The organism is Citrobacter sp. CK188, from assembly GCF_030333525.1.
GTDB lineage: Bacteria > Pseudomonadota > Gammaproteobacteria > Enterobacterales > Enterobacteriaceae > Citrobacter_B > Citrobacter_B koseri.
In genome coordinates this window covers 1-84641 of sequence record NZ_JAOWFU010000026.1, presented here as the reverse complement: position 1 = coordinate 84641, position 84641 = coordinate 1, and the positions used below count along the sequence as shown (strand labels likewise).

The 84641-nt window shown below is 54.6% G+C and carries 78 protein-coding genes, 6 tRNA genes and 1 pseudogene; 66 read left to right on the top strand and 19 right to left on the bottom strand.

The genetic code is table 11. The features are described 5' to 3' along the window. The first annotated feature begins 2 nt into the window (after positions 1-2). Positions 3-79, top strand: a tRNA-Asp gene (locus tag OGV67_RS04780). A gap of 8 nt (positions 80-87) precedes the next feature. Then, a tRNA-Trp gene (locus tag OGV67_RS04775) sits at positions 88-163 on the top strand. Between the two features lie 103 nt (positions 164-266). Here the strand turns inward: OGV67_RS04775 and hdfR are convergent. Then, positions 267-1112, bottom strand: coding sequence for an HTH-type transcriptional regulator HdfR (hdfR, locus tag OGV67_RS04770; RefSeq protein ID WP_161799994.1), 846 nt, complete (start codon positions 1110-1112; stop codon positions 267-269). A gap of 106 nt (positions 1113-1218) precedes the next feature. Between hdfR and maoP the strand changes: the two genes are divergently transcribed. After that, positions 1219-1557: a macrodomain Ori organization protein MaoP gene (gene maoP, locus OGV67_RS04765; RefSeq protein ID WP_012131115.1), complete on the top strand. Its 339-nt coding sequence runs from the start codon at positions 1219-1221 to the stop codon at positions 1555-1557. Positions 1558-1583: 26 nt separating this feature from the next. Here maoP and OGV67_RS04760 read toward each other — a convergent pair whose 3' ends face one another. Continuing rightward, complete coding sequence (locus tag OGV67_RS04760; protein WP_060816121.1) at positions 1584-3104, bottom strand: YifB family Mg chelatase-like AAA ATPase; 1521 nt, start codon at positions 3102-3104, stop codon at positions 1584-1586. A gap of 351 nt (positions 3105-3455) precedes the next feature. Between OGV67_RS04760 and ilvL the strand changes: the two genes are divergently transcribed. The 7 genes from ilvL to ilvA all read left to right on the top strand — a co-directional run bounded on the left by ilvL (position 3456) and on the right by ilvA (position 10012). Then, positions 3456-3554: an ilv operon leader peptide gene (gene ilvL, locus OGV67_RS04755; RefSeq protein WP_001311244.1), complete on the top strand. Its 99-nt coding sequence runs from the start codon at positions 3456-3458 to the stop codon at positions 3552-3554. Positions 3555-3641: 87 nt separating this feature from the next. Next, a complete protein-coding gene (gene ilvX, locus OGV67_RS22075; RefSeq protein WP_202401504.1) occupies positions 3642-3692 on the top strand; it encodes a peptide IlvX in 51 nt (16 codons plus the stop codon). Positions 3693-3694: 2 nt separating this feature from the next. Then, entirely contained in the window at positions 3695-5341 is a 1647-nt protein-coding gene (gene ilvG, locus OGV67_RS04750) for an acetolactate synthase 2 catalytic subunit (protein ID WP_012131118.1), read from the top strand. Further along, positions 5338-5601, top strand: coding sequence for an acetolactate synthase 2 small subunit (ilvM, locus tag OGV67_RS04745; protein WP_012131119.1), 264 nt, complete (start codon positions 5338-5340; stop codon positions 5599-5601). The genes ilvG and ilvM overlap by 4 nt, the downstream gene beginning before the upstream one ends. Positions 5602-5618: 17 nt before the next feature. Next, positions 5619-6548 (top strand): branched-chain-amino-acid transaminase, encoded by a 930-nt coding sequence (ilvE, locus tag OGV67_RS04740; protein WP_012131120.1) that lies wholly within the window; start codon positions 5619-5621, stop codon positions 6546-6548. Positions 6549-6614: 66 nt separating this feature from the next. Then, positions 6615-8465 (top strand): dihydroxy-acid dehydratase, encoded by a 1851-nt coding sequence (ilvD, locus tag OGV67_RS04735; protein WP_024130091.1) that lies wholly within the window; start codon positions 6615-6617, stop codon positions 8463-8465. A gap of 2 nt (positions 8466-8467) precedes the next feature. Continuing rightward, positions 8468-10012 (top strand): threonine ammonia-lyase, biosynthetic, encoded by a 1545-nt coding sequence (gene ilvA / locus OGV67_RS04730; RefSeq protein WP_024130092.1) that lies wholly within the window; start codon positions 8468-8470, stop codon positions 10010-10012. Positions 10013-10106: 94 nt separating this feature from the next. On the opposite strand, the gene ilvY is transcribed toward ilvA, so the two are convergent. Beyond that, the gene (gene ilvY, locus OGV67_RS04725) at positions 10107-10997 is read right to left on the bottom strand and encodes an HTH-type transcriptional activator IlvY (RefSeq protein ID WP_049009056.1); all 891 of its coding nucleotides are present in this window, start codon (positions 10995-10997) and stop codon (positions 10107-10109) included. 165 nt (positions 10998-11162) lie between these two features. Here ilvY and ilvC point away from each other — a divergent pair, with 165 nt between their 5' ends. Beyond that, positions 11163-12638 (top strand): ketol-acid reductoisomerase, encoded by a 1476-nt coding sequence (gene ilvC / locus OGV67_RS04720; protein ID WP_012131124.1) that lies wholly within the window; start codon positions 11163-11165, stop codon positions 12636-12638. 121 nt (positions 12639-12759) lie between these two features. Here the strand turns inward: ilvC and ppiC are convergent, their stop codons facing one another. Beyond that, the gene (ppiC, locus tag OGV67_RS04715; protein ID WP_001140251.1) at positions 12760-13041 is read right to left on the bottom strand and encodes a peptidylprolyl isomerase PpiC; all 282 of its coding nucleotides are present in this window, start codon (positions 13039-13041) and stop codon (positions 12760-12762) included. Between the two features lie 194 nt (positions 13042-13235). On the opposite strand from ppiC, the gene OGV67_RS04710 reads away from it, so the two are divergent. The 4 genes from OGV67_RS04710 (at position 13236) to rep (ending at position 17558) form a co-directional block, all read left to right on the top strand. After that, positions 13236-13937, top strand: coding sequence for a Crp/Fnr family transcriptional regulator (locus OGV67_RS04710; RefSeq protein WP_024130094.1), 702 nt, complete (start codon positions 13236-13238; stop codon positions 13935-13937). Positions 13938-13965: 28 nt separating this feature from the next. Beyond that, a complete protein-coding gene (locus OGV67_RS04705) occupies positions 13966-14709 on the top strand; it encodes a nucleoside phosphorylase (RefSeq protein ID WP_115615303.1) in 744 nt (247 codons plus the stop codon). Beyond that, positions 14709-15437, top strand: a complete 729-nt coding sequence (gene pnuC / locus OGV67_RS04700; protein ID WP_200003675.1) for a nicotinamide riboside transporter PnuC — start codon at positions 14709-14711, stop codon at positions 15435-15437. The genes OGV67_RS04705 and pnuC overlap by 1 nt, the downstream gene beginning before the upstream one ends. Before the next feature lie 99 nt (positions 15438-15536). Further along, positions 15537-17558 carry a DNA helicase Rep gene (rep, locus tag OGV67_RS04695; RefSeq protein WP_049009050.1) on the top strand — a complete coding sequence of 674 codons (2022 nt, stop codon included), beginning with the start codon at positions 15537-15539 and terminating at the stop codon, positions 17556-17558. A 47-nt stretch (positions 17559-17605) separates the two neighbouring features. Here rep and gppA read toward each other — a convergent pair whose 3' ends face one another. Together gppA and rhlB are read right to left on the bottom strand one after the other, a co-directional pair. Continuing rightward, positions 17606-19090, bottom strand: coding sequence for a guanosine-5'-triphosphate,3'-diphosphate diphosphatase (gene gppA, locus OGV67_RS04690; protein ID WP_012131131.1), 1485 nt, complete (start codon positions 19088-19090; stop codon positions 17606-17608). 8 nt (positions 19091-19098) lie between these two features. Then, on the bottom strand, positions 19099-20364 hold the full coding sequence (gene rhlB / locus OGV67_RS04685) for an ATP-dependent RNA helicase RhlB (RefSeq protein ID WP_012131132.1): 1266 nt from the start codon (positions 20362-20364) through the stop codon (positions 19099-19101). Positions 20365-20507: 143 nt separating this feature from the next. On the opposite strand from rhlB, the gene trxA reads away from it, so the two are divergent. The 20 genes from trxA (at position 20508) to OGV67_RS04585 (ending at position 37586) form a co-directional block, all read left to right on the top strand. Continuing rightward, complete coding sequence (trxA, locus tag OGV67_RS04680) at positions 20508-20837, top strand: thioredoxin TrxA (RefSeq protein WP_001280776.1); 330 nt, start codon at positions 20508-20510, stop codon at positions 20835-20837. Between the two features lie 169 nt (positions 20838-21006). Further along, positions 21007-21099: a rho operon leader peptide gene (locus OGV67_RS04675; protein ID WP_223849128.1), complete on the top strand. Its 93-nt coding sequence runs from the start codon at positions 21007-21009 to the stop codon at positions 21097-21099. Between the two features lie 78 nt (positions 21100-21177). Beyond that, positions 21178-22437: a transcription termination factor Rho gene (gene rho, locus OGV67_RS04670; RefSeq protein WP_002437993.1), complete on the top strand. Its 1260-nt coding sequence runs from the start codon at positions 21178-21180 to the stop codon at positions 22435-22437. A 238-nt stretch (positions 22438-22675) separates the two neighbouring features. Further along, entirely contained in the window at positions 22676-23779 is a 1104-nt protein-coding gene (wecA, locus tag OGV67_RS04665; protein WP_115615301.1) for a UDP-N-acetylglucosamine--undecaprenyl-phosphate N-acetylglucosaminephosphotransferase, read from the top strand. A 12-nt stretch (positions 23780-23791) separates the two neighbouring features. Continuing rightward, positions 23792-24838, top strand: a complete 1047-nt coding sequence (gene wzzE / locus OGV67_RS04660; protein WP_049009048.1) for an ECA polysaccharide chain length modulation protein — start codon at positions 23792-23794, stop codon at positions 24836-24838. A gap of 55 nt (positions 24839-24893) precedes the next feature. After that, positions 24894-26024, top strand: coding sequence for a non-hydrolyzing UDP-N-acetylglucosamine 2-epimerase (wecB, locus tag OGV67_RS04655; RefSeq protein WP_012131136.1), 1131 nt, complete (start codon positions 24894-24896; stop codon positions 26022-26024). Further along, positions 26021-27283: a UDP-N-acetyl-D-mannosamine dehydrogenase gene (gene wecC, locus OGV67_RS04650; protein WP_115615300.1), complete on the top strand. Its 1263-nt coding sequence runs from the start codon at positions 26021-26023 to the stop codon at positions 27281-27283. The genes wecB and wecC overlap by 4 nt, the downstream gene beginning before the upstream one ends. Further along, positions 27283-28350, top strand: a complete 1068-nt coding sequence (rffG, locus tag OGV67_RS04645) for a dTDP-glucose 4,6-dehydratase (protein ID WP_115615299.1) — start codon at positions 27283-27285, stop codon at positions 28348-28350. Before wecC ends, rffG begins: the two co-directional genes overlap by 1 nt. Before the next feature lie 17 nt (positions 28351-28367). Then, positions 28368-29249 carry a glucose-1-phosphate thymidylyltransferase RfbA gene (rfbA, locus tag OGV67_RS04640; RefSeq protein WP_012131139.1) on the top strand — a complete coding sequence of 294 codons (882 nt, stop codon included), beginning with the start codon at positions 28368-28370 and terminating at the stop codon, positions 29247-29249. Next, entirely contained in the window at positions 29227-29904 is a 678-nt protein-coding gene (gene rffC, locus OGV67_RS04635; RefSeq protein ID WP_115615298.1) for a dTDP-4-amino-4,6-dideoxy-D-galactose acyltransferase, read from the top strand. Before rfbA ends, rffC begins: the two co-directional genes overlap by 23 nt. 4 nt (positions 29905-29908) lie before the next feature. Beyond that, the gene (rffA, locus tag OGV67_RS04630) at positions 29909-31039 is read left to right on the top strand and encodes a dTDP-4-amino-4,6-dideoxygalactose transaminase (protein ID WP_049009039.1); all 1131 of its coding nucleotides are present in this window, start codon (positions 29909-29911) and stop codon (positions 31037-31039) included. 1 nt (position 31040) lies between these two features. Further along, positions 31041-32291: a lipid III flippase WzxE gene (wzxE, locus tag OGV67_RS04625; RefSeq protein WP_060816125.1), complete on the top strand. Its 1251-nt coding sequence runs from the start codon at positions 31041-31043 to the stop codon at positions 32289-32291. Beyond that, a complete protein-coding gene (locus OGV67_RS04620; RefSeq protein WP_115615297.1) occupies positions 32288-33367 on the top strand; it encodes a TDP-N-acetylfucosamine:lipid II N-acetylfucosaminyltransferase in 1080 nt (359 codons plus the stop codon). Before wzxE ends, OGV67_RS04620 begins: the two co-directional genes overlap by 4 nt. After that, positions 33364-34716: an ECA oligosaccharide polymerase gene (gene wzyE / locus OGV67_RS04615; protein ID WP_012131144.1), complete on the top strand. Its 1353-nt coding sequence runs from the start codon at positions 33364-33366 to the stop codon at positions 34714-34716. The genes OGV67_RS04620 and wzyE overlap by 4 nt, the downstream gene beginning before the upstream one ends. Before the next feature lie 2 nt (positions 34717-34718). Beyond that, complete coding sequence (gene wecG / locus OGV67_RS04610) at positions 34719-35459, top strand: lipopolysaccharide N-acetylmannosaminouronosyltransferase (RefSeq protein WP_012131145.1); 741 nt, start codon at positions 34719-34721, stop codon at positions 35457-35459. A 206-nt stretch (positions 35460-35665) separates the two neighbouring features. Further along, a complete protein-coding gene (thrP, locus tag OGV67_RS04605; RefSeq protein ID WP_115615296.1) occupies positions 35666-37051 on the top strand; it encodes a bifunctional threonine/serine APC transporter ThrP in 1386 nt (461 codons plus the stop codon). Between the two features lie 102 nt (positions 37052-37153). Continuing rightward, positions 37154-37230 (top strand) — tRNA-Arg (locus tag OGV67_RS04600). A 54-nt stretch (positions 37231-37284) separates the two neighbouring features. Next, positions 37285-37360: transfer RNA gene (locus OGV67_RS04595), tRNA-His, on the top strand. A gap of 19 nt (positions 37361-37379) precedes the next feature. Continuing rightward, positions 37380-37466: transfer RNA gene (locus tag OGV67_RS04590), tRNA-Leu, on the top strand. Between the two features lie 43 nt (positions 37467-37509). Then, positions 37510-37586 (top strand) — tRNA-Pro (locus tag OGV67_RS04585). 626 nt (positions 37587-38212) lie between these two features. Here OGV67_RS04585 and hemY read toward each other — a convergent pair. The 4 genes from hemY to hemC are packed head-to-tail and all read right to left on the bottom strand — an operon-like array spanning position 38213 to position 42293. Further along, positions 38213-39409 (bottom strand): protoheme IX biogenesis protein HemY, encoded by a 1197-nt coding sequence (hemY, locus tag OGV67_RS04580; protein ID WP_047460000.1) that lies wholly within the window; start codon positions 39407-39409, stop codon positions 38213-38215. Positions 39410-39411: 2 nt separating this feature from the next. Further along, a complete protein-coding gene (gene hemX / locus OGV67_RS04575; protein ID WP_012131148.1) occupies positions 39412-40593 on the bottom strand; it encodes a uroporphyrinogen-III C-methyltransferase in 1182 nt (393 codons plus the stop codon). Between the two features lie 21 nt (positions 40594-40614). Continuing rightward, positions 40615-41355 (bottom strand): uroporphyrinogen-III synthase, encoded by a 741-nt coding sequence (hemD, locus tag OGV67_RS04570; RefSeq protein WP_115615295.1) that lies wholly within the window; start codon positions 41353-41355, stop codon positions 40615-40617. Then, positions 41352-42293, bottom strand: coding sequence for a hydroxymethylbilane synthase (gene hemC / locus OGV67_RS04565; RefSeq protein WP_147294139.1), 942 nt, complete (start codon positions 42291-42293; stop codon positions 41352-41354). The genes hemD and hemC overlap by 4 nt, the downstream gene beginning before the upstream one ends. A gap of 387 nt (positions 42294-42680) precedes the next feature. On the opposite strand from hemC, the gene cyaA reads away from it, so the two are divergent. After that, a complete protein-coding gene (gene cyaA / locus OGV67_RS04560; RefSeq protein WP_115615293.1) occupies positions 42681-45227 on the top strand; it encodes a class I adenylate cyclase in 2547 nt (848 codons plus the stop codon). 79 nt (positions 45228-45306) lie between these two features. Here the strand turns inward: cyaA and cyaY are convergent, their stop codons facing one another. Next, on the bottom strand, positions 45307-45627 hold the full coding sequence (gene cyaY, locus OGV67_RS04555) for an iron donor protein CyaY (protein ID WP_047459992.1): 321 nt from the start codon (positions 45625-45627) through the stop codon (positions 45307-45309). Positions 45628-45765: 138 nt separating this feature from the next. On the opposite strand from cyaY, the gene lptM reads away from it, so the two are divergent. The 8 genes from lptM to corA all read left to right on the top strand — a co-directional run bounded on the left by lptM (position 45766) and on the right by corA (position 52708). Continuing rightward, positions 45766-45969, top strand: coding sequence for an LPS translocon maturation chaperone LptM (gene lptM / locus OGV67_RS04550; protein WP_012131153.1), 204 nt, complete (start codon positions 45766-45768; stop codon positions 45967-45969). 36 nt (positions 45970-46005) lie between these two features. Next, the gene (gene dapF, locus OGV67_RS04545; RefSeq protein WP_024130100.1) at positions 46006-46830 is read left to right on the top strand and encodes a diaminopimelate epimerase; all 825 of its coding nucleotides are present in this window, start codon (positions 46006-46008) and stop codon (positions 46828-46830) included. Further along, on the top strand, positions 46827-47534 hold the full coding sequence (locus OGV67_RS04540; protein WP_012131155.1) for a DUF484 domain-containing protein: 708 nt from the start codon (positions 46827-46829) through the stop codon (positions 47532-47534). The genes dapF and OGV67_RS04540 overlap by 4 nt, the downstream gene beginning before the upstream one ends. After that, complete coding sequence (xerC, locus tag OGV67_RS04535) at positions 47531-48433, top strand: tyrosine recombinase XerC (RefSeq protein ID WP_286465001.1); 903 nt, start codon at positions 47531-47533, stop codon at positions 48431-48433. The genes OGV67_RS04540 and xerC overlap by 4 nt, the downstream gene beginning before the upstream one ends. Beyond that, on the top strand, positions 48433-49149 hold the full coding sequence (yigB, locus tag OGV67_RS04530; protein WP_012131157.1) for a 5-amino-6-(5-phospho-D-ribitylamino)uracil phosphatase YigB: 717 nt from the start codon (positions 48433-48435) through the stop codon (positions 49147-49149). Before xerC ends, yigB begins: the two co-directional genes overlap by 1 nt. An 86-nt stretch (positions 49150-49235) precedes the next feature. Continuing rightward, on the top strand, positions 49236-51398 hold the full coding sequence (uvrD, locus tag OGV67_RS04525) for a DNA helicase II (protein WP_012131158.1): 2163 nt from the start codon (positions 49236-49238) through the stop codon (positions 51396-51398). 148 nt (positions 51399-51546) lie between these two features. Further along, positions 51547-51603 carry a YsgD/CorL family protein gene (ysgD, locus tag OGV67_RS04520; protein WP_213164972.1) on the top strand — a complete coding sequence of 19 codons (57 nt, stop codon included), beginning with the start codon at positions 51547-51549 and terminating at the stop codon, positions 51601-51603. A gap of 154 nt (positions 51604-51757) precedes the next feature. Then, on the top strand, positions 51758-52708 hold the full coding sequence (gene corA, locus OGV67_RS04515; RefSeq protein ID WP_012131160.1) for a magnesium/cobalt transporter CorA: 951 nt from the start codon (positions 51758-51760) through the stop codon (positions 52706-52708). Between the two features lie 79 nt (positions 52709-52787). Here the strand turns inward: corA and rarD are convergent, their stop codons facing one another. Both rarD and yigI read right to left on the bottom strand, forming a co-directional pair. Continuing rightward, positions 52788-53681, bottom strand: a complete 894-nt coding sequence (gene rarD / locus OGV67_RS04510; protein WP_012131161.1) for an EamA family transporter RarD — start codon at positions 53679-53681, stop codon at positions 52788-52790. A gap of 43 nt (positions 53682-53724) precedes the next feature. After that, positions 53725-54192: an acyl-CoA thioesterase YigI gene (gene yigI / locus OGV67_RS04505; protein ID WP_024130101.1), complete on the bottom strand. Its 468-nt coding sequence runs from the start codon at positions 54190-54192 to the stop codon at positions 53725-53727. Between the two features lie 165 nt (positions 54193-54357). Here yigI and pldA point away from each other — a divergent pair, with 165 nt between their 5' ends. The 3 genes from pldA to rhtC all read left to right on the top strand — a co-directional run bounded on the left by pldA (position 54358) and on the right by rhtC (position 57831). Beyond that, entirely contained in the window at positions 54358-55227 is an 870-nt protein-coding gene (pldA, locus tag OGV67_RS04500) for a phospholipase A (protein WP_047459983.1), read from the top strand. 90 nt (positions 55228-55317) lie between these two features. Then, positions 55318-57147, top strand: a complete 1830-nt coding sequence (gene recQ / locus OGV67_RS04495) for an ATP-dependent DNA helicase RecQ (RefSeq protein WP_049009841.1) — start codon at positions 55318-55320, stop codon at positions 57145-57147. 63 nt (positions 57148-57210) lie between these two features. Continuing rightward, positions 57211-57831, top strand: coding sequence for a threonine export protein RhtC (gene rhtC, locus OGV67_RS04490; protein WP_012131165.1), 621 nt, complete (start codon positions 57211-57213; stop codon positions 57829-57831). Positions 57832-57873: 42 nt separating this feature from the next. Here rhtC and rhtB read toward each other — a convergent pair whose 3' ends face one another. Beyond that, positions 57874-58494, bottom strand: a complete 621-nt coding sequence (rhtB, locus tag OGV67_RS04485) for a homoserine/homoserine lactone efflux protein (protein ID WP_047459975.1) — start codon at positions 58492-58494, stop codon at positions 57874-57876. 111 nt (positions 58495-58605) lie between these two features. On the opposite strand from rhtB, the pseudogene pldB reads away from it, so the two are divergent. From pldB to OGV67_RS04470, 3 genes and pseudogenes are all read left to right on the top strand, one after another. Next, positions 58606-59595: pseudogene (gene pldB / locus OGV67_RS04480) on the top strand (lysophospholipase L2); the annotation flags it as partial. 46 nt (positions 59596-59641) lie between these two features. Then, entirely contained in the window at positions 59642-60442 is an 801-nt protein-coding gene (yigL, locus tag OGV67_RS04475; RefSeq protein ID WP_012131170.1) for a sugar/pyridoxal phosphate phosphatase YigL, read from the top strand. An 80-nt stretch (positions 60443-60522) separates the two neighbouring features. Next, positions 60523-61422, top strand: a complete 900-nt coding sequence (locus OGV67_RS04470) for a carboxylate/amino acid/amine transporter (protein ID WP_012131171.1) — start codon at positions 60523-60525, stop codon at positions 61420-61422. Here the strand turns inward: OGV67_RS04470 and metR are convergent. Further along, complete coding sequence (metR, locus tag OGV67_RS04465) at positions 61310-62263, bottom strand: HTH-type transcriptional regulator MetR (protein ID WP_012131173.1); 954 nt, start codon at positions 62261-62263, stop codon at positions 61310-61312. The genes OGV67_RS04470 and metR overlap by 113 nt on opposite strands. Positions 62264-62511: 248 nt before the next feature. Here metR and metE point away from each other — a divergent pair, with 248 nt between their 5' ends. Then, positions 62512-64773, top strand: coding sequence for a 5-methyltetrahydropteroyltriglutamate--homocysteine S-methyltransferase (metE, locus tag OGV67_RS04460; protein ID WP_115615291.1), 2262 nt, complete (start codon positions 62512-62514; stop codon positions 64771-64773). A 96-nt stretch (positions 64774-64869) separates the two neighbouring features. Here the strand turns inward: metE and OGV67_RS04455 are convergent, their stop codons facing one another. Next, complete coding sequence (locus OGV67_RS04455) at positions 64870-65679, bottom strand: dienelactone hydrolase family protein (RefSeq protein WP_104867956.1); 810 nt, start codon at positions 65677-65679, stop codon at positions 64870-64872. A gap of 258 nt (positions 65680-65937) precedes the next feature. Between OGV67_RS04455 and udp the strand changes: the two genes are divergently transcribed. The 9 genes from udp (at position 65938) to tatD (ending at position 73870) form a co-directional block, all read left to right on the top strand. Beyond that, positions 65938-66699, top strand: coding sequence for a uridine phosphorylase (gene udp, locus OGV67_RS04450; protein ID WP_012131176.1), 762 nt, complete (start codon positions 65938-65940; stop codon positions 66697-66699). 139 nt (positions 66700-66838) lie between these two features. Continuing rightward, complete coding sequence (rmuC, locus tag OGV67_RS04445) at positions 66839-68266, top strand: DNA recombination protein RmuC (protein WP_024130102.1); 1428 nt, start codon at positions 66839-66841, stop codon at positions 68264-68266. Between the two features lie 94 nt (positions 68267-68360). After that, the gene (gene ubiE, locus OGV67_RS04440; protein WP_012131179.1) at positions 68361-69116 is read left to right on the top strand and encodes a bifunctional demethylmenaquinone methyltransferase/2-methoxy-6-polyprenyl-1,4-benzoquinol methylase UbiE; all 756 of its coding nucleotides are present in this window, start codon (positions 68361-68363) and stop codon (positions 69114-69116) included. Between the two features lie 13 nt (positions 69117-69129). Next, complete coding sequence (gene ubiJ / locus OGV67_RS04435) at positions 69130-69735, top strand: ubiquinone biosynthesis protein UbiJ (RefSeq protein WP_047459960.1); 606 nt, start codon at positions 69130-69132, stop codon at positions 69733-69735. Beyond that, on the top strand, positions 69732-71372 hold the full coding sequence (gene ubiB / locus OGV67_RS04430; RefSeq protein ID WP_012131181.1) for a ubiquinone biosynthesis regulatory protein kinase UbiB: 1641 nt from the start codon (positions 69732-69734) through the stop codon (positions 71370-71372). The genes ubiJ and ubiB overlap by 4 nt, the downstream gene beginning before the upstream one ends. Positions 71373-71445: 73 nt before the next feature. Further along, complete coding sequence (tatA, locus tag OGV67_RS04425) at positions 71446-71712, top strand: Sec-independent protein translocase subunit TatA (RefSeq protein ID WP_012131182.1); 267 nt, start codon at positions 71446-71448, stop codon at positions 71710-71712. Positions 71713-71715: 3 nt separating this feature from the next. Then, positions 71716-72264 carry a Sec-independent protein translocase protein TatB gene (gene tatB / locus OGV67_RS04420; RefSeq protein ID WP_012131183.1) on the top strand — a complete coding sequence of 183 codons (549 nt, stop codon included), beginning with the start codon at positions 71716-71718 and terminating at the stop codon, positions 72262-72264. A gap of 2 nt (positions 72265-72266) precedes the next feature. After that, positions 72267-73046 carry a Sec-independent protein translocase subunit TatC gene (gene tatC, locus OGV67_RS04415; protein ID WP_012131184.1) on the top strand — a complete coding sequence of 260 codons (780 nt, stop codon included), beginning with the start codon at positions 72267-72269 and terminating at the stop codon, positions 73044-73046. Between the two features lie 41 nt (positions 73047-73087). Next, positions 73088-73870 (top strand): 3'-5' ssDNA/RNA exonuclease TatD, encoded by a 783-nt coding sequence (gene tatD / locus OGV67_RS04410; RefSeq protein WP_058668356.1) that lies wholly within the window; start codon positions 73088-73090, stop codon positions 73868-73870. Between the two features lie 7 nt (positions 73871-73877). Here tatD and rfaH read toward each other — a convergent pair whose 3' ends face one another. Next, on the bottom strand, positions 73878-74366 hold the full coding sequence (gene rfaH / locus OGV67_RS04405; protein ID WP_104867953.1) for a transcription/translation regulatory transformer protein RfaH: 489 nt from the start codon (positions 74364-74366) through the stop codon (positions 73878-73880). A 243-nt stretch (positions 74367-74609) separates the two neighbouring features. Here rfaH and ubiD point away from each other — a divergent pair, with 243 nt between their 5' ends. Further along, entirely contained in the window at positions 74610-76094 is a 1485-nt protein-coding gene (ubiD, locus tag OGV67_RS04400) for a 4-hydroxy-3-polyprenylbenzoate decarboxylase (RefSeq protein WP_012131187.1), read from the top strand. A 41-nt stretch (positions 76095-76135) separates the two neighbouring features. Beyond that, on the top strand, positions 76136-76837 hold the full coding sequence (gene fre / locus OGV67_RS04395) for an NAD(P)H-flavin reductase (RefSeq protein WP_012131188.1): 702 nt from the start codon (positions 76136-76138) through the stop codon (positions 76835-76837). 156 nt (positions 76838-76993) lie between these two features. On the opposite strand, the gene fadA is transcribed toward fre, so the two are convergent. Together fadA and fadB are read right to left on the bottom strand one after the other, a co-directional pair. Beyond that, positions 76994-78163, bottom strand: a complete 1170-nt coding sequence (fadA, locus tag OGV67_RS04390) for an acetyl-CoA C-acyltransferase FadA (protein WP_115615290.1) — start codon at positions 78161-78163, stop codon at positions 76994-76996. Positions 78164-78172: 9 nt separating this feature from the next. Continuing rightward, complete coding sequence (gene fadB, locus OGV67_RS04385; RefSeq protein ID WP_071258148.1) at positions 78173-80362, bottom strand: fatty acid oxidation complex subunit alpha FadB; 2190 nt, start codon at positions 80360-80362, stop codon at positions 78173-78175. 187 nt (positions 80363-80549) lie between these two features. Here fadB and pepQ point away from each other — a divergent pair, with 187 nt between their 5' ends. From pepQ to hemG, 4 genes are read left to right on the top strand one after another with little or no spacing between them, the layout of a single operon-like run. Next, complete coding sequence (gene pepQ / locus OGV67_RS04380) at positions 80550-81881, top strand: Xaa-Pro dipeptidase (protein WP_049009825.1); 1332 nt, start codon at positions 80550-80552, stop codon at positions 81879-81881. Next, positions 81881-82495 carry an IMPACT family protein gene (locus tag OGV67_RS04375; protein ID WP_012131194.1) on the top strand — a complete coding sequence of 205 codons (615 nt, stop codon included), beginning with the start codon at positions 81881-81883 and terminating at the stop codon, positions 82493-82495. Before pepQ ends, OGV67_RS04375 begins: the two co-directional genes overlap by 1 nt. 37 nt (positions 82496-82532) lie before the next feature. Further along, positions 82533-83984 (top strand): Trk system potassium transporter TrkH, encoded by a 1452-nt coding sequence (gene trkH / locus OGV67_RS04370; RefSeq protein WP_012131195.1) that lies wholly within the window; start codon positions 82533-82535, stop codon positions 83982-83984. 11 nt (positions 83985-83995) lie between these two features. Then, positions 83996-84541 (top strand): menaquinone-dependent protoporphyrinogen IX dehydrogenase, encoded by a 546-nt coding sequence (gene hemG / locus OGV67_RS04365; RefSeq protein WP_047459942.1) that lies wholly within the window; start codon positions 83996-83998, stop codon positions 84539-84541. The last annotated feature ends 100 nt before the right edge of the window (positions 84542-84641 follow it).

Sequence of the window (84641 nt, the reverse complement as noted above, 5' to 3'; positions counted from 1 at the left end):
GTGGAGCGGTAGTTCAGTTGGTTAGAATACCTGCCTGTCACGCAGGGGGTCGCGGGTTCGAGTCCCGTCCGTTCCGCCACCCTAATTAGGGGCGTAGTTCAATTGGTAGAGCACCGGTCTCCAAAACCGGGTGTTGGGAGTTCGAGTCTCTCCGCCCCTGCCAGAAAATTATCCTTAGCATTTGCTAAGGATTTTTTTTGCCTGAAAAACGGCCCCCAGCATATCCATTCAACTCCTTTCCCGGCATCCTTGCCATGGCTGTCCCTTTAATCTTCCAGGACGTTTGTTTTTAACAGATCGCGGATCAACGTATGTTTATCGCTATTTTGTAGCCATATTGCATATAACGGGCGTGAAAGCGTAGCGCTGTCGGCAACGGTATGAAGCCCGCCTTTTTCTTTGGCCCAGCCAACTGGAAGCCAACTGCATCCATTAAGAGCAGACAGTTGCTGTCTCGCCAGTTCAGCTGAACTGGTGGTAAGAACGGGAACCTCATCGCTCGCAATCAAACCCACTTCATGCTGTTGAAAATCAGGCCCCCACTCAAGACGCAGATAATTTAATTCATCTTTCATCTGTGATGGGCTGCTGCAATACAACGCGAGTGTGAAATGTCCCAGCAATTGGCTGCTAAACTCATCCATTTTTGGCGCTTCGGTGGTAATGAGCAGATCAAGCTGACGTTCATGGAGTTGCTTTACTAACGACTGGCGTTGAGCGATCCTGGCTTCAAATTGCAGACTGGCTTGCGGCTCCAGAGACTGATATAAGCGTGCCAGCCAGTCATTGAGCATGCACTCCCACAGAGAAGCGCTGGCACCGATAGAAAACTCATTATGCCGCGATGTATGCGCCACTTCCTTACGTGCCGCCTGCCACGTATTCATCAGCGTTTCTGCATAGGGTAGTAGCTTTTCACCTGCTGCGGTTAAGCGGATATTGTTTCTGTGCCGGGTGAACAGGTTCACACCAAGCTGATTTTCCAGTTGTCTTATCCGAAAACTGACCGCCGATTGGGTCAGGTAGAGCGCTTCTGCCGCTCGTCCAAAGTGGCGTGTCCGGCTAACTTCCAGGAAAGTTTTTAACAATTCCGTATCCACAACGCTCTCCACAAAATTATTTGTCGTAATGATTTAAATCTTTTGTTTTACACTCTGTCAAGCGTAACTAATACTCCGCGCCATAAATAGCTCGGCCAAAGAATTAGGAGCGTGCAGGATGGCGGAAAGCTTTACGACGACTAATCGATATTTCGACAACAAATATTATCCACGCGGATTCTCTCGTCATGGTGATTTCACCATCAAAGAGGCACAACTGCTTGAACGTCATGGTTATGCCTTCAATGAGCTGGATCTGGGGAAACGTGAGCCAGTAACCGAAGAAGAGAGACTGTTTGTCGCGGTATGCCGTGGCGAACGTGAGCCGGTGACAGAAGCAGAACGCGTCTGGTCTAAATATATGACGCGTATTAAGCGTCCAAAACGTTTCCACACTCTGTCTGGCGGTAAACCGCAGATGGAAGGTGCGGAAGACTACACCGAATCTGACGATTAATAAAAAAAGGGCGAAATGCCCTTTTTTTACGTCAGTAGTTTTTGTAAATGAATCAGTAGCCTGTCTATTGCCCGATAGCCCACAGCCTCCTGCAAATGCAGGCGCGTAATATTCTCCGTTTGTTCCAGATCGGCAATGGTACGGGCAACCTTCAGTAAGCGCTGCCAGGCTCGTATAGACAATCCCAGATGTATCAGCGTCTCCTCCAGCCAGTGCGCATCATCACTGTGTAGAGAGCAGTACTTTCGTATACCCTGGCTGTCCAGATGGGCGTTTAGCTTCCCCTGTCGTTCGTACTGGCGTTTCCGTGCGGATATCACCCGTACTTTCACTGTAGCGCTGTCCTCGCCTTTCACCGCTGCCTGGCTGAGTATACCGGGCGGTGGCAGGGGAATTTCGAGCGAGAGATCGAATCGATCGAGAAAGGGGCCGGATAAACGGCTGAGGTAGCGCAACGTCTGTTCCGGGCTACAGCGATTATGGTTCCCCTGATAGTGACCGGTCGGGCTGGGATTCATCGCTGCAACCAGTTGGAAGCGCGCAGGATAGGTGATCTTTGCCCGGGTGCGCGAAAGGTGTATCTGACCAGACTCAATAGGTTCACGCAGCGCATCCAGCGTGCGTCGCTCAAACTCAGGCAGTTCATCCAGAAACAGAATACCGTTGTGCGCCAGCGATATTTCTCCTGGCGCGGGTATTGAACCTCCCCCTACCATTGCCGTTAATGACGCGCTGTGATGAGGCGAGCGGAAAGGACGCCGTTTCCACTGCCTTTGTACCGTATCGGCGTTCACCAGGCTGAGAATCGCCGCACTTTCCAGCGCTTCTTTGTCGCTTAATGATGGCAGTAGCCCATTAATGCGGCTGGCCAGCATGGTTTTTCCCGTACCTGGTGGGCCTATCAGCAGCAGGTTGTGCCCTCCTGCGGCCGTGATTTCCAGGCCTCGTTTCCCCTGTTCCTGACCGATAACATCACTGAGATCGTCATGCAGTAAACAGGCGTCAGAATCGGTAGAGACTGGTTTCTCAAGATCACGTTTCCCTTCCAGAAATGCGCATACCGTTTGCAGATGATCTGCAATCAGGCATCCCTCCCCGCTGATTAGCCCAACTTCCGCCGTATTCTCTTTTGCAACAATGATATGTCTGCCTGCCCGAATCGCCTCGGTTGCACTGGATATCGCGCCTGGAACGCCACGTAACGCACCTGTAAGGGCCAGTTCGCCTACCAGTTCATATTCATTAAGCTTATTTGTTGTAAGTTGCTCTGACGCCGCCAGAAGCGCAATTGCGATAGGTAAATCATATCTTCCGCCCTCTTTGGGTAAATCTGCCGGGGCCAGATTAATGGTGATTTTCTTCGCCGGAAATTCATACCCGCTATTGATGATTGCGCTGCGAACCCGATCCCGGGCCTCCTTTACCGTCGTTTCAGGTAGCCCAACCATTGTTAAACCCGGCAGGCCATTACTGATATGCACCTCGATGGTTATTGGCGGCGCATTAACGCCAAGTGCGGCGCGTGTGTGAACAATCGACAGTGACATAACTCCTCCCGTTGAGAGAATTATGCTGCATTAAAAACCAGAAATATCCTGCATGATTGTTAATTTTCGGCGCATATTCAGGTAATTTTATCGCGTTTTCAAAATATGCTTTGCTGTTCGGAAGCGTGCTCGCAAAAAATAACAGATGCGAAAAAAAGATGGGGGTTGCTGTTGTTTATGAGGCAAAAAGTGAAAATTTTTCATTTCCTGTTTTTTGTATAAAAAACAATGATTTTTTGCTAAACCGTTAGCTGCGTCAGAAAAATGAAAATAAAAATATCTTGTGCTATTGGCGAAAGCTATGGTAACTCTTTAGGCATTCCTTCGAACAAGATGCAAGAATAGACAAAAATGACAGCCCTTCTACGAGTGATTAGCCTGGTCGTGATTAGCGTGGTGGTGATTATTATCCCACCGTGCGGGGCTGCACTTGGACGAGGAAAGGCTTAGAAATCAAGCCTTAACGAACTAAGACCCCCGCACCGAAAGGTCCGGGGGTTTTTTTTTGACCTTAAAAACATAAACGAGGAGCAGATAATGACTAATAGCATAAAATTCTGTTTCTCCAGATTTACGGCGGGGATGTAGCTATGAATGGGGCACAGTGGGTGGTACATGCTTTGCGAGCACAGGGCGTTGAAACCGTTTTTGGTTATCCCGGTGGCGCAATTATGCCGGTTTACGATGCGTTGTATGACGGCGGCGTGGAACATCTGTTGTGTCGTCACGAGCAGGGTGCGGCGATGGCGGCAATCGGCTATGCGCGTTCAACGGGCAAAACGGGCGTCTGTATCGCCACGTCCGGCCCTGGCGCTACCAATTTGATCACCGGTCTGGCTGACGCACTGTTAGATTCCGTGCCGGTTGTGGCCATCACGGGTCAGGTTTCCGCTCCGTTCATCGGAACGGACGCTTTTCAGGAGGTTGATGTGCTGGGGCTGTCGTTGGCATGTACGAAGCACAGCTTCCTCGTGCAGTCGCTGGAAGAGCTGCCGCGCATCATGGCTGAGGCTTTCCGGGTTGCGAACTCGGGTCGTCCTGGCCCTGTTCTGGTTGATATCCCCAAAGATATCCAGTTAGCCAATGGTTCACTGGAGCCGTATTTCACCACCGTTGAAAACGAAACGGCTTTCCCGCACGCGGACGTTGAGCAGGCGCGTCGGATGATGGCGCAGGCGCAAAAACCGATGCTGTACGTGGGCGGCGGCGTAGGCATGGCGCAGGCCGTACCCGCGCTGCGCGAATTTATCGCTGCGACGCAAATGCCGGTGACCTGCACGTTAAAAGGCCTGGGCGCGGTGGATGCTGACTATCCGTATTATCTCGGTATGTTGGGGATGCATGGCACTAAAGCGGCAAACTTCGCTGTTCAGGAGTGCGATCTGCTGATTGCCGTAGGGGCACGTTTTGATGACCGGGTGACGGGCAAGCTGAATACCTTTGCGCCGAGCGCCAGCGTGATACACATGGATATCGATCCGGCGGAAATGAACAAACTGCGTCAGGCGCATGTCGCGTTGCAGGGCGATCTGAACGCATTATTGCCCGCGTTACAGCAACCGTTAAATATTGACGCCTGGCGTCAGCACAATGCTGAACTGCGTACTGAGCACGCCTGGCGTTACGATCATCCCGGTGAAGCCATCTATGCGCCGCTGCTGTTAAAACAGTTGTCGGAACGTAAACCCGCAGACAGCGTGGTGACAACGGATGTGGGCCAGCATCAGATGTGGTCTGCGCAGCATATGACGTACACTCGCCCGGAGAATTTCATCACCTCCAGCGGCTTAGGTACGATGGGTTTTGGCCTGCCTGCGGCGGTTGGCGCGCAGGTTGCGAGGCCGAATGATACCGTTATCTGTATCTCCGGTGACGGCTCTTTCATGATGAATGTACAAGAGTTGGGCACCGTAAAACGCAAGCAGTTGCCGTTGAAGATTGTCTTACTCGATAACCAGCGGTTAGGCATGGTTCGACAATGGCAACAACTGTTTTTCCAGGAACGATATAGCGAAACCACCCTTACCGATAACCCCGATTTCCTCATGTTAGCCAGCGCCTTCGGCATTCCTGGCCAACACATCACCCGTAAAGACCAGGTTGAAGCGGCGCTCGACACCATGCTGAACAGTGATGGGCCATACCTGCTTCATGTCTCAATCGACGAACTTGAGAATGTCTGGCCCCTGGTGCCGCCTGGCGCCAGTAACTCAGAAATGCTGGAGAAATTATCATGATGCAACATCAGGTCAATGTGGCAGCTCGCTTCAACCCGGAAACGTTAGAACGTGTTTTACGCGTGGTTCGCCACCGTGGTTTTCAGGTGTGCTCCATGAATATGGAAGCCGCCACCGATGCGCAAAATATAAATATCGAATTGACCGTTGCCAGCCCCCGGTCGGTCGACTTACTGTTTAGTCAGTTAAGTAAACTGGTAGATGTTGCACATGTTGCTATCTGCCAGAGCACAACCACATCACAACAAATCCGCGCCTGAGCGCAAAAGGAAGAAAAATGACGACGAAAAAAGCTGATTACATCTGGTTCAATGGTGAGATGATTCGTTGGGAAGATGCGAAGGTTCATGTGATGTCCCACGCACTGCACTACGGTACTTCCGTGTTTGAAGGGATCCGTTGCTACGACTCTCACAAAGGTCCAGTGGTGTTCCGCCATCGTGAACACATGCAGCGTTTGCATGATTCAGCCAAAATCTATCGTTTTCCCGTCTCCCAGAGCGTTGATGAGCTGATGGAAGCCTGCCGCGATGTTATCCGTAAAAACAACCTGACCAGCGCATATATTCGTCCGCTGGTGTTTGTGGGCGATGTGGGGATGGGCGTTAACCCGCCTCCGGGGTACAGCACTGACGTCATCATCGCGGCGTTCCCGTGGGGCGCATACCTGGGCGCAGAAGCGCTGGATCAGGGGATCGATGCGATGGTTTCTTCCTGGAACCGCGCAGCGCCAAATACCATTCCGACAGCGGCAAAAGCGGGCGGTAACTACCTTTCTTCACTGCTGGTAGGGAGTGAAGCGCGTCGTCATGGCTACCAGGAAGGTATCGCGTTGGATGTGAATGGTTATATTTCCGAAGGCGCAGGCGAAAACCTGTTTGAAGTGAAAGATGGCGTGTTGTTTACCCCGCCGTTTACCTCCTCCGCGCTGCCAGGTATTACCCGTGATGCGATCATCAAGCTGGCGAAAGAGCTGGATATCGAAGTGCGTGAGCAGGTGCTGTCTCGCGAATCTCTGTATCTGGCGGACGAAGTGTTTATGTCCGGTACTGCGGCAGAGATCACACCGGTTCGCAGCGTGGACGGTATCCAGGTAGGCGAAGGCCGCTGCGGTCCGGTCACTAAACGTATTCAGCAAGCATTCTTTGGCCTCTTCACCGGTGAAACCGAAGATAAATGGGGCTGGTTGGATCAGGTAAATCCATAAATTAAAAATAAATGGGACGGCACGCACCGTCCCATTTAACAGACAGACACTGGGAGTAAATTACGCATGCCTAAGTATCGTTCCGCCACAACCACACATGGTCGCAATATGGCGGGTGCCCGCGCGCTGTGGCGCGCCACCGGGATGACCGATGCCGATTTTGGCAAACCGATCATCGCTGTCGTGAACTCATTCACCCAGTTTGTGCCGGGTCACGTTCACCTGCGCGATCTCGGTAAACTGGTCGCCGAACAGATTGAAGCCGCTGGCGGCGTCGCCAAAGAGTTCAACACCATTGCCGTGGATGATGGCATCGCTATGGGTCACGGGGGCATGCTGTATTCACTGCCGTCTCGCGAACTGATCGCCGACTCGGTGGAGTACATGGTGAACGCCCACTGTGCGGATGCGATGGTCTGTATCTCCAACTGCGACAAAATCACCCCAGGGATGCTGATGGCCTCGCTGCGCCTGAACATTCCGGTAATTTTTGTCTCCGGCGGCCCGATGGAAGCCGGGAAAACCAAACTTTCCGATCAGATCATCAAGCTCGATCTGGTTGATGCGATGATTCAGGGCGCGGACCCGAAAGTTTCTGACGATCAGAGCAATCAGGTCGAACGCTCCGCCTGCCCGACCTGTGGGTCGTGTTCCGGGATGTTCACCGCTAACTCAATGAACTGCCTGACGGAAGCGCTGGGCCTGTCGCAGCCGGGCAACGGCTCGTTGCTGGCAACCCACGCCGATCGCAAGCAGCTGTTCCTCAATGCCGGTAAGCGCATTGTTGAGCTGACTAAACGTTACTACGAGCAGGATGACGCTTCCGCACTGCCGCGTAATATTGCCAGTAAAGCGGCGTTTGAAAACGCCATGACGCTGGATATCGCTATGGGCGGTTCGACCAACACCGTTTTACACCTGCTGGCGGCGGCGCAGGAAGCGGAAATCGACTTCACCATGAGTGATATCGACAAGCTTTCCCGCAAGGTTCCACAGTTGTGTAAAGTCGCGCCAAGTACGCAGAAATACCACATGGAAGACGTCCACCGCGCAGGCGGCGTGCTGGGTATTCTGGGCGAGCTGGATCGCGCCGGGCTGATGAATCGCGATGTAAAAAACGTGCTGGGTCTGACGCTGCCGCAAACGCTGGAGCAGTACGACGTTATGGTCAGCCAGAATGAAGCGGTAAAACAGATGTTCCGTGCAGGCCCGGCGGGTATCCGCACGACGCAGGCGTTCTCGCAGGATTGCCGCTGGGATTCGCTGGATACCGACCGCGCCGAAGGCTGCATTCGCTCGCTGGAACATGCCTACAGCAAAGATGGCGGTCTGGCTGTGCTCTACGGTAACTTTGCTGAAAACGGCTGTATCGTAAAAACCGCAGGCGTGGATGACAGCATCCTGAAATTTACCGGCCCGGCGAAAGTCTATGAAAGCCAGGACGATGCGGTTGAGGCGATCCTCGGCGGTAAGGTGGTTGCCGGTGATGTGGTGGTTATTCGCTACGAAGGGCCTAAGGGTGGGCCTGGTATGCAGGAAATGCTCTACCCGACCACCTTCCTGAAATCGATGGGGCTGGGTAAAGCCTGTGCGCTGATCACCGATGGCCGTTTCTCCGGCGGCACGTCTGGCCTCTCTATCGGTCACGTCTCACCGGAAGCGGCCAGCGGCGGTAATATCGCCATCATTGAAGATGGCGACATGATTGCTATTGATATTCCAAACCGTGGTATTCAACTGCAACTGAGCGATGCGGAAATCGCCGCGCGTCGCGAAGCGCAGGAAGCCCGTGGTGATAAAGCCTGGACGCCGAAAGATCGTCAGCGTCCGGTCTCCTTTGCGCTGCGTGCTTATGCCAGCCTGGCGACCAGCGCCGATAAAGGCGCGGTACGCGATAAATCGAAGCTGGGAGGTTGATGATGGCCGAGTCGCAACCCCTGTCAGCCGCCCCGGAAGGGGCGGAGTACCTGCGTGCGGTACTCCGCGCGCCGGTATATGAAGCAGCGCAGGTGACGCCGCTGCAAAAAATGGAAAAACTTTCTTCGCGCCTCGACAACGTTATTCTCGTGAAGCGTGAAGACAGGCAGCCTGTACACAGCTTCAAGCTGCGCGGAGCCTACGCGATGATGGCGGGGCTTACCGAAGAACAAAAAGCCCACGGCGTTATCACCGCATCGGCGGGTAACCATGCTCAGGGTGTGGCGTTCTCCTCCGCGCGTTTGGGTGTGAAAGCATTGATTGTGATGCCGCTGGCGACCGCCGATATCAAAGTGGACGCGGTGCGTGGGTTTGGCGGGGAAGTGCTGCTGCACGGCGCGAACTTTGATGAAGCGAAAGCAAAAGCTATCGAGCTGGCGCAACAGCAGGGCTTTACCTGGGTTCCGCCGTTCGATCATCCGATGGTGATTGCCGGGCAGGGCACGCTGGCGCTGGAACTGCTCCAGCAGGATGCGCATCTCGACCGCGTATTCGTGCCGGTTGGCGGCGGTGGACTGGCGGCAGGCGTGGCGGTGCTCATCAAACAGCTGATGCCGCAAATCAAAGTGATCGCCGTTGAAGCGGAAGATTCGGCCTGCCTGAAAGCGGCGCTGGATGCCGGTCATCCGGTGGATCTCCCGCGTGTGGGACTGTTTGCCGAAGGCGTGGCGGTTAAACGTATCGGCGATGAAACCTTCCGTCTGTGCCAGGAATATCTCGACGACATTATCACCGTCGACAGCGATGCGATTTGCGCAGCGATGAAAGATCTGTTCGAGGATGTGCGTGCGGTGGCGGAACCTTCCGGTGCGCTGGCGCTGGCGGGGATGAAAAAATACATCGCCCAACACAATATTCGCGGCGAACGCCTGGCGCATGTGCTTTCTGGCGCGAATGTGAACTTTCATGGTCTGCGCTATGTGTCTGAACGCTGCGAGCTGGGTGAACAGCGCGAAGCGCTGCTGGCGGTGACTATCCCGGAAGAGAAAGGCAGCTTCCTGAAGTTTTGTCAGCTGCTGGGCGGCCGTTCCGTTACCGAATTTAACTACCGTTTTGCCGACGCTCAAGATGCCTGCATTTTTGTCGGCGTCCGTCTGAGCCGTGGACTGGAAGAGCGCAAAGAGATTCTCGCGCTGCTGCATGAAGGCGGCTACAGCGTGGTGGATCTCTCCGACGACGAAATGGCGAAACTGCATGTGCGCTATATGGTTGGCGGACGCCCATCGAAACCGTTGCAGGAACGTCTGTACAGTTTCGAATTTCCAGAGTCGCCCGGCGCGCTGCTGAAGTTTCTACACACGCTGGGAACGCACTGGAATATTTCGCTGTTCCACTATCGCAGCCACGGTACCGACTATGGTCGTGTGCTGGCGGCGTTCGAACTGGGCGAAAACGAGCCTGATTTCGAAACCCGGCTGAATGAGCTGGGCTATGAGTGCCACAACGAAAGCGATAACCCGGCGTTCCGCTTTTTCCTGGCGGGTTAGGGTGTTCGGGAAAATGCCTGATGGCGCTGCGCTTATCAGGCCTACGTTCTTTTGAGCCGTAGGCTGGATAAGGCGCTTGCGCCGCCATCCGGCATTAGTGACCAGGCAGTAAATTCCAGAACGCATCAATAAGCGGCTCATGCAGCCGCTTTTTTTGTGCGCAAACGCCCAGCTCAAACGGCGTTTTCTCGTCGCTGCGCTCCAGGATCATCACGCGGTTACGCACGGGTTCAGGGCTATTTTCCAATACCACTTCCGGCAGCAGCGCCACGCCGCAGCCGAGCGCGACCATCGACACCATCGCTTCATGTCCACCGACCGTCGCGTATATCGACGGATTGCTGATTTTCTGACGGCGGAACCACAGCTCAATACGGCGACGCACCGGGCCTTGATCGGCCATGATAAACGGCACCGTTGACCAGTCGGGTTTATCCACTGAGACCTGATTTCGCACCGGGCAAGGCAATGCGGGAGCTATCAGCACCACCGCCAGATTCTCCAGCATTGAAAACGCGACCGCGCCGGGCAGGGTTTCCGGTTTACCGGCAATCGCCAGATCCGCCTCGCCCGTCACCACTTTTTCCATCGCATCGGCGGCATCGCCGGTGGTGAGTTTGATTTCCACAGAGGGATGCTCCGCCCGGAAACGGTCAAGAATGGGCGGCAGATGGCTATAAGCGGCAGTGACCGAGCAGAAGATATGCAGCTCGCCCGACAGCGACGGGCCTTGTTGGTCGATGGTGTGACGTAACTGCTGATACTGCAACAGCGTTTGCTGGGCGAACGTTCGCAGCTCTTCTCCCGCTTCGGTGAGCGTAACGGTACGGTTATCGCGAATGAACAGCGGCTGACCGAGATCCTCTTCGAGGCGTTGAATCTGCCGGGAGAGCGTGGAAGGGCTAACGTGCATTGCCCGCGCGCTGCGGCCAAAATGGCGACTTTCCGCCAGATGCAGGAAGGTTTTCAGATCGCGTAAATCCACTGGCTTTACTCCCGATGTCTACGTTGCAGAAATTGCAATGTGATGTTGTGAATATATCAATTTCCGCAATAAATTTCCTGTCATATAGTGAGTTCATTCTCTCTTGCACAGACACGGCAAGCGAACCGAACAATAAGCACGACACAACATCACGGAGTTACAGATATGGCTAACTACTTTAATACACTGAATCTGCGCCAGCAGTTGGCGCAACTGGGTAAATGTCGCTTTATGGGCCGCGATGAATTTGCCGATGGCGCGAGCTACCTTCAGGGTAAAAAAGTGGTCATCGTCGGCTGTGGCGCTCAGGGGCTGAACCAGGGCCTGAACATGCGTGACTCCGGTCTGGATATCGCCTACGCCCTGCGTAAAGAGGCGATTGCCGAGAAACGTGCTTCCTGGCGTAAAGCGACCGAAAACGGCTTCAAAGTGGGGACTTACGAAGAGCTGATCCCGCAGGCTGATCTGGTGGTTAACCTGACGCCGGACAAACAGCACTCCGACGTGGTGCGTTCCGTACAGCCGCTGATGAAAGACGGCGCGGCACTGGGTTACTCCCACGGTTTCAACATCGTGGAAGTGGGCGAGCAGATCCGCAAAGACATCACCGTGGTGATGGTGGCGCCGAAGTGCCCGGGTACTGAAGTCCGTGAAGAGTACAAACGTGGTTTCGGTGTACCGACGCTGATCGCCGTTCACCCGGAAAACGATCCGAAAGGCGAAGGGATGGCGATTGCCAAAGCATGGGCGGCGGCAACTGGCGGTCATCGTGCGGGCGTGCTGGAGTCCTCCTTCGTGGCGGAAGTGAAATCTGACCTGATGGGCGAGCAGACCATCCTGTGCGGTATGCTGCAAGCGGGTTCTCTGCTGTGCTTCGATAAGCTGGTGGAAGAAGGTACTGACCCGGCATATGCGGAAAAACTGATTCAGTACGGCTGGGAAACTATCACCGAAGCGCTGAAGCAGGGCGGTATTACGCTGATGATGGATCGTCTGTCCAATCCGGCAAAACTGCGTGCTTATGCGCTGTCTGAACAGCTGAAAACCATCATGGCGCCGCTGTTCCAGAAACACATGGACGACATCATCTCCGGTGAATTCTCCTCCGGCATGATGGCGGACTGGGCGAATGACGATAAGAAACTGCTGACCTGGCGCGAAGAGACCGGTAAAACCGCATTCGAAACCGCGCCGCAGTATGAAGGTAAAATCGGTGAGCAGGAGTACTTCGATAAAGGCGTACTGATGATCGCGATGGTGAAAGCGGGCGTTGAGCTGGCATTCGAAACCATGGTGGATTCCGGCATCATCGAAGAGTCTGCGTACTATGAGTCACTGCACGAACTGCCGCTGATCGCCAACACCATCGCCCGTAAGCGTCTGTATGAAATGAACGTGGTTATCTCTGATACCGCCGAGTACGGCAACTACCTGTTCTCTTACGCTTGCGTACCGTTGCTGAAAGCGTTCATGACTGAAATTCAACCGGGCGATCTGGGTAAAGCGATTGCTGAAGGCGCGGTTGACAACGCACAGTTGCGTGATGTGAACGAAGCGATTCGTGGCCACGCTATTGAGAAAGTGGGCCAGAAACTGCGTGGCTATATGACGGATATGAAACGCATTGCGGTAGCTGGTTAAACAGGTTGTCGGGTGGCGCTAACGCTTACCCGACCTACAAAAAGCCATTATTTCGTAGGCCGGGTAAGCGTTAGCGCCATCCGGCAAAAAAGCCCGGTGTTTATACTCACCGGGCTTTTTATTAGTTGCGATACAGCACCTTAATGATGTGGTATCCGAACTGGGTGTGCAGTGGGCCGGTTGGCTCCAGCACCGGGCAGGAGAAGACCACTTTGTCGAACGCCGGAACCATCTGGCCCTGACGAAACTCACCTAAGTCACCGCCTCTTTTGCCTGACGGGCAGATAGAGTGCTTTTTCGCCAGTTTGCCGAAGTCGGCGCCATTCTTGATTTGTTCCAGAAGATCCAGCGCCAGCTTCTCTTCTTTTACCAGGATATGCAGTGCTGCTGCGGTTTTCGCCATTATTTCGCTCTCATGTCTCAAAGGTTGCCCGCCACTTTATCATTCCTTAGGGCGTCGGACATATACTCTTCGCCATCGCAGGACAGATGTCCCGCCGGGTTTAATGAACCGGGAGATGAACGACACTTTTATCAGACATATTCCCTCTGCAACAGGACAGCCGTCCTGTCTTTCCATCTCAGGAGAGAGATAACATGAGCTCAATGAAAAACGCAGAATTTTCAGGCGACTGGCTGACAGGGCTAACCCAAATCGTACGCGATCCGCAGCTGTATGAGCTGCTCAAATATTGCCCGCTGGACATCATGCAGCGCTGGCGCGTTGAGGAAATACCTCGCGGAGCGCTGATTTGCCGTCAGGGTGACATTTGTCGGCAATTCTCGCTGATTGTTTCCGGTGAGGTGGATGTCTTTTACGAAGCTGAAGACGGGCGCCGTTATCGGCAGGCACATTACCGCAAAGGCGACATGCTGGGCGAGCTGGAGATTTTTGAGTCGCGGCATTACATCTGTTCGGTGATGGCGGTTGGCAGCGTTCAGTTGTTAAGCCTGCCGCAGGCGGATTTTCATCGCTGGCTGGCGCTGGATAACCATTTTAACCAGCGGATGCTGCGCTTTTTCAGCCAGCAATATTATCAGTTGTCGAAAAAGGCCAGCAGCGACAATTTGTACTCGCTGTATCAACGGGTTTGCCAGGCATTATGGCAGCGATATCAACATGATGAATCGACCACGATTTTGCTGGATAAACAAAATCTCAGTCAGGAATTTGCGGCGACGACGCGCAGTATCAACCGTATTTTGCACGATCTGAAATCGCTGAAAATTATTGATACCGACGGTGAGCGGATCGTCTTATTAGCCCCTGAAAAACTGAAACAGGAGGCGGAGATCTGAGTCCCTCAGCACAGTAAGGAGACAGAAGATGCAACCCCATATTCGATTAAGCAATAGCATGACCGGTGCGCGGTATGCGCTATTGCCCGGCGATCCTGAGCGGGTGGACAGGATCGCCCACTTTCTTGATAACCCTGAGATACTGGGGCAAAACCGGGAATTTCGGGCGGCGCGCGGCACATATAAAGGGATTGAGATTCTGGTGCTGTCGACGGGAATCGGCGGGCCATCAACGGCCATTGCCATTGAAGAGTTACGGCAGATTGGCGTAGACACGCTGATTCGCATCGGTAGCTGTGGGGCATTGCAGGATACGCTGGCGCTGGGCGATCTGATTATCGCCAACGGTGCGGTCGCCGATGACGGCACCAGCAAAACCTACGCGCCAGCCTGCTATCCGGCCTGCGCAGACCCGCAGCTTATCGCCACGTTGATCCAGCAGGCGAAGCAGATGAACATTTCTGCGATTTGCGGACTGGTGCGCAGCCACGACAGCTTTTATACCGATCGTGAAGCTGAACTGGATGCGGAATGGTCAGCGCGCGGCATTCTCGGGGCGGATATGGAAACGGCGGCGCTGATGGTGGTCGGCGCATTACGTGGGCTGCGTACGGCGTCGTTGCTGAACGTGGTCGTTGCCCACAACGGCTGTCTGGACAGCAGTATTAATGATTATGTTCAACAGGAAACGCTGTGCCTGCAGGGTGAAGAACGTCAGATTTCCCTGGCGCTACAGGCCATTTATTTCGATAGCCAGCAAGGAGAGCAATGATGGACTTTTTCAGTATTAACAACGTGATGGTCAACATTCCTCTCGGCGAAGGCGGGTATGCGCTGTCGTGGATTGAGGCTATCGGCACGGTCTTTGGTTTATTGTGCATCTGGTGCGCCAGCCGGGAAAAAATCATCAATTACCTGTTTGGTCTGATTAATGTCACCCTGTTTGCCGCGATCTTTTTCCAGATTCAGCTATATGCCAGCCTGTTGCTTCAGGTGTTCTTCTTTGCCGCCAATATCTATGGCTGGTATGCGTGGAGCCGTCAGAATGAGGCGCAAGAGGCAGCGCTGAAGGTGCGCTGGCTCTCCCGCCAGCAAACGCTGGTGCTGAGTGGTGTGTGTATTGTCGCCATCCTGCTGATGACGCGGTTTATCGACCCGGTGTTCGCCATGCTGACCCATATTATGCTCGGGATGCTGCAAACGGTAGGAGTTCAGGTGGCGATGCCAGAGCTACAGCCGGACGCGTTCCCGTTCTGGGATTCCACCATGCTGGTGCTGTCGATCGCGGCGATGGTGCTGATGACTCGCAAATATGTGGAAAACTGGCTGCTGTGGGTGCTTATCGACGTCATTAGCGTGGTGATTTACGCGGTACAGGGCGTCTATGCGATGTCGCTGGAGTATGTCCTGCTAACGGCGATTGCGATTATGGGATCGTACAGCTGGATCCTGAGCGCAAAACGCAACGGCTATACGCCGCTTGCCGCCAGCGCCACCTGATTAACGCTTTCCTGGCTGTCTGAAAGGGCAGCCTGTTACTCCCTCGGCCCTGCTTTCTGCTACAATCCTTCCCCCGTTCGAAGATTGAGCAATATTCCCATGCGTTTAAACCCCGGCCAACAACACGCTGTCGAATTCGTCACCGGCCCCTGCCTGGTGCTGGCGGGCGCGGGTTCTGGTAAGACTCGCGTTATTACCAATAAAATCGCCCATCTGATTCGTGGTTGCGGCTATCAGGCGCGCCATATTGCGGCAGTGACCTTTACCAATAAAGCGGCGCGTGAAATGAAAGAGCGTGTCGGGCAAACGCTGGGGCGTAAAGAGGCGCGCGGGCTGATGATCTCCACTTTCCATACGTTGGGGCTGGATATCATCAAACGTGAATATGCGGCGTTGGGGATGAAATCGAACTTTTCGCTGTTTGACGATACCGATCAGGTCGCATTGCTGAAAGAGCTGACTGACGGTCTGATTGAAGATGACAAAGTTATCTTGCAACAGCTGATCTCGACGATCTCTAACTGGAAAAACGATCTGATGACGCCCGCTCAGGCGGCGGCAAGCGCAAAAGGGGAGCGCGACCGTATCTTCGCTCACTGTTATGGTCTGTACGATGCACATCTGAAGGCCTGCAATGTGCTCGATTTTGACGACCTGATTCTATTGCCGACGCTGCTGCTACAGCGTAATGAAGAGGTGCGTGAGCGCTGGCAGAACAGGATTCGCTATCTGCTGGTGGATGAATACCAGGATACCAACACCAGTCAGTATGAACTGGTGAAGCTGCTGGTAGGAAGCCGCGCGCGCTTTACGGTGGTGGGTGATGATGACCAGTCGATCTACTCCTGGCGCGGCGCGCGTCCGCAAAACCTGGTGTTGTTGAGTAAGGATTTCCCGGCGCTACAGGTGATCAAGCTGGAGCAGAACTATCGTTCCTCCGGGCGCATTCTGAAAGCGGCGAATATCCTGATTGCCAATAACCCTCACGTCTTTGAAAAACGCCTCTTTTCTGAACTGGGTTATGGCGCGGAACTCAAGGTTCTGAGCGCGAACAATGAAGAGCACGAGGCCGAACGCGTCACCGGCGAGCTGATTGCTCATCACTTTGTGAATAAGACTGAATACAAGGATTACGCCATTCTGTATCGCGGGAACCACCAGTCGCGGGTGTTTGAAAAATTCCTTATGCAGAACCGTATTCCCTACAAAATTTCTGGCGGCACGTCGTTCTTCTCCCGCCCGGAGATTAAAGACCTGCTGGCCTATCTGCGCGTACTGACCAACCCGGATGATGACAGCGCTTTCCTGCGGATTGTGAATACGCCAAAACGAGAAATCGGCCCGGCTACGCTGCAAAAGCTAGGCGAATGGGCGATGACGCGCAACAAGAGTCTGTTTACCGCCAGTTTTGATGTGGGGCTGAACCAGACGCTGACCGGGCGCGGCTATGATTCACTGACCCGCTTCACCCATTGGCTGGGGGAAATTCAGCGTCTGGCGGAGCGTGAGCCGATTGCCGCCGTGCGCGATCTCATCCACGGTATTGATTACGAATCCTGGTTGTATGAGACCTCGCCGAGCCCAAAAGCGGCGGAAATGCGCATGAAGAACGTCAACCAGTTGTTTAGCTGGATGACCGAAATGCTTGAAGGTAACGAACTTGACGAACCCATGACGCTCACCCAGGTGGTGACGCGCTTTACGCTGCGCGACATGATGGAGCGTGGTGAAAGTGAAGAAGAGTTGGATCAGGTACAGCTCATGACGCTGCATGCCTCGAAAGGGCTGGAGTTCCCGTACGTGTTTATGGTGGGGATGGAAGAAGGATTTCTGCCGCACCAGAGCAGCATTGACGAAGACAATATCGATGAGGAGCGCCGTCTGGCCTATGTGGGGATCACCCGCGCGCAGAAAGAGCTGATCTTCACGCTGTGCAAAGAGCGTCGTCAGTACGGCGAACTGGTGCGCCCGGAACCAAGCCGCTTTTTGCTGGAACTGCCGCAGGACGATCTTATCTGGGAGCAGGAGCGTAAAGTGGTAACGGCCGAGGAGCGGATGCAGAAAGGGCAGGCCAGCATAGCCAATATCCGCGCCATGATGGCGAAAGCAAAAGCGAAGTAGGTATTTTCCAGGCCGGATAAGCGTAAGCGCCATCCGGCAGCCAGCATCTAATGAACGTCCAAAGGCCAGTGGACATAGCTTTGCCACTGGCTTTCCTGATCGATCAACTCTTTACCCAGCGGGTGATGCTCCAGCCACCCTTGCGGCAAGGTTAACGTCAGATTCTCATCCTGCGCCTGCAACGTAATCTGTGGCACCAGATCGTCACGGCGACGGCTGGCAAAAATGATCGCCAGACGCAACAGGCGACAAAGATGTTCAGCGACGCGCGGCGGCACCGCATTCTGCTGGTGGAGGGAAGAGAGGTCGATCGGGTTGGTCTGATTTAACAACAGGGTGGCTAACAGCTTCTTTTGCGCGGGGGTGAATCCCGGTAAATCCAGATTACGCACCAGATAAGCCGCGTGCTGCGGCGCCTGTTTAAAATCAACGCTCAGGCCGATTTCATGCAGCTGACAGGCACTGGTCAGGAGTTCGCGACTGATCGGCTCAAGATGCCACTTATCTTCCACCTGATCGAGAAAGTTTACCGCCAGATCCGCTACGCGATGCGCCTGTTCGGTATCGACCATAAATCGACGCTGAATGTTACGCAGCGTGCGGCTGCGAATATCCTGATCCACCGCCAGATGCAGCATGCCATACACCAACCCTTCGCGCAGCGCTCCGCCCGCAAGCGTCATACACTGGATGTCCAGTTCGGTGAAAATCGCGATCAGAATGGCCAGACCGCTGGGGAATACCAGCGCGCGTTCCAGCGTTAACCCTTCAATTTCCAACTCTTCCAGACGGCCGCAATGAATTGCGCGTTGCTTCAGCTGTTGAAGTTTCGCCAATGTGATGCGCTCATCCATGCCCTGCGCCATCATGATTTCCTGCAACGCCTGGACGGTACCAGACGCGCCTACGCAGACTTTCCAGCCATGCTTGCGTAGCTCATCGGCGACCGGACGCAGCACTTCACGCGCGGCTTTCTCCGCCTCATCGAAGTTTTCTTGCGCCAGATTGCGATCGGTAAAGTAGCGTTCAAGCCAGGTGACGCAGCCCATTGACAGGCTAAACAGAGAGGTGGTTTGTGCGCCGGTTCCGGTGACCAGTTCGGTGCTGGCGCCGCCAATATCGACCACCAGACGCTGATCGGCGCCGCCGGTGGTATGGGCAACACCCTGATAAATCAGCCGCGCTTCTTCTTCGCCGCTAATGACCTGGACAGGGCAACCGAGGATCTCCTGCGCTTTGGCGATAAACTCGCCCGCATTGACGGCGAGACGCAGCGTTGCCGTGGCGACGACGCAGATTTGCGGTTGAGGAATATCCTGTAGGCGTTCAGCGAAAAGGCGCAGGCATTGCCAGCCGCGCTCCATCGCTTCAGCGGAAAGCGAATTATCACTGTTCAGGCCCGCAGCCAGACGCACCTTGCGCTTAATTCGCGTGAGCGTCTGGATGCTTCCAGCCACCTCGCGTACAACCAGCATATGAAAACTATTGGAACCGAGATCAATTGCGGCATACAGCGAAGTGGAAGTGAGCATATATTACGTTAACCTGAACGACGACGATTACGCGGCGCGCCGGTGCGACGCGGTCCATTGCCTGGGCGCGAGCGCGTCAGGCGCAACGGCTTCGGCAAATTGGTCATCAGCGCTTCCGGGTTATATTTGCTGACCGGGATAGAGTGACCAATATAAGCCTCAATAGCGGGCAGGTTCAGCGCGTACTCTTCACAGGCCAGGCTGATAGAGTGACCGCTCGCTCCTGCGCGACCCGTACGTCCGATACGGTGAACGTAGTCTTCGCAGTCATCCGGCAGGTCATAGTTAAAGACGTGCGTTACGGCCGGAATGTGCAGACCACGCGCGGCAACGTCGGTTGCGACGAGGATATCGAGATCGCCACGGGTAAACTCGTCGAGAATACGCAGACGTTTTTTCTGCGCAACGTCGCCGGTCAACAGGCCGACACGATGACCGTCAGCTGCCAGATGCCCCCAGATGTCTTCGCAGCGGTGCTTGGTATTGGCGAAAACAATGGCGCGATCCGGCCACTCTTCTTCGATCAGCGTTTGCAGCAAACGCATCTTCTCTTCGTTAGAAGGGTAGAAGAGCTCTTCTTTAATACGGTGGCCTGTCTTTTGTTCCGGTTCCACTTCAACATATTCGGCGTTGTTCATCTGCTCGAACGCCAGTTCGCGAACACGGTAAGAGAGGGTTGCGGAGAACAGCATGTTCAGACGCTGATTGGCCGGCGGCATACGGCGGAACAGCCAGCGGATGTCTTTAATAAAGCCCAGATCGTACATGCGATCGGCTTCATCCAATACGACGACCTGAATGGCGCCGAGGTTAATGTGGTTTTGTTTCGCGTAGTCGATCAGACGACCCGTGGTGCCGATCAGAATATCGACGCCGCTTTCCAGCACTTTCAGCTGTTTGTCGTAGCCGTCACCGCCGTAGGCCAGGCCTAATTTCAGGCCGGTGGTCTGCGCCAGCGGTTCCGCATCGGCGTGGATCTGCACGGCCAACTCACGCGTCGGCGCCATAATTAAGGCGCGCGGCTGGTTCACCTTGCGATCGTCAATCGCGGGATGAGAGAGAAGATAATGAAACGAAGACGTCAGGAACGCCATCGTTTTTCCGGTTCCGGTTTGCGCCTGCCCTGCGACATCACGACCCGCCAGCGTTAGCGGGAGGGCCAATGCCTGAATGGGCGTACAATTATGAAACCCTTTATTTTCAAGGGCTTCTATCACCTTTGGGTGCAGGGCGAAGTCGGAAAACTTCTGTTCTGTTAAATGTGTTTTGCTCATAGTGTGGTAGAATATCAGCTTACTATTGCTTTACGAAAGCGTATCCGGTGAAATAAAGTCAACCTTTAGTTGGTTAATGCGACATCAACACGTCGTTGATGAAGGCGAAACCAACACACCAGGCTTATTCCTGTGGAGTTATTATGAGCGATAAAATTATTCACCTGACTGACGACAGTTTTGACACGGATGTACTCAAAGCGGACGGGGCTATCCTCGTTGATTTCTGGGCAGAGTGGTGCGGACCGTGCAAAATGATCGCCCCGATTCTGGATGAAATCGCTGACGAATATCAGGGCAAATTGACGGTTGCTAAACTGAACATCGACCAAAACCCAGGCACCGCGCCGAAGTATGGTATCCGTGGCATCCCGACCCTGCTGTTGTTCAAAAACGGTGAAGTCGCAGCAACCAAAGTGGGCGCACTGTCCAAAGGTCAGCTGAAAGAGTTCCTCGACGCCAACCTGGCGTAAGACGGAAGTTTCATGTTCGGGTGGCCAGCATTCTAAATTATTCGGATGACTGGACGCCCGGCTTGAGTCGTGCTAACTTAGTGTTGACTTCGTATTAAACATACCTTATTAAGTTTGAGTCTTGTTTTTTCCAACGCTTCCCGTTTTTTCTCGCGCGAGAAGTGAACAGATTCCTGGCTTGTCACTCAATCCGTCTTGTCGTTTCAGTTCTGTGTACTTTCCTGTGACCAGACAGCGAACAGACATGAGTTGGTGGCCGTAAACAGGCATGGATGATCCTGCCATACCATTCACAACATTAAGTTCGAGATTTACCCCAAGTTTAAGAACTCACACCATTATGAATCTTACCGAATTAAAGAATACGCCGGTTTCTGAGCTGATCACTCTCGGCGAAAATATGGGGCTGGAAAACCTGGCTCGTATGCGCAAGCAGGACATTATTTTTGCCATCCTGAAGCAGCACGCAAAGAGTGGCGAAGATATCTTTGGTGACGGTGTGCTGGAGATATTGCAGGATGGATTTGGTTTCCTCCGCTCTGCAGACAGCTCCTACCTCGCCGGTCCTGATGACATCTACGTTTCTCCCAGCCAAATCCGCCGTTTCAACCTCCGCACTGGTGACACCATTTCTGGTAAGATTCGCCCGCCAAAAGAAGGCGAACGTTACTTTGCGCTGTTGAAAGTTAACGAAGTTAACTACGACAAACCTGAAAACGCCCGTAATAAAATCCTCTTTGAGAACTTAACGCCGCTGCACGCGAACTCACGTCTGCGTATGGAACGTGGTAACGGTTCTACTGAAGATTTAACGGCTCGCGTACTGGATTTGGCTTCCCCGATTGGCCGTGGTCAGCGTGGTCTGATCGTCGCACCGCCGAAAGCGGGTAAAACTATGCTGTTGCAGAACATCGCGCAGAGCATTGCTTACAACCACCCTGACTGCGTACTGATGGTGCTGCTGATCGACGAACGTCCAGAAGAAGTGACCGAAATGCAGCGTCTGGTAAAAGGTGAAGTGGTTGCTTCCACCTTCGACGAACCGGCATCCCGTCACGTTCAGGTTGCTGAAATGGTAATCGAGAAGGCGAAGCGTCTGGTTGAACACAAAAAAGACGTCATCATTCTGCTCGACTCCATCACTCGTCTGGCTCGCGCCTACAACACCGTGGTGCCGGCTTCTGGTAAAGTCCTGACCGGTGGTGTGGACGCCAACGCCCTGCACCGTCCGAAGCGTTTCTTCGGCGCGGCGCGTAACGTGGAAGAGGGCGGCAGCCTGACCATTATCGCAACGGCGCTGATCGACACCGGTTCTAAGATGGATGAAGTGATCTACGAAGAGTTTAAAGGCACCGGTAACATGGAGCTGCACCTCTCCCGTAAGATCGCTGAAAAACGCGTCTTCCCGGCTATCGACTACAACCGTTCCGGTACGCGTAAAGAAGAGCTGCTCACCACTCAGGAAGAGCTACAGAAAATGTGGATCCTGCGCAAAATCATCCATCCGATGGGTGAAATCGACGCGATGGAATTCCTCATTAACAAGCTGGCAATGACCAAGACCAACGACGACTTCTTCGACATGATGAAGCGTTCGTAAGTCCGGCTGATACCGAAAACGCCACGTTTTTACGTGGCGTTTTTCTTTTATGTCTGTCATCTTAGCGGCACATTGACAAAAGTCGCTACATCATACCGCTACGCTATGTTTCATTATGATTTTGTATCGTGTGGTTGATAAATATACAAAACTGCCTGATTCAGAACAGGGTTTCCCTTCTGAATAAGCGCCGTCATGGTTATACTTCTGCTATTAATTTTCTCTGAGAGCATGCATTGTGAATTTACTGACAGTGAGTACTGATCTCATCAGTATTTTTTTATTCACGACACTGTTTCTGTTTTTTGCACGCAAGGTCGCAAAAAAGATCGGTTTAGTGGATAAACCCAACTTCCGTAAACGCCACCAGGGACTGATACCGTTGGTTGGGGGGATTTCGGTTTTCGCAGGTATTTGCTTTACCTTCGGAATTGTTGATTATTATATTCCGCATGCTTCTCTCTATCTGGCCTGCGCTGGTGTACTGGTCTTCATTGGCGCGCTGGACGATCGCTTTGATATCAGTGTAAAAATCCGCGCGACGATTCAGGCCGCGATCGGCGTCATCATGATGGTGGTCGGTAAACTCTACTTAAGCAGCCTTGGATACATCTTTGGTCCCTGGGAGATGGTACTCGGCCCCTTTGGCTATTTCCTCACGCTCTTTGCCGTCTGGGCGGCGATCAACGCTTTCAATATGGTTGATGGTATTGATGGCTTACTTGGCGGGCTGTCCAGCGTCTCATTTGCCGCAATGGGACTGATTCTGTGGTTTGATGGGCAGACGAGTCTGGCGGTATGGTGTTTCGCCATGATCGCCGCGATTCTACCCTATATCATGTTAAACCTTGGTGTTCTGGGGCGTCGTTATAAAGTCTTTATGGGCGATGCGGGCAGTACGCTGATTGGCTTCACGGTCATCTGGATCCTGCTGGAAACCACGCAGGGTAAAACGCATCCTATCAGCCCGGTTACTGCGCTGTGGATTATTGCGATTCCATTAATGGACATGGTGGCGATTATGTATCGTCGCTTGCGTAAAGGCATGAGCCCCTTCTCTCCCGATCGCCAGCATATTCATCATTTGATCATGCGCGCAGGGTTTACTTCCCGACAGGCATTTGTCCTGATCACGCTTGCCGCAGCTATTCTGGCTTCCATTGGCGTTGCCGCAGAATATTCCCATTTTGTTCCAGAATGGGTCATGTTGGTGCTCTTTTTGCTAGCATTCTTCCTTTACGGTTACTGCATTAAGCGTGCCTGGAAGGTGGCGAGATTTATTAAGCGCGTGAAGCGCAGACTACGCAGAAACCGTGATAACAATCCAACGATAACCAAGTAAATTGAGGATGCGATGACACAACCATTACCGGGGGCACACGCCGTGAGCGCTGAAAATGAACTGGATATTCGTGGGTTGTTTCGTACCTTGTGGGCTGGGAAGCTATGGATTGTGGGAACAGGGCTGGCCTTTGCGCTTATTGCGTTAGCGTATACGTTTTTTGCCCGTCAGGAGTGGAGCGCAACGGCGATTTCCGACCGCCCCACCGTCAATATGCTGGGCGGCTATTACTCCCAACAGCAGTTTTTGCGCAACCTTGATATCAAAGCCAGCCTCGCGCCGGCCGATCAGCCTTCGGTAATGGATGAAGCGTATAAAGAGTTCGTCATGCAACTGGCGTCCTGGGATACGCGTCGCGATTTCTGGCTACAGACCGATTATTACAAGCAGCGTATGGTCGGCAACAGCAAAGCCGATGCTGCGATGCTGGATGAAATGATCAATAACATTCAGTTCACGCCAGGCGATTTCACTCGCAACACCAATGATAGCGTGAAGCTGATTGCGGAAACGGCGCCCGATGCCAACAACCTGCTTCGCCAGTATGTGGCGTTTGCCAGCCAGCGTGCGGCGAGCCATCTGAATGATGAGTTAAAAGGCGCATGGGCCGCGCGGACTATCCAGATGAAAGCGCAGGTTAAACGCCAGGAAGAGGTGGCGAAAAGCATTTTCTCTCGTCGTGTTCATAGCATTGAACAGGCGCTCAAAATTGCCGAGCAGCATAATATTTCTCGTACGGCGACCGATGTTCCTGCCGATGAATTACCCGACTCTGAGCTGTTTTTGCTTGGCCGCCCTATGCTACAAGCGCGTCTTGAAAACCTTCAGGCTGTCGGTCCGGCATTCGATCTGGACTATGATCAAAACCGGGCCATGTTGAACACGCTGAACGTGGGGCCGACGCTGGACCCGCGTTTCCAGACCTATCGTTATTTGCGCACGCCGGAAGAACCGGTAAAACGCGATAGCCCGCGCCGTGCTTTCCTGATGGTTATGTGGGGCATTGTTGGGGCGCTGATCGGGGCTGGCGTCGCATTAACCCGCCGCCGCGCGATTTAGCAACATCTCAGCAGTGAGGGGTTAGGCCCTCACTGCCTATTCGAAGAGAATCGATGTGAAAGTACTGACTGTATTTGGCACGCGACCGGAGGCCATCAAGATGGCGCCTCTGGTTCATGCGCTGGCAAAGGACCCTCATTTTGAGGCAAAAGTCTGCGTTACTGCGCAGCATCGGGAGATGCTCGATCAGGTTTTGAATCTCTTTTCTATTGTGCCTGACTACGATCTCAATATTATGCAGCCGGGTCAGGGGCTGACAGAGATTACCTGTCGAATCCTGGAAGGATTAAAACCGATTCTTGCCGATTTTAAACCTGATGTCGTATTGGTGCATGGCGATACGACAACCACTCTTGCCACCAGTCTGGCGGCTTTCTACCAGCGTATCCCTGTCGGTCATGTAGAGGCCGGGCTGCGAACCGGCGATCTCTACTCCCCCTGGCCTGAAGAGGCAAACCGCACCTTGACCGGTCGCCTGGCGATGTACCATTTTGCGCCGACGGAAAATTCACGGCAGAATTTACTGCGGGAACAGATCCCTGATAACCACATCTTTGTCACCGGCAATACCGTGATTGATGCGCTGATCTGGGTGCGCGATCGCGTACTGGCCAGCGATACGCTACGCGCCGAACTGGCAAAGCGGTATCCTTTCCTGTGTGACGATAAAAAAATGATCCTGGTGACCGGACATCGCCGTGAGAGCTTTGGCCGGGGGTTTGAGCAAATCTGTCATGCGCTGGCGGAGATAGCCGCTACCAATCAGGATGTACAAATTGTGTATCCGGTTCACCTGAATCCCAACGTCAGCGAACCGGTTAACCGCATCCTGGGTCATGTTGAAAATGTGATACTGATTGAGCCGCAGGATTACCTGCCGTTTGTCTGGCTGATGAACCACGCCTGGCTGATCCTTACCGACTCCGGCGGGATTCAGGAAGAGGCGCCGTCATTAGGCAAACCGGTGTTGGTTATGCGCGAAATGACGGAACGGCCAGAAGCCGTTACCGCTGGCACGGTGCGTCTGGTGGGAACCGATTCACACCGTATTGTGGAAGAAGTCACACGTTTGCTGCACGACGAAAATGAATATCAAACCATGAGCCGCGCCCATAATCCTTATGGCGACGGGCAGGCGTGCGGCCGCATTTTACACGCGTTAAAAAATAATCGGGTATCGCTATGAGTTTTACGACCATTTCTGTTATTGGGCTGGGATACATCGGGTTGCCGACGGCTGCGGCCTTTGCTTCTCGCCAAAAGCACGTTATTGGCGTGGATATCAATCAGCAGGCGGTGGACACCATCAACCGTGGAGCCATCCATATTGTTGAGCCGGATCTGGATAGCGTCGTGAAAACTGCGGTTGAAGGCGGATTCCTCCGGGCCACGACAACGCCGGTAGCAGCCGACGCGTACTTGATCGCCGTGCCGACGCCGTTCAAGGGCGATCACGACCCCGATATGGTTTATGTCGAAGCGGCCGCGAAATCTATTGCTCCCGTACTGAAAAAAGGCGCGCTGGTTATCCTCGAATCCACCTCGCCAGTGGGCGCGACAGAACAAATGGCCGCATGGCTGGCGGAAATGCGCCCGGATCTGACTTTCCCGCAGCAGGCGGGGGAACAGGCTGATGTGAACATTGCCTACTGCCCGGAGCGCGTATTGCCGGGTCAGGTCATGGTGGAACTCATCAAAAATGACCGCGTGATTGGCGGCATGACGCCGGTATGCTCCGCGCGTGCCAGCGAGTTGTACAAGATTTTCCTTGAAGGCGAGTGTGTGGTGACTAATTCCCGCACCGCCGAAATGTGTAAGCTCACGGAAAACAGCTTCCGTGACGTCAATATCGCCTTTGCGAACGAGCTGTCGCTGATTTGCGCCGATCAGGGGATTAACGTCTGGGAACTGATTCGTCTGGCGAATCGTCATCCGCGCGTGAATATTCTCCAGCCTGGGCCGGGCGTGGGCGGCCACTGCATCGCCGTCGATCCGTGGTTTATTGTGGCGCAAAACCCGCAGCAGGCGCGACTGATCCGTACCGCACGTGAAGTGAACGACGGTAAACCACACTGGGTGGTGGCGCAGGTGAAAGCCGCAGTGGCAGATTGCCTGACGGCAACGAATAAGCGCGCCAGCGACATCAAAATCGCCTGCTTTGGTCTGGCGTTTAAACCGAATATTGACGATCTGCGTGAAAGCCCGGCGATGGGCATTGCGCAGGAGATTGCGCAATGGCATGCCGGTGAAACGCTGGTGGTAGAGCCTAATATTCATCAGTTGCCGAAAAAACTGGAAGGTCGCTGCACGTTAGCCACGCTGGAAAATGCGCTGGCGGAAGCGGATGTGCTGGTTATGCTGGTTGACCATCATCCGTTTAAAGCGGTTAACGGCGACGCCGTGCAGCAACGCTACATTGTGGATACGAAAGGAGTCTGGCGCTGATGAAACGGATTCTGGTCACTGGCGGCGCGGGATTTATCGGCTCTGCCGTTGTGCGCCACATCATTGATGAAACCCCCGACGCCGTGGTGGTGGTGGATAAGCTCACCTACGCCGGAAACCTGATGTCGCTGGCGCCAGTTGCACAGCATGAGCGCTTTGCCTTTGAGAAAGTGGATATCTGCGATCGGGCATCGCTGGACCGCGTTTTTCAGCAGTACCAGCCGGATTACGTGATGCATCTGGCGGCGGAAAGCCACGTTGACCGGTCTATCGATGGCCCGGCTGCGTTTATTGAAACCAATATCGTGGGAACCTACACGCTGCTGGAAGCGGCCCGGACTTACTGGGCGACGCTCAATGATGAGAAAAAATCGGCGTTTCGTTTCCACCATATCTCCACTGACGAGGTGTATGGCGATCTGCATTCCACGGATGATTTCTTTACTGAGACCACGCCGTATGCGCCGAGCAGTCCTTATTCCGCCTCGAAAGCCAGCAGCGATCACCTGGTGCGCGCGTGGTTGCGCACCTATGGTCTGCCGACGCTGGTCACTAACTGTTCCAATAATTACGGCCCTTACCACTTCCCGGAAAAGCTGATCCCATTGATGATCCTGAACGCGCTGGCGGGTAAACCGCTGCCGGTGTATGGCAATGGACAACAGATCCGCGACTGGCTGTACGTTGAAGATCACGCCAGGGCGCTGTATCGCGTGCTGACGGCGGGCAAAGTGGGAGAGACATATAACATTGGCGGCCATAATGAGCGTAAGAATCTGGAGGTTGTGGAAACGATTTGCGATCTGCTGGAAGAGCTTGCGCCACAAAAACCGCAGGGCGTGGCGCATTATCGCTCCCTGATCGCTTTTGTGGATGACCGTCCAGGCCATGATTTACGCTATGCCATCGACGCAGCGAAAATTGCGCGTGAACTCGGCTGGACGCCGCAGGAAACCTTTGAAAGCGGAATGCGGAAAACCGTGCAGTGGTATCTGGCGAATGAGGCCTGGTGGAAGCCCGTGCAGGATGGCAGCTATCAGGGTGAACGTTTAGGTCTGAAGGGCTAAACCCGGAGGAGGAACGCATGAAAGGTATCATTCTGGCGGGCGGCTCTGGCACCCGCCTGCATCCGATTACGCGCGGCGTGTCGAAGCAGCTTCTGCCGATTTATGACAAGCCGATGATCTACTATCCGCTGTCGGTACTGATGCTGGCGGGTATCCGGGAAATCCTGATTATCACCACACCGGAAGATAAGCACTATTTTCAGCGTCTGCTGGGCGATGGTTCGGAGTTTGGCATTGAGTTGCAGTATGCCGAACAACCCAGCCCGGATGGGCTGGCGCAGGCCTTTATCATTGGCGAAACATTCCTTAACGGCGAGCCGTCCTGTCTTGTACTGGGCGACAATATCTTCTTTGGTCAGGGTTTCAGCCCGAAATTGCGTCATGTGGCGGCGCGAACCGAAGGGGCGACCGTTTTTGGTTATCAGGTTATGGACCCGGAACGTTTTGGCGTCGTGGAGTTCGACGACAATTTTCGCGCAGTCTCGCTGGAAGAAAAACCGAAACAGCCGAAATCAAACTGGGCGGTGACCGGTCTCTATTTTTACGACAGCAAGGTAGTAGAGTACGCGAAGCGCGTGAAGCCTTCCGAGCGCGGTGAGCTGGAGATTACGTCCATTAATCAGATGTACCTTAATGACGGCAAGCTGACGGTTGAGTTGCTCGGTCGCGGCTTTGCGTGGCTGGATACCGGCACCCATGACAGCCTGATTGAAGCGAGCACGTTTGTGCAGACGGTTGAAAAACGCCAGGGCTTCAAAATTGCCTGTCTGGAAGAGATCGCCTGGCGCAACGGCTGGCTGGATGACGAGGGCGTAAAACGCGCCGCCAGTTCTTTAGCGAAAACCGGCTACGGCCAATATTTACTGGAGTTACTCCGTGCCCGTCCGCGCCAGTATTGAACCATTAACGTGGGAAAATACGTTCTTTGGCGTCAATAGCGCCATTGTTCGCGTGAACGCTGCCGCGCCGGTGTTAACGCCAGAGGCATTGCAACCCTGGTCGCGCGTGCAGGCGAAAATTTCTGCTGCGTGCACGGATGAATTAGATGCGCTGCAACAGTTGGGGTTTTCGCTGGTAGAAGGCGAAGTCGACCTCAGCCTGCCGGTCGCTGGCGTTGAACGTATTTCTGGCGTGGAAATTGCACAAATTGCCGATATTCCCGCGTTACGTCAACAGGCGTCCGCCGCGTTTGCGCAAAGCCGTTTCCGCGCACCGTGGTATGCGGCGGACGCCAGCGCCCGTTTTTATGCTCAGTGGATTGAAAATGCCGTGCGTGGCACCTTCGATCACCAGTGTCTGGTTATCCGGGCGGCGAATAACGATATTCGCGGGTTTGTCTCGCTGCGCGAACTGAACGACACCGATGCGCGCATCGGCCTGCTGGCCGGGCGTGGCGCAGGAGCAGAATTAATGCAGGCGGCGCTCGCGTGGGCGCAGTCTCGCGGGAAGACGACATTGCGGGTGGCGACCCAGATGGGCAACACCGCCGCGCTTAAACGTTATATACAGAGCGGTGGCAACGTAGAAAGCACCGCGTACTGGTTATACAGGTGACAAAATGATTCCATTTAACGCGCCGCCGGTGGTGGGAACCGAACTCGATTACATGCAGTCAGCGCTGGGAAGCGGCAAACTTTGCGGAGATGGCGGCTTTACGCGCCGTTGCCAGCAGTGGCTGGAGCAACGTTTTGGCAGCGCTAAAGTGTTGCTGACGCCATCCTGTACGGCGTCACTTGAAATGGCGGCATTGCTGCTGGACATCCAGCCGGGCGATGAAGTCATTATGCCAAGCTACACCTTCGTTTCTACCGCCAACGCCTTTGTGCTGCGCGGGGCGAAAATCATTTTCGTCGATATTCGCCCGGATACCATGAACATTGATGAAACGCTGATTGAAGCGGCGATTACCGACAAGACGCGCGTCATTGTCCCGGTGCATTACGCGGGCGTCGCCTGCGAAATGGACACCATTATGGCGATTGCGAAGCGTCATAATCTGTTTGTGGTGGAAGATGCCGCGCAGGGCGTGATGTCGACCTGGAAAGGCCGTGCGCTGGGGACGATTGGTCATATCGGTTGCTTCAGTTTTCACGAAACCAAAAACTACACGGCAGGTGGTGAAGGCGGCGCGACGCTGATTAACGACCGTTCCCTGATTGAACGTGCGGAAATCATCCGTGAAAAAGGCACCAATCGCAGCCAGTTCTTCCGGGGACAGGTGGATAAATACACCTGGCGGGATATCGGCTCCAGCTATCTGATGTCCGATCTCCAGGCGGCGTATCTGTGGGCGCAGCTGGAAGCGGCCGATCGCATCAATCAACAGCGTCTGGCGCTGTGGCAGACCTACTATGACGCACTGGCGCCGCTGGCGCGCGCAGGACGTATTGACCTGCCCTCTATCCCGGACGACTGTAGGCACAACGCGCATATGTTTTATATCAAGTTGCGGGATATTACCGATCGCAGCGCGCTGATCAACTTCCTGAAAGAAGCGGAAATCATGGCGGTGTTCCATTACATCCCGCTACATGATTGTCCGGCAGGCGACAAGTTTGGCGAGTTCCGTGGCGAAGATCGGTACACCACCAAAGAGAGCGAGCGCCTGCTGCGCTTGCCGCTGTTTTATAATCTGTCTCCCGTTAATCAGCGAACGGTGATTTCGACCTTGCTGAACTATTTCTCCTGATATGTCGCTTGCGAAAGCGTCCCTGTGGACGGCCGCCAGTACGCTGGTGAAAATTGGCGCAGGCTTACTGGTCGTAAAACTGCTGGCGGTGTCGTTTGGCCCTGCGGGCGTCGGCCAGGCGGGTAACTTCCGCCAGATGGTGACCGTGCTCGGCGTGCTGGCCGGGGCCGGGATATTTAACGGGGTGACGAAGTATGTCGCTCAGCATCATGATAACCCTGCCCGGTTGCGTAACGTGGTGGGCACTTCATCCGCAATGGTGCTGGGGTTCTCCACGCTACTGGCGCTGGTCTTCGTGCTGGCGGCGGCCCCCATTAGCCAGGGGCTGTTTGGGCATAGCCACTACCAGGGGCTGGTGCGTTTAGTGGCGCTGGTGCAGATGGGGATCGCCTGGGCGAACCTGCTGCTGGCGCTGATGAAAGGGTTTCGTGACGCTGCCGGGAATGCGCTGTCGCTGATTGTGGGGAGCCTGGTGGGAGTTGTTGCCTACTATGGCTGCTACCGTCTGGGCGGCTATGAAGGTGCGCTGCTGGGTCTGGCGCTGGTGCCTGCGCTGGTGGTGATCCCGGCGGCGATTATGTTGATTAAACGCGGCGCGATCCCGCTTAGCTACCTGAAACCGTCGTGGGATAAAGGGCTTGCCGGACAGCTCAGCAAATTTACGCTGATGGCGCTGATTACGTCCGTCACGCTACCGGTGGCTTATGTGATGATGCGAAACCTGCTGGCGGCGCATTACAGCTGGGATGATGTTGGTATCTGGCAGGGCGTAAGCAGTATTTCCGATGCCTATCTACAATTTATTACCGCCTCGTTTAGCGTGTACTTATTGCCAACGCTGTCGCGTCTGACCGAAAAGCAGGCGATTACGCGCGAAGTGGTGAAATCGCTGAAATTTGTTCTGCCTGCGGTGGCGGCGGCGAGTTTTACGGTCTGGTTGCTGCGCGATTTCGCCATCTGGCTGCTCTTTTCCGCCAAATTCACCGCCATGCGCGATCTGTTCGCCTGGCAACTGGTGGGCGATGTGCTGAAAGTGGGCGCGTACGTTTTTGGCTATCTGGTGATCGCAAAAGCGTCGCTGCGGTTTTATATTCTGGCTGAGATTAGCCAGTTCATTTTGTTGACGGCATTCGCTCATTGGCTGATCCCCGCGCATGGCGCGCTGGGGGCGGCACAGGCGTATATGGCCACTTATGTGGTCTATTTCTCTCTCTGTTGTGGCGTGTTTTTACTCTGGCGTAGGCGGGCATGACTGTACTGATTCACGTACTGGGATCGGATATCCCTCACCATAATCAAACCGTGCTGCGGTTTTTCAATGATGCGCTGGCCGCGACAAGCGAGCATGCGCGCGTGTTTATGGTTGCAGGTCAGGATGCGGGGCTCAGGGAAAGCTGCCCGGCTCTGTCGCTGAGTTTCTACGCCGGGAAAAAAACGCTGGCTGAGGCGGTCATCGCCAAAGCGAAAGCCAATCGCCAGCAACGTTTCTTCTTCCACGGTCAGTTCAATACCAGCCTGTGGCTGGCGCTGCTAAGTGGCGGAATCAAACCTGAGCAGTTTTACTGGCACATCTGGGGCGCGGATCTGTATGAAGTTTCCCGTGGGCTGAAATTCCGTCTGTTTTACCCCGTTCGCCGCATGGCGCAAAATCGAGTGGGCTGTGTGTTCGCTACTCGTGGCGATTTGAGCTATTTCGCCCGTCAGCACCCGCGTGTGCGTGGTGAACTGCTCTATTTCCCGACGCGAATGGACTCTTCGCTTAATAACATGGCAAACGATCGTCCGCGTGAAGGGAAAATGACGGTTCTGGTGGGTAACTCCGGCGATCGCAGTAACGAACATATTGCGGCGTTACGCGCGGTGTATCAGCAGTTCGGCGACACGGTAAATGTGATCGTGCCGATGGGCTATCCGGCCAATAACGACGCGTACATTGATGAAGTCCGTCAGGCGGGACTGGTGCTGTTCAGTGCGGAAAATTTACACATCCTCAGCGAAAAACTGGAATTCGATGCCTATCTGGCGCTGCTTCGCCAGTGCGACCTCGGGTATTTCATCTTTGCCCGTCAGCAGGGAATCGGCACGTTGTGCCTGCTTATCCAGGCGGGTGTCCCGTGCGTGCTTAACCGTGAGAACCCGTTCTGGCAGGATATGGCGGAGCAGCATCTGCCCGTGTTGTTCACGACGGACGTGCTTAATGAAGGCGTGGTTCGTGAGGCGCAGCGGCAGCTGGCGTCCGTGGATAAAAGCGGGATCACCTTCTTTAGCCCAAATTACCTTGAACCGTGGCATAACGCGTTACGCATTGCCGCAGGAGAAGCCGCATGAGCCTGATGCAATTTAGCGGGTTACTGGTCGTCTGGCTGCTCTCTACGCTGTTTATCGCCACGTTGACCTGGTTTGAGTTTCGCCGCGTGCGCTTTAACTTCAATGTATTCTTTTCATTGCTGTTTTTGCTGACCTTTTTCTTCGGCTTCCCGTTGACCAGCGTGCTGGTGTTCCGCTTTGACGTCGGCGTGGCGCCGCCGGAAATCCTGTTGCAGGCGTTATTGTCCGCCGCGTGTTTTTATGCCGTTTATTACGTAACCTATAAAACCCGCTTACGTAAACGTGTGACGGATGTGCCGCGCAAGCCGCTATTTACCATGAACCGGGTGGAGACTCACCTTACCTGGGTCATGCTGATGGGGATTGCACTGGTGAGCGTTGGCATCTTCTTTATGCACAATGGGTTCCTGCTGTTCCGGCTGCACTCTTACAGCCAGATCTTCTCCAGCGAAGTCTCCGGCGTGGCATTGAAACGCTTCTTCTACTTCTTTATTCCGGCGATGCTGGTGATCTACTTCCTGCGCCAGGACAGTAAAGCGTGGCTGTTTTTCCTGGTGAGTACCGTTGCGTTTGGCCTGCTGACCTACATGATTGTTGGCGGCACGCGCGCTAACATCATTATCGCGTTTGCCATCTTCCTGTTTATCGGCATTATTCGTGGCTGGATCTCGCTGTGGATGCTGGTGGCGGCGGGTGTGCTGGGAATTGTCGGGATGTTCTGGCTGGCGCTGAAGCGCTATGGGCTGAACGTGAGCGGCGATGAGGCGTTTTACACTTTCCTGTATCTGACCCGCGATACCTTCTCGCCGTGGGAGAACCTGGCGCTGCTGTTGCAAAACTACGACAACATCGATTTCCAGGGACTGGCGCCGATCGTCCGTGATTTTTATGTCTTTATTCCTTCGTGGCTGTGGCCTGGACGTCCGGGCATTGTGCTGAATTCAGCCAACTACTTTACCTGGGAAGTGCTGAACAACCACTCTGGCCTCGCCATTTCCCCCACGCTGATTGGTTCGCTGGTGGTGATGGGCGGCGCGCTGTTTATCCCTCTGGGGGCGGTCGCGGTTGGGCTGATTATCAAATGGTTTGACTGGCTGTATGAGCTTGGCAACCGCGAGACGAATCGCTATAAGGCGGCGATTTTGCACAGTTTCTGCTTTGGCGCCATCTTCAATATGATTGTTCTGGCGCGAGAAGGGCTGGATTCTTTTGTCTCGCGAGTGGTCTTTTTCCTCGTGATTTTTGGTGCCTGCCTGCTGGTGGCAAAACTCTTGTTCTGGCTTTTCGATTGTGCCGGGTTGGTCCATCAACGGGCGAAACCGCAGCCGCAGACTCAGGTTGAAGGATAATAATGACGGATAACACGACAGCGCCGCTCTATTCACTTCGTGGATTGCAGCTGATTGGCTGGCGCGATATGCAACATGCGCTGAATTACCTGTTTGCCGATGGGCAAATGAAGCAGGGTACGCTGGTGGCGATCAATGCTGAGAAAATGCTGACCGCAGAAGATGACCCGGAAGTCAGGGCGTTGATTGATGCCGCCGAGTTTAAATATGCGGATGGCATTAGCGTCGTGCGCTCAGTGCGTAAGAAATTCCCCCAGGCGCAGGTTTCACGGGTGGCCGGGGCCGATCTCTGGGAAGAACTGATGGCGCGCGCCGGTAAAGAAGGGACGCCTGTTTTTCTGGTCGGCGGTAAGCCGGAGGTGCTGGCGCAGACGGAAGCAAAACTGCGGGCGCAGTGGAACGTCAATATTGTCGGTAGCCAGGACGGTTATTTTAAACCTGAGCAGCGCCAGGCGCTGTTTGAGCGCATCCATGCCAGCGGGGCGAAGATTGTGACCGTGGCGATGGGATCGCCGAAACAAGAAATCCTGATGCGCGACTGTCGGGTGATTCATCCTCAGGCCTTATATATGGGGGTGGGCGGCACCTACGATGTCTTTACCGGTCATGTGAAACGCGCGCCCAAAATGTGGCAGACGCTGGGGCTGGAGTGGCTGTATCGCCTGCTGTCTCAGCCGAGCCGTATCACCCGCCAGCTGCGTCTGTTGCGCTATCTCCGCTGGCATTACACCGGCAATCTCTGAACGCTGCTTTTCTTACGGGCAGCGCATTCTGCTTAATGCGTTGCCCGCCTCCCACATTTTTGTTCCTTTTTTACACAAAACATGCATTTTTTTAATGCTTCATTTGCCATTTTGCCAAATTTAAGAAACCATTCGCATCGCTTGATGTACCCATAACAATAACCGGCAACAACGCCGGAACGAGTGCAAACACGACAAGAGGATTTATGGCAGAGAAAAAACCGGAGCTACAGCGTGGGCTGGAAGCTCGTCATATCGAATTGATTGCCCTTGGGGGCACGATTGGCGTTGGGCTGTTTATGGGCGCCGCCAGTACGCTGAAATGGGCGGGGCCCTCCGTGCTGCTGGCGTATATCGTTGCCGGGCTGTTCGTCTTTTTCATCATGCGCTCAATGGGCGAAATGCTGTTCCTGGAGCCGGTTACTGGCTCATTCGCCGTTTATGCGCACCGTTACATGAGCCCCTTCTTTGGCTATCTCACCGCGTGGTCATACTGGTTTATGTGGATGGCGGTGGGGATATCGGAAATAACCGCTATCGGGGTATACGTGCAGTTCTGGTTCCCGGACATGGTGCAATGGATACCCGCCCTGATCGCCGTTGGGCTGGTGGCGCTGGCTAATCTGGCCGCCGTCCGTCTGTACGGCGAAATCGAGTTCTGGTTTGCGATGATCAAAGTCACCACCATCATTGTGATGATTGTGGTCGGACTGGGGGTGATTTTCTTTGGCTTTGGCAATGGCGGCCAGGCGATCGGTTTTGGCAACCTGACGGAACACGGCGGCTTCTTTGCCGGTGGCTGGAAAGGGTTCCTGACGGCGTTGTGTATTGTGGTCGCCTCCTATCAGGGCGTGGAGCTGATCGGCATTACCGCGGGTGAAGCGAAGAATCCGCAGGTTACGCTGCGCAGCGCGGTAGGCAAAGTTCTGTGGCGTATCCTGATTTTCTATGTAGGGGCGATTTTCGTTATCGTGACGATCTTCCCGTGGAACGAAATCGGCAGTAACGGCAGCCCGTTTGTACTCACTTTTGCCAAAATCGGGATTACCGCTGCGGCGGGCATTATTAACTTCGTGGTGCTGACCGCCGCGCTTTCCGGCTGTAACAGCGGCATGTATAGCTGCGGACGTATGCTGTATGCTCTGGCGAAAAACCGCCAGCTTCCGGCGGCGATGGCGAAAGTCTCCCGTCATGGCGTACCGGTCGCCGGGGTGGCGCTGTCGATCGCGATTCTGCTGATTGGCTCATGCCTGAACTACATTATTCCGAACCCGCAGCGGGTGTTTGTGTATGTCTACAGCGCCAGCGTATTGCCGGGTATGGTGCCGTGGTTCGTGATCCTGATTAGCCAGGTGCGTTTCCGTCGTGCTCATAAAGACGCGATGATCAGCCATCCTTTCCGTTCTATTATGTTCCCGTGGGCGAATTATTTGACGATGGCGTTCCTGGTTTGCGTTTTAATTGGTATGTACTTGAATGAAGATACTCGTATGTCGCTGTTTGTCGGCATCATCTTCCTGCTTGCCGTCACGCTCGTCTACAAGGTTTTCGGCCTGAATCGCGCCGGAACTGCCCACAAGGTGGGGGAATAAGCAGCAAAACGCGCAAAGCGTAACCAAACGCGCATTTTATTTAAAAAGGCACTAGACAGAGGGGTGGGAAGTCCGTATTATCCACCCCCGCAACGGCGCTAAGCGCCCGTAGCTCAGCTGGATAGAGCGCTGCCCTCCGGAGGCAGAGGTCTCAGGTTCGAATCCTGTCGGGCGCACCATTTACCCGGTGCTGGAGCTGCGGTGGTTTTAATACCGCGTAAAAGATTTCAGTGGTGGCTATAGCTCAGTTGGTAGAGCCCTGGATTGTGATTCCAGTTGTCGTGGGTTCGAATCCCATTAGCCACCCCATTATTAAAAGTTGTGAAATGCGAAGGTGGCGGAATTGGTAGACGCGCTAGCTTCAGGTGTTAGTGTCCTTACGGACGTGGGGGTTCAAGTCCCCCCCCTCGCACCACGACTTAAAGAGTTGAACTAAAAATTCAAAAAAAGCAGTACATCGGCGAGTAGCGCAGCTTGGTAGCGCAACTGGTTTGGGACCAGTGGGTCGGAGGTTCGAATCCTCTCTCGCCGACCAATTTTGAACCCCGCTTCGGCGGGGTTTTTTGTTTTCACCTCTTCTTCCTCTTCTTTCCCGATCCCCCTGTATCGCTGTCGCAATGTTGAGACATTCCAGGCTTCTGTTGTCGCTATCTGGTGACATCTAACATCATGATTTATCAACAATTATTGGTATTGCGTGTTATTTGTCTCCGTTCAGAGACAAAGAGGGGATTTTTATGGCGAAGAAGGCTGGCAGAAACCGCCGCAGAGCCGCGAATGGCCTGATACGTTAAAAAGTCTGAATCCTTATTTTTGGCGGTGCAATCCTGGCATGCAATGTGCAATAATATCCCTGTAGATGCTCATTCCATCTCTTATGTTCGCCTTGGTGCCTCATAAACTCAGGAATGATGCAGAGCCGTTTACGGTGCTTATCGTCCACAGACAGATGTCGCTTACGCCTCATCAAACACCATGGACATAACGTTGAGTGAAGCACCCATTTATGTTGTCATACAGACCTGTTTTGACGCCTGCTCATTTGAGCAGGCGTTTTTTTATGGGGAAGCGGGAGAGAACTGCCGGATGGAGGCTTCGCTTTATCCGGCCTACGGTGACCTGGCAGGCCCGGTAAGCGTAGCGCCACCGGGCAATGGGAAATTACTGCGGAGGATTGTTCTGCAAGGTCAGCATAAGACCGTCGCGGCGCATGGTGGCCGCTTCTTCCGGCTGATGCAACCGGTCCAGCGCATCGGCGAGCCAGGCGTAGTCGTAGGCGTCAGGGCGTTGCTTGAGCGCGGCGCGGAAAGCGAACGTAGCCTCCTGCCATTCGCCATGCTTCATCAACGACTGACCCAGCGTGCTCCACAGTAGCGGGCGATCGCCAACGGTTTTAATCTGCTGGCGCAGCACTTTTTCCAGCTGCTCCGGGTTGTTGGTTTTCAGGCGCGGGATCGGCAGAACCAGGCGGTCGTCATACTGGCGCTTCAGGCCGTCGATGATGATCTGCTGCGCCATATCGTGATCGTCACACTCAATCAGATGTTCTGCCATTGCCACTTGCAGCGGAACCTGGTGGCGAGTTTTACGGCTCTGGTTCTTCCACCATTCGCGTAATCCTTCGCTGCCCTGATCGGCTCGCGCCTGATCCATCAGCCCAATCCAGGCCTGCTGTTCCAGCATGGCGCGATGTTCTTCATCGCCGACGTTGGCCTTCGCCATTGACGGGATGATGTCCAGCAGCGAACTCCATGCTCCGGTGCGGATGTAAGCCTGTTCCGCCAGGCGCAGCACTTCTGGATGACGCGGGGTAACTTCCAGCAGTTTATCCACGCCGTGACGCGCCGCATGATTCTCGTTGCGCGCCAGTTGCAGACGTACGCGGGCGATCTCCACTGGAATCGTGTCATTGCCCGCCAGTTCAGCGGCACGTTCCAGATGCTGATTAGCGCGCGCTTCGTCACCACGCTGCTGCGCGGCTTCGGCGGCCAGCAGATAGTTCACCACCGGCTGTTCAGCGTGATCGGCATTCTTCGCCATCAGCTTCTCAACCTGCTGGTAATCGCCTTCCGCCAGCTTAAGCAGCGCCTGTTCGGTCTGCTTACGTGCGCGGCGGCGTTTACGCCCGACAAACCAGCCGCGAGTGTGCGCGCCGGTGCGGAAAACGCGTCGCAGCAGCCACTCAATGGCGAACAGAATGACCATCATAACGATCAGGATGATCACCAGCCCCGTTACGCTGGTCTCAATGTTGTAATTATCGGTCTGGATCAGAACATAGCCCTGATGACCGGCGATCATTGGGCCTATGACGATACCGGCGATCAACAACACAAAGAGCAATAATACTTTCAGCATCATTATTCTCCTTGCGGCGCGGCTGCCGGTGCTTCTGCCTGCGGAGCAGGGGCCTGAGCCGCTTCGGTCGTGGCTGCCGCCGGTTGCGCCAGCAGGTTACGCACGCGAGTCTGCATCAGTTTTTCAAGAATCGGCTGGCTCTGTAACGTCTCCGGCACGTCCATCGTGATGCTCTGTTGACTCAGTTTATCCACGTCATCAAGAAACGCTTTGGTCGTTGCGTCGTCGGTGTCGTAGTACGCGCGTACCCAGGTGGAGACATTATCCAGCGCCTGACGGTAAGTCTCTTCCTGATGACGCGGCACGGCTTGCGCCGCCACTAACAGGCGGGAGCGGATGTTTTCACGTAAGTAAACGTCCTGGTTCGGCGCCAGCAGCGGGACGGCGGTGTCATCACGACGGCGAATAGTAATAAAGCTGTCCATAAAGTTCTGCCAGCTTTTTTGCAGGTTAACGCGCCATTCGCTGATCGAGCTGGACAGCTCGCTGCTGTCGGAGTCCATTGGCGAATCGTCGGTGTCGTTATCGGCCAGACGCAGGTTATCAATCTGGTTAGAGAGCTGGTTCACTTTGAGGATAATGCCGTCGTAGTCCACCTGCGCCACCGCCGACAGGCTGGCAATATCATCGGTAATGGCGCGGCGCGCGGCGATCAGACTGGGGTCGTTCATGTCCGCCAGGCTGGCATCCGCGCTTTTGAGCAGCGCCGCAGCGGTGGTGACATCCTGATCGCTCCACAATTTACGTCCGGCGAGTTTGACCAGAAAATCAGATTGCGCCAGCAGCCAGGTTTTGGCGTCGCTGCCGGAGATCGTCGCGACTTTCTGTTGCACTTCATCCAGCTGTTTCGCCAGCGCGGCCTGTTGGCGATTTGCATCATCCAGTTGCGTCGCCTGCTGTTTGATAATGCCTTCCAGCTCCGCTTTTTGGCTTTCCTGGGCTTTTTGCAGCGCCGTAAGTTGGTTAACCAGCGCATCGCTGGTGGCCGTTTGTTTAACGGCCTGCTGCTTTCCCCAGCCATACAGACCGACGCCCGCGGCCAGGGCAATGGCGATTGCCACCGCACTCAATACCAGCGCGGCGCCGTTCTTACTCTTCTTTTCTGCATTGACTGGCTGCGGCGTGGTTTCCACGGCCTCCCTGGTCTCTTCAACCACGGCGGAGGATTTTTCTTGTTCCGTCATTATGGCATCCCATTATGAGAGTTATTGTAATGCGCGCAGTAGCGCATCGTTGTCGGCGTTATCAGCGACCTTAATATCTTGCCAGCCCAGTTCCCAGGCGAGGTGCGCCAGACGCTCACTGACGACCAGCAGCCGACAGCGTAGTAACCAGTGCTCACGATACCACTGCGGGATCAGCGACCAGAGCTGTTGCAGCATTTCACCGCTGGTGACAACAATCGTCGTCACGCCGCGAGAGTGCCAGCGCATCGCCTCTTCCGCGCCATCGTAATGTTTTGCACTGCGTTGATAACATTCACAAAAGGTGACTTCAGTGCCGCGTTCTGTGAGGGTTTTGCCTAACAGTTCACGCCCGCCGTTGCCCCGTAAAATAAGCGCTCGTTTTCCCGCAATATTTTGTAATTCAGGTAATTGTAGCAAGACTTCGCTGATTTCCCGATCCAGAGGATAGCGAATATCGCATCCGCTAACGGTATGCAACGCCAGCGCCGTTGTGCGCCCGATGGCGAAGTAGCGTGGTTGCACAGGCCAGTCCAGCCCCTGCTGTTGCAGTTGGGCGTGGGCAAAGGCGACGGCGTGTTGCGAGAGGGCGAACACCAGATCGTTGTCCGTGAGCGCCGCCAGGCGATCGGCAAGCGTTACCAGTTCCCGGCCCGGCGTAAACTCAATAAGCGGAAAACTCCAGGCCACCTGCCCCAGTGTGCGCAGACGGCTCACTAACTCTTCCCCGGAGGGAGACGGGCGGGTGACCAGAATACTCATGCGGGCGCTTCTCCGTTATAAACCTCGGTCAGAATCGCGCGGGCACCGTTTTCCAACAGCTCTTCCGCCAGGGAAATGCCCATTTGCGCGGCGTTCTGCGGCAATCCACGACGTTCTCCGCGAATCATCAGCGAACCATCAGGCGCGCCAACCAGCGCACGCAGCCAGACTTCACCATCAATGATTTCAGCATAGCTGCCAATCGGCACCTGACAGCCCCCTTCCAGGCGGGTGTTCATGGCGCGTTCGGCTTTTACACGTAGCGCGGTTTCTTCATGATTCAGCGGCGCTAACAGTGCCTGAGTACGTGCGTCATCCAGTCGGCATTCAATGCCCACTGCGCCTTGCCCTACGGCAGGGAGAGAGATTTCGGGAGGCAGCGCGGTGCGAATACGCGACGTCAGACCTAACCGTTTTAACCCGGCAACCGCCAGGATAATTGCATCATAATCGCCGTTATCGAGCTTGCTCAGGCGTGTGCCGACGTTGCCGCGCAGCGAGCGGATGACGAGATCCGGGCGACGCTCGGCCAACTGGCACTGGCGACGCAAACTTGATGTGCCGACGATGCTGCCTGCGGGCAGTTCATCCAGATTGTTGTATTGGTTCGAGACGAAAGCATCGCGTGGATCTTCGCGTTCGCAAATCGTGACCAGGCCAAGCCCTTGCGGGAATTCTACCGGCACATCTTTCATCGAATGCACGGCGATATCGGCGCGCTTTTCCAGCAGCGCGACTTCCAGCTCTTTTACAAACAAGCCCTTACCGCCCACTTTTGCCAGAGGGGTGTCCAGAATCACGTCGCCGCGCGTCACCATCGGCACCAGTTCCACGACCAGTCCCGGATGCTGTGCTATCAACGCGTCTTTGACATAATGTGCCTGCCAGAGCGCAAGGGGGCTTTGGCGTGTGGCAATTCTTAAAACATTGTCTAACATGCTTGTTACCGTCATTATCGTCCGTGGACCATCCTAACATCCTTACAAGTGGGATGTCAGTGTTACGGTCAAAGGTGAGTAAGAGGATCAGGCGCGGCGTCGCGACTGGCAGTGAATAATGACGAGAAACCGCCTGACCGTATTAAGGAATTTACACGCAGCTAACGGTGCTACACTTGTATGTAGTGCATCTTTCTTTACGGTCAATGAGCAAGGTGTTAAATTGATCACGTTTTAGACCATTTTTTCGTCTTTACCCCTTAATGGGGAGAAGGATGAAAAAGGTAACGGTTATTTTTGACATACGGTTTATCCCGAATGGTTTGGTTGTCCGCACTCGCGATGGCAATCAGACGCATGACGGGTAGCAACATCAGGCGATACGTCTTGTACCTCTATATTGAGACTTTGAAACAGAGACTGGATGCCATCAATCAATTGCGTGTGGATCGCGCGCTTGCTGCCATGGGCCCTGCCTTCCAGCAGGTATACAGTCTGCTGCCGACATTATTGCACTACCATAATCCGCTGATGCCGGGTTACCTCGACGGTAACGTTCCCAAGGGCATATGCTTTTACACGCCTGATGAAACCCAACGCCACTACCTGAATGAACTTGAACTGTACCGGGGTATGTCCCCGCAGGACCCGCTGAAAGGCGAGCTGCCGATCACCGGCGTGTACTCAATGGGCAGTACATCTTCAGTAGGGCAAAGCTGTTCTTCTGACCTGGATATCTGGGTCTGCCACCAGTCCTGGCTTGATAGCGAAGAGCGCCAGTTGCTGCAACGTAAATGCAGCCTGCTGGAAAGCTGGGCCGCTTCGCTGGGCGTGGAAGTCAGCTTCTTCCTGATCGACGAAAACCGTTTCCGCCATAATGAAAGCGGCAGTCTGGGTGGTGAAGACTGCGGCTCGACGCAGCACATCCTGCTGCTCGACGAATTTTATCGCACCGCTGTGCGTCTGGCCGGTAAGCGTATTCTGTGGAATATGGTGCCGTGCGACGAAGAAGAGCATTACGACGACTACGTCATGACGCTTTACGCGCAGGGTGTCCTCACGCCAAACGAATGGCTGGACCTGGGCGGATTAAGCTCGCTCTCCGCCGAAGAGTACTTTGGCGCCAGCCTCTGGCAGTTGTACAAGAGTATCGATTCCCCGTACAAAGCGGTGCTGAAAACGCTGCTGCTGGAAGCTTACTCCTGGGAATATCCCAACCCGCGCCTGTTGGCGAAAGACATTAAACAGCGCCTGCATGATGGCGAGATCGTTTCGTTTGGTCTCGACCCGTATTGCATGATGCTGGAACGCGTGACCGAATACCTCACGGCTATCGAAGATCCGACGCGTCTTGATTTAGTCCGTCGATGTTTCTACTTAAAAGTGTGTGAGAAACTGAGCCGCGAACGCGCCTGCGTTGGCTGGCGTCGTGAAGTGTTAAGTCAGTTAGTGAACGAGTGGGGATGGGACGACGCCCGTCTGACAATGCTCGACAACCGGGCGAACTGGAAGATCGATCAGGTACGCGAAGCGCATAACGAACTGCTCGACGCCATGATGCAGAGCTATCGTAATCTGATCCGTTTTGCCCGCCGTAACAATCTCAGCGTTAGCGCCAGCCCGCAGGATATTGGCGTGCTGACGCGTAAACTGTATGCCGCATTTGAAGCCCTGCCGGGCAAAGTGACGCTGGTGAACCCGCAGATTTCACCGGATCTCTCCGAACCGAACCTGACCTTTATCCATGTGCCGCCGGGCCGGGCCAACCGTTCTGGCTGGTATCTCTACAACCGTGCGCCGAACATGGATTCGATCATCAGTCATCAGCCGCTGGAATATAACCGCTACCTGAACAAACTGGTGGCGTGGGCCTGGTTTAACGGTTTGCTGACGTCGCGTACCCACCTGTTTATTAAGGGCAACGGCATTGTGGATCTGCCTAAGTTGCAGGAGATGGTGGCCGATGTGTCGCACCATTTCCCGCTGCGTTTGCCTGCGCCAACGCCGAAAGCGCTCTACAGTCCGTGTGAAATTCGCCACCTGGCGATTATCGTTAACCTTGAATATGACCCGACGGCGGCGTTCCGCAATCAGGTGGTGCATTTTGATTTCCGTAAGCTGGATGTCTTCAGCTTTGGCGAAGAGCAAAACTGCCTGGTCGGCAGTGTCGACCTGTTGTATCGCAACTCGTGGAACGAAGTGCGTACCCTGCACTTCAACGGCGAACAGGCGATGATTGAAGCGCTGAAAACGATTCTCGGCAAAATGCACCAGGATGCCGCGCCGCCGGACAGCGTGGAAGTGTTCTGCTATAGCCAGCATCTGCGCGGCCTGATCCGCACCCGCGTACAGCAACTGGTCTCCGAGTGCATTGAACTGCGCCTCTCCAGCACCCGCCAGGAAACCGGACGTTTTAAAGCGCTGCGCGTTTCGGGTCAAACCTGGGGGCTGTTCTTCGAGCGCCTGAATGTTTCGGTGCAGAAACTGGAAAACGCCATTGAGTTTTACGGCGCGATTTCGCACAACAAACTTCACGGACTTTCCGTTCAGGTTGAGACCAACCATGTGAAATTACCGTCGGTGGTGGATGGGTTCGCCAGCGAAGGGATCATCCAGTTCTTCTTTGAAGAAACCGGCGATGAGAAAGGCTTTAATATTTATATTCTGGACGAGAGTAACCGGGCGGAAGTGTATCACCACTGCGAAGGCAGCAAAGAAGAGCTGGTACGCGACGTGAGCCGCTTCTATTCGTCGTCGCACGATCGCTTCACCTACGGCTCCAGCTTCATCAACTTCAACCTGCCGCAGTTCTACCAGATTGTGAATACCGACGGTCGCGAGCAGGTCATTCCGTTCCGTACCCAGCCCATCAGCGCCGTGCCACCGGCAAACCAGGACAACGACGCGCCGCTGTTGCAGCAGTATTTCTCGTGAACATGATGCCGGATGGCGGTGTTACAAATGACGCGAGATACGTAGGCCGGATAAGCACAGCGCCATCCGGCAATAAAACTTAGCGGAAGCTCACCGCTTCTCCAGCCTGTTGTGTCGCGGCCTGCTCCAGCAGATCCCAGAAGGTTTCGCCGCTGCGATCGCAAATCCATTCGTCGCCTTTCAGGTCAAAATGGTAGCCGCCCTGTTTGGTCGCCAGCCATACCTGGTGCAGCGGCTCCTGACGGTTGATGATGATTTTGCTGCCGTTCTCAAAGGTAATGGTTAGCACGCCGCCGTTGATTTCGCAGTCGATATCGCTGTCGCCGTCCCAGTCGTCCAGACGTTCTTCAATGGTCATCCACAGGGTGTCTGCGAGGCGATGAAATTCACTGTCGTTCATTGTTGTTTCCCGTTTTTTACGTGATGGCGGCAGTATAACCTGGAAGAATTCATGATGCAGTTTTCAGCCAACTCTTGCTTTTACGTCTTCTCCTGCGATGATAGAAAACAGAAAGCATGAACTTACAGGCAATCCATAATGAAAAATGTGTTTCAGGCACTCGCTGTACTTCTCACTCTGTTCAGCCTGACCGGCTGCGGTCTGAAAGGCCCGCTCTATTTTCCACCTGCTGACAAAAACGCGCCGCCGCCGACGCATGAGGTTGATTCGCAAATCCAATCGACGACGCCCGATCAAAACGATCGCGCTACGGGAGACGGCCCTTCTCAGGTGAACTATTGACGGTACGTTTCTGTCCCCGCGTAAATGGAGTGAATGATGCAATTCTCTAAAATGCATGGCCTTGGCAACGATTTTATGGTCGTCGACGCGGTAACGCAGAATGTCTTTTTCTCGCCGGAGTTGATCCGCCGCCTGTCAGACAGGCATCTGGGCGTGGGGTTCGACCAGCTTCTGGTTGTCGAGCCTCCTTACGATCCTGAACTGGATTTTCATTACCGCATCTTCAACGCCGATGGCAGCGAAGTGTCGCAGTGCGGTAACGGCGCCCGCTGCTTTGCGCGGTTTGTGCGTCTGAAAGGGCTGACCAATAAGCGCGATATCCGCGTCAGCACGGCCAATGGCCGGATGGTGCTGAGCGTCACTGATGATGAGCTGGTGCGGGTGAACATGGGTGAGCCAAACTTTGAACCCGCGCAGGTTCCTTTTCGCGCCAACAAAGCGGAAAAGACCTATATTATGCGAGCGGCCGAGCAGACAATATTGTGCGGCGTGGTTTCAATGGGGAACCCGCACTGCGTGATTCAGGTCGATAATATCGACACGGCGGCAGTCGAAACGCTGGGACCGGTTCTGGAAAGCCATGAACGTTTTCCAGAACGAGCGAATATTGGGTTTATGCAGGTTGTGAAGCGCGAGCATATCCGATTACGCGTTTATGAACGTGGGGCAGGAGAAACTCAGGCCTGCGGCAGCGGCGCATGCGCCGCCGTTGCGGTGGGCATTCAGCAGGGTTTGCTGGCAGAAGAAGTACGCGTGGAATTACCTGGCGGTCGCCTTGATATCGCCTGGAAAGGCCCGGGTCATCCGTTGTATATGACTGGCCCGGCGGCACATGTCTACGACGGATTTATTCATCTATGAAGCAACCAGGGGAAGAACTACAGGAAACACAGATGGAACTGGACGACCGGGCGGTCGTCGATTATCTACTGCGTAACCCTGAGTTTTTTATCCGTAATGCGCGCGCCGTTGAGGCGATGCGCGTTCCTCATCCCGTGCGGGGGACGGTGTCGCTTGTTGAGTGGCACATGGCCCGCGCCCGGAATCATATCCATGTTCTTGAAGAGAATATGACGCTGCTAATGGAACAGGCGAATGCCAACGAAAGCCTGTTCTACCGTCTGCTGCATTTGCAGGGACGGCTGGTTTCCGCCAGTAGCCTGGATGAAATGCTGATGCGTTTTCATCGCTGGGCGCGGGAGCTGGGGCTGGCGGGCGCGACTATCCGGCTGTTTCCCGATCGCTGGCGACTCGGTGCGCCGTCGAATCATACCCATCTGGCGTTAAGCCGTCAGGCCTTTGAACCGCTGCGTATCCAGCGTCTGGGGCAGGCGCAACACTATCTTGGCCCATTGAATGGCCCGGAACTGCTGGTGGTGCTGCCTGAAGCCAAAGCGATTGGTTCGGTGGCGATGTCGATGCTGGGGCGCGATGGCGATCTGGGGGTCATACTCTTCAGTAGCCGCGATGTGCATCATTACCAGCAGGGGCAGGGGACACAGTTACTGCAAGAAATCGCCTTGATGTTGCCGGAACTGCTGGAGCGCTGGATTGAACGTGTATGACCGAATTATCGCTTTCTCAGGACGTTGCGCGCTTCTTGCGTTACCTGGGCGTAGAACGGCTACTTAGCCCCATTACGCTACTGAACTATCAGCGTCAGCTTGATGCCATTATCGTTTTAGCCGGAGAAACCGGTCTGCAAAGCTGGCAACAATGTGACGCTGCGATGGTGCGCGCTTTCGCGGTACGCAGCCGCCGTAAAGGGTTAGGGCCCGCCAGCCTGGCGTTGCGCCTCTCTGCTTTACGCAGTTTCTTTGACTGGCTGGTGAGCCAGGGTGAACTCAACGCTAATCCGGCGAAAGGCGTCTCTGCGCCGAAAGCGCCTCGCCACCTGCCGAAAAATATCGACGTGGATGATATTAACCGACTGCTGGATATCGACCTTAACGATCCGCTTGCCGTGCGCGATCGGGCGATGCTGGAGGTGATGTACGGCGCGGGGTTGCGTTTGTCTGAACTGGTAGGGTTAGACATCAAACACCTCGATCTCGATACGGGTGAAGTGTGGGTGATGGGGAAGGGCAGCAAAGAACGGCGTCTGCCCATTGGCCGCAATGCGGTGGCGTGGATTGAGCATTGGCTGGATCTGCGCGGCCTGTTCAGCAGCGATGACGATGCGCTGTTTCTCTCGAAGCTCGGGAAACGGATCTCCGCGCGCAATGTACAAAAACGGTTTGCGGAGTGGGGCATTAAGCAAGGGCTGAACAGCCATGTCCATCCGCATAAACTGCGTCACTCGTTCGCGACCCATATGCTGGAGTCGAGCGGCGACCTGCGCGGCGTGCAGGAGCTGTTAGGCCATGCCAATTTGTCTACCACGCAAATCTATACTCATCTTGATTTTCAACACCTGGCCTCGGTGTACGATGCGGCGCATCCACGCGCCAAACGGGGGAAATAATGCGTTTTTACCGGCCTTTGGGACACATCTCAGCACTCACGTTCGATCTGGATGACACCCTTTATGATAACCGTCCGGTTATCCTGCGCACCGAGCAGGAAGCGCTCACCTTTGTGCAAAACTACCATCCTGCGCTGCGTACATTGCAGAATGCCGATCTGTATCGCCTGCGTCAGGCGGTACGCGAAGCAGAGCCGGAAATTTATCATGATGTGACGCGATGGCGTCATCGCGCCGTGGAGCGCGCCATGCTGGAAGCGGGCCTGTCGGCGGAAGAGGCAATGGCGGGGGCGAACGCCGCGATGATCAATTTCGCAAAGTGGCGCAGCCGTATCGATGTTCCACAAGTGACGCATGACACGCTGAAGCGGCTTGCAAAAAAATGGCCGCTGGTGGCCATTACTAACGGCAATGCGCAGCCGGAACTGTTTGGGCTGGGCGATTACTTCGAATTTGTGCTGCGCGCGGGCCCGGACGGGCGCTCTAAACCGTTCAGCGACATGTACTCTCTGGCGGCGGAGAAGCTCAACATGCCGATCGGCGAGATCCTCCACGTCGGCGACGATCTGACGACCGATGTCGCCGGGGCGATCCGCTGTGGAATGCAGGCCTGCTGGATCAAACCGGAAAATGCCGACCTGATGCAGACCACTGACAGCCGTTTACTGCCGCATATCGAAATTTCACGGTTGGCATCTTTGACCTCGCTGATATAATCACCAGCAGTATTGTATATATACCCAGCTTTTTGGCGGATGGCGCTGCGCTTATCCGCCCAACACACTTTTACGCGGCGGTGCCAATGGACGTTTCTTACCTGCTCGAAAGCCTTAATGATAAACAGCGCGAAGCGGTGGCTGCGCCACGTAGCAACATGCTGGTGCTGGCGGGAGCGGGGAGCGGCAAAACCCGCGTGCTGGTTCACCGTATCGCCTGGCTGCTGAGCGTAGAGAATAATTCGCCCTATTCCATTATGGCCGTTACCTTCACCAATAAGGCGGCGGCGGAAATGCGCCACCGTATCGGTCAGTTAATGGGAACCACGCAGGGCGGGATGTGGGTCGGCACCTTCCACGGTCTGGCGCACCGTCTGCTGCGCGCGCACCATATGGACGCCAACCTGCCGCAGGATTTCCAGATCCTCGACAGCGAAGATCAGCTGCGCCTGCTCAAGCGCCTTATTAAAGCGATGAACCTTGACGAGAAGCAGTGGCCGCCGCGTCAGGCGATGTGGTACATCAACAGCCAGAAAGACGAGGGGCTGCGTCCGCACCATATTCAGAGCTACGGCAACCCGGTGGAGCAGACCTGGCAGAAGGTTTACCAGGCCTATCAGGAAGCGTGCGATCGCGCAGGGCTGGTGGACTTTGCCGAACTGCTGCTGCGCGCGCATGAACTGTGGCTCAACAAGCCGCATATCCTTCAGCACTACCGCGAACGTTTTACCAATATCCTGGTGGACGAATTCCAGGATACCAACAACATCCAGTATGCGTGGATCCGTCTGCTGGCAGGCGATACCGGCAAAGTGATGATCGTCGGCGATGATGACCAGTCTATTTACGGCTGGCGCGGGGCGCAGGTGGAGAACATCCAGCGTTTCCTCAAGGATTTCCCGGGCGCGGAAACCATTCGTCTGGAGCAGAATTACCGCTCGACCAGCAACATCCTCAGTGCGGCGAATACCCTGATTGAAAACAACAATGGCCGTCTGGGGAAAAAGCTGTGGACCGATGGCATTGATGGCGAACCGATTTCACTGTATTGCGCGTTTAATGAGCTGGATGAGGCGCGTTTTGTCGTTAACCGCATCAAAACCTGGCAGGACAACGGCGGGGCGCTGGAACAGTGTGCCATTCTCTATCGCAGCAACGCCCAGTCGCGCGTGCTGGAAGAGGCGCTGTTGCAGGCCAGTATGCCGTACCGTATTTATGGCGGTATGCGCTTCTTCGAACGTCAGGAAATTAAAGATGCGCTCTCCTATCTGCGCCTGATCGCCAATCGTAATGATGATGCGGCGTTTGAGCGCGTGGTGAACACCCCGACGCGCGGTATTGGCGATCGCACGCTGGACGTTGTGCGCCAGACCTCGCGCGACCGTCAGTTAACCTTGTGGCAGGCGTGCCGCGAGCTGTTGCAGGAGAAAGCGCTGGCTGGCCGCGCCGCAAGCGCCCTGCAACGCTTTATCGAGCTAATTGACGCGCTGGCGCAGGAAACGGCAGATATGCCGCTGCATGTTCAGACCGATCGGGTGATTAAAGACTCGGGTCTGCGCATGATGTACGAGCAGGAAAAAGGCGAGAAAGGCCAGACGCGTATTGAGAACTTAGAAGAACTGGTGACGGCGACGCGCCAGTTCAGCTACAACGAAGAAGATGAAGACCTGATGCCGTTGCAGGCGTTTCTCTCTCACGCCGCGCTGGAAGCGGGCGAAGGGCAGGCGGATACGTGGCAGGATGCGGTTCAACTGATGACCTTGCACTCGGCGAAAGGGCTGGAGTTTCCGCAGGTGTTCATCGTCGGCATGGAAGAGGGGATGTTCCCCAGCCAGATGTCGCTGGATGAAGGCGGGCGCCTTGAAGAAGAGCGTCGCCTGGCCTACGTCGGCGTAACCCGCGCGATGCAGAAGCTGACGTTGACCTATGCGGAAACTCGCCGTCTGTATGGCAAAGAGGTCTACCACCGCCCGTCGCGCTTTATCGGCGAATTGCCGGAAGACTGTGTGGAAGAAGTGCGGCTGCGTGCCACGGTCAGTCGTCCGGTGAGTCACCAGCGGATGGGAACCCCGATGGCGGAAAACGACACCGGGTACAAGCTGGGACAGCGCGTGCGTCACCCGAAATTCGGTGAAGGCACGATCGTCAATCTGGAAGGCAGCGGTGAACATACCCGGTTGCAAATCGCGTTTCAGGGGCAGGGCATTAAATGGTTTGTTGCTTCTTATGTTCAATTCGAAAATGCGTAACTTTCAGAAAAATATCATTATTTTGTAATAATCTGCTAGCCTTATACGCTGAAGGGCAATAATTGTTCTTCAGCGTTTCGTTGCGTGTTGACGTCAAATTTTTGCTGGCGTAACATGCGCGCACGATTACGCTAAGAGGACATTCGCCTTGGACACACCCAGTAGATGCTGGCTCATTATCCTGTCATTCAGGATCAACTCCTAAGGCTATCCCTTTTTGCTGATAGCCTTAGCGGTTGTCAGCGACCTTCTCTTTTTCCCGTCGCGCTGAGTCAGGCTGTTTAATGGTCTGAAACCCAATTTGTTTCTGTGTGCCCACCCGAACTGTCCGATATTTTTAAGCATTGGGAGTCCCGGTCATGCTGAGCGCATTTCAACTGGAAAATAATCGACTGACCCGGCTGGAAGTCGAAGAGTCACAAACCCTGATTGATGCCGTATGGGTCGATTTGGTCGAACCGGACGACGACGAGCGACTGCGCGTACAATCTGAACTGGGCCAAAGCCTGGCGACACGTCCTGAACTGGAAGACATCGAAGCATCCGCGCGTTTCTTTGAAGACGAAGACGGGCTGCACATCCACTCCTTTTTCTTTTTCGAAGATGCGGAAGACCACGCCGGTAACTCCACGGTGGCATTCACCATTCGCGATGGCCGCCTGTTTACGCTGCGTGAACGCGAACTGCCCGCTTTCCGTTTGTACCGTATGCGCGCCCGTAACCAGGCGATGGTGGACGGCAATGCCTATGAATTACTGCTCGACCTGTTTGAAACCAAAATCGAACAGCTGGCGGATGAAATTGAAAACATCTACAGCGATCTGGAAGAACTGAGCCGAGTGATCATGGAAGGGCATCAGGGCGATGAATATGACGAAGCGCTCTCCACGCTGGCGGAACTGGAAGATATCGGCTGGAAAGTTCGCTTATGTCTGATGGATACCCAGCGCGCGCTCAACTTCCTGGTGCGCAAGGCGCGTCTTCCGGGGGGGCAACTGGAGCAGGCGCGTGAGATCCTGCGCGATATCGAGTCCCTGCTGCCGCACAACGAATCCCTGTTCCAGAAGGTGAACTTCCTGATGCAGGCGGCGATGGGCTTCATCAACATCGAGCAGAACCGCATTATCAAGATCTTCTCGGTGGTATCTGTAGTGTTCCTGCCGCCGACGCTGGTGGCGTCCAGCTATGGGATGAACTTTGAGTTTATGCCGGAGCTGAAGTGGAGCTTTGGTTACCCTGGCGCGATTATCTTTATGATCCTTGCGGGTCTGGCGCCGTATTTGTACTTCAAGCGTAAGAACTGGCTGTAATATTGCGCCCGGTGGCGCGTCGCTTACCGGGCCTACCGATCCCGTAGGCCGGATAAGCGTAGCGCCATCCGGCACGCTTTTATCCTCGAACTTTGCGTCTTTGTGTATAAATCGCATCCATCACAAAAATCGCCAGCGCCACCCAAATAAAGGCGAACGTCACCATCTTATCGGCGCCCGGTATTTCTCCATAGAACGTCACGGCCAGCAGGAACATCAGGGTTGGGCCAATGTACTGGAAAAAACCCAGCGTGGAGAGGCGCAGGCGCGTCGCCGCCCCGGTAAAGCACAGCAGCGGTACCGTGGTGACGATACCTGCCGCAATCAGCAACAGATTCAGCGACAGCGGATTCTGCCCCATATGGCTGGTTGGGCTATCCGCGATGCCAAACAGATAAATCGCGGCGACCGGCAATAGCCACAGCGTTTCGATCAGCATCCCCGTTTGTGCTTCAACCGCAATCTTCTTACGTACCAGGCCGTAAAACGCAAAGCTAAACGCCAGCCCCAGTGCGATGATCGGCAGAGAGCCGAAGGTCCAGAGCTGCACCAGTACGCCGCAGGCCGCCAGAATCACCGCCAGCCACTGCATACGACGGAAGCGCTCGCCGAGGAACAGCATTCCCAGCAGAATGTTAACCAGCGGGTTAATAAAATACCCGAGGCTGGCTTCCAGCATATGGTGGTTATTGACCGCCCAAATAAAGAGCAGCCAGTTTCCACCGATCAGCACGGCTGATAGCGCCAGCATGAAAATTTTCTTCGGCGTTTGCAGCAGCGTTTTAACGCCGGACCACTGGCGGCTGATGCTCATCAGCGCGATCATAAAGAAAAATGACCAGATCACGCGGTGCGTCAGGATCTCGTCTGCGGGCACGTAGTAAATCAGTTTGAAGTACGCGGGTGCGATGCCCCAAATAAAATAGGCGGCAAGAGCGAGTAACACGCCCTGCCGCGTTTGCTTAGCATCCATCGGGAAAACTCATATCAGAAATGTAACAACAGTTTACCTGTTTTTATCCCACCATATAAGTTGCGGTCGCACTGGCAATGTAAAGCTGTTCTTCGTTGTGCAGTTCCACACGCGCCACAGCAACTTTATTGCCCGCGCGCAACAGGCTGCTGGTGGCGGTAAAGCGGTTGCCTCTGCCCGGGCGCAGGTAGTCAACGCGCAGATCGATAGTTCCCATACGCGACATGCGCTGGCGTAGCTCGTCTTCGCTGATGGTCTCATGGCGGGTCAGCGTGCTGCCCACGCACACCAGTCCGGCGGCGACGTCCAGCGCGGAGGCGATCACTCCGCCGTGTAAAATACTTTGCGCCCAGTTGCCTACCATCATCGGCTGATTGTTAAAGGCCAGTTGGGCAAACTCCTTTTCATAGCGTTCCAGCTCCAGTCCTAATGCCCGGTTAAAAGGCATATGGTAAACAAACATCTCGCCCACCAGTTTCAGGGCCTGCTCAGCGGTAAGTACGGAAGACATACGATCCAGACACTCCATTGGTTAATGAAATGTTGATATTATGCTTCTTATTTGTTGTTTTCTACTTTAAGAGAGGATAACTAAACAGGGATTAAGTAAGTATGTAGAATGGCTGGCAGATAATTATACCATTCAACACTTATTGCGTTCAGGAGAACACGACCGATGCGGGCGATTTTGGGTTGGTTATTACCAGCAGCAATGATGCCATTGGCTGTATATGCGCAGGAAGCGACAGTGAAAGAAATTCATGACGCGCCTGCGGTACAGGGCAGTATTATCGCAAACATGTTGCAGGTGCATGATAATCCCTTCACGCTTTATCCTTATGATACGAACTACCTGATCTACACCAATACCAGCGATCTGAACAAAGAAGCGATCAGCTCTTATAACTGGTCTGAAAACGCGCGCAAAGACGAAGTGAAGTTTCAGCTGAGCCTGGCCTTCCCGTTCTGGCGTGGGATTGTTGGGCCAAACTCGGTGCTGGGGGCGTCGTACACGCAGAAATCCTGGTGGCAGTTGTCCAACAGCGAAGAGTCCTCGCCGTTTCGTGAGACTAACTACGAACCGCAGTTGTTCCTCGGCTTTGCCACGGATTACCACTTTGCAGGCTGGACGCTGCGTGATGTGGAGATGGGGTATAACCATAACTCCAACGGGCGTTCCGATCCGACTTCGCGGAGCTGGAACCGCCTGTATACGCGTCTGATGGCGCAAAACGGTAACTGGCTGATGGAAGTGAAACCGTGGTACGTCGTTGGCGGCACCGGCGATAACCCCGATATCACTAAATATATGGGCTACTATCAGCTTAAAATCGGCTATCACCTGGGAGATGCGGTGCTGAGCGCGAAGGGCCAGTACAACTGGAATACCGGTTACGGCGGGGCGGAAGTGGGGTTAAGTTACCCGATGACGAAACATGTGCGTCTCTATACCCAGGTATACAGCGGCTATGGCGAATCGTTAATCGACTATAACTTTAATCAGACGCGTGTCGGCGTGGGTGTTATGCTGAATGACATATTCTGATCTGCGCAATGATTGTGTTTAAAACATTGCAGTTTCTTTCGCAGGCGCTGAAAATAGCGCCTGTTTTTATTTCAGGCAAACGGGGTTAATGTGGCGCAGGCGGAAGTGTTGAATCTGGAATTGGGGGCTAAACAGGTTTTACAGGAAACCTTTGGCTACCAACAGTTTCGCCCAGGCCAGGAAGAGATCATTGAGACGGTCGTCTCGGGTCGTGATTGCCTGGTCGTCATGCCGACCGGCGGCGGCAAATCCCTGTGTTACCAGATTCCAGCCTTACTGCTTAACGGACTCACCGTTGTCGTTTCGCCGCTTATCTCCCTGATGAAAGATCAGGTCGACCAGCTGCTGGCAAACGGCGTGGCGGCGGCGTGCCTGAACTCGACGCAGAGCCGTGAACAGCAGCATGAGGTGATGGCCGGTTGCCGAACCGGGCTGGTTCGCCTGCTGTATATTGCGCCGGAGCGCCTGATGCTGGATAACTTCCTTGAGCATCTGGCACACTGGAATCCGGTCTTACTGGCCGTTGATGAAGCGCACTGTATCTCGCAGTGGGGGCATGACTTCCGCCCGGAATACGCCGCGCTCGGTCAGCTCCGCCAGCGTTTTCCTTCCCTGCCGTTTATGGCGTTGACCGCCACCGCAGATGACACCACCCGACTGGATATTGTTCGCCTGCTGGGGCTGAACGATCCGTTAATCCAGATCAGCAGCTTTGACCGTCCGAACATTCGCTACATGCTGATGGAGAAATTTAAGCCGCTCGATCAACTGATGCGCTATGTGCAGGAACAGCGCGGCAAGTCCGGTATCATCTACTGTAACAGCCGGGCGAAGGTAGAGGACACCGCCGCACGTCTGCAAAGTCGCGGCATCAGCGCGGCGGCGTATCATGCCGGTCTGGAAAATAACGTGCGCGCCGATGTGCAGGAGAAGTTCCAGCGCGACGATCTGCAAATCGTCGTGGCGACCGTCGCATTTGGTATGGGCATTAACAAACCTAACGTGCGTTTTGTGGTGCATTTCGATATTCCCCGCAACATTGAATCCTACTATCAGGAAACCGGCCGCGCCGGGCGTGACGGCCTGCCCGCAGAGGCGATGCTGTTCTACGATCCGGCTGATATGGCGTGGCTGCGCCGCTGTCTGGAGGAGAAACCCGCCGGGCAGCTACAGGATATTGAACGGCATAAGCTGAACGCGATGGGGGCGTTTGCCGAAGCGCAGACCTGTCGTCGTCTGGTGCTGCTGAACTACTTTGGCGAAGGTCGGCAGGAACCCTGCGGCAACTGCGATATTTGCCTCGACCCGCCAAAACAGTACGACGGCCTGATGGATGCGCGTAAAGCCCTGTCGACGATTTATCGCGTTAATCAGCGTTTTGGTATGGGCTATGTGGTGGAAGTATTGCGCGGCGCGAACAATCAGCGTATCCGCGATTTAGCTCATGACAAATTGCCGGTGTACGGCATTGGTCGCGATCAGAGCCATGAGCACTGGGTCAGCGTGATTCGTCAGCTTATTCATCTGGGTATGGTTACGCAGAATATTGCCCAACATTCGGCGTTGCAGTTAACCGAAGCGGCGCGTCCGGTGCTGCGTGGCGAAGTGCCGTTGCAGCTTGCCGTGCCGCGTATCGTCGCGTTGAAGCCGCGAGTGATGCAGAAATCCTTCGGCGGCAATTACGATCGCAAACTGTTCGCCAAACTGCGCAAATTGCGTAAGGCCATTGCCGATGAAGAGAATATCCCGCCGTATGTCGTCTTTAACGATGCGACGCTGATTGAAATGGCCGAACAGATGCCGGTTTCGCCGAGCGAAATGCTGAGCGTTAACGGCGTCGGCATGCGCAAGCTGGAGCGTTTCGGTAAAGAGTTTATGGCGCTGATCCGCGCGCATGTCGATGGTGACGACGAAGAGTAGTCAGCCAGGTAAAAAAGTGCCAGGATGGTGACTCGGTAAACTATTCCCCCGCGAGTCATTTTTATGTTGATGCTATTTCTCACCGTAGCGATGGTGCATATCGTTGCGTTAATGAGTCCTGGACCGGACTTTTTCTTTGTCTCTCAAACCGCCGTGAGCCGCTCGCGCAAGGAAGCGATGATGGGCGTGCTGGGCATTACCTGCGGCGTCATGGTTTGGGCGGGCGTTGCGTTGCTCGGCCTGCATCTGATTATCGAGAAAATGGCCTGGCTGCATACCATCATTATGGTGGGTGGTGGTTTGTACCTGTGCTGGATGGGCTATCAGATGCTGCGTGGCGCGCTGAAAAAACAGGACGTCGCCGCGCCTGCGCCGCAGATTGAACTGGCGCAAAGCGGTCGTAGCTTTGTGAAAGGTTTGCTGACGAACCTGGCGAACCCGAAAGCGATCATCTATTTCGGATCGGTCTTTTCACTGTTCGTTGGCGATAACGTCGGCGTAGCCGCGCGCTGGGGCATTTTCGCGTTGATTATCGTGGAAACGCTGGCCTGGTTTACCGTAGTCGCCAGCCTGTTCGCGCTACCGAAAATGCGTCGCGGTTATCAGCGTCTGGCGAAGTGGATCGACGGTTTTGCCGGTGCGTTGTTTGCCGGTTTCGGCATTCACCTGATTATTTCGCGTTAATTATCGTAGGCCGGATAAGCGTTAGCGCCATCCGGCAATTTCTCAGGCATGCCTTGCTGACGCCAGCAGCGCACCCACCAGCATAAACAGCGAACCAAATACCTTATTCAACGCCTTCATTTGCTTCGGCCCTTTAATCCAGCCTGCGATACGTGTCGCCAGCGTCGCGTAACCGATCATCACAATGATATCAACGACAATGGTTGTGATGCCGAGCACAACGTACTGCATCAGCTGCGGCTCCTGCGGCTTGATAAACTGCGGAAATAGCGCGGCGAGAAAAACAATGCTCTTTGGGTTGGTCAGGTTTACAAATACCGCGCGCCTGAACAGACGGCTTCGGGACTGCGCGTGCGCCAGCGTGTTGAGATCGATGGCGCCTGCGGCACGCCATTGCTGGATACCCAGCCAGATCAGATAAGCGGCGCCCGCCCATTTCAGGACTTCGAATGCGACGACGGAACGTGAAAACAGCGTCCCCAGGCCCACGCCAACCAGCACGATGTGTATGCCAAGCCCGGTCTGCAAACCCGCAATAGACGCCGTTGCGCCGCGATAACCGTGGCTGATTGCCGTGGTCATGGTATTGATGGCGCCGGAGCCGGGAGAAAGGCTCAAAATAATGGATGTCAGCAGATAAGCGAACCACCATTCGAAGGTCATGAGGAACTCCCTGATTGTCTGTTTTTATGCCACAATACCCTACTGTCGCTGTATTGTGTCAGGCATCATAAAGAAAACGATTTTTACCTGGTAAACGAGGCTGGATACCCGATGTTTCAGCAGCAAAAGGACTGGGAAACGAGAGAAAACGCGTTCGCTGCTTTTTCTATGGGGCCACTGACAGATTTCTGGCGTCAGCGGGAAGAAGCAGAATTCACGGGCGTGGACGACGTTCCCGTACACTTTGTCCGCTTTCACGCAAAGAAAAACGATCGTGTCATCGTCATCTGTCCAGGTCGCATTGAAAGCTACGTAAAGTATGCCGAACTGGCGTATGACCTGTTCCATCTTGGTTTTGATGTCCTCATCATCGACCACCGTGGGCAAGGGCGCTCCGGGCGTTTGCTGTCGGATACGCACCGTGGTCATGTGGTCAATTTTAACGATTATGTCGATGACTTAACCGCATTCTGGCAGCAGGAAGTGCAATCGGGGCCGTGGCGGAAACGCTATATTCTGGCGCACTCTATGGGGGGCGCTATCGCCACGCTGTTCCTGCAACGCAACGCCGTCCAGTGTGATGCCATCGCGCTTTGCGCGCCGATGTTTGGTATCGTGATGCGCTTACCGGAGTGGATGGTGCGCCACATTCTTGACTGGGCCGAGGGGCATCAGCGAATCCGTGAAGGGTATGCCATTGGCACCGGGCGCTGGCGAGCGCTGCCTTTTAGTATGAATGTGCTAACGCACAGTCGGCAGCGCTATCGGCGCAATTTACGTTTCTATGCCGATGAACCCCGGCTGCGCGTCGGGGGGCCGACTTACCACTGGGTGCGTGAAGGTATTCTGGCCGGTGAGCAGGCTCTGGCGGGGGCGGGTGATGACGCAACCCCTGTACTACTCGTTCAGGCTGAGGAAGAGCGTGTGGTGGATAACCGCGCGCATGACCGTTTTTGTGAAATCCGCGCCGCAGCGGGCCATCCTGTAGAGGGAGAGCGACCGCTTGTCATAAAAGGCGCGTACCATGAGATCCTTTTTGAAAAGGACGCAATGCGCTCAGTCGCGCTTAACGCCATTGTCGAATTTTTCGACAGGCATAACTAATTCATCCAGCGGAAACCGCTTTGCCTTGAGGTTTAATTTTCTTATGTATCAGGTTGTTGCGTCTGATTTAGATGGTACGCTGCTCTCTCCCGATCACACGTTGTCCCCTTACGCGAAAGAGACGCTGAAATTATTGACCGCCTGTGGCGTGAATTTTGTGTTCGCGACTGGCCGCCACCACGTCGATGTGGGGCAAATCCGCGATAATCTTGAGATTAAGTCTTACATGATTACCTCCAACGGCGCGCGCGTGCATGACACCGACGGGAACCTGGTGTTCACCCACAACCTTGACCGCGACATCGCCAGCGATCTGTTTGGCGTAGTGAATGCAAGCCCGGATATCGTGACTAACGTCTATCGCGATGATGAGTGGTTTATGAACCGCCACCGCCCGGATGAAATGCGTTTTTTCAAAGAAGCGGTATTTCACTATTCGCTGTTCGAACCGGCGATGCTGGAGCCTGAAGGGGTCAGCAAAGTGTTCTTCACCAGCGATGCGCATGAAAAACTACTGCCGCTGGAGCAGGCGATTAACGCACGCTGGGGCGATCGCGTGAACGTCAGTTTCTCTACGCTGACCTGTCTGGAAGTGATGGCGGGAGGCGTGTCGAAAGGGCATGCGCTGGAAGCCGTCTCGAAAGCGATGGGTTACAAATTGCAGGATTGCATTGCGTTTGGCGATGGTATGAACGACGCGGAAATGCTCTCGATGGCGGGGAAAGGCTGCATTATGGGCAATGCCCATCAGCGCCTGAAAGATCTGCATCCGGGTCTGGAAATCATTGGCATCAATGCTGACGATGCCGTACCGCATTATCTGCGTAAGCTCTTTTTGCGGTAATGCGATTGCTCTTTAGTTGACCAGTTGTCAACTAAACTCTCCGCTACAATGGGTGCCCCTTATTCAAAGAGACATCCATTGTGGCGCTACTCATCATTACCACTATCCTGTGGGCCTTCTCCTTTAGCCTGTTCGGCGAGTATCTCGCGGGTCATGTTGATAGCTATTTTGCAGTGCTGGTGCGTGTTGGGCTGGCAGCGCTGGTGTTTCTCCCGTTTCTGCGTACCCGTGGGCATAGCGTAAAAACCATTGGCCTGTATATGCTGGTGGGAGCGATGCAGCTTGGCATTATGTATATGCTGAGTTTCCGCGCCTATCTTTATCTGACGGTCTCCGAACTGCTGCTGTTTACCGTCCTCACGCCGCTTTATATCACGCTGATTTATGATTTGATGAGCAAGCGTCGCCTGCGCTGGGGTTATGCCTTCAGCGCGTTGCTGGCGGTCATCGGCGCTGGGATTATTCGTTACGACCAGGTTACCGATCATTTCTGGACGGGGTTACTGCTGGTACAGCTTTCCAATATCAGTTTTGCCATCGGGATGGTGGGCTACAAGCGTCTGATGGAAACCCGGCCTATGCCGCAGCATAACGCGTTCGCCTGGTTTTACGTCGGGGCATTTCTGGTGGCCGTTGTCGCCTGGTCTATGCTGGGGAACGCGCAGAATATGCCGGAAACGACGCTACAGTGGAGCATTCTGATCTTCCTGGGCGTGGCGGCGTCGGGCATCGGCTACTTCATGTGGAACTATGGCGCGACCCAGGTGGATGCCGGTACGTTAGGTATCATGAACAATATGCATGTGCCTGCGGGACTGTTGGTTAATCTGGCGATCTGGCATCAACAGCCCCACTGGCCGAGTTTTATTACAGGCGCGCTTGTGATACTGGCTTCCCTGTGGGTACATCGGAAGTGGGTCGCTCCGCGCTCCGTACAAACGGCAGATGGTCGCATGCGTGGTTCCGCGCCGAGCGAATAAACGCTTCAGTCACCGCCTGACGCTGCTCGCCATCGCGCACCGCAGCGTAGAGGCGGCTCCATAAGCCGTCTCCCAGGGTTTTGGTAACGACCAGCCCCTGGCGTTCGAAACTCTCCACTACCCAGTGCGGCAGGGCGGCAATGCCCATTCTGGCGGCGACCATCTGAATCAGCAGCAGGGTGTTATCCACGTTTTTCAGTGACGGGCTGATGCCGGCGGGTTGCAGGAAATGCCGCCAGACATCCAGTCGGCTGCGCTGTACCGGATAGATCAACAGCGTCTCGCTGGCTAAATCTTCCGGCGTAATCTGCGTCTTACTGGCCAGCGGATGATCGGGCGCCAGCACCAGTCGTACTTCAAAATCGAACATCGGCGAATAGTGCAGCCCGCTGCGCGGCAGGATGTCTGATGTCATCACCAGATCCAGCTCCCCCTGTTGCAACGCGGGCTGGGGATCAAACGTCACGCCGGATTTGAAATCCATCTCAACCTGCGGCCACCTGGCGTGGAAGTTTTCCAGCGCCGGGGTCAGCCACTGAATACAGCTATGACATTCAATCGCAATGCGTAATCGGGTCTGCTGTGGTTCGTTACAGGCCTGTAGGGCGCGGCTAATCTGCGGCAGTACCTGGTTTGCCAGTTGCAGGAGAATTTCCCCCTGTGGCGTAAAACGCAGCGGCTGACTCTTACGGACAAATAACCGGAAGCCAAGGCGCTGTTCCAGATCGCTGAACTGGTGAGACAAGGCGGATTGGGTCTGGTGCAGCGTAGCCGCCGCAGCCGCCAGCGAACCGCTATTCCGCAACGCCTGGAGCGTTTTCAGGTGTTTAATCTCGATCATGAAAGTCCTTCACTTCGGCATGAGTAAATTGCGCTTGAGGAATATACAGTACCTGCCAATTATAGATGTGTAAACATCTGGACGTCTAAAACTCGTCATATTTCGACTTGCAGATGCGTTGGCTTCCTCGCTTACCCCAGTCACTTACTTCAGTAAGCTCCTGGGGATGCGCATCGTTGCCGCCTTCCTGCAAGCCGAACTATTTAGAGTTTTTTATTCAGATTCAATGAAATAAGAGAGGAATAAACATGACAATCCGCAATCACACCCTCGGTTTTCCTCGCGTTGGCCTGCGTCGTGAGTTAAAAAAAGCGCAAGAGAGCTACTGGGCGGGCAACGCCACCCGTGAAGACCTGCTGGCAACTGGACGTGAACTGCGTGCGCGCCACTGGGATCAACAAAAGCAGGCGGGCATCGACCTGCTGCCGGTGGGCGATTTCGCCTGGTACGACCATGTTCTGACCACCAGCCTGTTGCTGGGCAATGTACCGGCTCGTCATCAGAACAGCGACGGCTCGGTGGATATCGACACTCTGTTCCGTATTGGCCGCGGTCGCGCGCCGACCGGTGAGCCGGCTGCGGCGGCGGAAATGACCAAATGGTTTAACACCAACTATCACTATATGGTGCCGGAGTTTGTGAAGGGTCAGCAGTTTAAACTGACCTGGACTCAGCTTCTGGATGAAGTGGACGAAGCGCTGGCGCTGGGTCACAAGGTGAAACCGGTACTGCTGGGGCCTGTAACCTACCTGTGGCTGGGTAAAGTGAAAGGTGAGTCGTTCGACCGTCTGAGCCTGCTGAACGACATTCTGCCGGTCTACAAACAGGTACTGACCGAGCTGGCGAAACGCGGCGTTGAATGGGTACAGATTGATGAACCTGCGCTGGTGCTGGAACTGCCGCAGGAATGGCTGGATGCTTACAAGCCTGCGTATGATGCGCTGCAAGGCCAGGTGAAGCTGCTGCTGACGACCTATTTTGAAGGCGTCACGCCGAATCTGGATACCATCGCCGCGCTGCCAGTGCAGGGTCTGCATGTTGATCTGGTACACGGTAAAGATGACGTTGCCGAACTGCACAAGCGTTTGCCGTCTGACTGGCTGCTGTCTGCGGGGCTGGTTAACGGTCGCAACGTCTGGCGCGCCGATCTTACGGAAAAATATGCGCAAATTAAGGACATTGTCGGCAAACGCGACCTGTGGGTGGCCTCGTCCTGTTCTCTGCTGCACAGCCCGATCGACCTGAGCGTCGAAACCCGTCTGGATGCGGAAGTGAAAAGCTGGTTTGCTTTCGCGCTGCAAAAATGCGATGAGCTGGCGCTGCTGCGCGATGCGCTGAACAGCGGCGACACGGCAAAACTTGAAGCGTGGAGCGCGCCGATTCAGGCTCGTCGCCACTCCACCCGCGTGCACAACGCGGCGGTGGAGAAACGTCTGGCGGCGATTACCGCCCAGGACAGCCAGCGTGCCAGCCCTTATGCCGCACGTGCCCAGGCGCAGCGTAACCGTTTTAACCTGCCGTCATGGCCGACCACCACGATCGGCTCATTCCCGCAGACGACGGAAATCCGCGGCCTGCGTCTGGACTTCAAAAAGGGCAACCTTGATGCGAATCACTACCGTACCGGCATCGCTGAACACATCAAACAGGCGATCGTTGAGCAGGAGCGTTTAGGTTTAGACGTACTGGTACACGGTGAAGCTGAGCGTAACGACATGGTGGAGTACTTCGGTGAGCATCTGGATGGTTTTGTTTTCACCCAAAATGGCTGGGTGCAGAGCTATGGCTCCCGCTGCGTGAAACCGCCGGTCGTCATTGGCGATGTCAGCCGCCCGGAACCGATCACCGTGGAGTGGGCGAAATACGCGCAGTCCCTGACTGATAAACCGGTGAAAGGGATGCTGACCGGCCCGGTGACGATCCTCTGCTGGTCATTCCCGCGTGAAGATGTGAGCCGTGAAACCATCGCTAAACAGATTGCGCTGGCGCTGCGTGATGAGGTTGCCGATCTGGAAGCGGCGGGAATCGGCATCATTCAGATTGATGAACCGGCACTGCGTGAAGGGCTGCCGCTGCGTCGCAGCGACTGGGATGCTTACCTGCAATGGGGTGTGGAAGCCTTCCGCATCAACGCTGCGGTGGCGAAGGATGATACCCAGATCCATACCCACATGTGTTACTGCGAGTTCAATGACATCATGGATTCTATCGCGGCGCTGGATGCGGACGTGATTACCATTGAAACGTCGCGTTCTGATATGGAGCTGCTGGAATCGTTTGAAGAATTTGAATACCCGAACGAAATCGGGCCGGGCGTCTACGACATTCACTCGCCGAACGTACCGAGCGTCGAGTGGATTGAAGCCCTGCTGAATAAAGCCGCTCAGCGTATTCCGGCGGAACGTCTGTGGGTGAACCCGGACTGCGGCCTGAAAACCCGCGGCTGGCCGGAAACCCGCGCCGCGCTGGCGAACATGGTTAAAGCCGCGCAGAATCTGCGTCAGGCGTAATTCGCTGCTCGGGAAGTGCTAGCGCTTACCCGGGTTACAGGAAATCGCAACTGTTGTAGGCCCGGTAAGGCGTAGCCGCCACCGGGCAATTAACGTTTATTTCTTCCCGCCGTACTGCGCAAACCACTCAAGCATTCTTTGCCAGCCATCTTTCGCCGACTCTTCATGATAGCTCGGACGATAATCCGCATTAAAAGCATGTCCTGCATCCGGGTAAACGACGATCTCCGCTTTGGCGTTTGCTGCGCGCAGCGCCTGCCGCATGGTTTCGACGGTATCCACGGGAATGCCAGTGTCCTGCCCGCCATACAGCCCCAGAACCGGCGCGTTCAGATCGGTCGCGATATCCACCGGGTGTTTGGGCGAGTTCAGGGTTTTGTCCCCGACCAGCTTTCCATACCATGCTACCGCGGCTTTTAACTGTGGATTGTGTGCAGCATACAGCCAGGTAATACGCCCGCCCCAGCAAAAGCCGGTTATCATCAGACGATGCACATCGCCGCCGTTGCGGGAGGCCCAACTGGCGACGTGGTCCAGATCCGCCAGTACCTGAGAGTCCGGTACTTTGGCCACCAGACCGCTTAACAGCGTTGGGATATCGGCAAAATCATTCGGATCGCCTTCGCGGAAATAGAGTTCTGGTGCGATAGCCAGATACCCTTCCAGCGCCAGGCGGCGGCAAACGTCGCGAATATGTTCATGAACGCCAAAGATCTCCTGCACCACAATGACAACGGGTAACGCGCCATCGTTCACTTTTGGCCGCGCGTGCCAGGCGGGCATCTCATCACCCTGAGTAGGAATGGATGTTACGCCTGCGATAATGGCGTCATCCGGGGTGTGAACCGTTGTGGTAGCAAGGGGGGAAGCAGCAGGTGCAAAGCCAGATTGTTGTGTCGTTGTCATGGTATTCTCCGTACCCTTAAGGAAATAGCGCAATGTTAAATATAGACAGCATGCAACAAATCACATTGCCTGAAACAGGCTATCTTTTGTGCAATGGTGCGCGGTATTGATATGTTTATGTGATGTGACTCACTATTTCATGGTAATTCAATGCAATTTATTTACTTCATGGTGATGAGTGTCACGAAACTATTTTTAGCTCTTCGGTAAAGTGTCTTTTTGCTTCTTCTGACAAACCCGATTCACAGAGGAGTTTTTATGTCCAAGTCTGATGTTTTTCATCTCGGCCTCACCAAAAATGATTTACAAGGGGCTACGCTGGCTATCGTCCCTGGCGACCCGGAGCGTGTGGAAAAGATCGCCGCGCTGATGGAAAAGCCGGTTAAGCTGGCATCTCATCGCGAATTCACCACCTGGCGCGCTGAGCTGGATGGTAAAGCTATCATCGTCTGCTCTACCGGTATTGGCGGCCCGTCCACCTCTATTGCGGTAGAAGAACTGGCGCAACTGGGTATTCGTACTTTCCTGCGTATCGGCACCACTGGCGCTATTCAGCCGCATATCAACGTGGGCGATGTGCTGGTCACAACCGCGTCTGTACGTCTGGACGGAGCGAGCCTGCACTTTGCGCCGATGGAGTTCCCGGCCGTCGCCGATTTTGAATGTACGACTGCGCTGGTTGAAGCGGCGAAATCCGTGGGCGCGACCACTCACGTTGGCGTTACCGCCTCTTCTGACACCTTCTATCCGGGTCAGGAACGTTACGACACCTTCTCTGGCCGCGTTGTTCGTCGTTTCAAAGGTTCTATGGAAGAGTGGCAATCGATGGGCGTCATGAACTACGAAATGGAATCCGCCACGCTGCTGACCATGTGCGCGAGCCAGGGTCTGCGTGCCGGTATGGTGGCGGGCGTTATCGTTAACCGCACTCAGCAAGAGATCCCGAATGCGGAAACGATGAAACAGACCGAAAGCCATGCGGTGAAAATTGTCGTGGAAGCGGCGCGTCGTCTGCTGTAATTCTTCCCTTCCCCACGAAAGGCCGACGCGTTCGGCCTTTTCTTTTTGCGTAGCGCCTCGCAGGAAAACCCTTTCAAACTGGACGTTTATACAGCACAATTCTATTTTGTGCGGGTAATTCCTTGATGCAGGGGGCGTGGTGGATATCACAATCATTTTGTATGCCGTGTTGGCGCTGGCAGGTGTGGGGGTAGGCTGGCTGATCGCCAGTTATCAACAGGCGCAGCATAAGGCCGAACAGCTGGCGGAGCGTGAAGAGATTGTGGCGTCGCTCAGCGCTGCAAGACAGCAGGTCGCGCTAAGCGAACACTGGCGCGAGGAGTGTGAACTGCTCAATAACGAACTGCGCAATCTGCGGGATATCAACACCTCGCTGGAAGCGGACCTGCGTGAAGTCACCACGCGGCTGGAGGCCACTCAGCTGCATGCGGAAGATAAAATCCGCCAGATGATCAACAGCGAACAGCGCTTAAGCGAGCAGTTTGAGAACCTTGCCAACCGCATCTTCGAGCAGAGCAACCGCCGGGTTGATGAGCAAAACCGCCAGAGTCTGAATAGCCTGTTAACGCCGCTGCGCGAACAGCTGGATGGCTTCCGTCGCCAGGTGCAGGACAGCTTTGGTCAGGAGGCGCGTGAACGCCACACCCTGGCGCATGAGATCCGCAATCTACAACAGCTGAATGCGCAGATGACGCAGGAAGCGGTGAACCTGACGCGCGCGTTGAAAGGCGATAATAAAACCCAGGGTAACTGGGGAGAAGTGGTGCTGACGCGCGTACTTGAAGCCTCGGGTCTGCGTGAAGGTTATGAGTATGAAACCCAGGTGAGTATTGAAAATGATGCCCGCTCGCGTATGCAGCCGGATGTCATTGTACGTCTGCCGCAAGGGAAGGATGTCGTCATCGACGCCAAAATGACGCTGGTTGCCTATGAGCGCTATTTTAACGCTGAAGATGAGTACACGCGCGAAAGCGCGCTACAGGAGCACATCGCGTCAGTACGTAACCATATTCGCTTACTGGGGCGCAAGGATTACCAGCAGTTGCCGGGGTTACGCACGCTCGACTATGTGCTGATGTTCATTCCTGTCGAGCCTGCGTTTTTACTGGCGCTGGACAGACAGCCCGAACTGATTACCGAAGCGCTTAAAAATAATATTATGCTGGTCAGCCCGACGACGTTGCTGGTGGCGTTGCGTACGATTGCCAACTTATGGCGCTATGAGCATCAAAGCCGTAACGCGCAGCACATCGCAGACAGAGCCAGCAAACTCTACGACAAGATGCGCTTATTTATCGATGACATGTCGTCCATCGGCCAGAGTCTGGACAAAGCGCAGGACAACTACCGGCAAGCCATGAAAAAACTCTCCTCAGGGCGTGGAAATGTGCTGGCGCAGGCGGAGGCTTTTCGTGAGCTGGGGGTAGAAATCAAACGCGAGATAAATCCGGATCTGGTTGAACGTGCGACCTCGCAGGATGAAGAGTATCGTTTACGCGCGGTTCCTGAAGATCAACAGGATACGCCTTGTGCTGACGATGAGCGGGTAAATCAGCAATCGCACTAGTTCATTCGGGGTAGCGGAGCACGGTTGAAGGGTAGGGCAAATTGGCCCAATCTGTTACACTTCTCGAACATTTTATTGATGAGCAGGCACTGAGATGGTGGAAGATTCACAAGAAACGACGCACTTTGGCTTTCAGACCGTCGCTAAAGAGCAGAAAGCTGACATGGTGGCCCACGTTTTTCATTCTGTGGCGTCAAAGTACGATGTCATGAATGACTTGATGTCATTTGGCATTCACCGCTTGTGGAAGCGCTTCACCATCGACTGTAGCGGCGTACGTCGTGGTCAGACCGTTCTTGACCTGGCGGGCGGTACAGGCGACCTGACAGCCAAATTCTCGCGTCTGGTTGGCGAAACCGGCAACGTTATCCTGGCGGATATCAATGACTCAATGCTCAAAATGGGCCGCGAGAAGCTGCGTAACATTGGCGTGATTGGCAATGTTAAGTACGTGCAGGCCAACGCCGAAGCGCTACCTTTCCCGGATAACACATTCGATTGCATCACCATTTCGTTTGGTCTGCGTAATGTGACGGAAAAAGAGAAAGCGCTGCGCTCCATGTACCGTGTACTGAAACCGGGCGGGCGTTTGCTGGTGCTTGAGTTTTCTAAACCAATTATCGAGCCGCTGAGCAAAGCGTATGACGCATATTCATTCCACATTTTGCCGCGTATTGGCTCAGTCGTGGCGAATGATGCGGACAGTTACCGCTATCTGGCGGAATCTATCCGTATGCATCCGGATCAGGACACCTTAAAAGCGATGATGCAGGACGCCGGGTTTGAAAGCGTCGATTACTACAACCTGACGGCGGGCGTTGTTGCGCTGCATCGTGGCTATAAGTTCTGACAGGAGACCGGGGATGCCTTTTACACCCTTCGTGACCGCAGGAATCGAAAATCTGCTCAATACCTTTCTGTACCGTTCACCGGCGCTGAAATCCGCCAGAGCGCGTTTGCAGGACAAGGTGCTGCGTGTAGAGCTCAAAGGATTTTCGACGCCGCTCGTATTGGTGTTCAGTGAACGCCAGGTCGATGTGCTGGGGGCATGGGAAGGCGAGGCTGATTGCACGGTCATCACGCATGCCAGCGTGTTGCCTGAATTGCGCGATCGCCAGCGGCTTACCGCGCTTATTCGCAGCGGCGAGCTGGAGGTTCAGGGCGATATTCAGGTGGTACAGAATTTTGTGGCGCTGGCCGATCTGGCGGAATTCGATCCCGCAGAGCTTTTGGCGCCTTATACCGGCGATATCGCGGCGGAAGGGATCAGCAAAGTCCTGCGTGGCGGCGCTAAGTTTTTACGTCATAACATTCAGCGTCAGCAGCGTTATATCGCTGAGGCGATAACTGAAGAGTGGCGTATGGCGCCTGGGCCGCTGGAAGTGGCATGGTTTGCAGAAGAAACGGCAGCCGTTGAGCGTGCAGTAGACGCGCTGACTAAACGGCTGGAAAAACTGGAGGCCAAATGACGCCAGGTGAAGTACGGCGCCTTTATTTCATCATTCGCACCTTTTTAAGTTACGGCCTTGATGAGCTGATCCCCAAAATGCGTATCACGCTGCCGCTTCGGTTATGGCGTTACTCATTATTCTGGATGCCGAACCGGCATAAAGACAAACCGCTGGGTGAACGATTAAGGCTGGCTTTGCAGGAGCTGGGGCCGGTGTGGATCAAATTTGGTCAAATGCTTTCCACCCGTCGTGACCTTTTCCCGCCTCAGATTGCCGATCAGCTTGCGCTATTGCAGGATAAAGTCGCCCCTTTTGATGGCGCGCTGGCGAAAGCACAAATTGAAGAAGCAATGGGTGGCCTGCCTGTTGAAGAGTGGTTTGATGACTTTGACATCCAGCCATTAGCCTCTGCGTCGATTGCCCAGGTACATACCGCGCGGCTGAAGTCGAACGGTAAAGAGGTGGTGATTAAGGTTATCCGCCCGGATATTCTGCCGGTTATTAAAGCCGATTTAAAACTGATCTACCGTCTTGCCCGTTGGGTGCCGCGCCTGCTGCCGGACGGACGACGCCTGCGCCCGACCGAAGTCGTTCGCGAGTATGAAAAAACGCTGATCGATGAACTGAATTTGCTGCGTGAATCGGCAAACGCCATCCAGCTACGGCGTAATTTCGAAAACAGCCCCATGCTGTATGTTCCCGAAGTCTATTCCGACTACTGTAGTCAGGACATGATGGTCATGGAGCGGATTTACGGCATTCCTGTTTCGGATGTGGCGACGCTGGAAAAGAACGGCACCAACATGAAGCTGCTGGCTGAGCGTGGCGTACAGGTCTTCTTTACCCAGGTGTTCCGCGACAGTTTTTTCCATGCGGATATGCACCCTGGCAATATCTTCGTCAGCTATGAGCATCCTGAAAATCCGAAATACATTGGGATTGATTGCGGCATTGTGGGGTCGCTGAACAAAGAGGATAAACGCTATCTGGCGGAGAATTTCATCGCGTTCTTTAACCGTGACTACCGCAAAGTAGCGGAACTGCATGTGGATTCAGGGTGGGTGCCACCGGATACCAATGTTGAAGAGTTTGAGTTCGCTATCCGCACCGTGTGCGAGCCCATTTTCGAAAAACCGCTGGCGGAAATCTCGTTTGGTCACGTTTTATTAAACCTTTTCAATACGGCGCGTCGATTTAACATGGAAGTCCAGCCACAGCTGGTATTGTTACAAAAGACATTGCTGTATGTTGAAGGGGTTGGACGCCAGCTCTATCCACAGTTGGATCTGTGGAAAACGGCGAAGCCGTTTCTTGAATCCTGGATTAAAGATCAGGTTGGCATTCCTGCGCTCACCAGAGCACTTAAGGAAAAAGCGCCGTTCTGGGTCGAAAAAATGCCAGAAATACCTGAACTGGTGTATGACAGTTTGCGCCAGGGCAAATATTTACAGCACAGTGTTGATAAGATTGCGCGCGAGCTTCAGGAGAATCATGTGCGTCAGGGACAATCCCGCTATTTACTGGGCATTGGCGCGACGTTGTTGTTAAGTGGGACATTCCTGCTTGTCAGCCGCCCGGAATGGGGGCTGATGCCTTGCTGGTTAATGGCCGGAGGCCTGGTCGCCTGGCTGATTGGCTGGCGTAAAACTCGCTGATTTTTTCATCGCTCAAGGCAAGTCGTGTATAATGCGACCTTAATAATTCATCATCTATCACAGAGGAACTCGTATGGGTGGTATCAGTATTTGGCAGTTGTTGATCATTGCCGTCATCGTTGTACTGCTATTTGGCACCAAAAAGCTCGGCTCCATCGGTTCCGATCTTGGCGCGTCCATTAAAGGCTTCAAAAAAGCGATGAGCGATGATGATGCGAAGCAGGATAAAACCAGTCAGGACGCTGATTTTACCGCTAAATCTATCGCTGATAAGCAAGGTGAAGCGCAAGGCGAAGCGAAGAAAGAAGACGCCAAAAGTCACGATAAAGAGCAGGTATAATTCGTGTTTGACATCGGTTTTAGCGAACTGCTGTTGGTATTCGTGATCGGCCTCATCGTTCTGGGGCCTCAACGATTGCCGGTAGCGGTAAAAACGGTAGCGGGCTGGGTACGCGCGTTGCGATCCCTTGCGACTACGGTTCAGAATGAACTGACCCAGGAGCTGAAGCTCCAGGAGTTTCAGGACAGTCTGAAGAAGGTCGAAAAAGCGAGCCTCCAGAACCTGACTCCAGAACTGAAAGCCTCGATGGATGAACTTCGTCAGGCCGCGGAGTCGATGAAGCGTTCCTACAGCGCCAACGATCCTGAAAAAGCGAGCGATGAAGCGCATACCATCCATAATCCGGTGGTGAAGGATAACGAAGCGCAGCATGAAGGGGTTACACCTGCCGCCGCTGAAACCCAGGCCAATTCTCCTGAGCAAACACCGGAAACGGCTGATGCCGGGCAGCCTGAACAGACGGAAGCCGCTTCCGTAAACGAGATGGACGCAGAAAAGAAATCCGCCGCGACTGTTGTCGAATCCTCCCCCTCGTCGAGTGATAAATCGTAAACATGGCTGTAGATGATACCCAACCTCTTATTACGCATCTGATTGAACTGCGTAAGCGTCTGTTGAACTGCATTATTGCGGTTATTGTGATTTTTCTGGCGTTGGTCTATTTCGCCAATGACATTTATCACATGGTTGCCGCGCCGCTGATCGAACAGATGCCGCAGGGTGCGACGATGATCGCCACCGACGTGGCCTCGCCGTTTTTCACCCCTATCAAACTGACTTTCATGGTGTCGCTGATCCTGTCTGCGCCCGTGATTTTGTACCAGGTATGGGCGTTTATTGCCCCTGCGCTGTATAAGCATGAACGTCGTCTTGTCGTGCCGCTGCTGGTGTCCAGCTCGCTGTTGTTCTATATCGGCATGGCGTTCGCCTACTTTGTGGTCTTCCCGCTCGCGTTTGGTTTCCTTGCCAATACCGCGCCGCAGGGCGTACAGGTTTCTACCGATATCGCCAGTTACCTCAGCTTTGTGATGGCGTTATTTATGGCATTCGGCGTCTCTTTCGAGGTGCCCGTCGCGATTGTTCTGCTCTGCTGGATGGGGGTAACTACCCCTGAGGACTTGCGTAAGAAGCGTCCTTACGTCGTGGTTGGCGCGTTTGTCGTGGGGATGCTGCTGACGCCGCCAGATGTCTTCTCACAAACATTGCTGGCGATACCGATGTACTGCCTGTTTGAGGTTGGCGTGTTCTTCTCTCGCTTCTATGTCGGTAAACGACGTCCACGAGAAGAAGATGACGAGGCCGAGACTGAGCAGGCCGGGAAAACTGAAGAATAAACGCAACCGCCCGTCAGGGCGGTTGTTATATGGGAGGAAGCATGTTTGATATCGGCGTTAATTTAACCAGTTCGCAATTTGCGAAAGATCGCGATGACGTGGTGACGCGCGCGCTGGCTGCCGGGGTGTCGGGTATGCTTCTGACCGGAACCAATCTTCACGAAAGCCAGCAGGCGCAAAAACTGGCGCAGCGTTATGCCTGCTGCTGGTCGACGGCTGGCGTACATCCGCATGACAGCAGCCAGTGGCAATCAGAAACTGAAGATGCGATCGTTGCTCTGGCAAGCCAGCCGGACGTGGTGGCGATTGGCGAATGTGGTCTGGACTTCAATCGTAATTTTTCCACGCCGCAAGAACAGGAACGCGCCTTCCAGGCGCAGTTGCGCATTGCCGCTGAGTTGCAGATGCCCGTTTTTATGCACTGTCGGGATGCGCATGCGCGTTTTCTGGCGCTGCTTGAGCCGTGGCTGGATAAACTCCCTGGCGCGGTGTTGCATTGCTTTACCGGTACGCGTAAGGAAATGCAGGAGTGCATAGACAGAGGGCTTTATATCGGTATCACGGGTTGGGTCTGCGATGAACGTCGTGGTCTTGAATTGCGTGAGTTGCTGCCCTTCATCCCTGCGGAAAAACTGTTGATTGAGACCGACGCCCCCTACCTGTTGCCGCGCGATCTCACGCCTAAACCGGCTTCGCGGCGTAACGAACCGGCGCATCTGGCGCACATTCTTGCGCGCGTTGCCCACTGGCGCGGGGAAGACCCGCAATGGCTGGCGGCCACAACGGATGCCAATGTTAAAACGCTGTTTGGGATTGCTTTCTAAAGCGCGCTTAAACTTTACGAAACGCGGTGTTTTTCACGCTCTGCTTCACCTCTTTATTTAGCAGGTTAAGCAGCAGCATGGAGCGCGCTTCGCCATCCGGTTCGGTAAAAATCGCCTTCAGACCTTCAAATGCGCCTTCAGTGATAATCACGCTGTCCCCCGGGTAGGGCGTTTCGGGATCAACAATGCCTTCCGGTTTGTAGACAGAAAGCTGATGAATCACGTTGGACGGAACGGTGGCAGGGTGCGCGCCAAACCGCACGAAGTGGCTGACGCCGCGCGTGGCGTTGATCGTGGTGGTATGAATCACTTCCGGGTCGAATTCAACAAACAGATAGTTAGGAAAGAGCGGTTCGCTAACGGCGGTACGTTTGCCGCGCACCATTTTTTCCAGCGTGATCATCGGCGTCAGGCAATTTACCGCCTGTCTTTCGAGGTGTTCCTGGGCACGCTGAAGTTGCCCGCGCTTGCAGTACAGTAAATACCAGGATTGCATAATAACTCTTATCCGCTTGTCCGGGGCGCAAGCATAACAAAAGCCATGCGCTAAGTTAATTATACCCGTTGTATTTCAGGCTGCTTCTTTGTTGGCTACCTCGCCGCAACCTGAAATTTATTGGGTAGATAACCCCCGGGTTCCCCTGTACCGTCAGAGTTCACGCTAATTTAACAAAAATACAGCATCACGATGATGAACGCCGTATAATGAGGCGCTTACAAAGAGGCCACAACTGACGCCATGAAATATCACGACTTACGCGACTTCCTGACGCTGCTGGAACAGCAGGGTGAACTCAAACGCATTACGCTTGCGGTAGATCCTCATCTGGAAATGACTGAAATTGCTGACCGTACGCTGCGTGCGGGCGGGCCTGCTCTGTTGTTTGAAAATCCCAAAGGCTATGCGATGCCGGTGTTGTGCAACCTGTTTGGTACGCCCAGACGTGTCGCAATGGGTATGGGCCAGGAAGATGTCACCGCGTTGCGCGAAGTCGGCAAGCTGCTGGCGTTTCTGAAAGAGCCGGAGCCGCCGAAAGGGTTCCGCGACCTGTTTGATAAGCTGCCGCAGTTTAAGCAAGTGCTGAACATGCCGACCAAACGGCTACGCGGCGCGCCGTGCCAGCAGAAAGTGTTCTCTGGCGACGACGTTGATTTACAGCGTATTCCCATCATGACCTGCTGGCCGGAAGATGCCGCGCCGCTTATTACCTGGGGGCTGACCGTGACGCGCGGCCCTCACAAAGAGCGGCAAAATCTGGGGATCTACCGTCAGCAACTGATCGGCAAAAACAAGTTGATCATGCGTTGGTTGTCGCATCGTGGCGGCGCGCTGGATTTCCAGGAGTGGTGCGCGGCGCATCCTGGCGAGCGTTTCCCGATTGCCGTGGCACTGGGTGCCGATCCGGCCACCATTCTCGGCGCAGTGACTCCCGTACCGGATACACTGTCGGAATACGCGTTTGCAGGGCTGCTGCGTGGCACAAAGACGGAAGTGGTTAAATGTCTCTCCAGCGATCTTGAAGTACCTGCAAGTGCGGAAATCGTCCTGGAAGGTTATATTGAACCGGGCGAAATGGCGGCGGAAGGGCCGTATGGCGACCACACCGGTTATTACAATGAAGTGGATAACTTCCCGGTTTTCACCGTTACGCACATTACGCAGCGTGAAGACGCCATTTATCACTCAACTTATACCGGCCGACCGCCTGATGAACCTGCTGTGCTCGGTGTGGCGTTGAATGAAGTCTTCGTCCCGATTTTGCAAAAGCAGTTCCCGGAAATTGTTGATTTCTATCTTCCGCCGGAAGGGTGTTCTTATCGACTGGCCGTTGTAACGATGAAAAAGCAGTACGCGGGTCATGCGAAACGCGTCATGATGGGCGTTTGGTCATTTTTACGCCAGTTTATGTATACCAAATTTGTTATCGTCTGCGATGACGACGTCAACGCACGCGACTGGAATGATGTGATTTGGGCGATCACCACCCGTATGGACCCGGCGCGGGATACGGTGCTGGTAGAGAACACCCCCATTGATTATCTGGATTTTGCCTCGCCGATCTCCGGGCTAGGTTCAAAAATGGGACTGGATGCCACAAACAAATGGCCGGGCGAAACCCAACGTGAGTGGGGGCGTCCTATCAAGAAAGATCCTGAAGTGACTGCGCGTATTGACGCGATTTGGGATGAGTTGGCCATCTTTAACGACGGTAAAGGCGCCTGAGGCGCGATCGTTTTGCCCTATAGACCCGACAGAGGGAGCGCATGACAACCTTAAGCTGTAAAGTGACCTCGGTAGAAGCTATCACCGATACCGTATATCGCGTTCGTTTAGTGCCAGACGCGGCGTTTTCCTTTCGCGCTGGTCAGTATCTGATGGTCGTAATGGATGAGAGGGATAAGCGTCCGTTCTCTATGGCCTCCACGCCGGATGAGCACGGATTCATTGAGCTGCACATTGGCGCTTCGGAGCTTAATCTGTATGCGATGGCGGTGATGGATCGCATTCTGAAAGACAGAGAAATTGTCGTCGATATTCCGCATGGCGAAGCCTGGCTGCGTGATGATGAAGAGCGCCCGCTGATTCTGATTGCGGGGGGAACGGGTTTCTCCTATGTCCGTTCAATTTTGCTGACGGCGCTTGCGCGTAATCCGAATCGCGACGTGACGATCTACTGGGGCGGGCGTGAAGAGAAGCATCTTTACGATCTCGCTGAGCTGGAGGCGCTTTCGGTTCAGCACCCGAATTTGCGCGTTGAGCCGGTGGTAGAGCAACCGGAAGAAGGCTGGCGTGGCCGCACGGGCACGGTATTAACTGCGGTATTGCAGGATCACGGTACGCTGGCGGGGCATGATATCTACATTGCCGGTCGTTTTGAGATGGCGAAAATCGCTCGTGATCTGTTCTGCAATGAGCGTAACGCGCGGGAAGATCGCCTGTTTGGCGATGCGTTTGCCTTTATCTAAGCAATAAAAAAACCCGCCCCTGACAGGCGGGAAGAACGGCAACTAAATTGTTATAGAGTGGCATTTGCGTTGTAGGCCGGATAAGACGCCTGAGCGTCGTCATCCGGCATGGTCGCCGGGGGCGCTTCGCTTGCCCGGCCTGCAATAAATAACGCTCTATGATTGAACTCGCTCAAATACTGTCGCGATACCCTGACCTAATCCGATACACATCGTCGCCAGGCCAAACTGGGCGTCTTTGCGCTCCATCAGATTCAACAGCGTGGTGCTGATGCGCGCCCCGGAACAACCCAGCGGGTGGCCCAGTGCGATCGCGCCGCCGTTGAGGTTGATCTTCTCGTCAATCTGCTCCATCAGTCCCAGATCTTTTATACACGGCAGGATCTGCGCGGCAAACGCTTCGTTCATTTCAAACAAATCGATGTCGCTGGCGGCAAGCCCTGCTTTTTTCAGCGCCAGTTTTGACGCCGGAACCGGGCCGTAACCCATAATTGAGGGATCGCAACCGACAACCGCCATTGAACGAATGCGGGCGCGTGGTTGCAGGCCCAGTTCATGCGCACGGCTTTCGCTCATTACCAGCATGGCGGCTGCGCCATCGGAGAGGGCGGAAGAGGTGCCTGCGGTCACGGTGCCGCTGACCGGATCAAACGCGGGGCGCAGAGTCGACAGCGCTTCGACGGTGGTCTCCGGGCGGATGACTTCGTCGTAGTTAAACTGCTTCAGCACGCCGTCGGCGTCATGACCACCGGTCGGGATGATCTCGTTTTTAAACGCGCCGGACTGCGTGGCTGCCCAGGCGCGGGCGTGTGAGCGTGCGGCAAACGCATCCTGCATTTCACGGCTGATGCCGTGCATACGGGAAAGCATTTCTGCCGTCAGCCCCATCATCCCGGCGGCTTTGGCTACGTTGCGGCTCAGGCCGGGATGGAAATCGACGCCATGACTCATTGGCACATGGCCCATATGCTCCACGCCGCCAATCAGGCACGCCTGTGCGTCACCGGTCATGATCATCCGTGCGGCATCGTGCAGCGCCTGCATGGAGGAACCACACAGACGGTTAACGGTGACCGCCGGAACGGAGTGGGGGATTTCAGCCAGTAGCGCGGCGTTGCGGGCGATGTTAAAACCCTGCTCCAGCGTTTGTTGCACGCAGCCCCAGTAAATGTCGCCGATAGCGGCTGCTTCCAGCGCGGGATTACGCGCCAGCAGACTGCGCATTAAGTGTGCGGAGAGATCTTCTGCCCGCACGTTACGAAATGCGCCGCCCTTTGAACGGCCCATCGGGGTGCGAATTGCATCGACAATGACAACCTGTTCCATTGTGACTCCTTAAGCCGTTTTCAGGTCGCCAACCGGGCGGGCTGGCTCAACCGGGGGATAGTACGGTTCGTTATGGCGCGCTTTGTTACGCAGACCTTCCGGCACTTCATAGAGTGGGCCGAGGTGCTGATACTGCTGCGCCATATCGAGATATTTTGCGCTGCCGAGCGTATCCAGCCAGCGGAACGCGCCGCCGTGGAACGGAGGGAAGCCCAGACCGTAAACCAGCGCCATATCCGCTTCTGCCGGACTGGCGATGATGCCTTCTTCCAGACAGCGCACCACTTCGTTGACCATCGGAATCATCATGCGGGCGATAATCTCTTCGTCGCTGAAGTCGCGTTTCGGCTGGCTGACCTCTGCCAGCAGGCTGTCCACGGCTGCGTCTTCTTCTTTCTTCGGCTTGCCTTTGCTGTCTTCTTTATAGCGCCAGAAACCCAGACCGTTTTTCTGACCATAGCGGCTGGCGTCAAACAGCGCGTCGATGGCATCACGATAATCTTTCTGCATACGCTGTGGGAAACCGGCCGCCATGACTGCCTGTGCATGATGCGCGGTATCAATCCCGACCACATCCAGCAGATAAGCCGGGCCCATCGGCCAGCCAAACTGTTTCTCCATCACTTTGTCGACTTTGCGGAAATCGGCGCCGTCGCGCAGTAGCTGGCTGAAACCGGCAAAATACGGGAACAGTACGCGGTTAACAAAGAAGCCGGGGCAGTCGTTGACCACAATCGGCGTTTTGCCCATTTTGCTGGCCCAGGCGACGACTTTAGCGATGGTTTCATCCGAGCTTTTCTCGCCGCGAATGATTTCAACCAGCGGCATCCGGTGTACCGGGTTAAAGAAGTGCATGCCGCAGAAGTTTTCCGGGCGCTTCAGCGCGCTTGCCAGTTCACTAATTGGAATGGTGGACGTATTTGACGCCAGCACGGTATCCGGGCGGACGTTGTCTTCAGTCTCCGCCAGTACCGCTTTCTTCACTTTCGGGTTTTCCACTACCGCTTCGACCACTACATCAACGCGATCAAAACCGGCGTAGTTCAGCGTTGGGTGAATCGTTGAAATCACGCCCGCCAGTTTCAGGCCGTCGATCCTGCCGCGTTCCAGCTGCTTATTCAGCAGTTTCGCCGCTTCGGTCATGCCCAGCGTCAGGGATTTGTCGTTGATATCTTTCATGATCACCGGCACGCCTTTCCAGGCTGACTGGTAAGCGATGCCGCCGCCCATAATACCTGCGCCCAGTACGGCTGCCTGCTTCGGTGTTTCAACGTCTTTGGTCAGCTTTTTCGCTTTACCTTTCACGAACTGATCGTTGAGGAAGATACCGACCAGCGCGCGGGCTTCATTGGTATGCGCCAGCGGGACAAAGCTTTTATTTTCCAGATTCAGCGCTTCTTCACGGCCAAAGCGTGCGGCGGCTTCGATCGTTTTCACGGCGGTCATCGGGGCGGGGTAATGCTTCCCGGCCGTCTGCGCCACCATGCCTTTGGCGATGGTAAAGCTCATCGCCGCTTCAATTTTACTGAGCTTCAACGGTTCCAGCTTCGGCTGGCGTTTAGCTTTCCAGTCCAGTGAGCCGTCAATCGCCTGACGTAATACCGCTATTGCGCCATCAAGCAGTTTTTCCGGTTTCACGACACCGTCAACCAGGCCGATTTTCAGCGCCTGCTCAGCGCCGATGTCTTTCCCGGCAGCAATAATTTCCAGCGCGCTGTCAGCGCCCAGCATACGCGGCATACGGACAGAACCGCCAAAGCCCGGCATGATGCCCAGCTTCGTTTCCGGCAGGCCAATGCGCAGATCCGGCGTCACCAGACGATAATCGGTTGCCAGTACGCACTCGCAGCCGCCGCCCAGCGCATAGCCGTTGATGGCGGAAAGCGTTGGCACCGGTAAATCTTCGAGGCGATTAAAGACGCTATTGGCAAAGTGCAGCCACTGGCTTAACTGTTCTTCAGGAACAAGGAACAGCGAAAGGAATTCGGTGATATCAGCACCGACAATAAAGGCTGCTTTGTTAGAGCGCAGCAGCAGCCCTTTTAAATCTGTTTGCTTTTCCAGCACGTCCAGCGCCTGGCCGAGGCTGGCGACGGTCGCAGTGTCGAGTTTATTGACCGATCCTGGGGCATCGAACACCAGTTCGGCGATGCCATCTTCCAGCCAGTCGAGGTACAGGGTGTCGCCTTTGTAAAGCATGTCAGTCTCCTGAATCCGCAAGGTGATCTGGTCATACCAGATGAAGCGAGTGTGTATTTTGTGTTAAAAAAATGCAAATGAGAGATTAAAAAAATGCCGATGCGATCACGCTCGGCAGAAATCACGCTCTCCCGGAGCGATGTGCTAAGATGCGGAGACTCGAGGTCAAAAAACAGAAGGGTAGAAAATGGAATCACTGGCCGCACTCTATAAAAATCATATCGTTACCTTACAAGAACGGACGCGTGACGCACTGGCGCGTTTTAAGCTGGATGCGCTACTTATTCACTCCGGCGAGCTTATCAACGTCTTCCTCGACGACCATCCCTATCCGTTTAAAGTTAACCCGCAGTTTAAAGCCTGGGTACCGGTCACACAGGTTCCAAATTGCTGGTTGCTGGTCGATGGCGTGAATAAACCCAAACTGTGGTTCTACCTGCCGGTGGATTACTGGCACAACGTTGAGCCGCTGCCCACGTCGTTCTGGACCGAAGAGGTAGAGGTGATTGCCCTGCCGAAAGCCGACGGTATTGGCAGCCAGCTCCCTGCCGCGCGCGGTAATATCGGTTACATCGGTCCGGTGCCGGAGCGTGCGCTGCAACTGGATATCGCCGCCAGCAACATCAACCCGAAAGGGGTGATCGATTACCTGCATTACTACCGTGCGTACAAAACGGATTACGAACTGGCCTGTATGCGTGAAGCGCAGAAAACGGCGGTGAACGGCCATCGCGCGGCAGAAGAAGCGTTCCGTTCCGGTATGAGCGAGTTCGACATTAACCTGGCTTACCTGACTGCGACCGGCCACCGTGACACCGATGTGCCTTATAGCAATATCGTGGCGCTCAACGAGCACGCTTCGGTTCTTCATTACACCAAACTGGATCATCGCGCGCCGTCTGAAATGCGCAGCTTCCTGCTGGATGCCGGGGCGGAATATAACGGTTATGCCGCAGACCTGACGCGTACCTGGGCGGCAAACAATGACACCGATTACGCTCAGTTAATCAAAGATGTGAATGACGAACAGCTGGCGCTGATTGCGACCATGAAAGCGGGCGTCAGCTACGTGGATTATCACATTCAGTTCCATCAACGCATCGCGAAATTGCTGCGTAAGCATCATATCGTCACCGATATCAGCGAAGAAGCGATGGTCGAGAACAATCTCACCGGGCCGTTTATGCCGCACGGTATTGGTCATCAGCTGGGTCTTCAGGTTCATGATGTTGCAGGCTTTATGCAGGACGATACCGGGACGCATCTGGCCGCGCCGTCGAAATACCCTTATCTGCGCTGCACCCGCGTGCTGCAACCGCGCATGGTGTTGACCATTGAGCCGGGGATCTACTTTATCGAATCGCTGTTGGCGCCGTGGCGCGAGGGGCAATTCAGCAAGCACTTCAACTGGCAGAAAATTGAAGCGCTGAAACCGTTCGGCGGCATTCGTATTGAAGACAACGTGGTGATTCACGAAAACGGTGTTGAAAATATGACGCGGGATTTGAAACTGGCGTGATGGACAGCTGGTTAATCCCTGCGGCGCCGGTCACTGTCGAGGAAGAGATCAAAAAAAGCCGCTTCATTACGCTGCTCGCCCACACGGACGGCGTTGAAGCGGCGAAAGCCTTTGTTGATGCTGTCAGAGCGGCGCATCCAGATGCGCGTCATCATTGCGTGGCATGGGTGGCGGGCGCGCCGGATGATTCACAACAGCTGGGATTTTCTGATGATGGCGAACCGGCGGGAACGGCAGGCAAACCGATGCTTGCCCAGCTAATGGGCAGCGGCGTTGGCGAGATCACCGCTGTCGTGGTGCGTTACTATGGCGGTATTCTGCTCGGCACCGGCGGGCTGGTAAAAGCCTACGGCGGCGGCGTGAATCAGGCGTTGCGTCAGTTAACGACGCAGCGCAAGACGCCGTTAACCGAATATACTTTGCAGTGTGAGTACGGCCAACTGGCCGGAATAGAAGCATTATTAGGGCAGTTTGCCGGTCAAATCGTTACCAGCGATTATCAGGCATTCGTTCGGCTCAGGGTGGCGCTTCCTTATGCGAATGTGGATGAATTTTCAGCAAGGCTGGCGGATTTTAGCCGTGGTTCATTGCAATTGTTAGCGATTGAAGAATAATCCCACCTCATTTTGAAGAACAAAGGAAGCGGCAGAGATGCATTTTCGCGCCATTACCCGAATCGTTGGACTGTTGGTCATTTTATTTTCGGGAACAATGATCCTCCCTGGACTGGTTGCGTTGATCTACCGTGATGGGGCGGGGCGGGCATTCACGCAGACATTCTTTGTCGCGCTGGTGATCGGCTCTCTGCTGTGGTGGCCCAACCGCCGGGAGAAAGGCGAGCTTAAATCCCGCGAAGGGTTTCTCATTGTGGTGCTGTTCTGGACCGTACTGGGAAGCGTGGGGGCGTTGCCGTTTATCTTCTCTGAAAGCCCGAATCTCACCATTACCGATGCTTTTTTTGAATCATTCTCCGGCTTAACGACAACGGGCGCGACGACGCTGGTGGGGCTGGACTCTTTACCGCACGCGATTCTCTTTTACCGCCAGATGCTGCAATGGTTTGGCGGGATGGGGATCATTGTGCTGGCGGTGGCGATTCTTCCTATCCTCGGCGTTGGGGGGATGCAGCTCTACCGCGCAGAAATGCCGGGGCCGCTGAAAGACAATAAAATGCGCCCGCGTATTGCGGAAACGGCAAAGACGCTATGGCTGATTTATGTGTTACTGACGGTGGCCTGCGCGCTGGCGCTATGGTTCGCCGGAATGCCCGCGTTTGACGCCATTGGGCACAGTTTTTCTACTATCGCGATCGGCGGTTTCTCTACGCACGATGCCAGCGTCGGTTATTTCGATAGCCCGACCATTAACAGCATCATGGCTATCTTCTTGCTGATCTCTGGCTGTAACTACGGTCTGCACTTCTCTTTATTAAGCGGGCGCAGCCTGAAAGTTTACTGGCGTGACCCTGAATTTCGCATGTTCATTGGCGTTCAGTTGACGCTGGTGGTGATCTGTACGCTGGTGCTGTGGTTCCACGATATCTATAACTCGGCGCTGACCACGCTCAACCAGGCGTTCTTTCAGGTCGTATCAATGGCGACAACCGCCGGGTTTACCACTGACAGCATCGCCCGCTGGCCGCTCTTTCTGCCGGTGCTGCTGTTATGCTCTGCGTTTATCGGCGGCTGTGCGGGGTCAACGGGCGGCGGGCTGAAGGTGATCCGCATCCTGCTGCTGTTCAAACAGGGGAACCGTGAACTGAAGCGTCTGGTCCATCCGAACGCGGTTTACAGTATAAAACTGGGGCACCGTGCGCTGCCGGAACGTATCCTCGAAGCGGTATGGGGATTCTTTTCTGCTTATGCCTTAGTCTTTATTGTCAGTATGCTGGCCATTATCGCGACTGGCGTGGATGACTTTTCCGCGTTTGCCTCCGTTGTGGCGACCCTTAACAACCTGGGGCCAGGGTTAGGTGTGGTTGCGGACAACTTTGCCAGCATGAACCCTGTTGCGAAATGGATTCTGATCGCCAATATGTTATTTGGTCGTCTTGAAGTCTTTACTTTGCTGGTACTTTTTACCCCTACCTTCTGGCGTGAATAATGGAGTAACACGTGAAAACATTGATTCTTTTTTCTACCCGGGACGGACAAACGCGCGAGATAGCTTCTTATCTGGCCTCGGAATTAAAGGAGCTGGGGATCTGGGCGGATGTGATTAATCTCCATCGTACTGAAGAGCTGGACTGGCAAAGTTACGATCGCGTGGTGATTGGCGCCTCTATTCGTTATGGCCATTACCATGCCGCTTTCCAGGAGTTTGTGAAGAAGCACGCTACGCGCCTGAACGCGATGCCGAGTGCGTTTTATTCCGTTAACCTGGTCGCGCGTAAACCTGAAAAGCGCACACCGCAGACCAACAGCTACGCGCGCAAGTTTCTGATGAGTTCGCAGTGGCGACCCGATCTTTGCGCCGTTATTGCTGGCGCGCTTCGTTACCCTCGTTACCGCTGGTATGACCGTCTGATGATTAAACTCATTATGAAGATGTCTGGCGGTGAGACGGATACGAGTAAAGAAGTGGTCTATACCGACTGGGAACAAGTGGCGAATTTTGCCCGCGACATCGCCCAATTAACCAACAAATCGTTGGCAAAATAAACGTAAAGAATAAAAAACACGCAGTCGGAAAATAATTTTAAATTTCCCCTTGTCAGGCCGGAATAACTCCCTATAATGCGCCTCCACTGACACGGAACAA

Excerpts from the sequence above, each read along its gene's own strand:
- tatA (WP_012131182.1), top strand. The coding sequence starts at position 71,446 with ATGGGTGGTATCAGTATTTGGCAGTTGTTGATCATTGCCGTCATCGTT.
- wecG (WP_012131145.1), top strand. The coding sequence starts at position 34,719 with ATGACGGATAACACGACAGCGCCGCTCTATTCACTTCGTGGATTGCAG.
- wecC (WP_115615300.1), top strand. The coding sequence starts at position 26,021 with ATGAGTTTTACGACCATTTCTGTTATTGGGCTGGGATACATCGGGTTG.
- ilvC (WP_012131124.1), top strand. The coding sequence starts at position 11,163 with ATGGCTAACTACTTTAATACACTGAATCTGCGCCAGCAGTTGGCGCAA.
- ilvD (WP_024130091.1), top strand. The coding sequence starts at position 6,615 with ATGCCTAAGTATCGTTCCGCCACAACCACACATGGTCGCAATATGGCG.
- ilvL (WP_001311244.1), top strand. The coding sequence starts at position 3,456 with ATGACAGCCCTTCTACGAGTGATTAGCCTGGTCGTGATTAGCGTGGTG.
- ubiE (WP_012131179.1), top strand. The coding sequence starts at position 68,361 with ATGGTGGAAGATTCACAAGAAACGACGCACTTTGGCTTTCAGACCGTC.
- cyaY (WP_047459992.1), bottom strand. The coding sequence starts at position 45,627 with ATGAACGACAGTGAATTTCATCGCCTCGCAGACACCCTGTGGATGACC.
- ilvE (WP_012131120.1), top strand. The coding sequence starts at position 5,619 with ATGACGACGAAAAAAGCTGATTACATCTGGTTCAATGGTGAGATGATT.
- OGV67_RS04540 (WP_012131155.1), top strand. The coding sequence starts at position 46,827 with ATGAAGCAACCAGGGGAAGAACTACAGGAAACACAGATGGAACTGGAC.
- trxA (WP_001280776.1), top strand. The coding sequence starts at position 20,508 with ATGAGCGATAAAATTATTCACCTGACTGACGACAGTTTTGACACGGAT.
- lptM (WP_012131153.1), top strand. The coding sequence starts at position 45,766 with ATGAAAAATGTGTTTCAGGCACTCGCTGTACTTCTCACTCTGTTCAGC.
- xerC (WP_286465001.1), top strand. The coding sequence starts at position 47,531 with ATGACCGAATTATCGCTTTCTCAGGACGTTGCGCGCTTCTTGCGTTAC.
- metE (WP_115615291.1), top strand. The coding sequence starts at position 62,512 with ATGACAATCCGCAATCACACCCTCGGTTTTCCTCGCGTTGGCCTGCGT.
- yigL (WP_012131170.1), top strand. The coding sequence starts at position 59,642 with ATGTATCAGGTTGTTGCGTCTGATTTAGATGGTACGCTGCTCTCTCCC.
- hemX (WP_012131148.1), bottom strand. The coding sequence starts at position 40,593 with ATGACGGAACAAGAAAAATCCTCCGCCGTGGTTGAAGAGACCAGGGAG.
- rffG (WP_115615299.1), top strand. The coding sequence starts at position 27,283 with ATGAAACGGATTCTGGTCACTGGCGGCGCGGGATTTATCGGCTCTGCC.
- pepQ (WP_049009825.1), top strand. The coding sequence starts at position 80,550 with ATGGAATCACTGGCCGCACTCTATAAAAATCATATCGTTACCTTACAA.
- hemC (WP_147294139.1), bottom strand. The coding sequence starts at position 42,293 with ATGTTAGACAATGTTTTAAGAATTGCCACACGCCAAAGCCCCCTTGCG.
- trkH (WP_012131195.1), top strand. The coding sequence starts at position 82,533 with ATGCATTTTCGCGCCATTACCCGAATCGTTGGACTGTTGGTCATTTTA.
- hemD (WP_115615295.1), bottom strand. The coding sequence starts at position 41,355 with ATGAGTATTCTGGTCACCCGCCCGTCTCCCTCCGGGGAAGAGTTAGTG.
- ilvA (WP_024130092.1), top strand. The coding sequence starts at position 8,468 with ATGGCCGAGTCGCAACCCCTGTCAGCCGCCCCGGAAGGGGCGGAGTAC.
- OGV67_RS04710 (WP_024130094.1), top strand. The coding sequence starts at position 13,236 with ATGAGCTCAATGAAAAACGCAGAATTTTCAGGCGACTGGCTGACAGGG.
- OGV67_RS04760 (WP_060816121.1), bottom strand. The coding sequence starts at position 3,104 with ATGTCACTGTCGATTGTTCACACACGCGCCGCACTTGGCGTTAATGCG.
- rfaH (WP_104867953.1), bottom strand. The coding sequence starts at position 74,366 with ATGCAATCCTGGTATTTACTGTACTGCAAGCGCGGGCAACTTCAGCGT.
- corA (WP_012131160.1), top strand. The coding sequence starts at position 51,758 with ATGCTGAGCGCATTTCAACTGGAAAATAATCGACTGACCCGGCTGGAA.
- rhtC (WP_012131165.1), top strand. The coding sequence starts at position 57,211 with ATGTTGATGCTATTTCTCACCGTAGCGATGGTGCATATCGTTGCGTTA.
- maoP (WP_012131115.1), top strand. The coding sequence starts at position 1,219 with ATGGCGGAAAGCTTTACGACGACTAATCGATATTTCGACAACAAATAT.
- rep (WP_049009050.1), top strand. The coding sequence starts at position 15,537 with ATGCGTTTAAACCCCGGCCAACAACACGCTGTCGAATTCGTCACCGGC.
- tatD (WP_058668356.1), top strand. The coding sequence starts at position 73,088 with ATGTTTGATATCGGCGTTAATTTAACCAGTTCGCAATTTGCGAAAGAT.
- OGV67_RS04375 (WP_012131194.1), top strand. The coding sequence starts at position 81,881 with ATGGACAGCTGGTTAATCCCTGCGGCGCCGGTCACTGTCGAGGAAGAG.
- dapF (WP_024130100.1), top strand. The coding sequence starts at position 46,006 with ATGCAATTCTCTAAAATGCATGGCCTTGGCAACGATTTTATGGTCGTC.
- yigI (WP_024130101.1), bottom strand. The coding sequence starts at position 54,192 with ATGTCTTCCGTACTTACCGCTGAGCAGGCCCTGAAACTGGTGGGCGAG.
- wzyE (WP_012131144.1), top strand. The coding sequence starts at position 33,364 with ATGAGCCTGATGCAATTTAGCGGGTTACTGGTCGTCTGGCTGCTCTCT.
- rarD (WP_012131161.1), bottom strand. The coding sequence starts at position 53,681 with ATGGATGCTAAGCAAACGCGGCAGGGCGTGTTACTCGCTCTTGCCGCC.
- ubiJ (WP_047459960.1), top strand. The coding sequence starts at position 69,130 with ATGCCTTTTACACCCTTCGTGACCGCAGGAATCGAAAATCTGCTCAAT.
- fre (WP_012131188.1), top strand. The coding sequence starts at position 76,136 with ATGACAACCTTAAGCTGTAAAGTGACCTCGGTAGAAGCTATCACCGAT.
- rhtB (WP_047459975.1), bottom strand. The coding sequence starts at position 58,494 with ATGACCTTCGAATGGTGGTTCGCTTATCTGCTGACATCCATTATTTTG.
- udp (WP_012131176.1), top strand. The coding sequence starts at position 65,938 with ATGTCCAAGTCTGATGTTTTTCATCTCGGCCTCACCAAAAATGATTTA.
- rhlB (WP_012131132.1), bottom strand. The coding sequence starts at position 20,364 with ATGAGCAAAACACATTTAACAGAACAGAAGTTTTCCGACTTCGCCCTG.
- metR (WP_012131173.1), bottom strand. The coding sequence starts at position 62,263 with ATGATCGAGATTAAACACCTGAAAACGCTCCAGGCGTTGCGGAATAGC.
- uvrD (WP_012131158.1), top strand. The coding sequence starts at position 49,236 with ATGGACGTTTCTTACCTGCTCGAAAGCCTTAATGATAAACAGCGCGAA.
- OGV67_RS04705 (WP_115615303.1), top strand. The coding sequence starts at position 13,966 with ATGCAACCCCATATTCGATTAAGCAATAGCATGACCGGTGCGCGGTAT.
- pldA (WP_047459983.1), top strand. The coding sequence starts at position 54,358 with ATGCGGGCGATTTTGGGTTGGTTATTACCAGCAGCAATGATGCCATTG.
- hemY (WP_047460000.1), bottom strand. The coding sequence starts at position 39,409 with ATGCTGAAAGTATTATTGCTCTTTGTGTTGTTGATCGCCGGTATCGTC.
- ppiC (WP_001140251.1), bottom strand. The coding sequence starts at position 13,041 with ATGGCGAAAACCGCAGCAGCACTGCATATCCTGGTAAAAGAAGAGAAG.
- rho (WP_002437993.1), top strand. The coding sequence starts at position 21,178 with ATGAATCTTACCGAATTAAAGAATACGCCGGTTTCTGAGCTGATCACT.
- fadB (WP_071258148.1), bottom strand. The coding sequence starts at position 80,362 with ATGCTTTACAAAGGCGACACCCTGTACCTCGACTGGCTGGAAGATGGC.
- fadA (WP_115615290.1), bottom strand. The coding sequence starts at position 78,163 with ATGGAACAGGTTGTCATTGTCGATGCAATTCGCACCCCGATGGGCCGT.
- tatC (WP_012131184.1), top strand. The coding sequence starts at position 72,267 with ATGGCTGTAGATGATACCCAACCTCTTATTACGCATCTGATTGAACTG.
- OGV67_RS04620 (WP_115615297.1), top strand. The coding sequence starts at position 32,288 with ATGACTGTACTGATTCACGTACTGGGATCGGATATCCCTCACCATAAT.
- ilvG (WP_012131118.1), top strand. The coding sequence starts at position 3,695 with ATGAATGGGGCACAGTGGGTGGTACATGCTTTGCGAGCACAGGGCGTT.
- pnuC (WP_200003675.1), top strand. The coding sequence starts at position 14,709 with ATGGACTTTTTCAGTATTAACAACGTGATGGTCAACATTCCTCTCGGC.
- wzzE (WP_049009048.1), top strand. The coding sequence starts at position 23,792 with ATGACACAACCATTACCGGGGGCACACGCCGTGAGCGCTGAAAATGAA.
- ilvM (WP_012131119.1), top strand. The coding sequence starts at position 5,338 with ATGATGCAACATCAGGTCAATGTGGCAGCTCGCTTCAACCCGGAAACG.
- OGV67_RS04455 (WP_104867956.1), bottom strand. The coding sequence starts at position 65,679 with ATGACAACGACACAACAATCTGGCTTTGCACCTGCTGCTTCCCCCCTT.
- rfbA (WP_012131139.1), top strand. The coding sequence starts at position 28,368 with ATGAAAGGTATCATTCTGGCGGGCGGCTCTGGCACCCGCCTGCATCCG.
- yigB (WP_012131157.1), top strand. The coding sequence starts at position 48,433 with ATGCGTTTTTACCGGCCTTTGGGACACATCTCAGCACTCACGTTCGAT.
- wzxE (WP_060816125.1), top strand. The coding sequence starts at position 31,041 with ATGTCGCTTGCGAAAGCGTCCCTGTGGACGGCCGCCAGTACGCTGGTG.
- rffA (WP_049009039.1), top strand. The coding sequence starts at position 29,909 with ATGATTCCATTTAACGCGCCGCCGGTGGTGGGAACCGAACTCGATTAC.
- ubiD (WP_012131187.1), top strand. The coding sequence starts at position 74,610 with ATGAAATATCACGACTTACGCGACTTCCTGACGCTGCTGGAACAGCAG.
- gppA (WP_012131131.1), bottom strand. The coding sequence starts at position 19,090 with ATGCTCACTTCCACTTCGCTGTATGCCGCAATTGATCTCGGTTCCAAT.
- thrP (WP_115615296.1), top strand. The coding sequence starts at position 35,666 with ATGGCAGAGAAAAAACCGGAGCTACAGCGTGGGCTGGAAGCTCGTCAT.
- ubiB (WP_012131181.1), top strand. The coding sequence starts at position 69,732 with ATGACGCCAGGTGAAGTACGGCGCCTTTATTTCATCATTCGCACCTTT.